Origin of the sequence: Gillisia sp. CAL575, assembly GCF_000403785.1 — a bacterium.
GTDB lineage: Bacteria > Bacteroidota > Bacteroidia > Flavobacteriales > Flavobacteriaceae > Gillisia.
Map to the genome: position 1 here is coordinate 1 of NZ_APHJ01000019.1, position 115,343 is coordinate 115,343.

Annotated in this window: 100 protein-coding genes, 1 tRNA gene and 1 pseudogene (1 of these 102 running past the window's edge); 39 read left to right on the forward strand and 63 right to left on the reverse strand. The window is 34.8% G+C overall.

All coding sequences use genetic code 11. The features are described 5' to 3' along the window. The 8 genes from I130_RS01310 to I130_RS01345 all read right to left on the reverse strand — a co-directional run. Positions 1-1,096, reverse strand: a 1,096-nt coding sequence (locus I130_RS01310) for an MATE family efflux transporter (RefSeq protein WP_034917971.1), incomplete at its 3' end; no start/stop codon positions are given. A gap of 15 nt (positions 1,097-1,111) precedes the next feature. Further along, on the reverse strand, positions 1,112-1,630 hold the full coding sequence (locus I130_RS01315) for a GNAT family N-acetyltransferase (protein WP_034917974.1): 519 nt from the start codon (positions 1,628-1,630) through the stop codon (positions 1,112-1,114). Positions 1,631-1,783: 153 nt separating this feature from the next. After that, a tRNA-Ala gene (locus I130_RS01320) sits at positions 1,784-1,857 on the reverse strand. Positions 1,858-1,918: 61 nt separating this feature from the next. Next, the gene (locus I130_RS01325) at positions 1,919-2,797 is read right to left on the reverse strand and encodes an alpha/beta hydrolase family protein (protein ID WP_034917980.1); all 879 of its coding nucleotides are present in this window, start codon (positions 2,795-2,797) and stop codon (positions 1,919-1,921) included. Further along, positions 2,784-5,543 (reverse strand): PD-(D/E)XK nuclease family protein, encoded by a 2,760-nt coding sequence (locus tag I130_RS01330; protein WP_034917985.1) that lies wholly within the window; start codon positions 5,541-5,543, stop codon positions 2,784-2,786. The genes I130_RS01325 and I130_RS01330 overlap by 14 nt, the downstream gene beginning before the upstream one ends. Positions 5,544-5,611: 68 nt before the next feature. Further along, entirely contained in the window at positions 5,612-7,045 is a 1,434-nt protein-coding gene (locus I130_RS01335; protein ID WP_034917989.1) for an OmpA family protein, read from the reverse strand. A 248-nt stretch (positions 7,046-7,293) separates the two neighbouring features. Next, complete coding sequence (gene kbl / locus I130_RS01340; RefSeq protein WP_034917992.1) at positions 7,294-8,487, reverse strand: glycine C-acetyltransferase; 1,194 nt, start codon at positions 8,485-8,487, stop codon at positions 7,294-7,296. Positions 8,488-8,517: 30 nt separating this feature from the next. Continuing rightward, complete coding sequence (locus I130_RS01345; protein ID WP_034917996.1) at positions 8,518-11,658, reverse strand: UvrD-helicase domain-containing protein; 3,141 nt, start codon at positions 11,656-11,658, stop codon at positions 8,518-8,520. A 173-nt stretch (positions 11,659-11,831) separates the two neighbouring features. Between I130_RS01345 and I130_RS01350 the strand changes: the two genes are divergently transcribed. Next, the gene (locus I130_RS01350; RefSeq protein ID WP_034918000.1) at positions 11,832-12,446 is read left to right on the forward strand and encodes a superoxide dismutase; all 615 of its coding nucleotides are present in this window, start codon (positions 11,832-11,834) and stop codon (positions 12,444-12,446) included. A 238-nt stretch (positions 12,447-12,684) separates the two neighbouring features. Here the strand turns inward: I130_RS01350 and I130_RS01355 are convergent, their stop codons facing one another. The 4 genes from I130_RS01355 to purN form a co-directional block, all read right to left on the reverse strand. Next, on the reverse strand, positions 12,685-14,583 hold the full coding sequence (locus I130_RS01355; RefSeq protein WP_034918003.1) for an amidophosphoribosyltransferase: 1,899 nt from the start codon (positions 14,581-14,583) through the stop codon (positions 12,685-12,687). Between the two features lie 63 nt (positions 14,584-14,646). After that, the gene (locus I130_RS01360; RefSeq protein WP_034918006.1) at positions 14,647-15,585 is read right to left on the reverse strand and encodes a PfkB family carbohydrate kinase; all 939 of its coding nucleotides are present in this window, start codon (positions 15,583-15,585) and stop codon (positions 14,647-14,649) included. A gap of 94 nt (positions 15,586-15,679) precedes the next feature. Further along, complete coding sequence (rnhA, locus tag I130_RS01365; protein WP_034918010.1) at positions 15,680-16,144, reverse strand: ribonuclease HI; 465 nt, start codon at positions 16,142-16,144, stop codon at positions 15,680-15,682. Continuing rightward, complete coding sequence (purN, locus tag I130_RS01370) at positions 16,137-16,739, reverse strand: phosphoribosylglycinamide formyltransferase (RefSeq protein WP_034918014.1); 603 nt, start codon at positions 16,737-16,739, stop codon at positions 16,137-16,139. Before purN ends, rnhA begins: the two co-directional genes overlap by 8 nt. A 146-nt stretch (positions 16,740-16,885) precedes the next feature. On the opposite strand from purN, the gene I130_RS01375 reads away from it, so the two are divergent. From I130_RS01375 to pyk, 5 genes are all read left to right on the forward strand, one after another. Beyond that, positions 16,886-17,119: an acyl carrier protein gene (locus I130_RS01375; protein ID WP_010227409.1), complete on the forward strand. Its 234-nt coding sequence runs from the start codon at positions 16,886-16,888 to the stop codon at positions 17,117-17,119. Positions 17,120-17,135: 16 nt separating this feature from the next. Further along, positions 17,136-18,389, forward strand: coding sequence for a beta-ketoacyl-ACP synthase II (gene fabF / locus I130_RS01380; RefSeq protein ID WP_034918019.1), 1,254 nt, complete (start codon positions 17,136-17,138; stop codon positions 18,387-18,389). A gap of 9 nt (positions 18,390-18,398) precedes the next feature. Further along, a complete protein-coding gene (gene rnc / locus I130_RS01385) occupies positions 18,399-19,133 on the forward strand; it encodes a ribonuclease III (RefSeq protein WP_034918023.1) in 735 nt (244 codons plus the stop codon). A 110-nt stretch (positions 19,134-19,243) separates the two neighbouring features. Continuing rightward, a complete protein-coding gene (locus I130_RS01390) occupies positions 19,244-19,729 on the forward strand; it encodes an IPExxxVDY family protein (RefSeq protein ID WP_034918027.1) in 486 nt (161 codons plus the stop codon). Next, entirely contained in the window at positions 19,729-21,159 is a 1,431-nt protein-coding gene (pyk, locus tag I130_RS01395; protein WP_034918030.1) for a pyruvate kinase, read from the forward strand. Before I130_RS01390 ends, pyk begins: the two co-directional genes overlap by 1 nt. An 81-nt stretch (positions 21,160-21,240) precedes the next feature. Here pyk and dinB read toward each other — a convergent pair whose 3' ends face one another. Beyond that, entirely contained in the window at positions 21,241-22,341 is a 1,101-nt protein-coding gene (dinB, locus tag I130_RS01400; RefSeq protein WP_034918035.1) for a DNA polymerase IV, read from the reverse strand. A gap of 208 nt (positions 22,342-22,549) precedes the next feature. Between dinB and I130_RS01405 the strand changes: the two genes are divergently transcribed. Together I130_RS01405 and I130_RS01410 are read left to right on the forward strand one after the other, a co-directional pair. Further along, on the forward strand, positions 22,550-23,206 hold the full coding sequence (locus I130_RS01405) for an NAD(P)H-binding protein (protein ID WP_034918039.1): 657 nt from the start codon (positions 22,550-22,552) through the stop codon (positions 23,204-23,206). 12 nt (positions 23,207-23,218) lie between these two features. After that, complete coding sequence (locus I130_RS01410) at positions 23,219-23,692, forward strand: CYTH domain-containing protein (protein WP_034918054.1); 474 nt, start codon at positions 23,219-23,221, stop codon at positions 23,690-23,692. A 109-nt stretch (positions 23,693-23,801) separates the two neighbouring features. Here I130_RS01410 and I130_RS01415 read toward each other — a convergent pair whose 3' ends face one another. The 6 genes from I130_RS01415 to I130_RS01440 all read right to left on the reverse strand — a co-directional run bounded on the left by I130_RS01415 (position 23,802) and on the right by I130_RS01440 (position 32,230). Continuing rightward, complete coding sequence (locus tag I130_RS01415) at positions 23,802-25,208, reverse strand: efflux transporter outer membrane subunit (RefSeq protein ID WP_034918068.1); 1,407 nt, start codon at positions 25,206-25,208, stop codon at positions 23,802-23,804. Between the two features lie 22 nt (positions 25,209-25,230). Then, a complete protein-coding gene (locus I130_RS01420) occupies positions 25,231-28,368 on the reverse strand; it encodes an efflux RND transporter permease subunit (protein ID WP_034918072.1) in 3,138 nt (1,045 codons plus the stop codon). Between the two features lie 21 nt (positions 28,369-28,389). After that, positions 28,390-29,514, reverse strand: a complete 1,125-nt coding sequence (locus I130_RS01425) for an efflux RND transporter periplasmic adaptor subunit (RefSeq protein WP_034918077.1) — start codon at positions 29,512-29,514, stop codon at positions 28,390-28,392. A gap of 40 nt (positions 29,515-29,554) precedes the next feature. Beyond that, entirely contained in the window at positions 29,555-30,043 is a 489-nt protein-coding gene (locus I130_RS01430; protein ID WP_034918082.1) for a GbsR/MarR family transcriptional regulator, read from the reverse strand. Between the two features lie 91 nt (positions 30,044-30,134). Then, positions 30,135-30,968 (reverse strand): phospholipase A, encoded by an 834-nt coding sequence (locus I130_RS01435; protein WP_034918919.1) that lies wholly within the window; start codon positions 30,966-30,968, stop codon positions 30,135-30,137. A 158-nt stretch (positions 30,969-31,126) separates the two neighbouring features. Then, a complete protein-coding gene (locus tag I130_RS01440) occupies positions 31,127-32,230 on the reverse strand; it encodes an isoaspartyl peptidase/L-asparaginase family protein (RefSeq protein ID WP_034918093.1) in 1,104 nt (367 codons plus the stop codon). Between the two features lie 262 nt (positions 32,231-32,492). On the opposite strand from I130_RS01440, the gene I130_RS01445 reads away from it, so the two are divergent. Together I130_RS01445 and I130_RS01450 are read left to right on the forward strand one after the other, a co-directional pair. Beyond that, complete coding sequence (locus tag I130_RS01445; protein WP_034918098.1) at positions 32,493-33,029, forward strand: 3-hydroxyanthranilate 3,4-dioxygenase; 537 nt, start codon at positions 32,493-32,495, stop codon at positions 33,027-33,029. A gap of 88 nt (positions 33,030-33,117) precedes the next feature. Next, a complete protein-coding gene (locus I130_RS01450) occupies positions 33,118-34,671 on the forward strand; it encodes an aldehyde dehydrogenase family protein (protein ID WP_034918102.1) in 1,554 nt (517 codons plus the stop codon). Between the two features lie 225 nt (positions 34,672-34,896). On the opposite strand, the gene I130_RS01455 is transcribed toward I130_RS01450, so the two are convergent. The 7 genes from I130_RS01455 to hemB all read right to left on the reverse strand — a co-directional run bounded on the left by I130_RS01455 (position 34,897) and on the right by hemB (position 40,717). Then, complete coding sequence (locus I130_RS01455) at positions 34,897-35,610, reverse strand: 3'-5' exonuclease (protein WP_034918105.1); 714 nt, start codon at positions 35,608-35,610, stop codon at positions 34,897-34,899. Next, positions 35,600-36,763 carry a serine hydrolase domain-containing protein gene (locus I130_RS01460; protein WP_034918923.1) on the reverse strand — a complete coding sequence of 388 codons (1,164 nt, stop codon included), beginning with the start codon at positions 36,761-36,763 and terminating at the stop codon, positions 35,600-35,602. The genes I130_RS01455 and I130_RS01460 overlap by 11 nt, the downstream gene beginning before the upstream one ends. Positions 36,764-36,802: 39 nt before the next feature. Next, on the reverse strand, positions 36,803-37,273 hold the full coding sequence (locus tag I130_RS01465) for a methylated-DNA--[protein]-cysteine S-methyltransferase (protein WP_034918110.1): 471 nt from the start codon (positions 37,271-37,273) through the stop codon (positions 36,803-36,805). A gap of 1 nt (position 37,274) precedes the next feature. Further along, entirely contained in the window at positions 37,275-38,357 is a 1,083-nt protein-coding gene (locus tag I130_RS01470) for a CNNM domain-containing protein (protein ID WP_034918113.1), read from the reverse strand. Between the two features lie 293 nt (positions 38,358-38,650). Further along, positions 38,651-39,139, reverse strand: coding sequence for a hypothetical protein (locus tag I130_RS01475; RefSeq protein ID WP_232224006.1), 489 nt, complete (start codon positions 39,137-39,139; stop codon positions 38,651-38,653). Between the two features lie 186 nt (positions 39,140-39,325). Further along, complete coding sequence (locus I130_RS16585; RefSeq protein WP_157480473.1) at positions 39,326-39,682, reverse strand: hypothetical protein; 357 nt, start codon at positions 39,680-39,682, stop codon at positions 39,326-39,328. Positions 39,683-39,742: 60 nt separating this feature from the next. Beyond that, positions 39,743-40,717 carry a porphobilinogen synthase gene (gene hemB, locus I130_RS01480; RefSeq protein WP_034918116.1) on the reverse strand — a complete coding sequence of 325 codons (975 nt, stop codon included), beginning with the start codon at positions 40,715-40,717 and terminating at the stop codon, positions 39,743-39,745. 231 nt (positions 40,718-40,948) lie between these two features. Here hemB and I130_RS01485 point away from each other — a divergent pair, with 231 nt between their 5' ends. Both I130_RS01485 and I130_RS01490 read left to right on the forward strand, forming a co-directional pair. Continuing rightward, positions 40,949-41,824 (forward strand): ABC transporter ATP-binding protein, encoded by an 876-nt coding sequence (locus I130_RS01485; RefSeq protein WP_034918118.1) that lies wholly within the window; start codon positions 40,949-40,951, stop codon positions 41,822-41,824. Positions 41,825-41,826: 2 nt separating this feature from the next. Next, positions 41,827-45,432 (forward strand): ABC transporter permease/M1 family aminopeptidase, encoded by a 3,606-nt coding sequence (locus tag I130_RS01490; protein WP_034918122.1) that lies wholly within the window; start codon positions 41,827-41,829, stop codon positions 45,430-45,432. Positions 45,433-45,636: 204 nt separating this feature from the next. Here the strand turns inward: I130_RS01490 and hemF are convergent, their stop codons facing one another. The 6 genes from hemF to hemA are packed head-to-tail and all read right to left on the reverse strand — an operon-like array spanning position 45,637 to position 50,802. Further along, positions 45,637-46,539, reverse strand: coding sequence for an oxygen-dependent coproporphyrinogen oxidase (hemF, locus tag I130_RS01495; RefSeq protein ID WP_034918125.1), 903 nt, complete (start codon positions 46,537-46,539; stop codon positions 45,637-45,639). A gap of 6 nt (positions 46,540-46,545) precedes the next feature. Further along, positions 46,546-46,941, reverse strand: coding sequence for a hypothetical protein (locus I130_RS01500; RefSeq protein WP_034918127.1), 396 nt, complete (start codon positions 46,939-46,941; stop codon positions 46,546-46,548). A gap of 6 nt (positions 46,942-46,947) precedes the next feature. Continuing rightward, on the reverse strand, positions 46,948-47,973 hold the full coding sequence (hemE, locus tag I130_RS01505; protein WP_034918132.1) for a uroporphyrinogen decarboxylase: 1,026 nt from the start codon (positions 47,971-47,973) through the stop codon (positions 46,948-46,950). Further along, positions 47,970-48,632 (reverse strand): uroporphyrinogen-III synthase, encoded by a 663-nt coding sequence (locus I130_RS01510; protein WP_034918136.1) that lies wholly within the window; start codon positions 48,630-48,632, stop codon positions 47,970-47,972. Before I130_RS01510 ends, hemE begins: the two co-directional genes overlap by 4 nt. Positions 48,633-48,637: 5 nt before the next feature. Beyond that, complete coding sequence (gene hemC / locus I130_RS01515; RefSeq protein WP_034918139.1) at positions 48,638-49,549, reverse strand: hydroxymethylbilane synthase; 912 nt, start codon at positions 49,547-49,549, stop codon at positions 48,638-48,640. Then, positions 49,549-50,802: a glutamyl-tRNA reductase gene (gene hemA, locus I130_RS01520; RefSeq protein WP_034918142.1), complete on the reverse strand. Its 1,254-nt coding sequence runs from the start codon at positions 50,800-50,802 to the stop codon at positions 49,549-49,551. The genes hemC and hemA overlap by 1 nt, the downstream gene beginning before the upstream one ends. A gap of 199 nt (positions 50,803-51,001) precedes the next feature. Here hemA and I130_RS01525 point away from each other — a divergent pair, with 199 nt between their 5' ends. The 8 genes from I130_RS01525 (at position 51,002) to I130_RS01560 (ending at position 61,978) form a co-directional block, all read left to right on the forward strand. After that, the gene (locus tag I130_RS01525) at positions 51,002-51,907 is read left to right on the forward strand and encodes an AraC family transcriptional regulator (RefSeq protein ID WP_034918147.1); all 906 of its coding nucleotides are present in this window, start codon (positions 51,002-51,004) and stop codon (positions 51,905-51,907) included. 110 nt (positions 51,908-52,017) lie between these two features. Then, on the forward strand, positions 52,018-53,052 hold the full coding sequence (hemH, locus tag I130_RS01530) for a ferrochelatase (protein ID WP_034918149.1): 1,035 nt from the start codon (positions 52,018-52,020) through the stop codon (positions 53,050-53,052). Then, positions 53,052-54,416, forward strand: coding sequence for an MATE family efflux transporter (locus I130_RS01535; protein ID WP_034918153.1), 1,365 nt, complete (start codon positions 53,052-53,054; stop codon positions 54,414-54,416). The genes hemH and I130_RS01535 overlap by 1 nt, the downstream gene beginning before the upstream one ends. Before the next feature lie 56 nt (positions 54,417-54,472). After that, positions 54,473-57,601: a VPS10 domain-containing protein gene (locus I130_RS01540; RefSeq protein ID WP_034918156.1), complete on the forward strand. Its 3,129-nt coding sequence runs from the start codon at positions 54,473-54,475 to the stop codon at positions 57,599-57,601. A 5-nt stretch (positions 57,602-57,606) separates the two neighbouring features. Further along, positions 57,607-58,155 (forward strand): CopD family protein, encoded by a 549-nt coding sequence (locus I130_RS01545; RefSeq protein ID WP_034918159.1) that lies wholly within the window; start codon positions 57,607-57,609, stop codon positions 58,153-58,155. A 47-nt stretch (positions 58,156-58,202) separates the two neighbouring features. Next, a complete protein-coding gene (locus I130_RS01550; protein ID WP_034918163.1) occupies positions 58,203-59,666 on the forward strand; it encodes an ATP-binding protein in 1,464 nt (487 codons plus the stop codon). A 208-nt stretch (positions 59,667-59,874) separates the two neighbouring features. Further along, the gene (locus I130_RS01555; protein ID WP_034918167.1) at positions 59,875-60,657 is read left to right on the forward strand and encodes an enoyl-CoA hydratase/isomerase family protein; all 783 of its coding nucleotides are present in this window, start codon (positions 59,875-59,877) and stop codon (positions 60,655-60,657) included. A gap of 259 nt (positions 60,658-60,916) precedes the next feature. After that, positions 60,917-61,978: a PA0069 family radical SAM protein gene (locus tag I130_RS01560; protein ID WP_034918931.1), complete on the forward strand. Its 1,062-nt coding sequence runs from the start codon at positions 60,917-60,919 to the stop codon at positions 61,976-61,978. Between the two features lie 25 nt (positions 61,979-62,003). On the opposite strand, the gene I130_RS01565 is transcribed toward I130_RS01560, so the two are convergent. Next, the gene (locus I130_RS01565) at positions 62,004-62,474 is read right to left on the reverse strand and encodes a hypothetical protein (protein WP_034918171.1); all 471 of its coding nucleotides are present in this window, start codon (positions 62,472-62,474) and stop codon (positions 62,004-62,006) included. A 98-nt stretch (positions 62,475-62,572) separates the two neighbouring features. Next, positions 62,573-63,613 carry an endonuclease gene (locus tag I130_RS01570; RefSeq protein ID WP_034918934.1) on the reverse strand — a complete coding sequence of 347 codons (1,041 nt, stop codon included), beginning with the start codon at positions 63,611-63,613 and terminating at the stop codon, positions 62,573-62,575. A gap of 131 nt (positions 63,614-63,744) precedes the next feature. Between I130_RS01570 and I130_RS01575 the strand changes: the two genes are divergently transcribed. Both I130_RS01575 and I130_RS01580 read left to right on the forward strand, forming a co-directional pair. Next, positions 63,745-66,555, forward strand: a complete 2,811-nt coding sequence (locus I130_RS01575) for a carboxypeptidase-like regulatory domain-containing protein (RefSeq protein ID WP_034918173.1) — start codon at positions 63,745-63,747, stop codon at positions 66,553-66,555. 18 nt (positions 66,556-66,573) lie between these two features. After that, positions 66,574-67,968, forward strand: coding sequence for a DUF5689 domain-containing protein (locus tag I130_RS01580; RefSeq protein WP_034918937.1), 1,395 nt, complete (start codon positions 66,574-66,576; stop codon positions 67,966-67,968). 611 nt (positions 67,969-68,579) lie between these two features. Here I130_RS01580 and hflX read toward each other — a convergent pair. The 14 genes from hflX to I130_RS01650 all read right to left on the reverse strand — a co-directional run bounded on the left by hflX (position 68,580) and on the right by I130_RS01650 (position 79,578). Then, positions 68,580-69,809, reverse strand: coding sequence for a GTPase HflX (hflX, locus tag I130_RS01585; RefSeq protein ID WP_034918178.1), 1,230 nt, complete (start codon positions 69,807-69,809; stop codon positions 68,580-68,582). 436 nt (positions 69,810-70,245) lie between these two features. After that, the gene (locus tag I130_RS01590) at positions 70,246-71,145 is read right to left on the reverse strand and encodes a DUF3078 domain-containing protein (RefSeq protein WP_034918182.1); all 900 of its coding nucleotides are present in this window, start codon (positions 71,143-71,145) and stop codon (positions 70,246-70,248) included. Between the two features lie 10 nt (positions 71,146-71,155). Beyond that, positions 71,156-71,662, reverse strand: coding sequence for a DUF2480 family protein (locus tag I130_RS01595; protein WP_034918187.1), 507 nt, complete (start codon positions 71,660-71,662; stop codon positions 71,156-71,158). Positions 71,663-71,699: 37 nt separating this feature from the next. Next, complete coding sequence (locus tag I130_RS01600; protein ID WP_034918190.1) at positions 71,700-72,023, reverse strand: SUF system Fe-S cluster assembly protein; 324 nt, start codon at positions 72,021-72,023, stop codon at positions 71,700-71,702. A 1-nt stretch (position 72,024) separates the two neighbouring features. Continuing rightward, positions 72,025-72,447, reverse strand: a complete 423-nt coding sequence (locus I130_RS01605) for a SufE family protein (protein WP_034918193.1) — start codon at positions 72,445-72,447, stop codon at positions 72,025-72,027. Positions 72,448-72,485: 38 nt separating this feature from the next. Further along, positions 72,486-72,917 (reverse strand): hypothetical protein, encoded by a 432-nt coding sequence (locus tag I130_RS01610; RefSeq protein ID WP_157480475.1) that lies wholly within the window; start codon positions 72,915-72,917, stop codon positions 72,486-72,488. 155 nt (positions 72,918-73,072) lie between these two features. Further along, entirely contained in the window at positions 73,073-74,311 is a 1,239-nt protein-coding gene (locus I130_RS01615; protein WP_034918198.1) for an aminotransferase class V-fold PLP-dependent enzyme, read from the reverse strand. Between the two features lie 49 nt (positions 74,312-74,360). Beyond that, entirely contained in the window at positions 74,361-75,677 is a 1,317-nt protein-coding gene (gene sufD / locus I130_RS01620; RefSeq protein ID WP_034918942.1) for a Fe-S cluster assembly protein SufD, read from the reverse strand. Positions 75,678-75,721: 44 nt separating this feature from the next. Then, positions 75,722-76,114 carry a four helix bundle protein gene (locus I130_RS01625; protein ID WP_083932844.1) on the reverse strand — a complete coding sequence of 131 codons (393 nt, stop codon included), beginning with the start codon at positions 76,112-76,114 and terminating at the stop codon, positions 75,722-75,724. 62 nt (positions 76,115-76,176) lie between these two features. After that, the gene (gene sufC, locus I130_RS01630) at positions 76,177-76,929 is read right to left on the reverse strand and encodes a Fe-S cluster assembly ATPase SufC (RefSeq protein WP_034918202.1); all 753 of its coding nucleotides are present in this window, start codon (positions 76,927-76,929) and stop codon (positions 76,177-76,179) included. Between the two features lie 40 nt (positions 76,930-76,969). After that, the gene (locus tag I130_RS01635) at positions 76,970-77,344 is read right to left on the reverse strand and encodes a hypothetical protein (RefSeq protein WP_034918205.1); all 375 of its coding nucleotides are present in this window, start codon (positions 77,342-77,344) and stop codon (positions 76,970-76,972) included. A gap of 8 nt (positions 77,345-77,352) precedes the next feature. Next, a complete protein-coding gene (gene sufB, locus I130_RS01640; RefSeq protein WP_034918209.1) occupies positions 77,353-78,798 on the reverse strand; it encodes a Fe-S cluster assembly protein SufB in 1,446 nt (481 codons plus the stop codon). Positions 78,799-78,835: 37 nt separating this feature from the next. Next, positions 78,836-79,204, reverse strand: a complete 369-nt coding sequence (locus I130_RS01645) for a four helix bundle protein (protein ID WP_034918213.1) — start codon at positions 79,202-79,204, stop codon at positions 78,836-78,838. Between the two features lie 44 nt (positions 79,205-79,248). Further along, entirely contained in the window at positions 79,249-79,578 is a 330-nt protein-coding gene (locus tag I130_RS01650) for a HesB/IscA family protein (protein WP_034918216.1), read from the reverse strand. 244 nt (positions 79,579-79,822) lie between these two features. On the opposite strand from I130_RS01650, the gene thiL reads away from it, so the two are divergent. Further along, positions 79,823-80,881 carry a thiamine-phosphate kinase gene (thiL, locus tag I130_RS01655; RefSeq protein ID WP_034918220.1) on the forward strand — a complete coding sequence of 353 codons (1,059 nt, stop codon included), beginning with the start codon at positions 79,823-79,825 and terminating at the stop codon, positions 80,879-80,881. Here thiL and I130_RS01660 read toward each other — a convergent pair. Both I130_RS01660 and I130_RS01665 read right to left on the reverse strand, forming a co-directional pair. Continuing rightward, on the reverse strand, positions 80,878-81,138 hold the full coding sequence (locus I130_RS01660; protein WP_034918223.1) for a hypothetical protein: 261 nt from the start codon (positions 81,136-81,138) through the stop codon (positions 80,878-80,880). The genes thiL and I130_RS01660 overlap by 4 nt on opposite strands. Before the next feature lie 71 nt (positions 81,139-81,209). Beyond that, positions 81,210-81,980, reverse strand: coding sequence for an alpha/beta hydrolase (locus I130_RS01665; protein WP_034918226.1), 771 nt, complete (start codon positions 81,978-81,980; stop codon positions 81,210-81,212). Between the two features lie 138 nt (positions 81,981-82,118). Here I130_RS01665 and brnQ point away from each other — a divergent pair, with 138 nt between their 5' ends. Continuing rightward, positions 82,119-83,384, forward strand: coding sequence for a branched-chain amino acid transport system II carrier protein (gene brnQ, locus I130_RS01670; RefSeq protein ID WP_034918229.1), 1,266 nt, complete (start codon positions 82,119-82,121; stop codon positions 83,382-83,384). A 326-nt stretch (positions 83,385-83,710) separates the two neighbouring features. Here brnQ and I130_RS01675 read toward each other — a convergent pair whose 3' ends face one another. The 3 genes from I130_RS01675 to I130_RS01685 all read right to left on the reverse strand — a co-directional run bounded on the left by I130_RS01675 (position 83,711) and on the right by I130_RS01685 (position 86,339). Then, on the reverse strand, positions 83,711-85,003 hold the full coding sequence (locus tag I130_RS01675) for an aminopeptidase P family protein (protein WP_034918232.1): 1,293 nt from the start codon (positions 85,001-85,003) through the stop codon (positions 83,711-83,713). Between the two features lie 131 nt (positions 85,004-85,134). Next, positions 85,135-85,425 carry a chaperone modulator CbpM gene (locus tag I130_RS01680; RefSeq protein WP_051119580.1) on the reverse strand — a complete coding sequence of 97 codons (291 nt, stop codon included), beginning with the start codon at positions 85,423-85,425 and terminating at the stop codon, positions 85,135-85,137. Next, positions 85,422-86,339, reverse strand: a complete 918-nt coding sequence (locus tag I130_RS01685) for a DnaJ C-terminal domain-containing protein (protein ID WP_034918239.1) — start codon at positions 86,337-86,339, stop codon at positions 85,422-85,424. The genes I130_RS01680 and I130_RS01685 overlap by 4 nt, the downstream gene beginning before the upstream one ends. A gap of 306 nt (positions 86,340-86,645) precedes the next feature. Here I130_RS01685 and I130_RS01690 point away from each other — a divergent pair, with 306 nt between their 5' ends. The 4 genes and pseudogenes from I130_RS01690 to I130_RS01705 all read left to right on the forward strand — a co-directional run bounded on the left by I130_RS01690 (position 86,646) and on the right by I130_RS01705 (position 90,518). Then, positions 86,646-87,308, forward strand: a complete 663-nt coding sequence (locus tag I130_RS01690; protein ID WP_034918244.1) for a succinate dehydrogenase cytochrome b subunit — start codon at positions 86,646-86,648, stop codon at positions 87,306-87,308. Positions 87,309-87,320: 12 nt separating this feature from the next. Then, positions 87,321-89,324 (forward strand): fumarate reductase/succinate dehydrogenase flavoprotein subunit, encoded by a 2,004-nt coding sequence (locus I130_RS01695; protein ID WP_034918249.1) that lies wholly within the window; start codon positions 87,321-87,323, stop codon positions 89,322-89,324. A 40-nt stretch (positions 89,325-89,364) separates the two neighbouring features. Continuing rightward, positions 89,365-89,747 (forward strand): annotated as a pseudogene (locus tag I130_RS01700) (four helix bundle protein). Positions 89,748-89,774: 27 nt separating this feature from the next. After that, complete coding sequence (locus tag I130_RS01705) at positions 89,775-90,518, forward strand: succinate dehydrogenase/fumarate reductase iron-sulfur subunit (protein WP_034918252.1); 744 nt, start codon at positions 89,775-89,777, stop codon at positions 90,516-90,518. Between the two features lie 54 nt (positions 90,519-90,572). Here the strand turns inward: I130_RS01705 and I130_RS01710 are convergent, their stop codons facing one another. Beyond that, entirely contained in the window at positions 90,573-91,094 is a 522-nt protein-coding gene (locus I130_RS01710) for a DUF1440 domain-containing protein (RefSeq protein ID WP_034918255.1), read from the reverse strand. Between the two features lie 104 nt (positions 91,095-91,198). Between I130_RS01710 and I130_RS01715 the strand changes: the two genes are divergently transcribed. Further along, positions 91,199-91,972, forward strand: a complete 774-nt coding sequence (locus I130_RS01715) for an amidohydrolase (RefSeq protein ID WP_034918258.1) — start codon at positions 91,199-91,201, stop codon at positions 91,970-91,972. Here I130_RS01715 and I130_RS01720 read toward each other — a convergent pair. Continuing rightward, positions 91,959-93,569, reverse strand: a complete 1,611-nt coding sequence (locus tag I130_RS01720) for an Ig-like domain-containing protein (RefSeq protein WP_034918261.1) — start codon at positions 93,567-93,569, stop codon at positions 91,959-91,961. The two genes, I130_RS01715 and I130_RS01720, sit on opposite strands and share 14 nt — an antisense overlap. A gap of 45 nt (positions 93,570-93,614) precedes the next feature. Then, the gene (locus I130_RS01725; protein ID WP_034918264.1) at positions 93,615-94,295 is read right to left on the reverse strand and encodes a ComF family protein; all 681 of its coding nucleotides are present in this window, start codon (positions 94,293-94,295) and stop codon (positions 93,615-93,617) included. A gap of 62 nt (positions 94,296-94,357) precedes the next feature. Between I130_RS01725 and I130_RS01730 the strand changes: the two genes are divergently transcribed. The 5 genes from I130_RS01730 to I130_RS01750 all read left to right on the forward strand — a co-directional run bounded on the left by I130_RS01730 (position 94,358) and on the right by I130_RS01750 (position 101,908). Then, positions 94,358-95,239 (forward strand): hypothetical protein, encoded by an 882-nt coding sequence (locus I130_RS01730; protein WP_034918266.1) that lies wholly within the window; start codon positions 94,358-94,360, stop codon positions 95,237-95,239. Positions 95,240-95,302: 63 nt separating this feature from the next. Next, complete coding sequence (locus tag I130_RS01735) at positions 95,303-96,841, forward strand: glycine--tRNA ligase (RefSeq protein WP_034918268.1); 1,539 nt, start codon at positions 95,303-95,305, stop codon at positions 96,839-96,841. Positions 96,842-96,967: 126 nt separating this feature from the next. Continuing rightward, positions 96,968-99,958 (forward strand): GEVED domain-containing protein, encoded by a 2,991-nt coding sequence (locus I130_RS01740; RefSeq protein WP_034918271.1) that lies wholly within the window; start codon positions 96,968-96,970, stop codon positions 99,956-99,958. Between the two features lie 94 nt (positions 99,959-100,052). Then, positions 100,053-100,832: an exodeoxyribonuclease III gene (locus tag I130_RS01745; protein WP_034918274.1), complete on the forward strand. Its 780-nt coding sequence runs from the start codon at positions 100,053-100,055 to the stop codon at positions 100,830-100,832. Positions 100,833-100,873: 41 nt separating this feature from the next. Further along, positions 100,874-101,908: an aldo/keto reductase gene (locus tag I130_RS01750; protein WP_034918277.1), complete on the forward strand. Its 1,035-nt coding sequence runs from the start codon at positions 100,874-100,876 to the stop codon at positions 101,906-101,908. Here the strand turns inward: I130_RS01750 and I130_RS01755 are convergent. From I130_RS01755 to panC, 6 genes are read right to left on the reverse strand one after another with little or no spacing between them, the layout of a single operon-like run. Continuing rightward, positions 101,905-103,038, reverse strand: coding sequence for a M23 family metallopeptidase (locus I130_RS01755; RefSeq protein ID WP_034918280.1), 1,134 nt, complete (start codon positions 103,036-103,038; stop codon positions 101,905-101,907). The two genes, I130_RS01750 and I130_RS01755, sit on opposite strands and share 4 nt — an antisense overlap. 43 nt (positions 103,039-103,081) lie before the next feature. After that, positions 103,082-104,446 (reverse strand): DNA repair protein RadA, encoded by a 1,365-nt coding sequence (gene radA, locus I130_RS01760; protein WP_034918284.1) that lies wholly within the window; start codon positions 104,444-104,446, stop codon positions 103,082-103,084. A gap of 41 nt (positions 104,447-104,487) precedes the next feature. Then, the gene (locus I130_RS01765; RefSeq protein WP_034918287.1) at positions 104,488-105,636 is read right to left on the reverse strand and encodes an alpha/beta hydrolase; all 1,149 of its coding nucleotides are present in this window, start codon (positions 105,634-105,636) and stop codon (positions 104,488-104,490) included. A 36-nt stretch (positions 105,637-105,672) separates the two neighbouring features. Continuing rightward, a complete protein-coding gene (locus I130_RS01770) occupies positions 105,673-106,638 on the reverse strand; it encodes a lysylphosphatidylglycerol synthase transmembrane domain-containing protein (RefSeq protein ID WP_034918294.1) in 966 nt (321 codons plus the stop codon). A 3-nt stretch (positions 106,639-106,641) separates the two neighbouring features. Further along, complete coding sequence (gene panD / locus I130_RS01775; RefSeq protein ID WP_034918297.1) at positions 106,642-106,992, reverse strand: aspartate 1-decarboxylase; 351 nt, start codon at positions 106,990-106,992, stop codon at positions 106,642-106,644. 9 nt (positions 106,993-107,001) lie between these two features. Next, entirely contained in the window at positions 107,002-107,853 is an 852-nt protein-coding gene (gene panC / locus I130_RS01780; RefSeq protein ID WP_034918302.1) for a pantoate--beta-alanine ligase, read from the reverse strand. Between the two features lie 101 nt (positions 107,854-107,954). Here panC and I130_RS01785 point away from each other — a divergent pair, with 101 nt between their 5' ends. The 5 genes from I130_RS01785 (at position 107,955) to I130_RS01805 (ending at position 114,364) form a co-directional block, all read left to right on the forward strand. Beyond that, a complete protein-coding gene (locus I130_RS01785) occupies positions 107,955-108,767 on the forward strand; it encodes a glycogen/starch synthase (protein ID WP_034918305.1) in 813 nt (270 codons plus the stop codon). 14 nt (positions 108,768-108,781) lie between these two features. Next, positions 108,782-110,353 carry a DUF4270 domain-containing protein gene (locus I130_RS01790; protein WP_034918306.1) on the forward strand — a complete coding sequence of 524 codons (1,572 nt, stop codon included), beginning with the start codon at positions 108,782-108,784 and terminating at the stop codon, positions 110,351-110,353. A 3-nt stretch (positions 110,354-110,356) separates the two neighbouring features. Then, positions 110,357-112,207 carry a glutamine--fructose-6-phosphate transaminase (isomerizing) gene (gene glmS / locus I130_RS01795; protein ID WP_034918308.1) on the forward strand — a complete coding sequence of 617 codons (1,851 nt, stop codon included), beginning with the start codon at positions 110,357-110,359 and terminating at the stop codon, positions 112,205-112,207. A gap of 276 nt (positions 112,208-112,483) precedes the next feature. Next, the gene (gene atpD, locus I130_RS01800) at positions 112,484-113,995 is read left to right on the forward strand and encodes a F0F1 ATP synthase subunit beta (RefSeq protein WP_034918312.1); all 1,512 of its coding nucleotides are present in this window, start codon (positions 112,484-112,486) and stop codon (positions 113,993-113,995) included. 81 nt (positions 113,996-114,076) lie between these two features. After that, positions 114,077-114,364: a FoF1 ATP synthase subunit delta/epsilon gene (locus I130_RS01805; protein ID WP_034918315.1), complete on the forward strand. Its 288-nt coding sequence runs from the start codon at positions 114,077-114,079 to the stop codon at positions 114,362-114,364. Positions 114,365-114,505: 141 nt separating this feature from the next. Here I130_RS01805 and I130_RS01810 read toward each other — a convergent pair whose 3' ends face one another. After that, positions 114,506-115,343: the final stretch of a M61 family metallopeptidase gene (locus tag I130_RS01810; protein WP_034918317.1), read on the reverse strand. Its footprint extends 935 nt past the window's final position; only the last 838 of its 1,773 coding nucleotides appear in the window; its start codon lies off the right edge, out of view — the gene reads right to left on this strand; its stop codon occupies positions 114,506-114,508.

Here is a 115,343-nt window from a genome sequence, read left to right on the forward strand (position 1 = left end):
TTGGCTGCATTAGCAGCACAAGCCAAAAGACCGATGAAAATAAAACCAATACACTGGCTTCTTTGTTAAATATGAGTCCGATCTCAGTATAGAAAACAGCACAAATCCCCATTAGTATAAGCGCGATTATCACTGAATATTTGCTGATCTTTTTACTCAGTTCCCAAAGACTCACATAATCTTTCGCGCCTAATAGTCTTCCTCCAATTGCATTTCCTGCATTGGCATAGCCATCTATAAAGAAGGCAAAGAATAACCAGATGTTCATTAATATACTTTGCGCTGCAATATAATTTCTTCCATAATCTGTAGCATAAGCATTGGCGAGATAAATGGCAAAATTTAAGGCAGCCGTTCTTATAAATAAGTTACCCGCCATAAGTAACAAACCTTTTAGCCTGGGATTAATATGAAAACTCAGTTTTAAATTGAAGGGTGTTTTCTTAAAATAGAACCATAGCGCCATCACCAACATAACAGCCTGCGCAGCTAAGCTTGCGTAAGCAGCTCCTTTAAGATGCAGAGCAGGAATAAGATCTTCTACTCCATAAACTAACAAATAGTCTAACACAACATTTACTAATGCACCCGTAAGACTACATTTCATTGCCCATAAGGTGTTTTGCAGACCTCTAAACACTCCAAAGATCGCGAAGGTCACCAATGTAAGCGGATATCCAATTGCTCTTATTTGATAGTATTCTTCAGCGTAATTTAAAATAAGTCCTTCGGCATTATAACTACTAAAAATAGCTTTGGCAAAAAATGCAGTAATTGCATAGATGAGAATACTTAGCAGTAGATTAAAGAAAATTGCCTGCGGAATCAATGTTTTTACCGCGTGTATTCTATTAGATCCTAAATGTTGAGAAACAATAGAGGAAATAGCAGTTTTTGTTTGTGCTACTATCCAAATAATGGCCGATAGAAATGATCCTACAATCCCAGCTGCTGCCAGAGCTTCAATAGGATTTTTATCTACATTCCCAATAATTGCAATATCGGTTAAGGAAATAAGCGGTTCTGCAATCCCTGCGATAATTGCTGGGATAGCAAGTTTATTGATGTTCTTAAAACTGATTACAGAAGAAGACAAGTGGTTGTAATTGGATTAGAACGAGTTCTTTTTTAATACCAGCTCATAACAATGAAACGGGGCAGCACTCTGCTTTGGGAAGTAAATATCTTCTAATTTTTTATAACCTCGAGCCTCATAGAATTTTTGATTTCTTTTATTAAGGCTGAAGGTATCTAGTCTAATAGATTTAAAGTCTAGTTTTTTGGCAAATTCTTCGGCAAAATCCATTAGTTTCTGGCCATAGCCTTCTCCCCAACTATCGGGATGGATTGCAAGTCTGTGGATATATAGATTTTTTTCTGAGGGAGTTATCCAGGAAACATTATTATACTCCTCATCCATAATTTCCGAAAGCACTATGATCCCTAAGATCTGGTTGTTTTCTTCAAAGACATATAATTCATTATGATTTATATCTTGCTGAAGCTTATCCAGGGAAGGATAATGTTCATTCCACTGAAAAATGCCTAATTCCTGCATTCCAACTGCACAAGCTTCAGTAAGCTTTTTTGCTTTTAAAAGATCTTCTTGAGATGCTTGTCTAATATTCATGAGCGAGAAAGTTGTAGTGCTAAAATTAAAAAACCATCCCGAAAAGGATGGTTCTATCCCTCACTGAGGGTTAAATTTACAGAGATTTGTCTCTACTTATCAAAAGTAATTTCAAATACATACCTTTTGGACTTGCCATAAAGTTCTTAATTGTGGAGAATATCGGAGTCGAACCGATGACCTTTTGGCTGCCAGCCAAACGCTCTAGCCAACTGAGCTAATCCCCCATATTCGATTTCAAAGTTAATCAAATATTTATATGGCAAAAAATTATTTTAAACTGTGAGATTATTCTCTTTTAGAAACTGCCTGTTCGTTCTCGTTTATGAATTTTAAGGTTCCATCTATAACGTAGCGAAAATTTGTTGGGAGTTCATTGCTGTTCCAAGGATGCGATACGTCATATACATGATCTGATCCTTCTACCAATAAAAGCTCTGAATCTGGACTCCAATCAAATAATTTTCCCGAGTCACTTAAAGGCACTGAGGTGTCCTTGCTGCCATGAACCACTAAATGAGGAATCTTTAATGCTTTTGTAGCTCTAGAAATAGTTAATCGCTCTCTATTCTCTTTAAAATTTGTATAAAACTGAAAATGATGAGGTAGCTGCTGTTTCGTTCTTGTATTCACAATATAACTTACTCCTTTCTTTTTCCAAGAATCTAATGTATCTCCCGATGGGAACCTCGTAGCAAAGTCACTTACTGAAGAAAAAGTAACCAATCTTGTGATTCTTTTTTCTTCTGCTGCTTTAATAATACTTATTCCACCACCTCTGGAGTGACCTATAACAGTAACATCTGAGGTGTTTAAGTTATCCTTATATTTATTGTTGGCAAAGAACAACCAATCTATTATAGATTGTAAATCATCCAATTCTTTAGTATAATTATTATCTCCAAATGCTTCAATATCCAAAAATTCTGTCAGATTTTCTGGAGTTGTTCCATTATGAGAGAAATTAAATTTTAAAAAGAAAATATCCTTTTTTGCAAATTCTTCAGCCATTAGATCCCACGCGCCCCAATCTTTAAAGCCTTTATAGCCATGACAAAAGATAACTATTGGTTTTGCTTTATTATTATCAGAATAAACCAGATCTGTTAAAATTGGTCTATCGTGCTTTCCTGTGATTTGAATATTGTTCTTCTTAATAAGCTCCATAAGATGGTTTTATTTCTTTTTCTATAAATGGGATGTCCGGGTTGCAAATCTCTAAAATCAGTTGTGATAATTGTACCTGAAAATCATTCAGAATTTCTTCTGTAATATTTGTTTTTTTAATTGGTTTTCCACCTTGTTTTTCTTTTAAACTAAATTTTAAAAATCCTTCTTTCAAATTCTTAAAGGAAATCACTCCGGCTTCTACTTCGCCAGTGTTATTTGTGTTGTTCAAAAGCATTGTTGCATAGGTTAAAACTTGAAAAGGTTTAGAATATTTATCATAATCTGAAGTGAGTAATTCCCAATCTGTTATTTCTAACTGATTTTGCAACACCTTGCCAGTCTTATAATCTACAATTCTCAAAACTCCGTCTAATAGATCCACCCGATCCACCTTTCCTCTAATGCTTACAGGATAATCGAGTTCTGGAATGGAAAGTGGGGCCGTTAAGTTAGATTCTACCTCTTTGATAATAATGTTTCTACCAGCTTCCAATTCCTTGATTTCCATATTCAGAAAATTGATAACATAACGCTTAGCAACTTCAAAAATGAGAAAGTTTTTCCCTAAGGTCAAAGGTGCTTTACTATAGGTTTTCTCAAATTGAATCTTCACCTCTTTGGCGGTTCCTTTTTTAAGCTCCTTTAATCTTTCTATGCTAAGTGCTTTTCCTATAAATGGCTTATAAAAAACTTCTAAAGTATCATGCACTACAGTACCTAAAGTGTTGTAAGCCACAGTTTCTTCAACCTCTTCTATATCTCTAATTCCTAAAATGTATTGCTTATAAAAGTCTAAAGGATTTCTAATATAAGTGGTTAGTGCAGAAGGTGAAAATCCGCGACCTGCTAATTGCTTTAATTTTTCTAGAACTTCAGGAGTTTTTTTAATTTGCTGAAGCTCATTTACAACTACTGGTACTTCAGGGGATATTATGGAAGTACTTATTTTATGAGCAGATTGTTTTTCGTGCAGTAATTGCAATAAGAACCTACTTTTTTCACTTCCCATTTGGCTTTCAGTATCTGTGTCATGGAGTAAATAGATTTTCTTGGCTCTGTGCAACAAATGGTAAAAGTGATAAGTGTAAATGGCATCTTTCTCTTTGTAAGTAGGAAGATTAAAGGTTTTTTTAAGATCGTAAGGGATAAAAGAATTATTGCTTTTTCCTGCTGGTAAAATTCCTTCGTTTACAGAAGTAAGAATTACGGTTTCAAAATCTAGCCCACGAGTTTCTAACATTCCCATAAGTTGCAAGCCCTGAAATGGCTTTCCTTGAAAATCTAATGATTGCTGACTACTAAGTTCACGGAAATACTGAAGCAGCGAAACTAATGAAGTAAAATGTGGGAATTCTGCTATTAATTCAGATAGTCTTTCTACAACAAGATGATAGTGATATAAGAACTCTAGTGATAAGCTGTCTTCGTCTTTATCTAATAGATCTTTAAAATGTTCTATAATAGTTTCGAAGCTTCGTAAAACGTGATCCGGCTTAAGCTTCACGTCTGTGAAACAGGCGGAAATTAATTCTTGTTGTTTAGCTGGAAAAAAACCTTCTATTTGCTGCTTGCTTAGATAAAGAAGATTTTCAGTTTTAATCTTATTGATAATCTCTTCCGATCTGAAATTAGTCGACTTAATTATAAGAGGCGAACTTAAAATAGCAATCACATCTTTGTAGTAGATCTGATTATTTTCTATTTGATATATTTCGAATAACTTCTCGAAAAAACTTGAAAACACACTATACTTTAATGGATATCCCATTGTAATATTTAGGGCCTCAATATTTGACGGAATAGAATTTAACATTGGTAATAAAAGCGACTCATCACCCAATACTAATGCGGTAGAATTTAATTGATCCTTGGTTAATTCTGAAAGCGTTTCAGCTACAAACTTAACCTGACCAATATTTTTTGGAACTCCAATTATTTCAATTTCCTTTTCAGAATTATAGGTATTGGAAACAAATTCAAATTCGTTGGTTTTATAATAAGGCCAATTTTCAAGGTATTGCCTTATAAATAATGACGCATCATGATTATTGTCCTTCAAAAAAACTTCATCTATATCCCAGTATATCCTCGCCTTATTCGCCAGCATAGATTGAATAATGTGCTGCTCTGCATTGTTTAAGGCATTAAATCCTAAAAAAATATAATTTTCAGCATTTATCAGGGCGAATTCATCAATTTTTTCTGCTGCGCGCCTATAAATTAAACCTTGATAACCTTCAGATTTATTTAATAAATTCTCCTTGAGGAGGTTGTAGTATTCAGGTAATTTTTTCCAGAATATTAGATAATTCTTAACAATGTCTGTTTGGTTTTCACCTAAAGACCAGTGATTAGTGTCCTGAATTTCGAAGAGATAATTAAAGATTTGTTTTGGATCTATTAAATATCTGTCAATTTCATTAAAATCATGAATAAGAGTTTGTGCCCAGGTACCAAAACTTTCGAAATCTTCTAATTTCTCTTTTGGAGTGAGCTCTTTATAAACTGCATATAATTCGAAAAGGGAGTGTACAGAATCTATAGTTTTTAACTCGGAAACTTTTTCAGAAAACTCTTCAATACTAATTACCTCTGGGGAGAAAATAGGTTTATCCACCAAGTTTGCAAGTTCTTTTCTAAGGTAAGCCCCAGCACGTTTGCTAGGCAGTACAAAGATCAATTTAGAAATGTCTTTATCCTGCGAAAGGAGTTGTTTTAAGATTTGGGTGATAAAAGATGTCATAGGCTAAAAATAGAAAACGCCCCGATTCTTCGGGGCGTTTTTTAAAAAACTTTAAAGCTTTTTTTATACTACTTGTTATCTGTAGAATCTTTTTTAGTTTCTTTAGTTTCTTTCATTTCTTTGTCTTTATCCAAAGAGATGTTTACACGTCTGTTATCTTGTCTTCCAGCAGCATTTTTGTTAGTTGCAATTGGTCTAGACTCACCATATCCTTCAGAAGTTAATCTGTTTGCAGGGATACCGTTAGATACTAAGTATTCTCTAACTGATGCAGCACGTTCTTTAGATAATTTCAAGTTGTAATCATCACCACCTTGAGAATCTGTATGTCCTTCAATATGGAAAACTGTGTTAGCATACTCATGCATAATTTCATGAATAGCCTCTAAAGCTTCTTTAGATTCTGGACGAATTGTAGCTTTAGCTGTATCAAACAATACAGTTTTAGAGTATTCGTTCAATTCTTTAATAGCTTCAGCAGTTGGTTCTGGACATCCGTTGTTAGCTACAGTACCTGCAACTTCTGGACATTCATCATCTTTATCTAAAACACCGTCACCATCCTTATCTTTGAAAGGACAACCTTTATTTTCTTTTGGACCAGCTTCGTTAGGACATTCGTCTTCACTATCTTTTACTCCATCACCATCGGCATCAGGACATCCATTCATAGCAGCAATTCCTGCAACAGTAGGACATTCATCTTTTGGATCAGCGATTCCGTCACCGTCAGTATCAGCACAACCGTCAAATTCAGCTAAACCAGCAACTTCAGGACAAGCATCTTTACGATCTTCAATTCCATCACCATCAGTATCAGGACATCCGTTGAATTCTGCTAAACCAGCAGTCTCAGGACATTCATCATCTTTATCATAAACTCCATCACCATCAGTATCTTTTCCTCCGAAGATTAATTTGATACCAGCAGCATGTTGAAAATGAGAATCTGCTTCATCTTTAAAAGCATGTTTGTAAGTAGACTGTACGTTGAAAGCTAAGTTATCTGTAAACCAGATATTGAAACCAGCTTTACCGTTTAAAGTTCCATTACCTTCAGAATCTAACCAGTTGTAACCACCACCAACTCCAAGTTGCGGGTCAAACCATCCATCGTTTAATAAAGCTCTAAGACTATAGTTAGCCATACCATCAACAGCATAGTAAGATAAGTCATTTACGCTTTGATCTCCGAAAGTATCTATTTGATTAACAGAACCTGCAAGCTCAACAACGAATCCACCACCTACGTATCTAGAAACAGAAAGTCTAGAAACAGAAGGAAGGATGTTCCATTTGTTAGTATCGAAGAATTGGTCTCCAAATCCTCCACCGGCTACGCCGTTACCAATCATTCCTGGAGTATCGTCACCGGTACCACCATAATTAACCGCGTTTACGCCAATTTCGATGGCCCACGGGTTGTTTTCGTCTTGTGCCTGCACTGAAGAGAAGCCCAAAACAAACATTGAAGCTAATAAAAATCTGCTAAGATGTTTCATATTTGTTGATTTAGTTTTAAGTGTTAATTGAAGCAAAAGTATGTGCAAATTCGATATTAACAAAGATAAAAATAATAAAGTTTTCTTAATTGAACCCTATATATACTGTATTTAGTGGGTTTTACTCATTTTTTATCCATTAAAAGAGCAAATTTCATCTAATTTCTGAACTATAAAATTAACAGAATTAGCCTTAAAAAATTAGAATAAATTAATATTTTTAACAATTAAGAGATTGGGTTAGTCTTTTAAATTACTTTTAGTTCTTTTCCTACTTTTGTAAAAGCAGCAATAGCTTTGTCTAAATGTTCTCTTTCGTGTGCCGCAGAAAGTTGAACTCTAATTCTCGCCATATCTTTTGGAACTACCGGGAAAAAGAAGCCAATTACGTAAATTCCTTCTTCTAGTAATTTATCTGCCATATCCTGAGATAATTTCGCATCGTATAGCATTACTGGTACTATAGCAGAATCTCCATCTATAATATCAAATCCAGCAGCCTTCATTTTTTCCTTAAAATACTTTGTATTATCCTCTAATTTATCTCTTAAACTTGTGTCGTTTTTAAGCATATCGAAAACCTTTATAGAGGCGCCTACTATAGAAGGTGCTAAAGAATTCGAAAATAAATAAGGTCTGGAACGTTGTCTTAAAAGATCTATGATCTCCTTTTTACCAGTTGTATAACCACCCATAGCACCACCAAGTGCCTTACCAAATGTTCCAGTAATAATATCTATTCTGCCTAAAACACCTTTTTCTTCCATGGTTCCAATACCAGTTTTACCAATAAAACCAGTGGCATGACATTCGTCTACCATCACCATAGCATCATATTTATCGGCTAAGTCGCATATTTTATCTAATGGGGCTACCAAACCATCCATAGAGAATACGCCATCTGTTACGATTAATTTAAACCTTACACCTTTTTCATTAGCGGCTTGCAGTTGTTTTTCCAGATCTTCCATGTTGCCATTTGCATATCTATATCTTGCAGCTTTGCAAAGTCGAACTCCGTCTATTATTGAAGCATGATTTAAAGAATCTGATATTATTGCATCTTCTGCAGATAATAAAGGCTCAAAAATTCCACCATTGGCATCAAAACATGCAGCATACAAGATAGTATCTTCCGTTCCGTAGAAATCGGCTACTTTCTGTTCCAATTCTTTATGAATATCTTGAGTTCCACAAATAAATCGGACGCTGGACATTCCAAATCCGTGAGAATCCATAGCGTCTTTAGCCGCTTGGATCACTTCTGGATGGGAAGAAAGTCCTAAATAGTTGTTTGCACAAAAGTTAATCACCTCTTGACCAGTATTTATTTTTATAGCAGCTCCTTGTGGAGAAGTGATAATACGTTCTTTTTTATAAAGCCCGTTTTCTTTAATTTCTTTTATTTCAGCTTGTAAATGCTCTTTAATTGATCCGTACATAATTTCAATTTTTTTCAAAAATAAACATCTTTAAACAATTGTAATGTTCACTTCTGTATTAATATATATCAGTATTTTTTTAAGACAGGTATATCCCATTTCACATAATAGGTTTTCATATTGCTCCATTTGAAGCTGATGCGACTTTTGGAAAGCACCTGTTTTATAATCTATAATGGTAACAAAATTATCTTTTATATTCAACCTATCAGGACGCAAAACCTCCCCATTTGGGCTTAAAATATTCTTTTCTTTAACTACTAAGGCTTCAGAAGTATAATACTCTGATAGCTCTGGATGTAGAATAACTTCTGAAATTAAATTCTCCAATTCCTGAAGTTCGATAACAGATAAATCTTCATCTTGGGTAAATTTCTTTATTGCCGATGCCATATCTTCTAAAGTATCTATTTCAGAAAAGATATCATGATATAAATCTCCCTTTATTATGGCTTTTTCCTGAAGAGAATCCCATAACAAACCAGATTTTGTCATTATTTGTACAGCATTATTTTGCGTAGATGATGAGAAAAAATTATTGTTCTTAAGATTCGTCGCGGTTTCTGAAGTTTTATAATTTTCTATTCTTTTCATTCCAAATTCGAATGTGTATTGTTCATCATTCCAAACTTTCCTGTCTTTTAAATATCCAATCAATAAGCCAGAAACCTTATTTTCATTTATTTCCCCTTTAGAGCTAATGTCTAAATTAGAAATTATATATAATTGCTGGGATGCTCTGGTAAATGCAACATATAGAACGTTTATACTATCAAACTCTGTTTTATCTAATAACTCTTGGTAAGCGTAGGCTTCTCTTTCTCCCCAATCCAGCATTCCTTTAGAGGCTTTTAAATAACCAATAGGAATATCATTTAATCCATCTGGCAAAGGCAACCATAAAGATTCTCTTGAAATATCCTGTAATGCGGAATTTGCAAAAGGGTAGATTACTATTGGGAATTCAAGGCCTTTAGATTTATGAATGGTCATTATCTGAACCGCATTATCAGATTTTGGTGCGAGGATGCTTAGTTTTTCGCTTTTTTGACTCCAAAGTTCCAAAAATTCTGAAACTCCAATGTTTTTATTATTTAGGGAATCAAACACAAAATCTAAATAAAATTGGAGATAGGCATCGGAATTCTTTATTAAAGAAAAGGCTCTTATAATATATTCTGCAGCTTCATAGATAGATAATATCTGAATTTTTTTAATGTCAAAATAAATATCATATTCTGCCAACCAACCAAAGAAATCCTGATGTACCTTTTCAAGATTTTCAAGAATTAATTTATGGGAATCCCTAATCCCTAATTTTTGAACCAGATAATTAAGCAGTTCCCATTTTATATTTTTATCATGAGGATTTAAGGAAGCAGTGAATAGATTGTTTATAAAACGAACTTCAGGAGAATTAGAAACCAATAGAGATTCTGAAGAAACTATGGATATACCTTCCTCATTTAAATAGTTGGCAATAGCGAAGCTTTCTTTTCTAGTCCTTGTTAAAATACAAATATCACTTCTGGAAACACCTTGCTTATCTAGATCTTTAATTATATCTAAAGACTTTATCGGGTGTAATTCTAATTCTTCTTCTTTCTTTTTAGCTTCTAAAAAAGAGATATTTACATAACCACCTTCTTGCTTGATTGGCTCCTGAGCACTTCCCATAAAAAGAGTTTTATAGGTGTTACTTTCAAATTTATTAGAAATGTACTGAAAGAATGAATTATTAAATTCCACCACTTCTTTTGCGCTCCTATAATTAGATGGAAGGTCTATTACTTTTTTTTCTACTTGGAACGGATTTTCAGCCATACAAAGTTCAATGAACTGTTCTGCTTTTCCACCTCTAAATCTATAAATGGACTGTTTTGCATCTCCTACCAAGGTTATATTTGCAGCTGGCTCAGTGTCGGATTGGATAGTATTCAGATTATGATCTGCTAATGGAATTATATTGGTCCATTGCATTTCTGAAGTATCCTGAAACTCATCTATAAAGTAATTCTTATATCGCTCTCCAAGTCGCTCGTATATAAAAGGGACTGGTTGATTGTTGATCTCTTTGGCTATTGTTGGATTAAAATCTGAAATTAGAACAAGGGAGCGTTCTTTTTTGATCTTATCTATCTCATTGGAAATCTCACTTAATAGGGAGAGTGGAATTATACTTTTATCTATAGCTTTTAGATATTCTCTTTTAAGAATAGCTCTTTTAGAATTATTAAAGAACCCAGCAATTTCTGATTGATGTTGATCTAAAACAGCTTTTTTGTCTTCACTTAATCTTTTTGGGTAGAGTGCGGAATCTTCAAGCTTATCCTGCCATTTAGCTCCAAATAATTTTATGAAGTTCTGATTTTCAATTTTAATGAAATACTTAAACAAATAACCGCCGTTAAAATCCTTTTCATTAAGATCAAATTTCGTTGCAAATTCAAAAAAGGATTTGGCGTATCCAGTGATATCTTCTTCTAATAAAATGATACCTAGTTTGATTTTTTCAGAGAAATCAGAAAAATCCTGAAGACTCTTACCTTTTAATTGTTGCACATATTGCTGCTGACTCTCACGAGTAAGCAATTTTGAGAAGGAAAATAGATCTCTACTAATGTCCCAACTTTTGTCATCATCGGTTTTATCTAATGTAAATCTTAAGAGAACTTTAGTTAGTTCTTTTTCTTCCCCTGTTCTATTAATAACTCGATCTACTGCTTCTTGTAGAATAAGATCTAAATTTAGTTCCACTTCAAAATTTACGGGAATACCAAGATCCTTGGCAAAAGTCCTTATTATTTTATGCGTGAACCTATCTATCGTGGAAATATCAAAAGCAGCGTAATTATGTAGAATATTCTTCAGGATTATTTGCGATCGTTCCTGGATTTCTTTCTTAGATAAATTTGTCTCATTAATAAGAAACGACATAAGAGATTTACTACTGTCAGGAGTTTCCTCTTTTGCCAAAGAACTTAATCCAACAATGACTCTAGATTTCATTTCTCCAACGGCTTTGTTGGTAAATGTGATTGCGAGAATATTTTTATAAGCATCATCTCTGCTGCTCTTTAAAAGTAATACCAGGTAATCTTTAACCAATGTAAAAGTTTTGCCTGAGCCTGCAGATGCATTATATATGGTAAACGTGTTTGGATTGATCAACTAAATGAAGTTTTATAATAGTTAGCAAGTCTAAATTAAAGGAATATGCTAATAAATGCATCCTATTAAAACATAATCTTTAAGTATTTTATAACACAAAAACATATAGATTAAATTCCTTAATGCCTAAATTTGAAACTATTGAATAAATATTAACTAAAAAATATATAATTATGGCTTTTGACTTACCAAAATTGAACTATGCCTTTGATGCATTAGAACCACATATAGATGCCAAAACAATGGAAATTCATCATGATAAGCATCATGCTGGATATACAAGTAAATTAAACGACGCTATTGAGGGAACGGATAATGAAGGAAAAACAATTGAAAATATTCTTGAAAATTTAGATATGACCAACAAAGCTATTAGAAATAATGGTGGAGGTTACTATAATCATAACTTATTTTGGGAAATTATGTCACCAGATGGTGGAGGAAAACCAGAAGGAGAACTTGCAAAAGCAATAGATGCTGCATTTGGTTCTTTTGACGCTTTTAAAGATGAGTTTTCCAAAGCTGGAGCTACTCAATTTGGATCTGGATGGGCATGGTTATGTGTTCATAAAGGAGGGAAGGTAGAGGTTTGTTCTACTGCAAATCAAGATAACCCTTTAATGCCAAAAATAGGATGTGGTGGAAAGCCGATCTTAGGGATGGATGTTTGGGAACATGCTTATTATTTAAAATATCAGAACAAGCGTCCAGATTATATTAATGCATTTTTTAATGTGATTAACTGGAAAGAAGTTTCTGCGAGATACGCTCAAGAAAAAGAGAAATAAATCTCAATACATATAATTAAAAAGGGCCGAGGAAACTCGGCTTTTTTTTGTTCACTATTGCGCATAAAAAAAGGTGGATGAGATCCACCTTTTTTTGCCCCAAATCTACCATGAACTTAACCTACTTATGCTATGGCTCTGCTAATATATATAATATAAACAGCTACGCAAACACTTTTAGACGAACAACCTAGATATTAGTTAAACGGCAGTTAAGTTGCTTAATATTGAGTAATACCTAATAAGCTCTTCCTTCGTTTCCTTCATAAAAGTTTATAAAAGCTCTGTTTACTACGCGGTTTCCTCCAAAAGTTGGATAGTTTCCTGTAAAATACCAATCTCCCAAATGGTCTGGACAAGCTTTATGAAGATTCTCTACCGTTTGATAAATGATCTTTACCTTAGTTTTTACTTCTGGCTCGCTTAATAATTCGGCAATTTTATCGGAGATCTGTTGATCTGTAAAGGGTGCGTAAACTTCTTTTACAAAATTCTTTACATCCTTATCCTCCAAGTGCTCCTGCAATTTGCATTTTTTATATACTTCTTCAATCAGATCATAGTTACCAGCATCTTTAAGAAGTTCTAATGCTGCTCTAAATGCAACTAAGCCTTCAAGTCTGGCCATATCTATTCCGTAACAATCTGGATATCTAATTTGTGGTGCAGATGAAACAACCACTAGCTGTTTCGGATTTAATCTATCCATCATTTTAATGATACTTTTCTTCAGGGTTGTTCCCCTTACAATACTATCATCTATGATGACCAAATTATCTTCTGGTTTCACAACTCCATAAGTAACATCATATACATGCGCTACCAAATCGTCCCGACTACTGTCTTCAGTAATAAAAGTTCGAAGTTTCACATCTTTAATAGCAACTTTTTCTGTTCTAAGTCTATGAGCTAGAATTTCTTTAAGTCTCTCATCTGTGAGATTTTCTTTTTCTGAAAGAATGGCTTCATTCTTTTGTTTATTCAATTCATCCTGGGCGGCTTCTACCATTCCGTAAAAAGATGTTTCTGCCGTATTCGGAATAAAAGAAAAAACCGTGTTGATGGTATCGTGATCTATAGATTTTAATACTTCTGGCATTAAAAGACGACCTAACATTTTACGCTCCTTATAAATTTCGGCATCACTACCTCTAGAAAAATAGATTCTCTCGAATGAGCAAGCTTTTCTTTCTAATGGCTCTAGAATTTGCTTTATAGAAACTTCCCCATTCAGCTTAGTGATAATTGCATGGCCAGGTTCTAGCTCTTTTACATCTTCAAAGTTCACATTGAAAACCGTTTGAATTACAGGTCTTTCTGAAGCAACAACTACAACTTCATCATCTTTATAGTAGTATGCGGGTCTAATCCCAGAAGGATCTCTAAGTACAAAAGAATCTCCATGTCCTAATAATCCGGCCATTGCATAGCCGCCATCCCAATCTTTTGCAGATTTACGCAAGATTTTTGCAACGTTAAGTCTATCTGCAATTAATGGAGAGGCCTCAACTTTTGTATAGCCTTCTTTTTTTAATTTTTTATATAATTTTCGAACTTCATCATCTAAAAAGTGCCCGATCTTCTCCATTACCGTTACGGTATCTGCACGTTCTTTAGGGTGTTGTCCAAGTTCTACCAGCTTGTCAAAAAGCTTGGAAACATTAGTCATATTAAAATTCCCTGCTACAATAAGGTTACGGTGCATCCAGTTATTCTGGCGTAGAAATGGATGAACGCTCTCAATACTATTCTTTCCAAAAGTTCCGTAGCGTACGTGTCCCAGATAAAGTTCTCCTATGTATGGAATATTTTTTTTCTGAAGAGATACATCATCAATATATTCTGGATGCTCAATTAATTCTGTATTAATACGCTCGTTAATCTGGGCAAATATATCCTGTATAGGTTGAGAGGCATTAGATCGTAATCTACTAATGTACCTATCTCCAGGTGCTGTATTTAATTTAATACTGGCAAAGCCCGCCCCGTCTTGTCCACGGTTATGCTGCTTCTCCATCATTAAATACATTTTATTTACTCCGTAAAATGCACTCCCGTATTTTTCTTTGTAAAATTCTAGAGGTTTTAATAGTCGGATTTGTGCAATCCCACACTCGTGTTTTAATGCGTCACTCATAACTAGTGCCTTTCGGTTTCAATAGGGTTCAAAAAAATATTAGTCACAAAAAAAACCCTGACATTACAGGGTTTTGGTAGGCGTTAATTCTATATCGAATTGTGTTAAACTCTGGAACTCTTGGAGGCGTGATTCTAATTCAGATCGTTTTAGATCTTCCATTCTCTCTGTTCCAAATTTCTCTACACAAAAAGAAGCTAAACTAGATCCATAGATTACAGCATTCTTCATGTTTTCAAAAGAAATATCTTCAGACTGTGCTAAATATCCTGTAAAGCCACCAGCAAAAGTATCTCCTGCTCCAGTTGGATCAAAAACTTCTTCTAATGGAAGTGCAGGTGCAAAAAAGATCTGGTCTTTATGAAACAATAATGCTCCATGCTCTCCTTTTTTAATTACTACATATTTAGGTCCCATTTTTTCGATCTTTCTAGCTGCTCTAACTAAAGAGTGCTCATCTGTCAATTGACGGGCTTCTTCATCGTTAATAGTTATTACATCTACTTTAGAAATCACTTTTTTAAGATCTTCTAAGGCATTGTCCATCCAGAAATTCATTGTGTCTAACACAACTAACTTTGGGTTATTTACCTGTTCCAAGACGCTCAATTGAACTAATGGATGAAGGTTTCCTAACATTACGATGTCTGAATCTTTAAAATCTTCAGGAACAACCGGGTTGAAATCTGCTAACACATTTAATTGGGTGTCCAAAGTGTCTCTGGTATTTAGATCGTTGTGGTATTTTCCACTCCAGAAGAAGGTTTTTCCTCCCTTTACTACCTCTAATCCTTGGATGTCTATCTTTTTACTAGTTAGAAGATCCATATGCTCTTGAGGGAAATCTTCACCTACTACAGAAACTATGGCGCTTTTAACGTTGAATTGAGATGCAGACAAACCAATATATGTGGCAGCACCACCTAAAATTTTATCGGTTTTTCCAAATGGGGTTTCAATTGCATCGAAGGCTACTGTGCCTACTATCAATAATTTACTCATAATTAAGTTTCAAAAATGTGCTGCAAATATACGGTTTGTTTTTCAAGACACTTAGCAATTTTGAAATATATGGGATCAATTTTTACATGTAGATCTATTCAGCAAAACCTACGTCTATAAGAAGACGTTTTTCTTTAGAAGCTGCCACTGCGAGAGTATCACAGCGTTCATTTTGAACATGGTTATTGTGACCCTTGATCCATTTAAAATCTACTTTGTGCTTTCTGTACTCTACAAGAAAATCTTTCCAAAGATCTGTATTCTTCCTGTCTTTGAATTTTTTTTTCTCCCAGCCAAACACCCAGCCCTTTTTTACAGAATCTACCACATATTTAGAGTCGGTAAATACCAAGATTGATATCCCTGGCTTTTTAAGTTTTTTTAATGCATCAATTACCGCCAATAATTCCATTCTGTTATTTGTGGTGTGTTTAAAGCCTTTGGAAAATTCCTTTTTATATGGTCTGCCCACCCATTCCATCACAATCCCGTAACCTCCGGGACCCGGATTACCTCGTGCGGCACCGTCTGTGTAAACGTGTACTTCAGGATTAATCAACTTTTGGCGATTTTAATAAATTCTCGATCACTTTCGGGAAATGCTTATGTTCTAATTCGTGGATCTTTTTAGTAAGACTTATTAGGGTTTCTGTAGTGGAGAGGGGAAACGCTTTTTGAAAGATGATCTGCCCATCATCATAATTTTCGTTTACATAATGAATGGTAATTCCGGTCTCTTTTTCATCATTTTCTAACACTGCCTGATGCACATTACTTCCAAACATACCTTTTCCACCATATTTAGGCAATAATGCAGGATGAAGATTTATAACCTTATTTGGGAATTTTTTTAGGATAGACGAGGGGAATAACCAAAGAAACCCTGCCAAAACTATAAGATCTGGATTGGTGTCTTCTAAAATATGCAGTATATCATTTGTATTGTAAAATGCATCTCTATCAAAATGAAGAGGAGTTATATTTAATTTATGCGCTCGCTCTAAAACTGGTGCTGAGCGTTTATTAGATAGTACTAATACTACTTCTGCCGTACCAGAATCCTTAAAATAACGTATAATGTTCTCAGCGTTAGAGCCTGAACCAGATGCGAAGACCACAATTTTCTTGGAAATTATTCTGTTTGATAGGGACAAAACTTCGATGTTAACAATTATTAAGTGTAAAAATAAAGGGTTTAATCGAAAATTCCGTAAATTCCCGTCACATTTTTAAACTAAAAACGGGTTTTAAAGTAAAGTTTTTTATTTTTGCCACTTAATCAAAATTAAAATAGAATATTATGTCAGACATTGCATCAAGAGTAAAAGCGATTATCGTTGACAAATTAGGCGTAGACGAGAACGAAGTTGTTACAGAAGCAAGTTTCACGAACGACCTAGGCGCTGATTCATTAGACACTGTGGAATTGATCATGGAATTTGAAAAAGAATTCGATATCCAGATTCCAGATGACCAAGCAGAAAACATTGCTACAGTTGGTCAAGCAATTTCTTATATTGAAAAAGCTAAATAAAAAAGAATAGTATTATATGGAGTTAAAGCGAGTAGTAGTTACAGGCTTAGGAGCCCTTACACCTATTGGTAACAATGTTGAAGAATATTGGAATGCATTGGTGGCTGGTAAGAGTGGGTGTGCACCTATTACCTATTTCGATGCTGAAAAGTTTAAGACTAAATTCGCTTGTGAACTCAAAAATTTTAATGCTCTTGATTTTTTCGACCGGAAAGAAGCCAGAAAGTTAGATAGATTTGCGCAATACGCAATTGTTGCGTCAGATGAAGCCATAAAAGACTCTGGAATAGACCTGAATGTTGTAGACAAACATAGGGTAGGAGTTATTTGGGGAGCAGGAATTGGAGGACTGGAAACATTCCAGGATGAGGTGATCAATTTCTCTGAGGGAGATGGAACACCACGTTTTAATCCATTTTTTATCCCTAAGATGATTGCAGATATTGCCCCGGGTAATATCTCTATTCGTCATGGTTTTATGGGAGCGAATTATACAACAGTATCAGCTTGTGCTTCTGCTGCTAATGCTATGTTTGATGCCTTAAATAATATTCGCTTGGGATATAGTGATGTAATTATTTCAGGTGGATCTGAAGCTGCGGTAACAAAAGCAGGTATGGGAGGATTTAATGCTATGCATGCTCTTTCAACAAGAAATGAAAGTCCCGAAACGGCTTCTAGACCTTTTGATGCAACCAGAGATGGTTTTGTATTAGGAGAAGGAGCAGGTGCTTTAGTTTTGGAAGAATATGAACATGCAAAAGCACGAGGAGCAAAGATCTATGCCGAGTTTATTGGCGGAGGACTTTCTTCTGATGCCTACCACATGACGGCACCTCATCCGGAAGGAATTGGTGTTGTTGCAGTAATGAAGAGTTGTTTGCAAAATGCAGGATTAAAGCCTGAAGATGTAGACGCAATTAATACTCATGGAACTTCTACCCCTCTAGGAGATGTAGCAGAACTTAAAGCGATTTCCAAAGTTTTTGGAGCGCATGCAAAGAATATTAATATTAACTCAACAAAATCCATGACAGGTCACCTGTTAGGAGCTGCAGGAGCTATTGAAGCAATTTCTTCAATACTTTCTATGAAACATGGAATTATCCCTCCTACGATTAATCATGAACACAAAGATGAAAATATAGATCCAGAATTAAATCTCACTTTGAACAAAGCGCAAAAACGTGATGTTAAAATAGCAATGAGTAATACTTTTGGATTTGGAGGTCATAACGCATGTGTACTGTTTAAAAAATTAGATGAATAACCTATCGCAATGAGTGTTATTCGAAACATATTAAATTCCCGTTCTTCTAAAGACGGGAATTTTTTTATAGAAATGCAAAAGATATTAGGCTTTAAGCCTAAGAATATCAATTTATACAAAAAAGCATTTACTCATAGATCTTTAAATCAAAAAGACGAAAAAGGAAATGCTATAAATTTTGAACGTTTAGAATTTTTGGGAGATGCTATGCTTAGTGCAGTTATAGCAGCCTATTTATTTAAGACAGTTCCTGGCGGTAATGAGGGCTATCTTACAAAAATGCGTTCTAAAGTTGTAAGCCGAAAGCATTTAAATGAATTGGGCAAAGACCTAAATCTAATTGGTCATGTGCAAACGAATATCCCTATAGATCAATTTGGAGCTAACATACACGGAAACCTTTTTGAAGCACTTATAGGAGCAATCTACTGGGATCGCGGATATAAGTATTGTAAAAAATTTATATTTGATAGAGTGATCATTCCTTATGTAGATATAGAGCAGCTCGAAGGACAAGTAATAAGTTACAAAAGCTTGCTTATTGAATGGTGCCAAAAAACTAAGAAAAACTTCAATTATGAGGTTTATGATGATTCCGGTAATGAGGAAATGAAACACTTCGCTGTAAAACTTAGAATTGAAGATAAAGTAGTGGCAAAAGCAAGAGCTACTTCAAAAAAGAAGGCTGAAGAAAAGGCGTCTAAAAGAGCCTATTATGCACTTCAAGCTAAGATAGATAGTTAGTAATGAATGGCTTCATACTATAACGTTTTCGTAATTATTTCGCAAAAAAGGTTCTAATTTCCTTAGAATTCTGTATTCTTATCCTATCTTTATCATTAAAGATTAAGAGTATGTTATCCCATAAATTGCTTTTGGATGATGTAGAGGATAGTTTTCATTTATTGGCCATACATAGTCCTTTAGAGGAATTTAAAATAGCCTTTCTTTTGAATACCAATCTGCAATTAAGCCTTAGACGTGCTCCTTATGATGTAGATTTTAATCACGGAGAGATACAGGCTTTATATCCGCTATTTTCTTTTAAAGAGCCAGCCAAGTATCGTACATATTACTTGTTCAAAAACAAGTATAAGGGATCTGTGAAAAAGGTTATAAGTTCGGGGTCGTTATTTGTAGAAGAAGAAATTTCTACTCAGCTCACGTACTTAATTCCAGAGTATAGAAAAGTAGATTATTTTTTAAAAATAGAAGATGATCTGGAGGAAGAGCATATTCAGGATCTTTTGAATGCCATTAGTAGGATTCCAAGAGTTATTACAACATATATAGTTGATGTAAATCAGCTAAAATCAAGAAACAATTTAATTGTAGATTAATGCCAGCAAATAAAAGAACAAAAATTGTAGCCACATTAGGACCAGCAACTAGCGAAAAATCTGTTTTAAAAGATATGCTAGAAGCAGGAGTAAATGTGTTCAGAGTAAATTTTTCGCATGCAGATTATGAAGATGTGAAGGAACGTATCCAAATGATTCGTGAGCTTAATGAAGAATTTGGTTATGCCGCGGCGATACTTGCCGATCTCCAAGGCCCTAAATTAAGGGTTGGAAAAATGAAGGAGGAAGTGGTGGTAAACCCTGGAGACCAAATCATTTTTGCCACAGGAAAAGAGTTTAAAGGAACCAAATCTCGTGTTTATATGAACTACGAGCAATTTCCAAGAGACGTACAACCAGGGGAACGTATTTTACTGGATGATGGAAAGTTGATGTTTGAAATTGTAAGCACTAACAAAACAGATGAAGTGGTTGCGAAAGTAATCCAAGGAGGTCCCTTAAAATCTAAAAAGGGGGTGAATCTTCCGAACACTAAAATTTCACTTCCCGCATTAACTGAAAAAGATATAAAAGATGCAATTTTCGCTTGTGAATTAGAGGTGGATTGGATTGCGCTCTCTTTTGTGAGGAACGCTGAAGATTTAATGGAATTACAAGAATTGATCAAGAAACACAGTGATCATAAAATTCCAATTATAGCTAAGATTGAAAAGCCTGAAGGCGTAGAAAATATAGATAAAATTGTAGCTTATTGCGACGGACTGATGGTGGCCCGTGGAGATTTAGGTGTAGAAATTCCTGCACAAGAGGTTCCGCTTATTCAAAAGCAATTAGTATTAATTGCTAAAAAGGCAAGAATTCCAGTGATCATCGCAACCCAAATGATGGAAACCATGATTACAAGCCTTACTCCTACAAGAGCAGAGGTTAACGATGTGGCAAACTCTGTTATGGATGGTGCAGATGCGGTAATGCTAAGTGGAGAGACTTCAGTTGGAAATTACCCGGTACAGGTTATTGAGAAAATGACACAGATTATTAAGAGTGTAGAAAACTCACCACTTATTAAAGTGCCACATGATCCTCCGCATGTAAGAACAAAAAGATATATCACAAAATCTATTTGTTTCCACGCAGCAATAATGGCTAATGAAATTAAAGCTAAAGCAATATGTACACTTACAAATAGTGGTTATACGGCATTTCAAATTTCAGCATGGCGTCCAGAATCAACTATTTTGGTATTTACTTCTAACCATAGAATATTATCTCAATTAAGTTTATTATGGGGAGTAAAAGCTTTCTACTATGATAAATTTGGCAGTACAGATGAAACTATAGAAGACATTAACAAGATAGCAAGTGATAATGGATATGCAGATAAAGGAGATTTTCTAATCAACCTTGCATCTATGCCTATTGCAAATCGCGGAATGGTAAATACCTTGAGAATTTCTGAAATAGAATAAAAATTTTATACATATTTTTAGCCACGAGTTCACAAGTGCTTTTTTGTGTACTTGTGGCTATTTTATTGAAGAAATACCCAGTTAGAAATCAAACTTTAACTGTACCGCAATTTCCTTCTCATTGTTCTGTTCTTCCTTTTTCACTGTATTTAAGTTAGAAAGTGTAATCCCCAAAAGACGAACAGAATTCTTCATTTTCTCCTGAAATAATAGCTCCTTCGCTGTATCTAAAATAATATCTTGTGAAGCTATAAAATAGGACAAAGTCTTGCTTCTGGTTTGCAGAGTAAAATCACTGTATTTTATTTTTAGTGTAACAGTTTTTCCAGCTACTTTACTTCTTTTTAATCTACGCTCGATTTCTTCGGCTATATTCTCTAAGCGCTCCATCATAAAGATCTCTGAAGCAATATTTTCATTAAAAGTCCTTTCCGCACCAAGAGATTTCCTAATCCTATCTGCCTTTACTTCACTAGTGTGAAAACCACGTACCACATTGTAATAATATCTTCCGCTTTTTCCAAAGTTCTCTGTTAGAAACTCTTCAGATTTTTCTTTTAATTGAATTCCCTTAAAGATGCCTAATAGGTACATTTTCTCGGCAGTTACTTTTCCTACACCATAGAATTTCCTAATCTGAAGTTGCTCCAAAAACTCTTCAACCTCCTCTGGGTTTACCGTTTTTTGGCCGTTTGGTTTATTAATGTCACTGGCGACTTTCGCAATAAATTTGTTAATAGAAATTCCTGCAGAAGCATTTAGCCCTGTTTTTTCTTTGATCTTTTCCCGAATCTCTTTTGCAATTAAAGAGGCACTTGGAATCCCTTTTTTATTTTCAGTAACATCTAAATAAGCTTCATCTAAAGAAAGAGGTTCCACCATATCTGTATATTCTAAAAAAATGGCTCTAATTTGATTGGAGATATCTTTATACCTATCAAATCTAGGTTTTACAAAGATAAGCTGGGGGCAATTGCGCTTTGCAATCACGCTACTCATAGCGCTTTTTACTCCAAATTTCCGAGCTTCGTAACTTGCTGCGGCAACAACCCCTCTATCCGAGCTCCCTCCAACAGCAATTGGTTTGTCCCGTAAATCGGGATTATCTAATTGCTCTACAGATGCGTAAAACGCATCCATATCTATATGAATTATCTTTCGAATTGGGAACTGGGTTTTCACGATACAAATTTAAGTAAACTTGAACAGCTCGGTATAAAGTATTAATATTAACTATGGATATCGAATAGTTCTGAATCTGCTATCTTTGAAGTATCAATATATTTAATGAATAATCAAATGGCTTAGCCTAGTTTTACTTATTAGCTATTGAAACAATTTGCGCATCACGCTTTATTATAATTGTGAAAAAATCAAAGAAATTAATATTATGAAAACAGCGATATTATTAGGAGCAACGGGACTAACGGGAGGTTATTTATTAAAAATTCTGCTGAATGATCCTAACTACAGCAAGGTGAAGGTGTTTTCTAGATCTAGTGTTGGGTTGGAGCATGAAAAACTGGAAGAGCATTTGGTAGATTTAATGAAGCTAGAAGATTATAAAGAAAGTTTTAATGCAGATGAAGTATACTGTTGTATTGGTACAACTAAAAGTCAAACACCAGATAAGAAAACTTATAAAAAAATTGACTTCGGGATTCCGGTGACTGCAGCTAAGATTTGTAGAGAAAATAAAATAGACACTTTCTTGGTGATCTCTGCACTAGGAGCAGATGCAAACAGCGGTGTTTTTTATAATAAAGTGAAAGGAGAGATGCAGCATGAAGTACTGGAACAAGGCATTGCTCACACTTATATTTTTCAGCCCTCATTAATTGCTGGAGACAGAGAAGAGGAAAGGTTTTTTGAGAATCTAGCCATTAAGGGAATGAAGGTTTTTAATAACCTATTGGTTGGTTCCTTGAAAAAATACAGGTCTATTTCACCTGAAACTATTGCAAAAGCAATGCATAATTGCGCAAACGCTGGCTATTCTAAAATATTGATCGAATCTGATGAAATTCAGAAATTAGCTTCAGAATAATTCTAGAAATTTATGATAGAAATTGAACGAAAATTTTTAGTGACTTCAGAACAATTTAAAACTGAAGCATTTAAAAGTTCAGAAATAAAACAAGGCTATTTAAACTCACACCCAGAAAGAACTACAAGAATTCGTGTTCTTGATAAAGAAGCATTCATCACAATTAAAGGGAAATCTTCTGATAGTGGATTATCAAGGTTTGAGTGGGAAAAAGAAATTGCGGTAGATGAAGCCGTGGAGCTTTTAAAACTTTGCGAGCCAGGAGCTATTGAAAAAGTTAGGTATTTAGTAAAATCTGATGAATTCACTTTCGAAATAGATGAATTTTTTGGAGAGAATGAAGGTCTCGTAATGGCAGAAATTGAATTGCTTTCTGAGGAAGATACTTTTGAAAAACCGAGTTGGCTAGGAGAAGAAGTGACAGGAGATCATCGATATTATAATTCTCAATTAAGTAAAAACCCTTTCAAAAATTGGAATAAATAAAACACATTTTGAAAGGGAAGCGAGAAAAGCAGAAAATTGAATTAAAAAAATGAAGCCTGAAGTTTTAAACCTCAGGCTTCATTTCCAACAACTAACTAACTATTTTTTCTTATTGCCACCCGCCACCTAAGGCGCGATACAGTTCTACAACTGCTGCTAATTGGTTAAAACGAGCATCTATTAAATTAAGTTGAGAATTAAGACTATTCTGTCGGGCAATGATCACTTCTAAATAATTTGCAAGACCATTATCTAATAATTCTTCTGAATACTTTGTAGCATCTGTATATGCTTCAAATTCCATAATTTTTACTTCTATCTTATCTGTATTAAATTGATAAGCATACAATGCATCTGAAACTTCTTTCCCTGCATTTAATAGGGCAAACTGAAAATTAAGTTTTGCCTGTTCTTGTCTGGCTTTAGAAACCTCGTATTCGGTTCTAATTCTTCTCTTATTTAATAAAGGTTGAGCCAGAGATCCTACTAAATTAGCGAAAAGAGAATTTACATCGAAAAGCTTTTCTACATCCAGACTCTGCAAACCACCTGTTGCGGTAAGTTGCAAAGATGGATAGAAATTACTTCTAGCCACGTTGGTAAGCTCGAAGGCATTAATTAAATTATATTCGGCTTCCTTGAGGTCTGGGCGATTCTTTAATAATTCTGCAGGAACGCCAGTATTTAAATCTGTGGTTATTTCCTGCTCATTTAAAGAAGTTCTTTCTTTTCCTTGAGGTGCCTCACCTAATAATATAGATAAAGAGTTTTCTTGAAGTCTTATCTGGTTTTCTATATCCAGTAATAAGGCTTGTGCAGTGTATAGCTGTGCTTCGGTTTGTTTAACGCCAACTTCAGTTAAACTCCCAGCATCTTTAAGTGCTATAGTGGTCTCTAAAGCTTCCTCTCGAGCCTCTATAGTTTCCATGGTCACTAAGCGCTGTTCGTCCAATGCCAATAATTGATAATAAGTTGTAGCAATATCTGAAATCAATCTAGTTTTTATAGTTTGATGTGCTGCTACACTCTGAAGGTAGGAAGCATCAAAAGCTCTAGAATTGCTTCTTATTTTCCCCCAGAGATCTGCTTCCCAGGAAAGATTTCCGGTTGCTTCATATTGGGTAATACTTTCATTGAAAAAAGAGCCAAACTGACTGTTTTTAGACAAGATTTGATGATTTACACTTGCCCCCAATCCCAAAGTTGGAAGGTATCCGGCTTTTCCCTGCTTTACATAAGCCTCGGCTGCAATAATTTGTTGCAATGCAATACGCACATCTAAATTATTTTGAAGTCCTTTTTCAATATAAGAATCAAGAATAGGATCTGTAAAGAGTTCTCTCCAGGAAACCTCAGCCATGCTTAAGCTATCTTGCGGAAGCTCATCTGTCCTGAAAAGATTTTTATCTGGTATAATATCTTCGCTTCTATTGTAATCTTTAGCTACAAAACAGGATTGAAGGCTTAAAGCAACCATCCCAACCAGCAGGAATTTCGATTTATATAATAATTTCATTGTATTAAATTTCTTGTTGTTATTATTCGTTCTCTACTAATACTGGTTTTTTTCCTACTTTTTCCTGCAACCATTGGAACAGAATAAATAAGATAGGAATAACGAACACTCCTGTAATAGTACCAATTAACAACCCACCTACTGCACCTGTACCGATAGAACGGTTACCTGCGGCACCAACTCCATTTGCTAATACCAATGGCATTAATCCTAAGATGAATGCGAAAGAGGTCATTAAAATAGGTCTTAAACGCGCTTTTGCTCCATGGATCGCTGCATCTACTATAGATTCCCCATTCTTTCTTCGCTGTATAGCAAACTCCACGATTAGAATGGCGTTTTTAGCAAGTAGACCTATAAGCATAATCAATGCGATCTGGAAATAAATATTGTTCTCCAAACCTGTCATTTTTGTTGTGAGATAAGCTCCAAAAACTCCTAATGGTAATGAGAAAAGGACAGAAAGCGGTAATAAATAGCTTTCGTATTGTGCCGCAAGTAAGAAATACACAAATAAAATAGATAGAATAAATATCATTGTGGTTTGGTTTCCTGCACTCACTTCTTCTCGTGTTAGTCCAGAATAGGCAGTAGTATAATTACTAGGTAAAGTTTTAGCCACTTCTTCTATTGCAGCAATTGCATCTCCAGAACTATATCCTGGATTTACCGCTCCGGTAAGAGTAGTAGAGTTAAACAAATTAAACCTAGTAACAGATTGCGGACCGTATACCCGTTTTAAAGTCATGAACTCAGTAATTGGTGCCATTTCGCCGCTCTCAGTTCTAACATACAATTCATTAAGTGCATCTTTAGTTGCTCTGTCTTCTGGTAAAGACTGAATATAAACTCGGTATTGTTTCCCAAACTTCGAGAAATCTGATGCGTACACCCCACCAATATATCCTTGTAAAGTTGAGAAAATACTGCTTATTGGAACTCCAAATTTCTTTGCCACAGGAACATTTAGTTCTATTTCATATTGAGGATAGCGAGTGTTAAATGAAGATTGAGCATATTGTATTTCTGGTCTTTCAGTTAATTTTTGAATGAATTCCTGATTAACTTTATCTAAATCTTCAAAACTAGACCCAGATTTATCCAAAAGATTCACGGTAAACCCAGATGAGTTACCAAATCCTGGAATACTAGGAGGGGAAAAGAAGATTATATTTGCTTCTGGAATTGATGCTGCAATTCCGAATAATTTTCCTGTTACAGCTTTAATAGACTGGCTATCATCTTTACGTTCATCCCAGTCATTTAATCTAATAAATCCAAGTCCATAGTTACTACCAGCTCCACTAATTAAACTTCTCCCATTAATTACAGAGGCTCCTTTAACTTCGGGAAGTTGAGAGATTTTTTCATATAGTTTTTGATTCACTTCATTCGTTCTATCCATAGAAGCTCCAGCAGGAAGTTCAACATTCATAAAGATAATTCCACGATCCTCATCAGGTACAAATCCAGTTGGGGTTGTAGAAGAAGCCCACCAAATACCTCCAACCGCAAGGATAAGAATTACGGGTGTAATCCATTTGTGTTTAAATAAGAATCCTAAAGATTGTCCATATCTATGAATGGTAGCATTAAATCCGCGGTTAAATCCAGTATAAAAACGTTGCAGAAAGTTCTTTTTCTCTTTCCCTTGTTGTTTTTTATCGTGTGGTTTTAATAGCAACGCACAAAGAGCAGGGCTCAAGGTTAATGCATTTACTGCAGAAATTATAATTGCGATAATAAGTGTCACCCCAAATTGCTCATAGAAAACTCCGGTAGGACCTTTAATAAAAGTTACTGGAATAAATACTGCGGCCATTACCAAAGTAATAGAAATAATGGCACCAGAAATATCATCCATAGCATTTACCGTGGCTTTTTTAACGTCATTAGCTCCCTCATCAATTTTGGCATGAACTGCCTCCACAACAACAATGGCATCATCTACCACAATTCCTATGGCTAACACCAGCGCGAAAAGCGTAAGAAGGTTGATAGAGTATCCAAAAAGATTTAAGAAAAAGAATGTTCCTATAATAGATACAGGAACTGCAATTGCAGGAATAAGAGTAGATCTAAAATCCTGAAGAAATATAAATACTACAAGAAATACCAATAAAAAAGCTTCCATTAATGTGATCACAACTTTTTCTATAGAGGCATTCAAGAAGTTATTCGTATCGTATGGAATAAAGATCTCAATTCCATCTGGAAGGTCTTTCTTTAGAAGTTCTAATTGATCTTTAATCGTAACAATAATTTCTTGTGCATTAGAACCTTTGGTCTGAAAGATCCCCATATTTACAGCTGCATATCCATTGGTAGAAGAACCACCATCATAAGATTGTGCGTCTAGTTCAATTTTTGCTACATCTTTCAACCTAAGAAATTGTCCGTCACCTAATGCCTTAATTACAATATTGCTATATTGATCCTCAGTTTTAAATCTTCCTCCGTATTTAATGGTATAAGAAAAAGTTTCCCCGTTATTTTCACCTAAAGAACCAGCTGCAGCTTCTAAACTTTGTTCTCTTAATGCTGCGGTTATATCTGACGGAATAAGGTTGTAAGCCTTCATTTTATTAGGCTGTAACCAAATTCTCATCGCGTAATCCTTCCCGCCAAATACATTTACATCTCCAACTCCATTCACCCTTTGAATTTCAGGAATCACATTGATCTTTAGATAATTCTGAATAAAGGTGTCATCATAATCTGGGTTAGTACTATAAAAAGACAAGAACATTAATGCACTGGTCTGTTGTTTCTGTGTAGTTACCCCGTTTTGTTTTACCTCTGCAGGTAATAATGGATTGGCTCTCGCTACACGGTTCTGTACATTTACCGCTGCAATATCTGGATCTACATTTTGATCGAAATAAACAGTAATAGAGGCAGTACCATTGTTAGAGGCTGTTGAGGTAAGATAAGTCATCCCCTCAACTCCGTTTATTTGCTCTTCTATTGGTACAATTACACTTTCTAAAATTGTCTCTGCGCTAGCACCAGGATAAGCGGTGGTTACAGAAATTGTTGGAGGTGCAATATCTGGATATTGAGTAATTGGAAGATTTGTTAACCCAAGTATTCCTAGTATTACAATAATAATAGAAACAACTGTTGAGAGAACCGGACGTTCAATAAATTTTTTAATCATAATGTTTTCTTTCTTCTCCGGTTAGTTAAATATTTTTTCTAAAGGTTTAGCTACAGAATCAAAAGCAACAGGTTGTGGGGTAATTCTTGTTCCACTTCTTAATTTGTTGGCGCCTTTTGCTATTACAGTATCACCTTTTTCTACTCCAGATTCTATTACATAAAGGTTATCTACTTTAGCAATTACTTTCACAGGAGTAGAGACTACAGAATCATTGTTCTGTAATTTAAATAGAAGCGTACTGCCTTGTTGCTCGTATGTGGATTCTTGTGAAACAACTAAAACATCTGTAAATGTTTTTGGAATTTCTATTTTAGCGCTGTTTCCATTGGTTAATAATCTTGAAGGATTATCAAAAATGGCTCTAAATGAAATAGAACCTGTGTTAGTATTAATCACAGAGTTGATAGTCTCTATTTTTCCTTCTTGATCGTACATACTTCCATTTGCAAGTATTAACCTAACTGCCGGAATATTATTTATTTTATCTTGGATGGTAGCTCCTTCTGTGGCTTGAATAAAATCTAGATAGTCAGATTCATTCATAGAGAAATAGGCATATACTTTACTAATATCTGAAACGGTTGTTAGTGGTTCTTGATCTGCACCGCTAATTAAAGCTCCTTCTCTTTTGCGAATTGACCCTACATAACCATCTACCGGACTTTTTATATTTGCATATCCAATGTTTGCAAGGATACCATTATAACCACTTTGTGCTTGCTGAAGCTTTGCTTTCGCAGTTTCTAATTGCACAGAACTAATAATATTTTTTTCTACCAATGGCTTCAACTTATCTACCTCTACTTGAGCAGCGTTAACGTTGGCCTTTGCGGCAGCAGCATCCTGAGATAAAGATTGAGTCTCTAATTTAAAAAGTGTTTGTCCTGCTTTAACTTTCTCACCTTCATCTACCAAAACTTTAGTGATATAACCTGAAACTTTTGCTCTTACCTCACTATTTATAACTCCTTCTATACTTGCAGGAAAGGAAGTAAATCCTGTAACTGTTTTTGTTGGTACCTCATATACCGGATAAGGTTTTGGTTGTGCCGCTAGAGCAGCATTTTGATCATTTCCATTGCCACAGGAGACAAGGGACAATATTCCGATGGAAATCGTTAGTAACTTTATAATATTCTTCATGGTGATCTTCAAATTTAATTTGTGTAATAGGGTGATTAGATTATAATTCTGCGATGTTCTTCTTTAGTTTCTTTACAGCGTTACTCACTTCCTCTAAAAATAAAAGGTAGTTTTCATGAAATTGAAGTTCAAATTCTTCAGATTCATTTGTGTTTTGGTTATTAGCATCCTTCTTAAATTGAATTATCTCTGAATGAATATCAAACTGATTATTCCATTTTTCCAGCATTTCATTCATAACTTGAAGAAGTCTGTTTGGAGTGACATTAAAATAGCGTTTTCTATCCCCTGGTTTTGTGAAATAACTCACTCTGCCAGATGCTTGCAGCGTATTTAAATGGGTGCAGATTGTGCTTTTGCTGGCATTAAGATCTTTTACCAGGTTGTCGAATGTAGAACCACCTTTGCCAGTAATAATAAGAGTAGAGAAGATCCTTGCTTCTAATGGAGCCATATTGTCTTCATTCTCAATAAAAACGCCCAGGCGTTCTATTAACTTATTTCTTCTTTCTATTAATTCTTTTTGCATTTCCAAAATTTAGAAGTGCAAAGTTAGTGTTAGTTCGGTAAATTCCGAACTAATAAGAAACTAAAGTTATGTTAAAGAGTTATAAGGTTGATTATTTGGTCTTTAAGATATCCAGATCGGTAGATTTTATAACATAACCAATACGTACCATGCTGGTATATTGGTTATAATCTATAAGACTTTCGGCATAACCTGCAAACCATTCCAGCATTAAATATTGGTTCCCAGAGTTGTTGAATAATCTATAAAGAACACGTGTAGAGGCAGAGCCTTTCCATCCATCTAGTCCTTTTCTAACGGTAAGATCGGCGATAAGTCTATTATTGATTATCGTTTGTTCCACTTTAATTTCGCCAAGACCTACATAGTCTAATAGATCTGGATGATTTTCAGTATATGTTATAGGAACCCATGCTTTTACACTTAAAATAGTTCTTTTTCCTAAAGGGGTGTGGAACACTCCAGTAATTCTATTCCAGCTTCTACTTTCTAAACTATCCCTTCCATTGGACTCGTGCTCAAATTTTAATTCTGCAAGGCCAAATATATATCCTTTCTTATTAAATACGGGTTTTCCTATACCAACTCCTGGATTAAAATTGATCTCCTCAAACGGACTAGAATCACTATATACGTTCCAAAAAGCTTTTTGAGTATACGTAACAAATAAATAGCTATTTAGAGGCAAAGTAGCTCTACTTACCATCTGTTTGAAGCTAATTTGATACTTTATATCGGAATTGTCTTTTTTGATCGCCTTGTTTGTTGGCACTCCAGATATAAAATAATTATCCTGGTAGCTAGAAAATGAGGGCATTTCCATTATAGTGTCATAAACCTGTTCTCTAGTAAGACGCTGGCCTTGCATTGTGGATTGTACAAAAAAAGAAGAAAGAACGAGGCAAGTAAATAGTAATCTATTCATAATTAGGGTTTGATGCCATGAAGACATAGAAATTTTTAAGTCGGCAAAGATACTTTTTACTTTCTAAGAAAACATGATCTCTGGTTCTAAAACAGTTAATTCTAACACAAAAAAAAGCTCCAAGTAATTGGAGCTTAAATAATTATATAACTATACGCCTATTCTTTTATTTCTTTATTTTCTTCATTCTCCTTATAGATCCCGATGGTTAACTCTCCTTTTTTGTTCATCGCAGCTCTGTACATTCCCGCAGAATTAAATTCCATTGCAATATTACCCTTGTTATCTATGGCTATAATTCCACCTTCTCCACCAAGTTCCGTCAATTTTCCTTGAATCACTTTTTTTGCTGCCTCTTCTAAGCTCATTTTTTTATACTCCATCATTGCTGAAATATCGTAAGCCACAACTCCTCTCATAAAATATTCTCCCCATCCAGTTCCGGAAACAGCACAAGTAGCATTATTTGCATAGGTACCAGCGCCAATAATTGGCACATCCCCAATTCTATTCCATTTTTTATTGGTCATTCCTCCTGTGGAAGTTCCAGCTGCTATATTTCCATTTTTGTCTAATGCAACACAGCCAACAGTTCCAAACTTCGACTCTTTTATATAAGGATCGTAAAATGCCGTTCTATTGTCGGAGCTATCGGCCTTCATTTTTTCTGCTTCTTTCACTTTTTGCAGCGATTGAAATCTGTTTTCTGTATAAAAATAGGAAGGATCTACTATTTCCAGTCCGCGTTCTTGTGCAAATTGTTCTGCTCCTTTCCCAGATAATAATACATGCGGAGAATGTTCCATTACTTGAAATGCAAGATTTATTGGATTTTTAACGTTAGTTACTCCTGCAATTGCTCCAGCATTCAAGGTTTCACCGTCCATGATAGCAGCATCCATTTCATTGGTTTCCTGGTTAGTGAAAACCGCTCCTTTTCCAGCATTGAAAAGCGGGGAGTCTTCCATAATATTAATAGTACGTTGAATGGCTTCAATGGATGTTCCTCCATTTGCAAGAATTTCGTGGCCCTCCCTTACTGCTTCCTCTAAAACCAACTTGTAGGCATTCTCCAAGGAATCTGTCATGTTTTCTTTTAAAATGGTACCTGCACCACCGTGAATTACAATTCCAAAATTATCGGTTTCAACCTTATCAGATTTTGGTTTTTCTATTGGTTCGTCTATAGGTTTTTTTTCTTCGGAAGCATAATTACAAGCAACCAATAAGCTTAAGGAAAGTAGAAGTAATAGTTTTTTCATGAAATGGAATGTTGAGATATTCGAATTAAAAGTACTAAAATATTATTCAGATTTAATAGGAGTGATTCAAATTTATAGAGAATGATTTTTTGCGTAAGCGATAGTAGTGAAAAGCCCACAGTCCCGATAATGATCGGGACGAGGACTTGGCGCGAATAGCGCGGTGCCCGTTAAGGGCATACGCCCGAAACATTTAGATAAGCTTCACAACCTTTTGTGTGAGAATGATTAATTTTAGGCAACTTTATAAAATCAAGATACTATGCCGATAAATAAACCATTTAATCTCACCAAATGGATAGAGCAAAATAGAGATTTGCTTAAGCCGCCTGTTGGGAACAAGAATTTATATAAAGAGAGTGACGATTATATAGTAATGATCGTGGCTGGGCCAAATGCTAGAAAGGATTACCATTATAATGAAACTGAAGAATTGTTCTTTCAACTAGAAGGAAATATTGAAATTCATGTTCAGGAGAATGGAAAGAAGGAGGTTATGAAGTTAGGGCCTGGAGATATGTATTTACATCCTGGTAAAATTCCACATTCTCCTGTTAGAGAAACGGGTTCTATTGGTCTAGTTGTGGAACGTAAGCGTTTAGGAGAAGATGGAAAAGACGGATTGTTGTGGTTTTGCGATAACTGTAACCATAAACTTTATGAAGTTTATTTCCCATTGCATGATATAGAAACCGATTTTCTAGAACATTTTAAGCATTTTTATGGAAGTGAAGAATTGCGAACCTGCGATAATTGTGGCACTGTGATGCCTGTAGACGAGCGTTTTATTAATACTTAGAGAATGAAAGTAGATTAAGGATGGGTTTCTTTTAATATTTATTATTTTCGCAATAACTAGTTATAATTAAAGATAAAAACACGAATAAATGAGTGATATAGCAGAAAAGTTTGGGATTAAGCAAGCATTAAAGGATCTTGGGATTACAGATGTAAACGATGGAACTTCTACCGGAACAGAATTTTTTGGAAGTGGTGAAATTATTGAATCTTATTCTCCTGTAGATGGTTCTTTAATAGGAAAAGTGAGATCTACCACAAAAGAGGATTATGAGAAAGTGATGACAGCTGCTACCGAAGGTTTTAAAAGCTGGAGAACCATGCCTGCACCATTACGTGGAGAAATAGTTAGAAAATTTAATGAAGAATTACGCCGATTAAAAGAGCCACTTGGAAAATTGGTTTCTTTTGAGATGGGTAAATCATATCAAGAAGGTTTAGGGGAAGTTCAAGAAATGATAGATATCTGCGATTTCGCAGTTGGATTGTCTAGACAGTTACACGGACTTACCATGCACTCTGAGCGACCAGGACATAGAATGTACGAACAATATCATCCACTTGGAGTTGTAGGAATTATTTCTGCTTTTAACTTCCCAGTAGCAGTTTGGTCTTGGAATACAGCTTTGGCTTGGGTTTGTGGAGATGCGTGTGTTTGGAAAGGATCTGAAAAAACACCTATTACTTCTGTAGCTTGTCAAAAAATAGCGGCAAGAGTTTTTGAAGAAAATAATGTGCCTGCAGGAATTTCATGTTTGGTAACAGGAGATTATAGAGTAGGAGAAATGATGTCTACAGATACGCGTATCCCGCTTATATCTGCTACGGGATCAACTAGAATGGGTAAGATAGTTGCGACTAAAGTGGCGGAACGTCTTGGAAAATCTTTATTGGAATTAGGTGGAAACAATGCAATTATTGTAACTCCGGATGCCGATATTAAAATGACCGTTATTGGTGCTGTATTTGGTGCTGTGGGAACTGCAGGACAACGTTGTACTTCTACCAGAAGACTTATAATTCACGAATCTATTTACGATAAAGTAAAAGAAGCGGTGGTTGCTGCATACAAGCAATTGAGTATTGGGAATCCTTTAGATGAGAATAATCACGTAGGGCCACTAATAGACAAAGATGCAGTGAAGAATTACCAGAACGCTTTGACCAAAGTTGTTGAAGAAGGTGGAAAGATCATTGTTGAAGGTGGAGTATTAGAAGGTGAAGGCTACGAAAGTGGATGTTACGTAAAACCTGCGATTGCTGAAGCTGAAAATTCTTACGAGATCGTACAGCATGAAACTTTTGCTCCGGTTTTATACATGATGAAATATTCTGGGAATGTTGAAGATGCTTTGGAAGTGCAAAACGGAGTGAAACAAGGACTTTCCTCTGCAATTATGACCAATAACTTAAGAGAGGCTGAACACTTCTTATCTGTTAATGGATCTGACTGTGGAATTTCTAATGTAAATATTGGAACCAGTGGTGCTGAAATTGGTGGAGCCTTTGGTGGTGAGAAAGAAACCGGTGGTGGACGTGAGTCTGGATCTGATGCATGGAAAGTGTATATGAGAAGACAAACCAATACGATCAATTACACTACAGAATTGCCACTTTCCCAAGGGATCAAGTTCGAATTGTAGAAATAGATATTTCAAATAATATTTAAAAAACCACCTTGAAAAAGGTGGTTTTTTTGTTTATGGTAATTTTTGTAACAAGGCTCCGACAAGCTCAGCCTAACATTATCTTTTTAGAGTCATTCTGAACGAAATGAAATGGAGTGAAGAATCACAAATTTGCAAGAGATTCCTTCATTGTCGGAATGACAATTTGAATTGTCAGATTGAGTCTGTCGATGCATTTATTTAAACCGAAATGATTTCATTATCTGTAAGCAACTCTTCTTGCCTGAATTTTAAAATTATTTGGGCAATAGCAACAACATCTTTCTCGCAATAAACTGCTATTCGGTTAATATTTCGCTCTTCATAAAACACATCTCTAACTTCAGAGCCATCAATGTCATCTTTTGGTGATGGAATATTAAGCACATTGGTAAGTAGTTTAAGAGAAGTATAATTTTTATAGTCACCAAACTTCCATAATTCTAAGGTGTCTAAATGTGGCACTTCCCAAGGTTTCTTTCCAAATAGATTTAGTTTAGATGGAAGTGAGAGTCCATTGATGATCATTCTTCTGGCAATGAAAGGAAAATCGAATTCCTTCCCGTTATGTGCACATAAAAGATGATGATCTTTATAAAAGTGTGTGCTAAGTAAATTCGAGAAATCCTTTAATATCTTTTCTTCCCCTCCTTTAAAAGTTGTTAGCCTAAAACTTCTGGAATCCTCTTTGTTTTTAAAAAAGCCTACAGAGATACATGCTATTTTTCCGAACTCGGCCCAAATCCCTGCACGCACATAATATTCTTCTGGAGTAAATTCTTCTTTTCGCTGATACTTAGATTTCTCTCCCCAAAGCTGTTGTTTGATAGGGGAAAGCTCTTGGAAAGTTCGAGTTTCAGGTACTGTTTCTATATCCAGGAATAGGATGTGTTCTAATAATAATTTATGAAGCATTTTCAAGCATTTTATAGGTTTCATCTATGTATAAGAAAAAATCTTTAGGGTGTTTCTCTCCTTCCTCTCTGCGAATTAAATCATGGCCCAGCCTTACAATTATTAAATTGTCCTCCGGTATTACAATCACGTATTGGCCTAATACTCCTCGCATATAAAATATCTCTTTATTTTTATAATTGTTGAGCCAAAAGCCATATCCATATTCGGGAGAATCTTTAAATCTAGGTTTTGTAGCGCTATTTACAAATTGAGAATTAATTAATTGCTTATCATTCCATTTCCCATTATTCTTAAAGAGCTTACCGAAACGGGCAAAATCTCGGGCATTGGAGGCAATGCAACAATAGGCTTTTTCCATCCCGCTTTCTTCACTATCTAACTGCCAAAGTGCATCATGCTCCATCCCCATTGGTTTCCAAAAACTCTCGCTCAAATATTTGGAGAGATTCATTTGGGTCGCTTTTTCAATCACCATTCCCAATAAAATAGTATTTCCACTCAAATATTTAAAGGAAGTTCCAGGTTCTTCTATCACTTTCAATTGTGATGCTAGTCTTCTAATATCTTCACCAAAATATGCTTTAGCTGTTTGCGAAAATGGATTGTAATAATTCTCATCCCAATCTAGACCAGATGACATAGAAGCCAGATCTCCGACTTTGAGTTTAATTTGCTCCTCTTTGTTATATTCAGGAATAAAATCGCCCACAGGCTGGTCTAAACTTTTTATGTAACCATCTTTTATTGCTTTTCCTAAGAGCGCTACCGTAATAGATTTAGCCATAGAAAAGGAATTGGTTTTTGAACGCAAACCATAATCTTCTGCATATTCTTCATACCAAATACTATCATTTTTAATGATAAGAAAAGCCACAGTACCTAATTCTTCATTAATATCTGCTAAACTTTTAGTTGGCTTTACGGAGTTATAATTTTGGTGCATTGGCCATTTAGAAGAATGGACTGAATCTGCTTCAATAAGCCTATTAGAAAATTCGGGATAATCATCTATATAAGCAGTCTTATGACCTTGAAAATACACTACTTGAATTCCTTTGAGGATATAATCATAGTTGAATATATACAATAGGATCACAACGAATAATATTGTAGCAAGAAATCCACCCGTAATTTTCAAAAATAACTTCATAGTCATTAAAATTAGGGTTTTTTGTTTGAAGAGAAAATTTTAAAAAAGTTCCTGTTGTATTGGTGGATTTTCTAGATCCAACAAATATTTTTTTCGCCATAACCCACCAGCATAACCTGTTAAAGAACCATCACTTCCTATAACACGATGACAAGGAGTGACTATCCAGAGCGGATTTTTCCCATTTGCTGCTGCCACTGCTCTAATAGCTTTTACATTTCCAATCTCCTTGGAAATTTGTAAGTAAGATCTTGTTTCACCGTAAGGTATTTGGTTCAAGGCTAACCAAACTTGTTTTTGGAAACTTGTTCCTTTGGGATTCAATGGAATATTGAACTCCTTTAACTCACCTTTAAAGTAAGCCGTCATTTGATTTGCTGCTGGAATTAAAACTTTTGGAACACTATTGCTTAGTTCTTCATCTTTGTCCAATATCTTGATTTCTGAAATTCCATCTTCGTCCCCTGTTATTTTACAGATTCCTAATGGAGTACTAAGATTGGCGGTCATTTTAAGTAGATTTTGTTTCCGAATCATTTTGCTGTATAAGTCCGAGCTTTTTAGCCCGCTTTTCCCAGTTTTGGCGAGCCATAAGTTGCATATCTTCAAATTGATCGCTCTCATCCATAATTTCAAGACCTAGGAGAGTTTCTATGATATCTTCCATTGTTACCAACCCTAGAGTGTTCCCAAACTGATCTGAAACTATTGAAATATGTGCTTTTCGTTTAATAAAGATTTCAAAAAGTTCTGGAATTGGGGTGTTGGGATTAGTGATAAAAACATCTCTTTTTAATAGACTTAAAGGTTCCAAACCTTTTTCATCGATCATTTCCTCAAGAATATCATCTTTAAGCACAAAACCGGTAATATTATTGGGTTTATCTTTATATACAGGAATCCTGGAAAATTTCAAATTTTTATGAGCACGGTGAAATTCTTCAATGCTTGTGGATTCATCTTCTATAGTAGCTACAGAAAAAGGCGTCATTACATCTTTTGCCATTACAGATTTAAATACAAGTAGATTCTTGATCACTGTAGTTTCCTTTTCTTCAAAAAAGCCTTCTTCTTCAGCTGCGTCAGTAATTGCCAAAAACTCCTCCCTGCTCATTGTGCTAACATGTGCCGACTTACCAATTAATTTAGTGGTAAGCATCATCAACCAAAGAACTCCTGTGTATTTTAAAGGAAAAATTAAAATCTTTAAAGTTATAACAGTGAATTTTCCCAGCGATTGCCAGTAAGTTGCTCCTATTGTTTTTGGAACTATTTCAGAAAGGATTAGAATTGCCAAAGTCATAACAGCAGATACAATGCCTACTGAATTTCCTCCATCTCCAAACACTTTTTCTGCCTGCACTCCAACAAGAATTGCACCCACGGTATGGGCAACTGTGTTTAAAGTTAAAATGGCGATAAGAGGTTTGTCTATATCTTTTTTGAAATGTGTTAATGTGGTTGCATATGCTTTGCCTTCCTTTTTTTTAACACGGATAAACGTTGGGGTAATGCTTAATAAAACGGCTTCAAGAATAGAGCATAGGAATGAAAAAAAGATGGCAAGCGTAGCATATAGTATAAGTAAGCTCATTATTGCGATTAAGTTTAGAACTCTAAAATAAGGATTCTTTACTACAATTTTCCTAAAGTATTGATAAAGCACTTAATCCCTTCATGGCAATTTTAGGTCTCGAGCTTAAATTTAAATTTTATAAATATTTGATTATCCACAATTTTATAAATACACCCAAAATACTTGCTCTAGGCGATTAAATAAAAAGCTGCTACAGAAAATATTTTCTGATAGCAGCTTTTATATTCTTTATTCAATTAACTCCGAATATTAGAAAAGTTGAGCAATGAGAACTAATCTTAGCAATCAATTTATGCTGAAAGATTAGACTTTATAAGTTTATCCCATTTATTCGCCATGAATAACTGTGCATCGGCATCTAAACTATCATTATCATCTTCATCATAAAATATCACTTCTTTCACTTTCTCTTTAGAATTGTTCTTTAATAATTCCAAACCAATGTGAGTTAAAGCAAGTTTATTCTGATTTCCGATTTTTTGTTGATGCCCGGATTTGGCAACAACACTTTGTCCTACATTTTTAAGATCTATCACTTCATATTTAGAATGATCTGTTGGATCTATCACTAAGAATTTTTTTGTGTTACTGTCTAAACCAAGTAATAATGAGTTGGTTATTTCAATTTGATCCAATTTCATATTATGTTCTGTAGCAAGACTGTGTAACCTTTTCTTAACCTTATTTTCCTTAGCCGAATGGCTTATGATCATGTATATGATAGGTCCAACGAATAAAGCTAATAGGACGATACCCATTATAACTGATGAATTTTCCATTTTAAATTAATTTTAAGTAGTGCAATAAAAAACGTCTTTCTTAAAAGTGGCAAAAACGCAATCACTCAAAAATCAGTTTTCGTAAATTTTTTTGTTTAATTTTTTCTGATGAGTTGAAAACAAGAATAAATAGATCTCTATTACTTATAAAGACCATATATTTTCAAGAATACAACGAAAAAAGTCTTACCAAAAAAACTGAAATGGAAATATATTCTGTGAGAGTAGGTTCTTAAGATCTGGATTATAGTACCACAGATCTAAAGTGTAACAACGACTAAGAGGTTCCGAAGAATTAAAACTATTTATACCAATCCCAGTTGATGTTAAATAATCTGGGTTTGACGCTATTTCTATAACTACAGAAATCGAGACTTCTTCAGTAAAGATAGCCTTTGTATTGTTCTCTGTTTTTATGGAATAAGAATGGCTGGAATTATGATCCAACGATTCTGAAGGGTATGAATATGCAGAACTGCTAACTACATTAAATAATGTAAGTAGTAATAACGAAATACTAAATGATAGTTTCTTGATCTTCACCTAACAAATGTACATTAAAACAGAATTCGCAATAAAAAAATTAAGCTAAATTTTAAAAGCTTAAGAAATTAATTTTACAGCATCTTTTGCAAAGTAACTTGCAATCATATTGGCACCTGCACGTTTAATTGCAGTTAATTGCTCCATCATAACTGCATCATGATCTAGCCAGCCTTTCTCTGAAGCAGCTTTTATCATTGCATATTCACCGCTAACCTGATAAACCGCAACAGGAACTGTTACTGCATTTTTAATTTCTCTAACTATATCTAAATAACAAAGTCCTGGTTTCACCATTACTATATCTGCACCTTCTTCTATATCCATCAAGGTTTCGCGAATTGCTTCAGCTCGGTTAGCAGGATCCATCTGATAGGTTTTTTTATCCCCAAATCCTGGAGCAGAATCTAGTGCATCGCGGAATGGGCCATAAAAAGCGGAGGCATACTTTGCAGAATAGCTCATAATTCCTGTGTCATGAAAACCTTCATCTTCTAATAAAGTTCTTATTTCGAATATTCTACCATCCATCATATCGCTTGGCGCAACAAAATCGGCACCAGCAATGGCATGAGAAAGGGACATTTCCGCTAAGATTGCGGTAGTATCATCATTCAATATTTTTCCATCGGCTACCACACCATCATGTCCAAAAGAAGAATAAGGATCTAAAGCAATATCTGTTATTACTAACATTTCAGGAACAGCATTCTTTACAGTTTTAACTGCTCGCTGCATTAAACCTTCAGCATTTAAAGCTTCGGTCCCTGCATTATCTTTTAAATTGTCCGGAACTTTCACAAAAAGCAACACAGATTTAAGTCCCATTTTCCAAATTTCTTTCACTTCTTTTTCTAATAGATCTAAACTGAATCTATAATAATTAGGCATAGATGCGATCTCTTCCTTAACTCCTTTTCCTTCTACTACAAATAAGGGTACTAAAAAGTCATTTGGAGAGAGGATATTTTCTCTAACCAAGGATCTAATAGTTTCGTTAGTTCTAAGTCTTCTATTTCTTCTTAATGGATACATAGGAATTCACTTTTTGTTAGACAAATTAACGGACTAACGAATTTATGGCCATCTTTTGCTGGCGAAATTTGTATCCTGTTAATTTGCAATTGCAAATATAAAGCATGCTTTAGAATTTCTTTGCATATAGCTGTGCGGATTATATTCTCTAAATCTAGGCTGAAATTGTAACGTTATTGCTTATTAGTTACTAACTAGTTATAAAGATAAAATCCAACTTAACCAATTACTATGCTTTCCATAAAGAATTTAAACAAGACATATCCAAACGGGACACAGGCGCTTAACAATGTTAATTTAGAAATAGACAAAGGGATGTTTGGCCTCTTAGGTCCAAATGGTGCAGGAAAATCTACTCTAATGCGCACGATTGCCACTTTGCAAATGAGTGATTCTGGAAGTATAGAATTTAATGGAATAGATGTTTTTAGAGAGCCGGAAGAACTTAGAAAAGTTTTAGGATATCTACCACAGGATTTTGGGGTGTATCCAAAAGTTTCTGCAGAAATGATGCTAAATCATATCGCTAAAATTAAAGGAATCAATAATAAGAGCGATAGAGCTGCTTATGTAGCAGACCTTTTGAATAAGGTGAATTTATATAAATTCAGAAAAAGAAATCTTGGAGATTATTCGGGAGGTATGCGTCAGCGTTTTGGAATTGCACAGGCTTTAATTGGAAACCCCAAGTTAATTATTGTAGATGAGCCTACAGCAGGTTTAGATCCTTTGGAGCGTAACCGATTTCATAATTTATTGAGTGAATTGGGAGAAGATGCAGTGGTTATTTTATCTACCCATATTGTAGATGATGTTGTTAATTTATGTACTAATATGGCTGTTTTTAATGAGGGTTCTGTTGTAGTTCAAGGTCATCCTTTAGAATTATCAAATTCATTAAATGGACGAATTTTTAGAAAGAAAATTGATAAGGAAGAATTAGAGAAATATCAGGAAGAATACAGTGTGCTATCTGCTTATTTGAGAAGTGGGCAGCTAAACGTAAATGTTTATGCTGAATCACAGCCAGGAGATGGTTTTATAGCAGTGAACAATACTTTGGAAGATTTTTATTTCTATAGTATTAACCAACCTCAAACTGTATAATTATGAAAGAAATCTACTTATTTGAGTTGAAATATAGAATGCGCAGACCCGCAACCTATATTTACATATTTATAGCATTTTTAATCCCACTATTAATTGCTGTATTCGCAAAATCTAACACAGCACAATTCACAAATAGTCCGAATGCCATAATGGGTGTTTTGGGAGGTATGAGTGAGATATATCTATTCTTTTACGCGGCAATTATGGGAGTCGCAGTCTATAGAGATGAGGAGCATAGAACTGCTCAAACTTATTTCACTTTTCCCATAACCGAAAAGAATTATATTCTAGGTAGGTTTTGGGGAAGTTTTACCATTGTAACATTTATGAATATTGCTGCGGTCTTAGGTGCAATTTTAGGCTTCTCAATTGGAATGTTTTTAGATAGGCCAGATTATGGAATCTATACCTCTTTCAATTTTGCCTCCTATTTTTATCCATTCCTCTACTTACTCACTTTTAATGCTTTCTTTATTGGAAGTTTATTCTTTGGGTTGATGACGTTTTTTAAGCGGATGTCCATATTATATCTAGGTGGGATCGTAATCTTTATCCTTACAATGGTTTCATCAAGACTTTTGACAAATTTAGATACCGAATGGTTGAGTGTTTATGTAGATCCTTTTGGAAATGTAGCACAAAATTTTATAGATAAATACTGGTCTGTACACGAACTTAATACTACGCAGCTTTCTCTTACTGGTAAATTTTTATTAAATAGAATGATCTGGTTGGGATTAGCAATAGCGATCTTTGTTTTCACCCTATTGCGATTTTCTTACAAAGCCTTTCTAACTTCGAATAAGAAGCAAAATACAAAAGAAGAAAAAGAGGAATTTCAAGAAGGAAATGTTTTGGCAAATGTAGTTCAAGTCTTTAATAAGAAAGCAAAATGGGAAAATCTATGGTCGCTTAGTAAAATAGAATTTCTATCTATTGTCAAAGAAACGGTATTTATTATTTTGATGATAATAGGAATAGTGATCGCTGGTTTTATAGCCTATCAATCTAATCAAACATATGGAACACCCTCCTTGCCACTTACCAGATATATGGTAGCTCAAATTTCGGTAGGAATTTCAATCTTCTCTGTGATAATTCTTATCATCTATGCAGGAGAAGCAGTGCATAGAACAAGACAAAACAAAACCTTTGAATTTTACGATGCACTGCCAGTTAGTAACAATACTTTATACCTCTCAAAAATAATTTCACTTATTGGCGTGGCGGTAGTGCTAACTTTTATAAGTATCCTGGTCGGGATTATATATCAATCTATTAATGGCTATTTTGATTACGAACTGGGAATGTATTTCACCTATAATTTTTTCAGAATATTCCCCGGTTATATAATGACAATATTATTAGCCTTTTTTATTCATGTGTTGGTCAACAATAAATTTTTAGGACATTTTATAGTTATTTTAATTTATGTTGGTATTCCTATATTATTAGGATTGGCATTTAAAACTTCGAATCCGTTATTGATCTTTGGAGAAAGTCCTCAAGGATTTTTAAGTGATCTAAATGGATTTGGACATTATTTAATTGGAGAGTTTTGGTTAAATTCTTATTGGATCTTATTCACTTGTATTCTTGCAGTGATAGGTAAGCTCTTTTGGACCAGAGGCTTTTTCTCGTCCGGGAAGGAGCGTTTACTATTAGCAAAACAACGATTTACAGGAAGGACCATCGCGTACACCTTGGTGTTTTTATTCGCATTTGTTTCCGTAGGAGCTTATAGTTATTACAATCTTAAAGTTTTAAATACACTAGAAGATGGAAATTATGGCGAAAAGGTAAATGCAGATGCTGAAAAGAAATATGGTAAGTATATAGGCAAACCTCATATTCAGGTGACCGATCTAAAAGCCTTTATCGATATTTTTCCTGAAGATAGGAGAGTGGAAGCTAAAGGGGAGTTTAAAGTGGTTAATAATTTTGATGTTGCAATAGATACTCTTCTTATGGAAGTTAAATTTCCTATAGCAGATACCAAAATCACCAAAGTAGTGTATAACGGGGTAGAGCTGAAACCTTTCTTGAAGGATACCGTGTACCGACTTTTTATGTATAAATTACCTGTGCCTTTACAGCCTAAAGAAACTGCCTCACTACTTATTGAAACAAGAGCGATCACTAAAGGATTTTCTTCAGATACGGAAACAGCAGTTTTAGGGAATGGAACCTTCTTTAGAGATGCAATCCTTCCAACTTTTCATTATGAGCGAACTATAATTGATAACGGAGTCCGGGTAAAGAATGGTTTGGAAAATCTAGATTATCTATATCCTCCAAGAACAGATAGTATAGCTCTTAAAAAGAATCTCTTTAATGAAGATGCAAACTTTATGACTTTTGAGGCAACTCTTAGTACTTCTAAAGGTCAAACGGCAATTGCTCCAGGCGTACTCACCAAAAAATGGGAGGAAAATGACCGCAGTTATTTCAATTATAAATTAGAAGGTAAAACAGATTATTTTTTCAGTTTTGTTTCTGCAAAATATGATGTCGAGAAAGATTTTTGGATTGCTCCTAGCGGGAAAAAAGTGGATATTGAGATCTACCATTCTCCAAAACACAAAAAGAATTTAGAGTATTTTATTAAAGGAATAAAGATCTCCTTAGATTATAACTCGAAAAACTTTTTGGAGTATCCTTATTCTGTGATTAGGGTAATCGAGTTTCCAGCGCATTCTACTTTTGCCCAGTCCTTTGCGACAAGTATTCCATATTCTGAAGACTTTGGTTTTGTGGCAGATTTCTCTAAGGCCGAAAATTATAATTATGCATTCAGGATTACTTCTCACGAAGTAGCTCACCAGTGGTGGGGGCATATTGTAACTCCTAGTCAAACAACTGGAGCAAATATAATTTCGGAAACTTTGGCCGAGTATGTTTCCCTAATGACAATGAAAAAGGAATATGGAGAAAATGGAATTAAAGCGTTTTTGAAGAATTCTCTGGATAAGTATTTATCAAGTAGACAATTCAGTTTCAAACCAGAGCGCTCATTGATGAATGTGGAAACCGGGCAATATATCTGGTATGAAAAAGGCTCTATGATCATGTACGATCTGCAGGATGTTATAGGAGAAGATAAAGTGAATGCAGCACTCCGTAGCTTTTTAGAAGAATTTAAGTACAATGAAAAAGGCTATTATGCGACGTCAGAAGATCTTTATAAAGCTATATATAAAGTTGCTCCAGATTCTTTAAAATATAAAGTAGATGATGGCTTTAAGGAGATCGTACTTTATGAGAACCGAGTAATTGATGCCAAAACCAAGGAATTAAAAACCGGAAAATGGGAAACGACTTTCACTGTAAATTCTAAAAAGATCTATTATGAGGATGGAGGAAAAGAAAGAGAAGTAGACACTAAGAAAAACCTAATAGATATTGGTTTATTTGGTGAAGATGTAGTGAATGATGAAAAAGTAACTATTAAAGATCCATTCTATTTTGAATTGAAATGGTTAGAACCTGGAGATAATAAATTCACCATTATTACAGAGAAAAAACCTTTAAAAGCAGGAATAGATCCATATAATAAATTGATAGATAGAAACTCAGACGATAATTTAAAATCTATTGAAGAGTAGGTAAAAAATCTGTAGTTAAAATAATTCTCTAAAGCCTTTCAGCTTTCACTTTTAAAGTGAGGTTGAAAGGCTTTTTTTGATTTAAAACAGAAAAAGGACGTCATTCTGAACTTGTTTCAGAATCTTATAAATTGAGACCCTGAATTAAATTCAGGGTGAGGAGAGAATTACTATGACAATAAACGGATAACATAAAATTTTATCTTAAACCCAATCCTTTGGATGTGCGAGCACCTCTAAAAGTCGTTCTTCTTCACTTCCAGCTTCTGGATAATGATCGTATACCCATTGCACGTGTGGTGGTAAACTCATTAAAATGCTTTCTATCCGGCCGTTGGTCTTTAAGCCGAACAAAGTGCCTTTATCATGTACTAAATTGAATTCTACATAGCGCCCACGTCTAATCTCTTGCCAATCGCGCTGTTCTTTAGAATAAGGCAATTCTTTTCTTTTTTCAGTAATAGGAACATAAGATGCTAAGAAGCTATTCCCCACTTCGCTAACAAAATTGAACCAGTCTTCCATGCTCATTTCTTCTGAAGTTTTGCAATAATCGAAGAACAAACCTCCAATTCCGCGGGCTTCATCTCTATGCGAATTCCAGAAATATTCGTCACATTTTTGCTTGTATTCAGCATAAAAATCTGGATGATGTGCATCGCAAGCCTTTTTACAGATCTCATGAAAATGTATTGCATCTTCATCGAACAAATAATAAGGAGTAAGATCCTGTCCGCCACCAAACCAACTGTCTATAACGGATCCGCTCTTGTCATACATCTCAAAATAACGCCAGTTTGCATGAACCGTCGGTACCATCGGATTTTTCGGATGAAGCACTAAACTGAGGCCACAAGCGAAAAAATCTACTTCTCCTACCTTAAAATATTGTTGCATTGCGAGAGGAAGTGGGCCATGAACTTCAGAAATATTTACACCACCTTTTTCGAAGACGGCACCGTTCTCTATAACTCTCGTTCTTCCACCACCACCCTCAGGGCGTTCCCATACATCTTCCTTGAATTTCACGGAGCCATCAACTTCTTCTAGTTTAGAAGTAATTGTGTCCTGAAGTTGTTGTATATATTGAAAGAATTTGTTTTTCATGCGAAACTATTCTAATGCTTTTGCCTGATTTAATTTCTCCATTAAACTAAACGAAAATGTTTTACTCTCTATTTGTGCTGTTTCATAAACGGCGATTGTGTTCTTTGCTAAATGCGATTCATATTGCTCATCTTCAAAAGGAATAATCTTTAACAGAAAATCTCCAAATTGTTCGTAATTGGAAAAGTCAAAATTCAATTGCTTCAATTTGATCAACAAATCTTCAGAAGACCAAGTTTCCAAATCTGAAATTTCAAAACCCAGCTGTTCAAATAAAAGCCCATTTACCTTCGATTTCTGTTCACTCTCATAAAACTCAGGAACAAATTCCAAGTCTATCAATTTGCCAACAAGCTCATTAATCTTCTGGTTCTCTTCGTCTTTTAATCCTTTATTAAGCATTATGAATTATTTAGAATATTCTTTTACCGCATCTATAAAAGCACGTGCATTCTCAACCGGAATATCTGGTAAAATTCCGTGTCCTAGATTTACAATATATCTGTCTTTTCCGAATTCATCGATCATCTGATGAACCATTTTCTTGATCTCTGCAGGTGGCGAATACAATCTAGAAGGATCAAAATTTCCTTGCAGTGTGATATTTCCTCCACTCAAATATCGAGCATTCCTTGCAGAACAAGTCCAATCTACTCCTAAAGCTGAAGCTCCAGATTTAGACATTTCATCCAAAGCAAACCAGCAACCTTTTCCAAATGCGATTACATGAGTTTCATCCTTTAAAGCATCTATAATTTGTTGCATATATTGCCAAGAAAAAGTTTGATAATCTGTTGGAGATAACATTCCTCCCCAAGAATCGAAAATTTGAACAGCATCTACTCCAGCAGCAACTTTTGCTTTTAAATAAGCAATAGTGGTATCTGTTATTTTTTGAAGCAAGGTATGTGCAGCAATAGGATTTGTAAAACAAAATTTCTTTGCGATATCAAAATTCTTAGAACCTTGTCCTTGTACAGTATAACATAAAATAGTCCAGGGAGAACCAGCAAAACCTATTAACGGCACCTCATCATTTAGCGCTTGCTTGGTCATTTTAATGGCATCCATCACATAGCCCAGCTCTTCATGTACATTAGGTACAATTACATTCTCTACATCTTTGCTAGTACGCACAGGGTTTGGTAACCACGGCCCAACACCCGGTCTCATCTCCACTTCAATGTTCATTGCTTGTGGGATTACAAGAATATCACTAAAAAGTATAGCGGCATCTGGACCTACTTGATTTATAGGCATTACAGTGATCTCTGTAGCCAATTCCGGAGTTCTACAACGAGTAAAAAAATCATATTTCGCCTTCAATTTCATGAAATCTGGCAAGTATCTTCCTGCCTGGCGCATCATCCAAACTGGTGGCCTATCAACAGTCTCTCCTTTTAATGCTCTTAAAAATAAGTCGTTCTTGATCATATCTTATATTTTTTAACCGCCTGTACGATCACATTTTCAATACTAGGCTTATTTGCGATTATTATATTTTGTGTATGTTTTTTAGCTTCTGCTGCAGTGGTTTCTCCAATACAGAAAGCGATACTGGAATTTAAGTCATTTTCCTGGCAATAGCTTTGAACACCACTTGGGCTGAAAAACAGTACTCCATCAAAATTTCTAATGAATTTTTTAGGATTCAAACTAGTGGTATATACTTTTAATTCCTGAATGGCGATATTTTTATTATTCAATATCTTTGGTAACTCCTCTCGTCGTTTAGATCCGCAGAGATAAAGAAATTGTTTTTCGCTGAATTCATTTACGATCTTGAGAGCTAATTCTTTACTGGAATCTGCTGAAGCAACTACAGAATATCCGTTTTTTTCTATCTCGAGTTTGGTCTTATCACCAACACAAAAAATATTTAGCTCACGGGTTTGAAATTCTGGATATTGAGTGAAGAAACCTTTTACGCCATTCTGACTTGTGAAAATTAGGTTTCTGGGAATAGGTGCGTCCAGGGAAGAATTATCGAATCCAATGCTAATAGCATCATATTCCACAAGGCCAATTCCGGAATTCAGAATCAATTGTTTCTGATTTTCAGCAAGGATTTTTGTGGAAAGTAAGGTAGCCATATTAGTTAATTTAAGGCTTCTTTAATTCCTTCCATCAACACTCTACCTCCACTATTTAGTACTTTTAAGGCGCATTCTTTTCCGAAATCAGGAGCATCTTCAATCGCGATTCTTCTTTCTATGGAAACTTGTTTTTTTCCGTCTAAACTAAATAAGGCTCCTTTAAAAGAAATTTCATTTCCCTCTATTTTAGCCAAAGCTCCAATGGGAGCAGTACATCCTCCTTCTAAGATTTTCAAGAATTCCCGTTCCATATGAACACAAATTTCTGATTCCCTATGATTCAGAGATTTTAAGATATCACGCGTTTCTATGTCATTTTCCATAGCAACTACAAGCATGGCACCTTGAGCTGGAGCTGGTATCATCCAGTCCAGATCTAGAGAGTTTTCTGGGGTTAATTGGATGCGCTCTAGGCCGGCAGCAGCGAAGATAGCTCCATTCCAATCACTGTCTTTTAATTTTTGTATTCGGGTATTTACATTCCCTCTAAGATCTACAGAACTATGGGTTGGATATTTGTTTAACCATTGTGCTTTCCTTCTCAAGCTACCTGTAGCAATAACTCCTTCAGAATTTAAAAATTCTAGCCCTTTATGGATAAGTATGTCTTTAGAATTTGCTCGCTTTAAAACTGCAGCTTCTACAATTCCTTTTGGTAATGCCGTTGGTACATCCTTCATAGAATGTACAGCAATATCAATTTTCCCAGTAAGCATGGCAACATCCAGAGTTTTTGTGAAAATCCCTGTAATGCCCATTTCATATAATGGCTGATCTAAGTTTAAATCGCCCGTAGATTTTACTGGAAGTAATTCTGTTTTGTGACCAAGTTCTTCAAGCGCGGCTTGAACGGTCTTTGCCTGCCAAAGTGCTAATTCACTATCGCGGGTACCAATTCTAATAACTTTACTCATTATATGGAATCTTCAAGTTGAAAGACCTTTTGGATAAGTTCCAAACTTTCATCTGAGGTGTTAGAATCATCTTTAAGGTGATTGGCAAAATGATTCATTATTTTTTGAATAATTCTATTGCTCACAATTTCTGCTTGCTCACTATTGAAATCGACTATTTTTTTGCTTTGGAAATCCAGTTCAGCATCTTTCATTGTTCTCAACTTCTTTTTCAAAGCTTTAATGGTGGGTGCAAATTTTCGCATTTCCAGCCATTTATTGAAATCGCCTTCAACTTCTTTAATAATCTCTTGTGCCTGCGGAATAAATTCCTTTCTTCTTTCCAAAGTAGCATCGGTCATTTGTGAAAGTTGATCTAAATGAACCACCGTCACATTTTCCATCCCAATAACATCTTCTGACACATTTTTAGGTATAGAAAGATCTAAGATTAGCAATTTCTTTTTAGCATAGATCAATTCCCTAGATATGGTAGGGTTTTGAGCTCCTGTTGCCACCACTAGAATATCTGTCTGGCGAATTTCCGATTGAAGATCGGCGTAATCTTTTACTTGTAAATTGAATTTTCCGGCAATCTTTTCGGCTTTATTCTTCGTTCTGTTGATAAGAGTAATATGACTGTTTTTGGAATGTTTCACCAAATTTTCGCAAGTATTCCTACCTATTTTTCCTGTTCCGAATAAAAGAATATTTTTATCGGTAACATTTTCAACTTCATTTAAAACATATTGAACTGAAGCAAAACTCACGGAAGTAGCACCGCTAGAAAGCTGTGTTTCGTTCTTAATTCGTTTGCTTGCTTGAATAACAGAATTTATAAGACGTTCCATAAAAGGATTAGCAATGCCAATCTTTTTAGATGCTATAAAGGCAAGCTTTAGCTGACTTATAATTTCAAAATCACCAAGGATTTGACTGTCTAAACCGGTTCCCACTTTAAACATATGTGAGATAGCTTCTCTGTTTTTATAAACAAAAGCTACTTTTTCGAACTCCTCCACAGTACCGTGAGTATGTTCACAAAGTAATTTGATTAGTTGATATGGGTGTTGTGCAAAACCATACAATTCTGTACGGTTACAAGTAGAAGTAACGATGAGACCGTCTATGCCTTCTATCTTGGCTTGTTGCAGTAAATTTAATTTTCCTTCTTCCGTAAGGCTGAAATGTCCTCTAATGTCGGCATCGGCTTTTTTATAGCTTAATCCAATTGTATAAAAGTGTTTCCCGCGAGAGATATGATAATTTTCCATGAACCTAATTAGGTATTCGATGGCAAAGGTAAATGATAGCTTATTTAAAAAGTAACGCTCAAAGTACTAAATATGTCGCTTGATGGGATTTATAGTTGGATGTATCGCTAATTGATGCAAATACTCTAAATTTGTAGTGATTTCAAATGTTATAGAATATTTAGTTTAGACTGATTCTAAATAAAAACCAAAATTTCTTATGATTTCTGAAGAAAAAAACATCGCTGAAGGGTTTGTAGATGAAACCAAAATTGAAGATGGTTTCTATATTTTAAAGTTCCAAAATGAAGAAAATCAGCCACAAAGAATTAGCAGAGAAATAGACAGTACCTACATTCAATTTCATTTTTGTGTAAAGGGAGACGGGAAATTTCTATTTAATAATAGCAGCTATGAATTGCCTTTAAAAGAGGAATATTCGTTGCTTCTATACAATCCTCAACGCGATTTGCCTCTAAATTTAGATCTGCATCCAAAGTCTTGGTTAATCTCGTTAGTGATCTCCATTAAGAAATTTCACTCGATGTTTTCTCAGGAAGCCAGTTATATTCCGTTTTTAAGTGACGAGAATAGCGATAAAAAATATTATAAAGATGGAGATATTACTCCTTCTATGGCCATTGTGCTAAATCAGTTGATGAACTTCAATTTAATGCCCTCCATAAAATCGCTTTACTTTAAAGCCAAGGCATATGAGCTGTTGAGTTTGTATTTTAATAGAACGGGAGATAATAGTGTAGAACAATGCCCTTTCTTAGTAGACGAAGAAAATGTGATGAAGATTAGAAGAGCTAAGGATATTGTAATCGCTCATATGGCAGAGCCACCTTCGCTTCAGGAGCTTTCTACAGAAATTGGATTAAGCTTAAAAAAACTGAAAGAAGGCTTCAAACAGATCTATGGAGATTCTGTTTATAGTTTCCTATTCGATTATAAGATGGAATATGCTAGAAAATTATTGGATTCTGGAGAATATAATGTAAATGAAGTTGGTTTAAAAGTGGGTTATAGCACAGCAAGTCATTTTATTGCTGCATTTAAAAAGAAATTTGGCACCACTCCTAAAAAGTATGTAATGTCTTTAGTGCTCCCAAACAATTCTTAATGTATTGATTTTTCTAATGATCACATTTATCAAAACAACCAAAGTATTGGTTGCATAAAGTTTAATAATTGTAATTTTATTTCTGAAAAAATTGCTGAAAACGAACAAACATGAGTAAAGGCGTACTTCTAGTAAATCTGGGTTCTCCAGATAGCACCGATCCAAAAGATGTAAAAAAATATTTAGGGGAATTTTTGATGGACGAACGTGTTATAGACGTTCCATTATGGGCAAGAACCTTGCTTGTTAAAGGGATAGTTTTAAACACACGTCCTAAACAATCTGCCGCTGCATATCAAAAAATTTGGTGGGATGAAGGTTCACCGTTAATTGTTTTATCTGAACGTTTAAAAGATAAGATAGATGAAAACACCTCTGTTCCTATTGTCTTGGCAATGCGTTACGGTACACCAAACATAAAATCCGGACTTCAGGAATTACATGATCAAGGTGTAGATGAGGTTTTAATTTTCCCATTGTATCCACAATTTGCAATGGCCACTACTGAAACTATTTTGGTATTGGCTGAAGAATTAAGAAAAGAATTTTTCCCGAATATGCAGTTTACATCTGTTCCCGCATTTTACAATCATCCAGATTATATTCGGGTTCTTGCTAATAGCGTTCAGGAAAAATTGAAAGATGTAGAATATCAACATATTTTATTTTCTTATCACGGAGTTCCAGAAAGACATATTCGTAAAAGCGATATAACTAAATCTCACTGCCAGATAGATGGCTCTTGCTGCAAAACTGCATCACCAGCACATCAATATTGCTATAGGCACCAATGTTTTGAAACCACAAGGTTGGTTGCAGAATATCTTCAGCTAAAAGAAAATACTTATAGCGTTTCTTTCCAATCCAGATTAGGTTTTGATCCATGGTTGCAACCTTATACAGATAGAACCATAGAAAGATTTGGAAAGCAAGGCATGAAGAATTTAGCTATTGTGACGCCAGCTTTTGTAAGTGATTGTTTAGAAACTTTAGAAGAAATTGCAATGGAAGGTGAAGAGATCTTCCACGAAGTTGGAGGTAAAAAATTTACCGTTGTTCCTTGTCTGAATACTCGCGAAGATTGGGTAAAGGTACTTTCCAGGTGGGTAGATGAATGGGCATTTTCCAACCCTGTTGAAGCATAATGGCTCATGTAAATTCAGCGGCTTTAGGTAAAGATCCTATTTGGAGACTTCTAATAAAACAGGCATTACCAGCTTCCATCGGGATTTTGGTAATGTCTTTGAACATTCTTGTAGATACTATATTTGTTGGAAACTGGATTGGTTCTATAGCAATTGCAGCCATTAATGTTGTGTTACCCGTTTCTTTCTTTATTGCAGCTCTTGGTATGGCGATAGGGATTGGTGGTTCTTCCATCATCTCCCGAGCCTTGGGAGCAGGAGATAATAAAAAAGCCTTAAAAACCTTTGGGAATCAGATTAGTCTTACTTTAATTTTAAGTATAGCCTTAGTTCTGGTTGGATTAACTTTTATGGATTCCATTATTCCTGCCTTTGGGGGGAAAGGAGACATCTTTGATCCCGCCAAAATCTATTATACCGTAGTTCTATATGGAGTGCCTTTCTTAGCGCTTTGTATGATGGGGAATAATGTGATTAGAGCAGAAGGGAAACCCAAATTTGCGATGATCGCAATGATCATTCCTTCCGTTTTTAACCTCATCTTAGATTATATTTTAATAAATATATTAGATATGGGTATGTTGGGAGCAGCCATTGCAACCAGTGTTTCTTATTTTTTCTGTTTTGCTTATGTAGTTTGGTTCTTTCTATCTAAAAACTCTGAATTAAAGATTAATTGGTCACATTTTGGTTTTAATCTACCTGTACTTTCAGAAATATCATCTTTAGGTTTTGTAACCTTGGCAAGACAAGCCGTTGTGAGCATTACCTATTTATTAATGAACAACATCCTTTTCGAGTTAGGGGGCGAAGATTCGGTTACGGTTTATGCAATTATAGGAAGGATGCTCATGTTCGCACTCTTCCCGGTTTTAGGAGTCACTCAAGGATTTCTTCCAATTGCAGGCTTTAATTTTGGCGCTGGTAATTGGGACCGGGTTAGAAAAACTATCAACACCGCCATTTTATATGCTTCAGTATTAGGTTTATTGGTGTTTTCAGGGATCATGACTTTTTCAGAAGATATTGTCCGCATATTTACAGATAATCCAAATGTGGTGAGAGATACACCAAGTGCTATGCGTTGGGTATTTGCCGCTACTCCAATTATTGCTTTACAGCTTATAGGTTCAGCATATTTTCAAGCTATAGGAAAAGCTATTCCAGCCTTATTGCTCACACTCTCGAGGCAAGGTTTTTTCTTTATTCCGTTAGTCCTCATCTTACCAATGTACTATGGAGAGATAGGAGTTTGGATCTCATTTCCCTTGGCCGACGTTCTTTCTACCCTCGTTACCGCCTATTTTTTGAACAGAGAAATCAGGTTGCGGTTAAAGCCCTCACTTTCTGAAAAGGTTACCTAGAAATTGGTATATTTAAAATTCTAATATATCAGCCATCTGATTCAACCAATTTTTAAATGAAAGCAATACTACTTAAACTTTTCATTCTCTTTTTTTTCTTCGGAATTTATACTGAAACCAACGCACAGCGAAAGAAAAAATCTGTAGCTACAGAAATAGATCAAGAAGCCTATGCTGCTTTGAAATTTAGATTGATCGGTCCATTTAGAGGTGGAAGATCTGCAGCAGTTACTGGGGTTCCTGGCGAACCTAATTTATTCTATTTTGGATCTACTGGTGGTGGAATTTGGCGTTCTACAGATGGCGCAAGAACATGGGAGAATATTTCAGACGGTTTTTTTGGAGGAAGTATAGGAGCAATAAGTGTTGCAAATAGTGATCATAATATAATCTTTGCGGGAGGTGGTGAAAAGACTTTAAGGGGTAATGTTTCTTCTGGTTCAGGTATCTGGAAATCTGTAGATGCAGGAAAAACTTGGGAATCTAAAGGTTTAGAAAATAGTAGACATATTCCAAGAATCTCTATTCATCCTACAAATCCAGAGATCGTTTATGCTGCGGTTTTGGGAAACATCTATAAGCCAACTGAGGAACGGGGAGTTTATAAAAGTATAGATGGCGGGACAACTTGGAAAAAGACACTTTTCGTAAATGACCAAGCTGGAGCAGTAGATCTTATTATGGATCCTAACAACCCGAGAATATTATATGCTTCTACTTGGAGAGTACAACGCACACCTTATAGTTTAAGTAGTGGTGGTGAAGGATCGGCACTTTGGAAAAGTACAGATAGTGGGGAAACTTGGAAAGAGATTTCTAAAAATAAGGGCTTCCCACAGGACACGCTGGGAATTATGGGAATAACAGTATCTCCAGTGAATTCTAATAGAGTGTGGGCAATTGTTGAAAATAAAGATAAGGGAGGAGTTTATAGAAGTGAAGATGCTGGTGAAACCTGGAAAAATATAAATAGCGATAGAGAATTAAGACAACGTGCTTGGTATTATACAAGGATCTACGCCGATCCAAAAGATGAAGATGTGGTATATGTTGTGAATGTATCTTATCATAAATCTAAAGATGGGGGAGAGAACTTTACTTCAGCAAGAGCACCACATGGAGATCATCATGATATGTGGATAGCGCCAGAAAACCCAGATAGAATTATTATGGGAGACGACGGAGGTGCGCAAGTAACATATGATGGTGGAGAGACATGGAGCACCTATCACAATCAACCAACAGGGCAATTCTATAGACTTACTACAGACAATCATTTTCCCTACAGGATTTATGCGGCACAACAGGATAATTCAACTATAAGAATAGATCACAGAAGTACAGATTATACTATTTCTGAAGAAAATTGGGAGGAAACTGCGGGAGGAGAATCTGCGCATATCGCAGTAGATCCAGAAAATGATAATATTGTTTATGGAGGAAGTTATGGCGGTTTTCTAACTCGAGTTAACCACGAAAAGAATACCCAACGCGCCATTAATGTGTGGCCTGATAATCCAATGGGTCATGGCGCAGAGGATATGAAATATAGATTCCAATGGAATTTTCCAATTATCTTTTCTAAGCATGATCCTAATAAATTATATACCTTCTCTAATCATGTTCATGTCACTACAAACGAAGGGCAGTCCTGGGAAACCATTAGTGAAGACCTTACTAGAAATGATTCAACAAAACTCGGTTCCAGTGGTGGCCCGATTACTCAAGATAACACCGGTGTAGAATATTATGGGACCATTTTTGCTGCGGAAGAATCTTCGCTTCAAGAAGGACTTATCTGGGTTGGTAGTGATGATGGATTAGTACATGTCACAAAAGATGGAGGTAAGAATTGGGAAAATGTAACTCCAAAAGGTCTTCCTAAATGGACGCAAATAAATTCCTTAGAAACAAGTGATCATGATGCGGGAACAGCATTTATTGCCGCAACAAGCTATAAATCTGGAGATTTTGCACCTTATCTTTACAAAACTATAGATTTTGGTAAAAGCTGGATCAAGATTACAACCGGAATTGGAACCGAGCATTTTACAAGAGTGATTCGTGAAGATCCAACTAACAAGAATATATTATATGCAGGGACAGAAGAGGGAATATATATTTCTTTTGATCAAGGAGCCAACTGGAAAGCGTTTCAGTTGAATTTGCCTATTGTTCCTATTACAGATCTAGCAATAAAAGAGGGTAATCTAATTGTGGCAACTCAAGGAAGAAGTATCTGGATCTTGGATGATTTAAGCGTATTACATCAAAATAAAGACGCTTCAACGAGTAAAACAGAGTCATTTTTGTTTCAGCCTAAACCAACCTATAGAATTGGTGGAGGAAGCAGAAGTAATTCTAAGACCGATGGAACAAATCATCCTAATGGTGTTGTAACTTATTTCAATATTAAAGAGCTCGATGATAAGCAGGATACTATTCATCTCACCTATTTTAATCAGGCTAATGACACTTTAAAATCCTTTGGAAACCAATCTAAAGAGGATAAACTAGTACTAGAGAAGGGTTCAAATATGTTTGTTTGGGACATGTATCAAAAAGGAGCAGAAAAACTAGACGGAATGATCTTGTGGTGGGCAGACCTTGAAGGACCAAGAATTCTTCCAGGAGAATACTCGGTAGAATTGAATGTAAATGGGGAGAAACAGCGTAGGACTTTTACTGTGCTTGCAAACCCAAATGCTGAATCAGATGCTACAGGACTTAAGGAACAATATGATTTTATAACAGATGTAAACACTACGGTAGACGAAGCTCATAAATCTATTAAGAAGATTAGAAAGATCACAGCTCAATTAAATTCATTTCAAACGCAATACAAAGGCAAGGCTGAGGTGAAGGATCTGGTTGAAAAAGCTAAAGAAATGGAAGATCGTTTTGGAGAGATTGAAAAAGCTTTATACCAAACACAAAATAAAAGTGGACAAGATCCTTTGAATTTCCCTATCAAGCTTACCAATAAACTAGCACATTTAAATTCATTGGTCGGGATGGACGATTTCCCTCCAACAGATCAAGATATTGCTGTTAAAAACGAATTAACTTCAGAAATAAAAAAGGAATTAAGTGCTTTCAATTTGTTGATAGATAAAGAAATTGAAGATTTCAACAGACAATTCAACGCGAAGAATCTTAATTATTTATTTTTGGATGCTCAATAAGATCAATGGAATATTACAATTACATTAAATCTCTTCATTTAATATTTATAATTACCTGGTTTGCGGGACTATTCTATATTCCGCGACTTTTTGTATATCATATTGAGGCTGCAGCAAAGCAGGAACCAGAATGCTCCATTTTAACAACGCAGCTAAAGTTAATGACTAAAAGGCTTTGGTATATTATCACTTGGCCTTCAGCAATTTTAGCAAGTATTTTCGCATTTTGGATGCTTTATTTAATGCCTGTTTGGGTTGAACAGGATTGGATGCAAGTAAAATTGGGATTTGTGGTGCTCTTGTATGCCTATCATTTTAAATGTCATCTCATATTTAAAGAGATGCAGAGCGATATTATAAAATGGACTTCTAACCAGATGCGTTTATGGAATGAGGGAACTACTTTGATCTTATTTTCAGTGATCTTTTTGGTGATCGTTCGTGATGCAATAAATTGGATTTATGGAGTGCTGGGAATATTTTTGTTAGCGGCCATGTTGATGCTTGTGATAAAAATATACAAGCGAATTCGTTCTAAGAATTCAGATGCTTAAGATGGTGTGATAATTGATTATTTGAGAATAACTACGCAAAATACTTTATGAAGCTTTTAAAATTATCTTTAAGAAACCGAATTTTCATCTCTATGATGTTATTGGTTTTAGGAGCTTCCATTCTTATTGCTGGAGTAACTGTTTTTCAATATAAACAGGAGTCTGAAGATTATCACCGGGAACGTCTTGAGAGAAAAGAACAGGCAATTCGTGAAAATATAAAATTTGTTTTAGAAGGAACTACTCATTTGGTAAGTACAGAGAATATGCCTGTAATACTTCAGCAAAACAATAAAATCTATGAGATCTCACAAGTTCATGATATGCAGCTTAATGTGTACGATCTTAATGGGAAACTACTTATAAAATCTAACGAATCTTTTTTTAGGGATACTACTAATGTGCAAATTCCTAAGCATATAATTAAGGAATTGGAGAATTCGAGGAGTAAGAGATATTTACAGCGGTCTCAAGTAAATGGACAGAAATTTCAGTCGTCTTATACGTATATCACAGACAATAAATTTAAGCCCTTGGCTATTTTATATCTTCCATATTTACAGGATGATGATCTTCTTCAGAAAGATTTAAATGATTTTTTGGTGAAATTAGGAGAGGTTTACCTTTTTATGTTTCTTATTGCAATTTTAATGTCTTATTTTCTCTCTAAATACATCACTAAATCCCTAAAAATTGTCTCCCAAAAGATCATTGAGACCCGCTTAGACAAACGCCTTCAGAAAATACAAATAGATAATGCTTCTGAAGAAATTTACGCGCTGGTCTCTGCTTATAATAGCATGATAGATGAGCTGGAGGAAAGTGCGGTTAAACTTGCTACAGGAGAACGGGAACAAGCCTGGCGGGAAATGGCAAAACAAGTGGCACACGAAATTAAAAACCCTTTAACGCCAATGCGCTTAACTGTGCAAAGTTTCCAAAGAAAATTTGATCCTGAAGATCCAGATGTGCATCATAAAGTAGATGAATATACAGATACTCTTATTCATCAAATTGATACTATGAGTGCGATAGCTTCTGCTTTCTCGAATTTCGCGAAAATGCCGGCACAACAAAATGAGATCCTGAATGTTCCAAAGATCGTTAAGCTGGCGTTGGATATTTTTAATGAAAATTATATAGTTTTTCATTCAGAAAAAGAAGAGATTTTAGCCAAATTTGATCGGACACAGCTGATTAGAGTGGTTACTAATTTGGTTAAAAATGCCACTCAAGCTTTGCAGGAGGAAGTGAATGCAAAAATTATGGTAGAAGTGTCTGAAGATGATTTGATGGTAATTATTCGTGTTTCAGATAATGGAATAGGAATTTCATCAGAGGATAAAGAAAAAGTATTTGAGCCTAAATTCACCACCAAATCTAGCGGAATGGGACTAGGACTTGCAATGGTTAAGAATATAGTAGAAACTTATCAGGGTGAAATCACTTTTATTTCAGAAAAAGAGAAAGGCACTATCTTTACCGTGAAGTTTCCGAAGCAAGCGATTTGAAAAATGGCATAATACTAGTGTATTTAATGAGATGCTGAAACGATTCCGATAGCTATCGGAACAGCATGACGACAATTTTAGAAAACAACACCGTCATCCTGAACTTGTTTCAGGGTCTAAATTCATATCCTTAGTTCTCAATATGACATTTAAAATTAATGCTGATAGAAATTAATTAGAAAGTTATAAATATCTAAAAACATATAAAATGAATTTTGAAAATATTTTAGTTGAAAATAATGAAGGAATCCTTCAAATTACAATAGATAGACCTACGAAGTTAAATGCTTTAAACAAGGCTACTATTGAAGAATTACACGTTGCTTTTGATGATGCAAATGAAGATGAAGATGTAAAAGTGATCATATTAACAGGGAGTGGCGAAAAAGCTTTCGTTGCCGGAGCAGATATTAGTGAATTTTCAGATTTTTCTCCGAAAGAAGGAAAAGAACTTGCCGCTGAAGGTCAGGCTAAATTATTCGATTTTGTTGCTAATTTCTCTAAGCCAGTAATTGCTGCCGTAAATGGTTTTGCACTCGGTGGCGGACTAGAACTTGCTATGGCGGCTCACTTTAGAGTTGCTAGTGATAATGCAAAAATGGGGCTTCCTGAAGTTTCTCTTGGCTTAGTTCCAGGTTATGGAGGTACGCAGCGTTTACCTCAATTAGTAGGGAAAGGACGTGCTATGGAGATGATTATGACTGCGGGAATGATTGATGCTAAGCAGGCTTTGCAGCACAATTTAGTAAATCACGTGGTTTCTCAGGAAGAATTAATTGATTTTGCTGAAAAACTAGCTGGTAAGATCATGCGAAATTCATTGGTTGCCATTAGTTCTGCCATCAAAGCAGTAAATGCAAATTTTGAAACTGGAGTAAATGGTTTTGAAACTGAAATAAATGAGTTTGGAGCCTGCTTTGGAACTGCCGACTTTAAAGAAGGAACCTCTGCGTTTTTAAACAAACGTAAAGCAGATTTCCCGGGGAATTAATCTATTGTTGAGGTTTTAATAAACTTTTATCTCCAACGATAATATTGTCATTCTGATCGAAATGCAATGGAGTGAAGAATCTCTAGGGTTCGAAAGAGGTTCTTATTCCAATGATCGAAATGAATGATGTTTCATAATTGTCAAACTGTCCCGATAGCTATCTGGATGTCGAAGTTTGTAGTTTATAGTCTATGTTTTCGTTAACAATTTTAATATGGAATATTTCCTTTTAAATGGAAATATTCCATATTTTTGTTTAATGTCTATAGAGCGAGATTATATAAAAGGAAGAGGAGCACAATTAAATGTTTCTAATAAGTTTGATGCACATAGTAATGAGTTGCGTTCAGATTTTTTGAACTATTGTGCGATAGAAGGAGATGAGGTTACCAACTCTAAAACGATTCTCATAGATACATTTCCTAAAACTATTGTAAATAAAGTGGTTAGTCCAGATGTTGGAATGGGGTATTCCTTAAATCCATATCAAGGATGTGAACATGGTTGTATTTATTGTTATGCACGCAATTCTCACGAGTATTGGGGTTTTAGTGCAGGATTAGATTTTGAACAGAAAATTCTGGTTAAACGAAATTCAGTAGAGCTTTTGGAAAAAAAATTGCAAAGTCCAAGATGGAAAGCAGTTCCCATTGTGCTTTCTGGAAATACAGATTGCTATCAGCCAACTGAGAAAAAACTGGAAATTACAAGGCAGCTACTAAAGACATTCTTGAAGTATAAGCATCCGGTAGGAATAATCACTAAAAATTCCTTGGTGCTTCGTGACCTTGATATTTTAAAAGAACTGGCAAAAGATAATTTGGTTCAGGTACATCTTTCCATCACCTCTTTAAATGAAGAAACTCGTAGAACCCTAGAGCCAAGAACAGCAACCATTAAAAAGAGATTGGAAACTTTAAAACAATTAGCCTCAAACAATATCCCTGTAAGTGTGATGATGGCGCCCATTATTCCGGGAATAAATAGTCATGAAATCCTGCCGCTTGTCAAAGCAATTGCTGAAAATGGCGCTCTAGGAGTTGGTTATACTATGGTTAGATTGAATGGTGCTATAGGGGGAATATTTACAGATTGGATCCAGAAAGCAATGCCAGACAGAGCGGAGAAAGTGCTTCATCAAATAGCCGAATGTCATGGAGGGAATTTAAATGATAGCGAATTCGGGAGAAGAATGAAGGGATCTGGGAATATTGCAGAACAAGTTTCTCAACAATTCAAGATCGCCCGAAAAAAATACTTATCGGGAAGAGTGATGCCTAAATTGAATTGTGAATTGCATGAACAATACAAAGATGGGTAGATGAAGCTTTTCTAAAAAGTTGCAATTAGAATCTATAACCTAGCTTCAAATTCCCATAAGGTATTACTTTAGAAGCTACTGATGGGCCTAGATCTATGCCTAAATTGAAACCATTTTTCCCGAAATAACTGATTCCTATTGGGTGATATCCCATAAAAACACCTGTTTTATCGCTAGTACCCCAAACATCATATGGTTCAGTGAAAATAAAAGATGTGGATAAGCCAACATGAAATAAGACTTTAGATTCTTTAATGTTCCAGGGATAATACTTAAAACCTGCGCCAACACTTGGGATACCCGCACCTATTTCTATACTCACTTTTTCTGATACAATTCGGTCATAGGTGATTCCAAGTAATGGAGTGCTACCTAAAAAATTAAAAGAAATAGCATTCCTACGCATTTCTTCTATACTTGAAGTTCTTTCCTGAGCTATGCTCGAAAATGAAATAAGGAAAAACGCAAAAATAAGAAGAAAATTATTTTTGGACATAATAATTGAGAATTCCTATATGGGAATTCTTTAGCAAGATATGTTAAAGGCCTTAATAAAATTAACAATATTCATAAAATCTGTTAAATATTTTAAGATTATTGCTCACTAACCAAATAGACAAAAACGGGAAAATGATCTGAATAGCCACCAGTGTATCCGCTATAATCATAACTTCTAAATGGATAACCACGAAACTGTCCATTTAAAGTAATTAGATAATGTGAATTAAAAATTCCAGCTTGATAAAATTGAAGTCCGCTACGACTACCTAATAAAGATTCAGAAACCAGTATCTGGTCAAATAGATTCCAGCTATCTCTATATGCTAAAGATCCTTTTCCTTGCTTTGCTAGATTTTCCATAGGATTGAACATTTCTTGAGCTACTATGGTTTCCCGATTATTGCTCGTTTTTAAAACCTTTTTAAAGCTCTTATTGAATGGATCGTCATTAAAATCACCCATTGTGATGATCTTAGCATAAGGGTCTTTTTTGTATAGAGAATCTATAATCTGTTTGTTTAAATGTGCAGCTTTCTCTCTTCTATAATTTGTTTTTGCCTCACCTCCACTTCGTGATGGCCAATGATTCACAATTATATTAATGGCTTCTCCATTTAACTTCCCAGAAACTACCAACTGGTCTCTTGTAAATACTCTTTTTGTAGGATCTTCTATTTCATAAAGCATCAATCTTCTAGACTGAGAATCGTCTAGAGTGAATAAGGATCTTTGATATAATAGTGCTACATCTACGCCACGCCGATCTGGAGAATCGTAATGAATTATTTGATAATTAAATTTCTCTAAAAGAGGATGACTTACAAGATCTTCAAGTACTTGTAAGTTTTCAATTTCACATAATCCTATGATCGCAGGGGCGGTTTTAGTATTGTCTAGACCAATTTCAGAAATCACTCTGGCAATGTTCTTTATTTTATCCTGATATTTTTCTAGAGTCCAAACATCTTTTCCTAGAGGTGTTCTATCATCATCAAAGGTTAAAGGATCATCTTCAGTATCAAAAAGGTTTTCGACATTGTAAAATGCTATTGTATTTATGTTATAATCTTTTCTTTCTTGGCCCAAGGAAATATGTGTAATTAATAAAGCTATAATTAGAGTAATTATAAGCATTCTCAGATTTATACAATTATAAGGAATCTGTTTCATTAATTTTAAAAGTTAAATTATAAGTGAATTTACATTTTTTATTAGCTTGAATTAATTAAAAGACTATCTTAATTGCTGAAATTGAGTGATTTATAATGAAAAGCACAAAGCTTTTATTATTTCTGATGCTTCTCGGCATCCTCAAGATTTCTGCTCAAAACACCGCCCTTACAGGTTCCGTAGTGGACGCCTTGTCTAATGATCCTATTGCAGGGGCTCGCCTGAAATTGGAGGGAACTGCGTATATTAAGGTTTCAAGTCCAGATGGTAGTTTTTCCTTTGATGACAGTTCTTTAGAATCTGCCGCTTACATCTTGGAAGTTTCAAAACCCGGATATACGGTTATGAGAATTCCAATAAATCTAATCAGCGGTCAGCTTAAACAGTTAGGTCAAATTCCAATTCAACTAGATCTTATGAAAGAACAAATTCAGTTGGCAACCATTAGTTTGTCAGAATCTGAATTAAGTGAAGATCAAGGAGGAACAGATAATATTGCGGGATTACTTCATGCTTCTAGAGATGTTTTTCTTAATGCTGCCGCATTCGATTTTAGTAGCACATTTTTTAAGCCTAGAGGATTAGGTAGTGAATATGGGACGGTTTCTATTAATGGCTTAGAGATGAATAAATTCTTCGATGGAAAACCACAATGGAGTAATTGGGGTGGACTAAATGACCTTCAACGAAATCAGATTTTCGCAAAAGGATTGCTACCTGGTGAAACTACATTTGGCGGACTAGCAGGAAACACCAATATTTTAATGAGGGCATCACAATATAGTAGAAATGCGAAAGTGTCTTATGCTGCTGCAAACAGAAGTTATAAGGGGAGGATTATGGCGACTTATAGCTCGGGAGAAAAACCTGGTGGCTGGTGGTATGCTTTAGGTCTCGCAAGGAGATTCGCCAGTGAGGCTTATATAGATGGAACTTTGTATGATGCAAACTCTTTTTTTATTTCCATAGAGAAAAAGTTGAATAATATTCATAGTATAAATTTCACTGGATTTTATACTCCGAATAGTCGGGGGAAATCCTCTGCAAACACTCAAGAGGTTTTTAACTTAAATGGCAGAAAGTATAATTCCTTCTGGGGGTTTCAAGATGGCGAGATTAGAAATAGCAGGATTAAGGAAGTAAGAGAGCCCATTTTGATGCTGAATCATTTTTGGAAGCTTTCAGAGAAAATAAAGTTAAATAATAATATCGCTTATCAATTTGGTTCCACAGGAAGCAGTCATTTCGATTTTGGTGGTACTCGGCTAGTAAATCAGAGTGATGAACAGCAAAGTTTTATTGGTGGAGGCAGTAATCCAGATCCTTCATATTATCAAAAATTGCCCAGTTATTTTTTAAGATTTTCTGATAATCAGAATTATGAAGCGGCTTATCGTGCTCAACGAGAGTTTCAAACTAATGGGCAAATAGATTGGCTGGATTTATATAAAGCTAATGCTTCATCTTTAATTAATGGCGGAAATGCAACTTATGTGATTGCTGAAGATAAGGTGCAAGATAAATTGTTTAGTGCGAATTCAATTTTAACGGCAAGTATTAATTCTTCATTATTAATAAACGCTAAGCTTAAATTTTCTCACTTAGACAGTGAAAACTTTTCAGAAGTAAAAGACCTTTTAGGAGGAACAGGATATCTAGATGTAGATTTCTTTTCTCAGGGTGATAGAGCCCAAAGTGATCTTTTAAATCCAAATAGAATTGCTCGGTTAGAAGAAAGATTTAAATATAACTTTAAGTGGAAAGCAACTTCTGCGGATGCATTTATTAATGCAATTATTAGAACCCAAAAGTGGGATTCTTACGCTGCGCTCAATTTATCTCAAACAAATTATCAACGCGAGGGCCTGTATAAAAACGGGAATTTTCCTGATAATTCTTTAGGAGATAGTGAAGCTTTAGAATTCACAGATTATGGTGTAAAAGCTGGAACCGTATGGAAAATTACAGGGAGACATTTGTTGGAGCTTAATGCTGCCTATTTAACAAAAGCTCCTGCTCTTAAAAACTCATTCTCTAACTCTAGACAAAATAATAATGTGGTAGATGGAATAAAAAGCGAACATATTTATTCTGCTGATGGGAGCTATATCTACCGGAGTTCCTTTTTGAAAGCTAGGCTAACGGGATATTTCACCCAGATAAATGATGCTACAGAAATATCATTTTATTATGCAGATGGTCTTTCTGGATTGGGAAGAAACAGTACAACAGCTTTTGTGCAGGAAGTTTTAACGGGGATAGACAAACAGCATTTTGGACTTGAAATGGGAGCGGAGGTACAAATTACATCCACTTTAAAGTTAAAGACTGCAATAGCGGTTGGGCAATTTATTTATAACAACAATCCAGACTTAAAGCTTACTTCCGACGATTTTATAGAAGCTCAGGATTATGGAGAATCAAAGTTAAAAAATTATAGAATTGCCGGAGGTCCGCAACGAGTTGGGCAAATTGGTTTTGAATATCGCGATCCAAATTACTGGTGGTTTGGGACAAGCCTCAACTATTTTTCTCATGCTTTTGCAGATGTTAGTCCGCTTGCGAGAACTGCCAATTTCGCTACAGATTCTGACGGCATGCCGCTTTTGAATTATGATGAGAATATCGCTCGAGACTTATTGAAACAAGAGCAATTTGATGATTACTTTTTACTGAATGCGGTGGGTGGGAAATCTTGGAGAATAAAGGATTATTACATCGGATTTTTTATGAGCATTAATAATATTTTGGATGAATTATATAAAACTGGAGGTTTTGAGCAATCCCGAAACGCAAATTTTAGAACCCTAAATTCAGATAGGGAAAGGGAACAACCGGTATTTGGATCTAAGTATTGGTATGGAACAGGCGCTTCCTATTATGGAAATGTATATATAAGATTTTAAAATTTAAACAGAAAGATGATGAAGAGAAAGAAAATTTTTAACTGTGTAAGTCTATTAATCATAGTTTTATTAGGCAATTCTTGTGTAAAAACTGATGATTTTGAAGTGCCAGTTATCAACGAAGTCGCTGACACCTTTGATGAGAACCTAACAAGTATTTCTGCGATCAAGGGAAATTATAATCCTCAAACCGCTGCTATTTATACATTTAAAAATACAGAAACAATTATCGAAGGTTTTGTAATTTCTAGTGATGAAGCTGGCAATTTTTATAAAAAAATAGTAATTCAAGATAAGGCTACAAACCCTACTTCTGGCATTCAGATTTTAGTAGATGAGACTTCTTTATTTGACACTTATGAGTTTGGTAGAAAGGTCTATATAAAATTGGAAGGTCTAAGCCTGTGGTTCAATAATGGAGTGTTTCAATTAGGAATTCAAAATAGAGGAGATGTAGTAGCGATTCCACAATCATTAATAGACGAGCATATTATTAGATCTTCCATTACTTCAGAAATTGAACCTATAAGTCTGGATATTTTAGATTTCTCTGAAGAATACAGGAATCTTTATATTCGTTTAGAAAATATTCAATTCAACAAAAACTTAGTTAGGGAAGACCAACGATTTACATTTGCGGCTGAGGTGACAGATAGGTTTGACGGAGAACGGCAAATAGAGAGCTGTGAGACAGGAAGCGCAAGTTTCTTAAGTACAAGCACCTTTTCAGATTTTAAATCCCTGTTGCTGCCTCAGTTTTCTGGAAGCATAGAAGGAGTTTTAAGTCGTAATTTTTATAATGATCATTTTGTTATGATTTTGAATTCTCCTGAAAATCTCCAATTTGCAGAGGATTCCAGATGTGATCCTAATTATTTGAACTGTGGAAACAATGAAACATTAGGTCCAAAAGTTTTATTTGAAGAGAATTTTGTAGGCATAAGCAATGAGAATCTTCTTGACGGAAGAGGCTGGACAAATATAAATGTTAATGGAGGAAACGAAAGATTTGAAGATGGAATTCTGAATAGCGATCGATATATTAGAATTTCTGCATATGGTACTTCTGAAAATCCTATGGAGGCTTGGTTAATTACTCCTGGAATTAATTTGAATTCCACCACAGCTGAAGTTTTGAGTTTTGATATGAAAGCCTCCTATGATAACGGAATTTTTCTTTCAGTTTTAATCACCAACAGTTTTACAGGAAATCTGCTAACCACAGAGTGGCAATTGCTAGATGCTAATATTCCGGTTGGGCCAAGCAATCAATTTGGCACTGCTTTTAGAAATTCTCAAATAGACATTTCTTGTTTGGAAGGAACTATTAATGTGGCCTTTAAATACCTAGGTGCCGCACCAGATAAAACAACGACTTACGATATTGATAATATTCGGATAACAGGAAATTGACATCAGGTCTTAATTCTAATGATTTCTCTTTAAATATTAAATTTAATTGTTAAAATTCAACCTAAATTTCTTTATTTGTTAATAGCTATCAAACAAGCTTGTAGCGGTCTATTTTAAAGGGCTTATCAAAAAAATATCAGTTTTTAGCCAAAATCTAAATCGTATAGACAATTGTTTGATTATTAATACTTTAATTATAATTTTTAACATAAATTTAAGAGTAATAAAAATGCTCTCTGTTAAAAACTTTGTTGAAAACGTTTGCTCATTTTCCAATGATAGTAAGGGCTAACAGCTTACATTTATAAAATGTTTTGAGACATTAAAAAAACCGAAGCTGGCACTCCGGTTTATAATAATCTGAATTCTAACTAAATCTTAAAAAATGGAGACAACCATTTGTTTATTATTGATCTATATGATCATCAGAGAATTGTAAAATTCTTATCAGAACCCGTTTACTGAAATAAGCGGGTTTTGTTATTAATAATAGCAAATATATATAATATGAAATTTGATTAAAAACTTCTAATAGAAATTAATTCAAATTTATAAACACAATTATCAACAACAACAACTAAAATTTAAATTCCAAAGTGAATAAATAAACCTTATTCCTCTTCTTGGTCTTCAGCAATTGTTTCGTATTCTGGATAAAGTAAGTTATTATAAGGGAATCTGGTAATATGAATTTCTCTTACAGTTTCATAAACTTTTTTTCTGAATTCTTCCATATTATCTTTATTCAATGCTGAAATAAACAATACGTTATCACCCATTCTATTCATCCAGGTACGTCTCCATTCTTCTAGAGAATAGTGTTCCTCATTATGTTCTGTAATAAGATCATCTTCTGCTATTTTTTCTTCAACAAAGGCATCTATCTTATTAAAAACCATGATCGTTGGTTTGTTATTACTCTTTATATCTGCCAATGTCTGATTTACAGATTCAATATGATCTTCGAAATTTGGATGGGAAATATCCACCACATGCAATAAAAGATCGGCTTCTCTCACTTCATCTAAAGTAGACTTAAAGGATTCTACTAATTGAGTTGGCAATTTTCTGATAAAACCTACCGTATCAGTTAGAAGAAAAGGCAAGTTCCGGATCACCACTTTTCTTACTGTAGTGTCTAGGGTTGCAAATAATTTATTTTCAGCAAAAACCTCACTTTTACTAATCACATTCATCAATGTAGATTTCCCCACATTCGTATAACCTACAAGCGCTACCCGAACCATCGCTCCGCGGTTTCCACGTTGTACACCCATTTGCTTATCAATGGTCTCCAATTTCTTTTTAAGCAAAGAAATTTTATCACGTACTATACGTCTATCTGTTTCAATCTCTGTTTCTCCAGGACCACGCATTCCAATACCACCACGCTGACGTTCCAAGTGAGTCCACATCCCGGCTAGTCTTGGCAGTAAATATTGGTATTGCGCTAGCTCTACCTGAGTTCTTGAATTACTAGTTTGAGCTCTTTGTGCAAAGATGTCTAATATCAGATTCGTTCTATCCAGAATCTTGCAATTAAGGATCTTTTCTATATTTTTTTGTTGTGCAGGAGAAAGTTCATCATCAAAAATGGCAGTTCCAACATTGTTAGCTTCAATAAAAACTCTAACATCTTCAATCTTTCCGGTTCCAATAAATGTTTTTGGATTCGGTTTTTCCATTTTCTGAGTAAAGCGCTTTAAAACCTCACCACCGGCGGTATATGTTAGAAATTCAAGTTCATCTAAATATTCATTTAGTTTATCTTCACTTTGCTTCTGGGTAACAACTCCAATTAGCACAGTTTTCTCGTAAGTTAAATCAGTCTTTTCTATCATAATCACAAAGTTACACAATAGATTGTAATCGGAATCTTAGAGAAGATTATTCAACAAAAATTTAACTATATGATTTTTTTTAAGGCTTATGAATGTCCTGAGCTGATTGTAATACCGAATACAGTGAGGAATCTCATATAAGTAATTAATATTATTGAGATCCATTGATAGGCTTATAGTGATAAGATTAAAATGAAGTTAATTAGAGCTGTCATTCTGAAGGAAGCGAAGTGGACTGAAGAATCTCATTAAAGAAGAATCAATTTAATCAAATAAACACCCGAATCTTGGGCTTACATAAATAATACAATTTAGTTTAGTGGAAGTCTAAAACCATATTAAACAAAAAAATCCAGAACATACAATGTTCCGGATCTTTAGATTATGAATTCACATTTCGACAGGCGCAATGTGACATATTTAGTTTGGATGTTTTCTAGAATTTATGATTGATTCCAAGTCCGAACACTTCTCTAATCTGAAAAGCACCTACGGTATTATCATCATAAATTGCTTGGAAGATTATATTAGCAGAAAGATATTTGTTGATGCTCATATTTACATTCAGCAAATAATCTATATCTACATTTCCGGGTTTATCCAAATAATTGGAATATAAGTTCAGGCTGTGTTCTGCAGTTACATTTTCTAACAAGAACATTTTGGCTTGAACGCCAACAGAAGCACCAAATTCAAATCTAGTAGATTTACCTTGGTCAACTCCAAAATAATCTCCATCTACATATTCTGGCATTGTGGTAAATTGATCATCAACAAAAATAAGCCTAGCCGTTGCGGGTGCCACATTTACACTTAAGTATTCATTGTATTTCCATAATAGTCCAGGTCCTGTTTGAAGGTATCCCGGAGACAGAAAATGTGTAGTTTCTGTTCTAATAGTTTGTCCAGTTTCTGCATCTTCACTAAACTCATACCCTTTGGTGAATTGAGATCTAAAATTAAGAAAGTAAGAATAGTACCATTTAGATTCTTGAATCTGTTTCCCTGCGATAGAGTTGAATTCTACTCTATCACTAGTTTTTCGGGCAAATTCATCATCCTTCAATTTAGTAAGACCATAATTGGCTAGAATTCGGTTATCCCAAGTAAAACCGTCCATTCTATAGTTAAAATCGTAATTCAAGGTTAGGTTTCCAGAAATGCTAGAAGTTCCTCCGCCTGTCCATTCCTTATTGAAAGCAGATTGATTAAATAATAATTGGATGTTACCTTCTTTATTCCATCCATTAGGTGGAACTTCTGTTGCTATAGCATCTTGAGCGTGTACATTAGATGCAGAAATCAATACTAATAATGCAAGTAAAAATCTTTTCATTCTATTAAGCTTATTTGTTTTTAAATAATGGCACAGAAGAACAGGCCTCCCCGTATAATATACTTTTAGCTACGGGTTGTAATTTTTCTATTAATAATAAATATGCATTTTTTGGTACTGGTTTGTGGGAACAACCTTTTACTATGATCGGTTTTCCTACTAAATCAGAGACATCTAGATCTTTTATGATCTCGGTATAAAGTACGGTTTCTAGCAATTCAAGATTCCCAGTAATCACTTTCTTAGCAAAAGGCTGTAAATGTGTGGCAAGTAACATATATGCCCAAGCGGGAATTATTGCATCTGTAGAACATAGCAAAGCAACATAAGTGTCTTGGTATTTACTCCAATCATGAGCCATTGCTTTTTCTCTAAACACAGTTTCGCGCAAAACTAAACCTTCAAGAAGCCAGTCTTTAATATCGAAAATCACACGCTCTCCTTGAGGATAGAAATCTTCCAGATTAAAAGTGACTAACTTACTATTGGCAACTCTATTAACTATTTCTGTAGACATAGATTATTTTAAAAATTTCGATTAAAGCTGAAAATTATTAAAGCATTCCAAGTTCCAGTTTTGCTTCTTCACTCATTAGATCCTGAGTCCAAGGTGGATCGAAAGTGATCTCAACCTCACAGTCTTTTACATCTTCTAAGGTCTTCACTTTATCTTCCACTTCTTTCGGCAAGCTTTCAGCAACCGGACAATTAGGTGTGGTTAAAGTCATTAAGATCTTTACGTCGTAATCTGTATTTACCATTACGTCGTAGATAAGCCCTAATTCGTAAATATCTACAGGTATTTCAGGATCATAAATAGATTTTAGAACACGTACTATTTTTTCGCCTAATTCCTGAGTGTTTATTTCTGTTTCCATCTTAATCTAATTGCGTTTGATATGCGATTGCATACATTTTTAATTGCTTTATCATACTAACTAAGCCATTAGCTCTGGTAGGTGAAAGGTGCTCTTTTAAACCTATTTCATCTATAAACTTATTGTCTGCTTCTAAAATGTCTGTAGGATGCTGGTTGGAATAGGCACGAATAAGGATAGCAACAATCCCTTTAGTTATTATAGCATCGCTATCTGCACTAAAAGCAAGTTTGTCACCAATTAAATCGGCATGTACCCAAACTTTACTTTGACAGCCTTTAATTAAATTCTCTTCAACTTTATATTTCTCTTCGATCAAAGGCAAGGATTTCCCTAACTCGATCATATATTCATATCGTTGCATCCAGTCGTCAAACATAGAAAACTCATCAACAATTTCTTCCTGTATTTCTTGTATTGTCATACCTGGTATTTTATGCAAAAGTACAATAACAAGATTTGCTATTCAACTGTTTCTCCCAATCTTAGTATAGCTTTAACCAATGATTTTAACTCTGAAGGCGGATTGCCGTGATCGAAAGAATTAGTCTTATAAACCTCATCCCCTTTTTTGATAGTTAGAATAGCATGAGCGGCTCCATCAAAAGTTCTTTTATCACTTGGTGGCTTTAGTTTACTAATATTAGAAACATCAATTTCTTTCATTTTCTCCAATAAATTTTCCCAATCTTTAGATGTCATTTTTTCTGAAGCCTTGATTTCGCCACCCATATTTCTAACAACCTTGATATCTTCTTTCGTCAAAGTGTAATTAGCTCTAGAGCCACGAGTCATGGTTTCATAAGTGAAGCTTATTTCTTTGTTCTGTTCATTGTTTTGAGAACAAGTTTCAGCCATTAGTATCGGGAATAGGAGTATGAATATAAGTTTCATAAGGGGAGATTTTAAAATGATGTGGTTAAAATTGAGGAGTTAAATTACGAAATCTATCAGGTATTTATAGAACTCCATTAAACTTTTTGATAAGGTCTTTACAGTACCTAGCAAAAATGGATAATCAAGAGCAATGTGATTTTTTGTAATTGGAGCTATTGAAGCATCATTTTAGCCTTTTTTATCGCGGAGATAAAAACATCTACTTCTTCAAAAGTGTTGTAAAAAGAGAAACTTGCACGCACAGTTCCTGGAATTTTAAAGAAATCCATAATTGGCTGAGCACAGTGATGACCAGTACGAACGGCAATACCTAATTTATCTACTATGGTGCCAATATCGTAAGGATGAAGCCCTTCAATATTAAAAGAAATTACTGCAGTTTTATCTTTTGAAGTCCCATAGATTTTTAAACCTTCAATTTCCAGAAGCTCTTTGGTTGCATATTCTAAAAGCATATGCTCATAAGAAGCAATGTTTTCAAAACCAATAGCATTCATATAATCTAGTGCAGCGCCAAAGGCAATTCCTCCGCAGATGTTTGGTGTTCCTGCTTCAAATTTATGTGGAAGTTCTGCATAGGTGGTTTTTTCGAAACTTACCGTGGCAATCATTTCACCACCACCTTGATAAGGAGGTAATTTGTTTAACCATTTTTCTTTACCGTATAACATTCCAACTCCTGTTGGACCACACATTTTATGTGCGGAAACTACATAAAAATCTACATCCAAAGCTTGTAGATCTGCTTTAATATGTGGTGCAGCTTGTGCACCATCTACTAGAATAGCAGCTCCAGCTTTATGTGTAGCTTCAATTATTTCTTCAATAGGGTTAACGGTACCAAGGGCGTTGGAAACATGGTTCACAAAAACCATTTTAGTTTTATCTGAAAGTAACTTGTGAAAAGCATCCATATCCAATTCCCCTTCCTGGGTCATTGGAATCACTTTTAAAACAGCGCCAGTTTTTTCACATAACATTTGCCAAGGCACAATATTAGAATGATGTTCTAATGCTGATACTATTATTTCGTCACCCGTGTTTAACTCTTGTGCAAATCCATTAGCCACTAAGTTAATACTATGCGTAGTTCCAGAAGTAAAGATGATCTCATGAGATTTAGCCACATTAAAGTGCTGCTGAATTTTCTTTCTAGCAGCTTCGTATTTATCTGTAGCTTCTTGAGAAAGGCTGTGTACTCCTCTGTGGATGTTAGCATTGTAATTAGAATAATAATCTACAATTACATCTATAACTTGTTGGGGAGTTTGTGAAGTCGCTGCATTATCTAAATATACCAAGGGATATCCATTAACCTTCCTTTTTAAGATTGGAAAATCTAAACGGATAGTTTCGATATCTAATGGCAATTTATCGGCAACAGCTTTCATAAAGATTCAATTTTTGTCTTAAGAAAATAACTTTTTAAAATTCAAGTTGTTAAAGATCGAAACCTAGCTTAACTCCTAACTTAAGTGCAATTTGATGTGTAATTCTCTTTTTGATCTCTGGAATCTTTACACTTTCCATAACATTATTAGCAAAAGCATACATTAAAAGAGCACGAGCTTCTTTTAACGGGATTCCTCTGGATCGCATATAAAACAAAGATTCTTCATCCAATTGTCCAATGGTACAACCATGACTACACTTTACATCATCTGCAAAGATCTCTAATTGAGGCTTCGAGTTTATTGTTGCCTTATCGTCCATCAAAATATTATTGTTAGACTGAAAAGCGTTAATCTTTTGTGCATCTCTATCTACTAATACCCTTCCGTTGAAAACCCCTACAGAATTATCGGCGAAAATGCCTTTATAATCTTGGTGGCTTTCACAATTAGGTGAAGTATGGTGTACCAGCGTATTATGATCTACATGTTGCTTCCCTTCAATAATAGTAATCCCCTTCAAAGTAGATTCAGAACGTTCTCCTTTTTGATAAAAATTTAAATTGTTTCGGGTTAATTTTCCACCGAAAGAGAAGGTATGCATAAAGCAATAGCTCTCATCTTTTTGCTCAATAAACGTATTATCAATTAATGAAGCAGAATCTCTATCATTCTGGATCTTATAATAATCTACAATTGCTCTCTTTTCAGCAAAAACCTCTGTTACAGAATTGGTAAAAACAGGATGATCTGTTAAACTCTGGTGTCTTTCTATAATCTGAACCTGAGAGTTTTCTCCAACTACAATAAGGTTTCTAGGTTGAACCAATAATGCCGATTCATTACCTGTAGAAAAATTGATTATTTGAATTGGCATATCTGCCGATTTATTATCGTGAATATGGATAAATGCTCCTTCTTTAGAAAACGCAGTGTTCAACGCATTTAATCCACTATTTTTTGGAACTATTTTATTAAAATAATTCTCTATTATAGGCTTGTATTTAGACTTGCTTAAAGCAGAAGACATTAAACAAACATCAATTTTATCGTGTGTAGTTTGCGATAAATGAGAAGAGTAAATCCCATCTATAAAGATCAATTTATAAGAATCGATATCATGAATTAGATATTTCTTGATATCCTTATAGTCTATAGCATCTTCCTTGTTCGGGAAAACGCTATAATCATGCTTTAGGACCGAATTTAAAGAAGTGTATTTCCAGGCTTCATCTTTTTTAGATGGAAAACCTAAAGTTTCAAATTCTTTAATGGCATCGCTTCTTAATTGATGTATGTCTGTATCTACATCAAAAGCTTCTTCAAAAGCCATAAATGAGGATACTAATTTATCTTTTAATTCCATTTTGTGCGTATCAAGTTTTCTGCCCAAGGGGCAGGTTTCAAGTTTCAAGTTTTAAACTTTACACCTTGAAAATCTTTTTTATTTAAATAGGATATGAAACTTGCAATTTTTCTGCTTAAACTTTCATAACCGCTCTTTAATTCTATGAACTTTTCTTCTTTAATATATTCCGAATCATATAATCTATATAATTGGGATCGGACTTCACCCGCAGAGCCTTTTGCTATAGATAGAAATTGTCTAAACTCCAAGTTTCCATCTCTTTCAAAACCTTCAGCAATATTATCCATTACAGAACCTGATGCTCCTTTTATTTGATCTCTTAATTTAAAATCTAATTTTAAATCGGTTGTTTTGGAAATTATAATTATCTCCTTTGCTAAATCACGTGCTGCATTCCAAATCTTCAAAATTTTTAATGGTAGCCATAATTTCAAAAATTTATGTTGATTTAAACCTTAAACCTTAAACCTTAAACCTTAAAAATGGCGAAACTCCTTTAAACCGATTTTTCTTGTTTCACCCAGTCATAACCTCTTTCTTCCAATTCGTAAGCCAACTCTTTATTACCAGATTTCACAATTTTTCCATCAACCATAACGTGAACAAAATCTGGAACTATATAATCCAATAAACGTTGGTAGTGCGTGATCAATAAAACTGCATTATCCTCGCTTCTCAATTTATTTACACCATTAGCAACAACTTTAAGAGCATCGATATCCAGACCGGAATCTGTTTCATCCAAAATTGCCAACTTAGGGTTTAACATTGCCATTTGGAAAATCTCATTTCTCTTCTTTTCACCACCTGAAAATCCTTGATTTAAAGAGCGAGATAAGAATTTGCGATCTATTTCCAATAATTCAGATTTATCACGAATCATTTTCAACATATCCTTTGCAGGCATATCTTCTAAACCTTGAGCCTTTCTATGCGCATTTAGAGATGCTTTCATGAAATTTGTTACTGAAACTCCTGGGATTTCTACAGGATATTGAAAGGATAAGAAAATACCTTTGTGAGCTCTTTCTTCGGGATCTAATTCTGAAAGATCTTCTCCTTCGAACAAGATCTCTCCACCCGTCATTGTATATTCCTCCTTACCAGCAATAACAGAAGAAAGCGTGCTCTTACCAGAACCATTAGGTCCCATTATAGCATGAACTTCCCCTGGATTGATTTCAAGATTTATTCCTTTAAGGATTTCTTTATCCTCTATGTTGGCCTGTAAATTCTTTATTTTAAGCATGTGTTTATTATATTTTTCCGAAAAAAATCGGATAAATTATTTATTCATTTTCTATAATGGGTTTCGCCATTATATCCACCACTTCAGTTATCTCAATTAATTTTGAATAGCCGGTAGCTTGTACATTATCTTTAACTTGTCCTTTAACTTTTATTGGAATAATGCTGTTTTCGCCTTTTTTGAAAGCATTTAAGCTATCATTCAGTTTGAAAGCAATAGAATCCATTTTCACTTGATAAACGAATTTATCACCTTTTAAAACCGCCATTTTTCCAACAGAGATAAAATCACCTTCGTATACCTGAATACTGTCCACTACTTTTTCAGTAATCTGCGTTTCTGGTTGCTTTTCAGGCTCATTATCACATGCTAGAGCAAGTGTTATAATGCTTATTATAAGTAAAAACTTCTTCATTCTTCAATTTATCCTACAGATCCTTCAAGGGATATTTCCAATAATTTTTGTGCCTCTACAGCAAATTCCATTGGTAAGTTGTTCAATACTTCCTTACTAAAACCATTCACGATAAGTGCAATAGCTTTCTCGGTAGATATCCCACGTTGATTGCAATAGAAAATTTGATCTTCACCAATTTTACTGGTAGTTGCTTCATGCTCTACTTGAGCAGTTTTGTTTTTTACTTCTATATAGGGGAAGGTATGCGCTCCACAGTCATTCCCCATTAAAAGGGAGTCACATTGGGAAAAATTTCGAGCATTATCTGCCCTACTATTTATCTGAACTAATCCTCGATAAGAATTCTGGGATTTCCCAGCAGAAATACCTTTCGAGATAATAGTACTTTTAGTATTCTTACCTAAATGGATCATTTTTGTTCCAGTATCGGCTTGCTGAAAATTGTTGGTTACAGCAATAGAATAAAACTCACCTATTGAATTATCTCCTTTTAGAATACAAGAAGGATACTTCCAAGTAACAGCAGATCCTGTCTCAACTTGTGTCCATGAGATCTTCGCGTTTTTTTCACAAATTCCACGTTTGGTCACAAAGTTATAAACTCCACCTTTTCCTTCTTTATTACCGGGAAACCAGTTTTGAACTGTAGAATATTTTATCTCTGCATCGTCTAAAGCAATAAGTTCCACAACCGCAGCGTGTAATTGATTTTCATCTCTGGAAGGGGCAGTGCATCCTTCTAGGTAACTTACATAACTCCCTTCATCTGCAACTAAAAGAGTTCTTTCAAATTGCCCAGTATTGGCTTGATTTATTCTGAAATAAGTTGAAAGTTCCATTGGGCATTTCACACCTTTTGGAATATAACAGAAAGAACCATCACTAAATACAGCTGAATTTAAAGCTGCATAAAAATTATCTTTCTGTGGAACCACAGTCCCAAGGTATTTTCTCACGAGTTCTGGATGTTCTTTAATCGCATCAGAAATACTCATAAAAATAATTCCCTTTTCTCCCAAGGTTTTCTTGAAAGTTGTAGCAACCGAAACTGAATCTACTACAATATCCATTGCAACATTGTTCATTTTCTTTTGCTCATCTACAGAGATCCCTAATTTTTTGTACATCGCTAATAGATCTGGATCTACATCGTCTAATGTTTTATTTGGGTCTACCGTTTGTGGGGCCGAATAATAGGAAATAGCTTGAAAATCTGGTTTCGTGTAATGTACATTTGCCCATTCTGGCTCTGTCATTGTTTGCCATATTCTAAATGCCTCCAATCTCCAATTGGTCATCCATTCTGGCTCCTCTTTTTTCTTTGAAATAGCCCGAACAATATCTTCATTTAAACCAATAGGAAATGTTTCCGATTTTAAATCGGTATAAAAGCCATACTCATACTCTTTGGTTTCAAGCTCCTTCTTTAAATCGTCTTCAGTATATGCCATAATTTTTTTCTAGTTTTAAGGTTAAAAAGTTTAAAAGTTAAAATGTAGATTTTAGGTATTTAATTAATCCACTTATCAGTTTTGAAACTTCACTAACTTTTAAATTTAACCTTTCAAATTCGTCGTTTGATACATATTTTAAATCAGTAGCAAGATATAATTGGGAACGAAATTCTCCTGAGGAGGCTTTTGCTATATATAAAAAACGTATAAATTCTTTCGTTGTTTCCCGTTCAAACCCTTCTGCAATATTAGATGTTATTGAAATACTTGCCCTCCTAATTTGATCCCTTAATCCATAATCTTTGGAAAAATCTCCGTGACCAGTAATCAAATAAAGTTCGGAATTTAATTCCCTTGCCTTTTGCCAGGCAATGATCTCTTCAAAGGAATTGAATTTTGCCATCCAAACTTTACAAACTTTAAAACATTTAAACTTTAATACTTTATTTATAGTGAAAAACTTTCACCACATCCACAGGTTCGTTGTGCGTTCGGATTATTGAAAACAAAACCCTTTCCGTTTAGTCCGCCAGAATATTCAAGAATTGTTCCCGCCAGATATAATACACTTTTCTTGTCGACAACAATTTTTACATCATTATCTGTAAAAAGCTTATCGCTTTCTTGTTGGGATTTATCAAACTTCAATTCGTAAGATAATCCGGAACAACCTCCACTTTTAACACCAACGCGTACAAAGTCTATAGATGCATTATAACCTTCATCGGTCATAAGCATTGAGATCCTTTTTTTTGCGTCTTCGCTTACCTTTATCATACTTAAAAGATTAGTCATAATTTGACTGCAAATATACATCAAATCAAGCGGTTTACCATAGCTGAGAGATTTGTTTTAAGAATAGAGATATAGGCAAGTCTAATGAGCTTTTTAGGTGTTTTTAGCTCAATAAATCAATAATATTCTAGCTTGCCAGATCCTATCTTAAAATCACAAATGCTATTAAAACAGTGATTTTTGAGAGAATATTCAGTTATTTTGCACATTCAAAAATTAAATGCACATGATAGAAGATAGTCAACAAAGTAGAACAAAACTTTCAGAATTGGGGGAATTTGGTTTAATAGACCTTTTAACTAAAAATCTTGAAAGTAAATTACCATCAACTATCAAAGGAATTGGAGATGATGCTGCTATATTAAATTTTGAAGGAAAACAAACTATTCTAACTACAGATTTGTTAGTAGAAGGGGTGCATTTTGATCTAGCTTATATGCCTCTAAAGCATTTAGGATATAAAGCGGTGATGGTTAATCTTTCTGATGTTTATGCTATGAATGGGGTAGCAACTCAAATTACTGTCGGGATTGCTTGTTCAAATAGGTTTCCAGTAGAAGCCTTGGAGGAGCTATATTCTGGTATAGAACTAGCGGCTAAAATGTATAATATAGACGTTGTTGGTGGCGATACCACTTCTTCAACGAAAGGTCTTTTAATTAGTATTACCGCAATAGGCGTAGCAGATAAAGAAGATGTAGTTTATAGAAGCGGTGCAAAGCCAAATGATTTATTAGTGGTTACTGGAGATCTTGGAGCAGCTTATATGGGATTGCAGATTTTAGAGCGTGAAAAAGAAGTTTTTAAAGTGAACCCTAATTCACAACCAGATCTTGATGCATATACTTATTTAATAGAAAGACAACTGAAGCCAGAAGCTAGAAGAGATATTTCAGGCTTACTTAAAGCTTTAGAGGTAAAACCTACGTCTATGATCGATATAAGTGATGGATTATCTTCTGAAATTATGCATTTGTGTAAAAACTCAAAAACTGGAGTTAACTTATTTGAAGATAAAATCCCATTAGATCCAGCAGTGATCTCGGTATGTGAGGAATTTGATATTGATAGCACCACAATTGCATTAAGTGGTGGAGAAGATTATGAATTATTATTCACGGTGGCTCAAACTGATTTCGAAAAGATCAAGGCGAATCCTAATTTTTCAATTATTGGTCATATGACAGAGGAAAATGAAGGAATGCATTTAGTGACCAGAAGTAATACCAAGATTCCATTGATTGCAAAAGGCTGGAATGCTATGGAAAACGATGCAGAAGATTAGGATGCGTTTGCGAACTGACGCTGTCTGCGTGCACTTCTTCTTTTATAAAAATTAGCTAAAAATTTATTAGTCTCTTTAAATTTCGGAGTTAACTTCGCCAGTAATCCATTTGCGGTATCTGTCATTTCAACTCCACATTTAGCGCATTGATATTCATGAATATGATCTGTAACATTTTTGGAAACTTTTAATTGATGTCCGAAGATGCTGCAATATGCTACTGCGAACGAAAATGATTTAGGGGATTTTGGTTTCATATAAGCTTATTTTCTTGATGGCAAATTTAAAAGTAATAAAAAAAAGTTAATTAACCGACGTAATACGTTAATTAATCGATAAAGTGCATAATTTTTTCTATTTCATTTTTATTTTCTATAAAGGATAAATGCCCGCCAGACAGGGGTAAAAAAATACAATTTGTCTTATTCGCAACTATTTCAGCATCACTAAATTTAAGTATGGGATCATTAACTCCAGCAATCATATATTTTGTGCCATTATACAAAGCTAATGTTGAAGTTTCGTCTGTACGAATTTTCATACCTTTTAAAGCTGCTATAATTCCTTCTTCGGAAAAATTTAAAGCTTCTTTTTTTAGTTTTTCCAGCTGCTCAGGAAATAATTCCCTGTTTTTAACACTCAGTAAATTCGAGATTGCCATACTTATATAAGAATTTTTGCTCTTTCTAATAATCTTAATAGCTCGATCTCTATTTTTTCTGCGTTCTTCATTATCTGATTCTGGTGTAGAATTCAGAAGCACAAGTCCTTTGGTTAGTATAGGGAATTTTTTGCAGAAAGCCAAACTTACATATCCACCCATAGAATGGCCAATAAAAGTAACTTCCTTTACTTCAAGTTTCTGCAAAATATATAATACAACCTCAGCCATTAATTCCATGCTATGGGTCTCCTTAAAATTTCCGGATTTTCCATGTCCGGGAAGGTCTATTGTGATCACCTGTCGCTTTTCCGAAAGTTTCTCAATAAAGGGATGCCAAATAGAACTACTCTCTAAAAATCCGTGTAAGAGAACTAAGGGATTTCCTGTTCCCTTAGAACTGTAAAAGAGCGGGGTATTTTTATATATTTGTATCATTTCTACAATATATTATAATAATTTAATTGGCAATATTAAACTCGCCTCTTCTAATTATAAAATCAAATAGGAGATTCACAGATAAATTCAATTAGATAATCCCATAAAAAATAGTTTAAATTCAATAAAGAAGGTTTAATAGTTGGCTTTGCGCTATTTGCATTATTCTTTGGGGCAGGTAATTTAATTTTACCTCCTTTTTTAGGTTTTTTAAACGGTTCCCAATGGTATCTCGTAGCTTTAGGATTTGTTATATCTGCCGTAGGACTGCCATTATTGGGCATTTTTGCGCACGCTAGATTACAGGGGAATATGTTCAATTTTGCTGAAAAGATCTCTCCCATCTTTAGTTTGATCTTCTGTTTACTTATCTATGTAATAGTTATTGCTTTGCCTAGTCCCAGAACTGCAGCAGTCACACATGAGATTGCTATAGCACCTTTCTTCGATATCTCTCCACTTACTACAAGTATTATTTATTTCTTATTGGTTTTTGTATTTGTAATTAAACGATCCACGGTTATAAATAACATTGGAAAGTTCTTGACGCCTGCTATTTTACTCTTGTTATTGGCAATTATTTTTTCAGGGTTTTTTACTGAATATGAGCCCATGGGAACCGATTTAGCAGAACTTCCGATACTTAGTGGCTTCTTTGAAGGATATCAAACTTTCGACGCAATTGCGGCCCTGGTGGTGGGAGGAGTTATAATCATCTCAGTAAAACTGGAAGGGTATAATTCTCCTGTAGAGATCCGCCAACTAATTACCACCGCGGCAATATTGTCTGGATTAGGATTATTGTTGGTGTATGGCGGACTCATATATAACGGGGCAATGGTAAATTCAGAATTTCCTCAGGATGTAACACGTACCGAATTACTGTCTGGAATTAGCCTCTTAAACCTAGGTAGTTTTGCTCAAATTTGTCTTGCAATTTTAGTTGCCTTAGCTTGTTTTACTACAGCAGTGGGAATTGTAACAGGAACTGCCGATTTTATGTCTGAACAAATCAAGCGCCCGCATGTTTATTCTATCACCGTTTTCTTGGCTTGTTTTCTAGGAGTTATTATTGGAGCACTATCTGTAAATGCTATTATTGAAATTGCGCTGCCAGTATTATTATTGGTTTATCCTTTAACTATAGTTTTAATTTTGTTGAATGTAATGCCGGCCAATTTTAGAACTAGATCAATAATGATGATGACAGTAATTGCAACAACACTTTTTAGCCTTCCAGATGCACTGAAATATGTAGTGTCTGAAGAATTGTTCTCGAACATCCAATTATATATTCCTTTATCTGAATTTGGATTTGGCTGGGTAATCCCGGCATCTATTGCATTTTTTGGAACTTATTTTTATGAGCATAGTATTTCGAATCGTTCACCTCAAACTGAGTAAACTTTAAACTTTGCGAAGACATCTCGACTCCGCTCGATGTGATTGGATAAATATAATTGAGCAATTGAAATTATGTGATTTGTCAACCTGAGCGGAGTCGAAGGGTCTCTGATAACTCTGAATAAGATTTTTAAAAAAAACAACCCTGCTAAAACCTACTATTCTAAAACTAGGCTTCGACAGGCTCAACCTGACAATTTCGTGTTTTTGTCATTCCAATTTAGAAAACTTTCAGGAGAAATCTCAATCAAAGGGATTCTGTATAAAAAAAGCCTGTTGAAAATAATTTCAACAGGCTTAATCTGATAATTCAGTATTTAAAAACTTTATGAGTTCATAAGATCTTCGATCTCATCAGCTTCAATAGGGATATTTCGCATTAAATTGAACGGTTCTCCTTTTTCTTGTATTACAAGATCATCTTCCAATCTAATTCCAAATCCTTCCGCAGGAATATAAATCCCTGGCTCCACCGTAAACACCTGGTTTGCTTGCATTGGCTCAGTTAAAATACCATAATCATGAGTATCTAAACCAATATGGTGAGAGGTCCCGTGCATGAAATATTTCTTATATGCTGGCCATTCTGGATCTTCATTTTTCACATCGGCTTTGTCTAATAATCCAAGACCTAATAATTCTGAGGTCATAAGTTTTCCAACTTCAACATGATAATCTGCCCAAATAGTTCCTGGAACCAACATTTTTTGAGCGTCGTTTTTTACTCTATTCACTGCATTGTAAACATCTTTTTGTCTGGCAGAGAACTTTCCTGAAACAGGAATTGTTCTAGACATATCACTGGAGTAATTTGCATATTCTGCTCCTGTGTCCAATAATATAAGATCTCCCGCTTTACATTGCTGATTGTTCTCTACATAATGTAGCACATTTGCGTTATTTCCACTGGCAATAATTGGAGTATATGCAAATCCTTGAGATCGATTGTACAAGAATTCGTGCATCATTTCTGCCTCAATTTGATATTCCCAAACCCCTGGTTTTACAAAGCCTAAAGTTCTGCGAAAACCTTTTTCAGTAATATCACAAGCTTTCTGCATTTGTTCCAATTCTATTGGGTCTTTTACAGATCTTAATCTTTGAAGGATTGGATTACTCTTAGCTACTTGATGTGCAGGATATTTTTGTTTACACCATTCAATAAATCTTGCTTCTCTGGTTTGAGTTTCCACATTTGCACGATAGTGCTCATTGGTGTTAAAATAGATGGTTTCAGATTGCGTCATGATCTCGAAAAACACTTTTTCGAATTCTTTCAACCAATACACAGTTTTGATACCACTGGTTTCAAAAGCTTTCTCCTTTGTCAACTTTTCACCCTCCCAAACAGCAATATGATCATTGGTTTCAGTTAGAAAAAGAATCTCTCTATGCTTTTTATTTGGAGCATCAGGAAATAAAACCAAAATACTTTTATCTTGGTCTACACCACTTAAGTAGAAAATATCACGAGCTTGCTGAAACGGCATCGTGCTATCTGCACTAATCGGGTAAATATCGTTAGAGTTAAAAACCGCCAAGCTATTAGGCTTCATTTTAGATATGAAGTTTTTGCGGTTCTTAGTATAAAGTGAATTGTCTATTAAATCGTATTTCATAAAATGTATTTAGATTTAGCTGAAGCAAGAAAAGATTTCCCGTCTGCACTTAAAAATTCAAATTTAAAAAAGATAAGTTCAAATGCTGTTAAACTAAGCGTAAAAGACTTGGCATTTCTTTAACATTTCGCTTATTCATAAAGACCTAACCTATTTCTTAGGGCTAAATTTTCCTCCTTCAATTTGTTTTGCCTATCTAGTAAATGTTTGATGGCTTCTAAACCTTCTAAATTAATATCTAGATCAAAATGTAAGCGCAACAGTTTTTCGAAGTTTGCCATGTTATCACAGTGCACATATTCTCTTTTTTCCACCGTAATCACTTCTATTAGACCACTATTATTTAAAGATCTTATAAAAGTGTGTTCTACGCTATAGCGTTCACAAAGTTCTTCGGTTGCAATTAATTCCTCTAAGTTCATGATCGTAATTTTTGTAATTCGGTGTACAGTTCCTTTTCTTTTGATGAAAGATCTGTTGGAACTTTAATGTTATATGTAATAAACAAATCTCCATAATCACTTTCCTTTTTATATTTAGTAAAACCCTTGCCTTTCAGTTTCACGCGCGTGCCATTTTGTGTTTCCGGTTTAATAGGTAGTTTAACTTTCCCGTTATAGGTGTCTATGGTAATTTCTCCTCCAAGTAGCGCCGTGTAAAAATCCAGATCTATATTGCTATATAAATTCTCTTTTTCTCTTTTGAATTTGGTGTTGTTCAATATTTTAAATGTGATAAAAAGATCACCTTTTGGTCCGCCTTGTGCTCCTGGACCACCATGTCCTGAAATCTTGATAGTTTGTTCATTTTCTACTCCTGCGGGAATTGTAAGCCTTAGGCTTTTTCCATTTACGGTAAGAGTTTGTTTATGGCTGGAATAAACGTCGGTTAGATTTAACTGAAGCTCTGCATTAAAATCCTGACCTTTAAACTGTGGGGATCTTCCTGTTCCTCGAGACCTTGCGCCACCTCCAAACATTGTTTCAAAGAAATCTGAGAAATTATCATCATCAAAACTACCAGAATAGGATTGTCCTTGTCCGCCGCCAAATCCACTTGGACCGCCTCTTTGTTGGCCTCTCTGTCTTTTTTGTTGCTCAAATTGATCTGCATGCTGCCAATCTTTCCCATATTCGTCAAATTTCTTTCGCTTTTCAGGATCGCTTAAAACTTCATTAGCCTCATTGATCTGCTGAAAACGTCTTTTGGAACTTTCATCATCTGGGTTTAAGTCTGGGTGATATTTTCGTGCAAGTCTTCTATATGCTTTTTTGACATCTGCTTTGGTTGCAGATTTGTCTAATTCTAATGTTTTGTAATAGTCTATAAATTCCATTGAAATAGTAGTAAGTATCGTGTTGTATTATGAGATACTGAAATTACTAAAAATGAAACATACAATCAGTTAAGTTTATCTAAAAAGCCGAAAGTGCTTTAAAATATTCTGAATTTCGAAAAGTGGGATCGCGTATTTAGACTTAGATTTAGAATATTAACGCAAGTGTTTGTTACAGATGGTTCAACAAATACTAAAGTACTTTGGTTTAGTTCTAAATTGGCATTGAAATACACCTTAAAGTTTGTGTGTAACTATTTTCAGATGTATTTTTGCTCTTAAAATTTCACAAAAATAATCAAACCAATGGGTGGATTACTTAAATCTTCAGTAGCAAAAAAGTTTGCTATGGCCTTATCGGGACTTTTCTTAGTCCTATTTTTAGCTCAACACTTTACTATTAATTTAACTTCGGTAATAAGCCCCGATACTTTTAATGAGATCTCTCACTTTATGGGGACTAATTTCTTAGTACAGGCAATTTTACAGCCCATACTTATTTTGGGTGTGATATTTCATTTTATTATGGGTTTTGTATTAGAAATTCAGAACAGAAATGCAAGAGTTAAGAGTTATGTAAAATATAACGGAAGTGCAAATTCTAGTTGGATGTCAAGAAATATGATCTATTCTGGAGCAGTTGTGTTGGCCTTTTTAGGACTTCACTTTTACGATTTTTGGGTTCCGGAATTAGTGCATAAATATATAGAGTCTCATCCGGCAGATGCCACAAGGTATTACGGAGAGTTAGTAGCAAAATTTGTAAGCCCTGTGAGAACTGGTTTATATGTAGTTTCATTTGTGTTTTTAATGCTACACTTACTACACGGCTTTTCTTCTTCTTTTCAATCTATGGGAATAAGAAATAAATATTCTGAAGGAATAAGAAAATTCACTGTTGGATACGCTATCATCATTCCATTAGGATTTATCTTTATAGCGCTGTTTCATTATTTTAATAACCTTTAAAAGGTAAGATTTATGTCAATTTTAGATTCAAAGATACCGAAAGGACCACTAGAAGATAAGTGGAGCAACTATAAGAATGATATTAACTTAGTTAACCCTGCCAATAAACGTAACATTGATGTTATTGTAATTGGAACAGGTTTAGCAGGAGGAAGTGCTGCGGCAACATTAGCAGAACTGGGATATAACGTAAAAACATTTTGCTATCAGGATTCTCCAAGACGAGCACACTCTATTGCAGCGCAAGGAGGAATTAATGCAGCTAAGAATTATCAGGGAGATGGAGATTCTAGTTATAGATTGTTTTACGATACTATAAAAGGTGGAGATTACAGGTCTAGAGAAGGAAATGTTTACCGACTTGCGGAAGTTTCTGGAAATATTATAGATCAATGTGTTGCTCAAGGAGTACCATTTGCAAGAGAATATGGTGGAATGTTAGATAACCGTTCTTTTGGAGGGGTATTGGTTTCACGTACTTTTTATGCAAAAGGTCAAACGGGACAACAATTATTGTTAGGTGCTTATTCGGCAATGAACCGCCAGATAAACCGTGGTAAAATTCAGGCTTTTAACCGTCATGAGATGATGGATGTAGTTCTTGTTGGTGGAAAGGCCCGAGGAATTATTGCTAGAGATATGGTAACCGGAGCAATCGAGCGTCATTCTGCTCACGCAGTAGTTTTAGCTTCAGGAGGATATGGAAATGTATTTTTCTTATCTACCAATGCAATGGGAAGTAACGTAATGGCTGCCTGGAGAGCGCACCGTAGAGGAGCATATTTCGCAAATCCATGTTACACACAAATTCACCCAACTTGTATTCCAGTTTCAGGAGATCATCAGTCCAAATTGACTTTGATGTCTGAGTCTCTTCGAAATGACGGTAGAATTTGGGTTCCGAAGAAATTAGAAGATGCAGAAGCAATTCGTGCTGGTAAGAAAAAGCCAACAGATCTTGCTGAAGAAGATAGAGATTATTACTTAGAGAGAAGATATCCTGCTTTTGGAAACTTAGTACCACGTGATGTAGCTTCTAGGGCTGCAAAAGAACGTTGTGATGCAGGTTTTGGAGTAAATAAAACAGGAGAAGCTGTTTACTTGGATTTTGCTAGTGCAATAGAGCGCTACGGAAAAGAGAAAGCATTTACTTCTGGTCATAAAAACCCTTCAAAAGAGGAAGTATATAAATTAGGAAAGGACGTTGTTGAGTCTAAATACGGAAACCTGTTCCAGATGTACGAGAAGATCGTAGATCAGAACCCATATAAAACTCCAATGATGATTTATCCTGCGGTTCACTATACTATGGGTGGACTTTGGGTAGACTATAACTTGCAAACTACCATTCCTGGGTGTTATGCCGCAGGAGAGGCGAACTTCTCTGATCACGGCGCAAACAGACTAGGGGCTTCAGCCTTAATGCAAGGTTTAGCAGATGGATATTTCGTGTTGCCTTATACTATTGGAGATTACCTATCTAAAGATATTAGAACTGGAAAGATCCCAACTGATACTTCAGAATTTGATTCTGCAGAAAAAGAGGTTACAGATAGAATAAATAAATTAATGAATGCTGGTGGACAACATTCTGTAGATTTTTACCATAAGAAATTAGGTAAAATTATGTGGAACAAATGTGGAATGTCTAGAAATGCTGTAGAGCTTAAAGAGGCTATTAATGAAATAGCTGAATTGCGTGAGGATTTCTGGAAGAATGTAAAGGTTCCTGGAACTGCAGATACTAAGAATGCTGAATTAGAAAAAGCAGGAAGAGTTGCAGATTTCCTTGAATTAGGAGAGCTTTTTGCAAAAGATGCATTACATAGAGAAGAATCTTGTGGTGGGCATTTTAGAGAAGAGTATCAGACTCCAGACGGGGAAGCGCTTAGAGATGACGAAAACTTTAAGTACGCAGCAGCTTGGGAGTACACTGGGAAACCAAGTGATGCAATTCTACATAAGGAAGAATTGATATTCGAAAACATTGAGTTGAAAACAAGAAGTTATAAATAGGTATTAAAAATTAATGGTTAATAGTTAGTGGGAAATTGAAATGGATAAGATAAAATCTTTTGAAGATCTCAATTGTTGGAAAACGGGAAGAGAATTAAGACAAGAGATTTCAACTTTAATTTTACAATTTCCAAGCTATGAAAAATTTGAATTAGTTTCTCAAATGAGAAGAGCTTCAAGATCTGTTACGCATAATAATGCTGAAGGGTATGGGAGATTTCATTATAAAGAGAACGCACAGTTTTGCAGAATTCTAGAGGGTCCTTATATGAGTTGTCAGATCAATTAATAACGGCACTAGACGAAGGTTATATAGAAGAAGAGTATTACAAAAAATTGAAGATAAAGGTTGTTGAATGTATTGCAATTTTGAATGAGTATATAAAGTATTTAATAAATGCAAATCAAACCAATAACATTTAACTTTTAATCAATTAACATTATAAGGTAATGAAGCTTACATTAAAAATATGGCGTCAAGAAAATGCCACAGCTAAAGGTAAAATGGTAGATTATACCATTGACGGAATAGACGGTGATATGTCTTTTCTTGAAATGTTAGATGTACTTAACGAGGAGTTGGTAAATAAAGGTGAGCAGCCAGTAGAATTTGATCACGATTGTCGTGAGGGAATTTGTGGTTCATGTTCATTACAAATTAACGGAGAACCACATGGTCCAGATAAGTTAATTACTACATGTCAATTGCACATGCGTACCTTTAAAGATGGAGATACTATTGTTATCGAACCTTTTAGAGCAAAAGCATTTCCTGTTATAAAAGACCTTATTGTAGACCGAACTGCCTTCGATAGAATTCAGCAGGCTTATGGGTATATTTCTGTAAACACCTCTGGAAACACTATAGATGCGAATACAATTCCTATTGAAAAGGAGAAAGCAGATGACTCTTTTAATGCTGCAACTTGTATTGGATGTGGAGCTTGTGTAGCTGCTTGTAAAAATGCAAGTGCTATGTTATTCACTTCTGCAAAAGTTAGTCAGTTTGCATTATTACCGCAAGGAGAAGTAGAAGCAGACAGACGTGTTTTAGCAATGGTAGAGCAAATGGATCAAGAAGGTTTTGGAAACTGTACGAATACTGGGGCATGTGAGATTGAATGTCCTAAGGGAATTTCACTGGAGAACATAGCAAGAATGAATAGAGAATATTTGAAAGCTAGCGTAAAGTAAGTTTTTAAAAACAGTTATAAAAAAATCCCGAAGTTTAGCTTCGGGATTTTTTATTTAATTCCTATTTCGTTGGGATCGTTTCATTCGTTCATTAATAAAGCTTCTTACAAACTCCGTTGTTATTCCGAAGGCTACATGTGCAATAAGTTCATTTGCCTGCATTTTAATTGGAATGTCTGTTGGTTTAGACTCTAATCCCATAAGCGGTAACGAAGTTTCATGGGTTGAAACCCAAGTAGTAGCGCCAAATATCACTCCATCTGCAATATTCATAACATCTTTGTCTTTTTTACCATATCCATAAGCGGCACCTATACTCGCTCCAAAAGGAAAATTCACTAATTGAGCTGCTAAAGCTTCATTTTCAACACTAATAGGTGTTCCTGTAATCTTTGTTGAGAGATCGTCCACAATCTTTAATTGTGCAGATTTCTGCTCTATCTTTCTAACCGGTAAGAATTCCTCAATCAAAGTTTTAACAGCTGTTCCGGCTAAACCACCAACAAATCCAGAAATTAGCCCTCTGGAAGTATTAGATAAATAAGTGTCCTTTTGTAAAAAAGCATCTAGATTCATAAGTGTTTCAATTTTAAGATAAAGCTATTTATATTCTCTTTTTCCGCCAACCTTTTAACACGTATTTAATAACGGTCAATTTATTTTTTATAATTTTACTAGACATGGAAAAATTAAAAATAGCGCTTATTCAGGCAGATCTTGTCTGGGAAAATATCAATAATAATCTGAAGCAATTTGAAGGAAAGATTTTAGAGGTAACTGCTGAAGTTGATCTATTTATACTGCCAGAAATGTTTAGTACTGGCTTCACTATGAATGCTGTAAAACTGGCTGAATCTTCAAATGGTATTACTCTAAAATGGATGAAGCGCATGGCTAAGGAAAAAAATGCTGCTCTTACAGGAAGTGTTATTACCAAGGATAATGATGAGTTTTATAACCGACTCTATTTCGTATTTCCAGATGGAACTTATAAACACTATGATAAACGTCACACCTTTACATTAGCAAAGGAGGATGAAACTTATAGCGCTGGTAAAGATCGATTGTTGATAGAGTTTAAGGGATGGAAAATTTGCCCATTAATATGTTATGATCTTCGATTTCCTGTGTGGGCTAGAAATACGGTAGACTACGATCTATTAATCTTTGTTGCCAATTGGCCAAAAACAAGGATTCTTGCTTGGGATGTGTTGTTGCAAGCAAGGGCTATAGAAAATGTGGCTTATTGTGTTGGAGTTAATAGAACAGGACTTGATGGAAATAAGTATGAATATATTGGACATTCTGCTATTTACGATGCTTTAGGTGCTCCATTGTGTAAATTGGAGGAAGGTGAATTTACTGAAATAGTAACCTTAGAAAAACATTCACTGCAAGAGACAAGAAACAAACTTAAATTTCTTCAGGATCGTGATAAATTTACTTTAAAATAAAGCTCTGGTTAATGTCCCAGTTTGGTCTTACCTCTAAAAGTTCAGGAAAATAAATGATCTCTTCCGGATTGGTTTTCAGTAAAAAATTACCAGTATCCCATTGTCCATTCGCATTTGTATCGTAGATCACTCTAATAAGATATTTGGCAGGAGGAATTAATTCAAAAGTAATATTACTTTGATCCTCAGATTTTTTCTCTTCTTTTATAACTCCTTTTTCATCTGTTAATTGAACTATAATAGGATAACTCTGTACATTCTTTAAGTTCAAACGCACATTTCCATAATCAGATAAAGCTTTGGTCTTTAAGGTTCTATAGATGGTATCATTTGTGGCGTTAAAAAAATCTGTAATCGCTCCTGGGAGTAATTGAATTTTGTACGTTTCATTTTCATTCTTCTCGAATGCAAGATGAATAGAATTCTCCAATTTCTTTAACTCCGAGGTAAATGCAACTTCAAGAGAATCTTTATTCAAGATCTTAATGAGGCTATCATCCTTAGCTGTTAAAGGAGTGTTTGCTTTTATGAGGAAATTTTTATTAAATTCTAAAGTTCCTGAAGGTTCTGTATTAATTACTAAACTATCACTCTTCATTTCAGAAATTCGTGCAATTAAACTGGTCGTGTCCTTTTGGGAATTAAATTTGAATCTTAAGCTATCTGTTTCTACTAAAGGTTTGTACCATAAGTATAAACTATCTTTATCTATCACTTTGGTAAAGCGATATTCAAAATCTGATGGCACTGTTGTAATAGGATCAATGGAAATACTGTCTAAGTTTGTTTTTCCTTTATATCCAACCAATATTTTTTGTTTCGCAACCTGCTTTGGTCGACCTGCTTCAAAGGCATTATTTTCTTTAAATAATTGTAAATTATAAGTTGTGTCTGCAGGTACTGTAATTGTCTCTTTTAAAAATGCTATTTTCTCTTTTCCGGGATTATATTTATAGTCGTTATTTAGATCTCTAATTGCAACTAAATGATATTTGCCTTCTTTAATATTGCTAAGTTCAAAACTTCTAAGGCTATCTAAGGTATTAGTAATGTATCTTGGTGGAGTAGTAAACACCAGCGAGTCATTGTAGGCTTTATCTGCATCGTACAACATTATAGAAATAAATGGATCTGCCTCTTTAAGTAGCGCATCAGAAACCGTTCCTACCACAGTTAAAGAATCTATATAATCTCCTGTAGAAAAAACATATTTAAAATATGGAAGAGGATTTCCTTCGTTATTATCAACTACACTATTCCCGAAATTTATAGCATAAGTTGTGTTTTTTCTTAAAGTATCATTTAATTTTATTCTAATGTATTTACTTGGAGAACCTAAAGGAGTTATCTCAGGCTTAATGGCCATTGGTGGCGAAATGATAATTTGTTTTTGCGCATCGTCCAATTTGATATATTCATCAAAATATATCCTGATCTCATCTTTATTGAATTGTGTTGAATAGTTTTCAGGAGTTGCTCTTAAGAATTTTGGAGGATCAAGGTCCAAATCCCCACCTTGGGGATTTCCTTTTTTTGCACATTGTACAAATGTTAGAGAAAGAAACATGATCAATAAACCTGAAAAATATTTTTTCATTTAAATCGAAATTTTAAGCAAAGAAACAATTATTTTTTGTTTTAGTCATGCTGTAAAAGCCATTGTGACAATGCTGATCTTTACATTTTCGGCTTCAAGCAGAACATCTGCACAGGCTTCTAAAGTAGCACCCGTAGTAATAAGATCATCTACCAGCAAGATATGTTTGTTTTTAATTTTTTCAGAATTAAATAAAACAAAGCTCTCCTCAGTATTTCCCCATCTTGCAAGTCTTGTTTTAAGTGTTTGGGTTGTAGAGAAAGAGGTTTTCAAAAGAACATCATCTATATAAAGAATATTTAGAGCTTTGGCGATCTCTTGTCCAAATCCTTCTACTTGATTAAATCCTCTTGCTTCAAGTTTCTTTTTGTGAAGCGGCACTGGGATCACAATATCTATGTCCTTATAAGAATTTATTTTGGCAAGTTCTGCTCCTATCCAGGCACCTATATAAGATCCAATTTCTCGATGACCTCTATATTTTAATCGATGTATTAATTTCTGAACACTTCCTTTCTTTTTGAAAACCAAAAGAGACGTAGCATTTTCAATAGGGACTCGCCCATAGAATACTTTTCTAACAGGATTCTCGTTATCCAAATGAAAATTAGTGATGGGCAGTTCATTTATACAGCTTGTGCAAAGAACGTTTTGATTTTTATGCAATTCAGTATCGCATATTTGGCAAATATTAGGATAAAATAAATTGATTAAATCTTGAAACATTAGTTAATGTATTGTAATTTCGCTAATTAAACCATTAATTTACAAACTAAATCACATTTATGATGACCGAAACAAAAAGTAATACGGCCCTTAAGATTTTAACAGGGATTTTGGCCGTTGCCCTAGTGGCGCTGGGTATTTATACGGTTAAATTTTATAATGAAGAAAAAGAAAACAAGGCTATACTTCAAAAGGAAAAAACTGTTATTGAAGATGAGTTGAATGATCTTATTGTTAAGTATGATGAAGCTATTGCAACCAATGAAGTGATGGACCAGGATATGGTAAATGCAAGAGAGCGTATTTCTAGATTGTTAGATTCTGTTAAAGATTCTGAAGCAAACCTTGTGTTGATCTCCAGATATAGACGAGAGATCGGGGCATTAAAAAGTGAAAAAGATAGATTATTTAGAGTGGTAGATAGTTTAAGCAATCAAACACGAATGATGGCATTGACCATAGACAGTACAAATACAGTATTGGCTCAGCGAGTACGTTTAGCAGATTCATTACAAGTGAATAACCAGAGTCTTTCTACAAAGGTAGATAAGGCTTCACAGTTAAAAATCACCTCTCTAAAAGGAGAAGGGGTTATAGTGAGGAATAGCGGGAAATTGATTGAGAATGATAAAACTCGTAGAATAGACCAAATAAGAACGTGTTTTACAATTAGTTCTAATGACCTTGCTCCTTCTGGAGAAAAAACTATGTATGTGCAAGTTTACAATCCAGATAACGAGTTAGTTGGAGATCAAATTGCCGTGAAACATGAAGGCGGGGTTATGATGTACAGTGCAACTTCTACGGTTTTTTATGAAAAGGAAGAATTAGATGTATGTATCCTTTCAAAAACTCAAGGAGATAAATTAGTAGACGGAGCTTATAAGGTTTATGTTTATGAAGGTTCCCAACTTATTGGTACTTCAACTTTCAACCTTAATTAATAAAAAAACAAATTTCACAAACCGCCTTGAGATTTATCAGGGCGGTTTTTTTATTTTTGTGATATGGCAAAACAAGAAGATTTATTTAAAAATGTAGTTTCCCATGCTAAAGAGTATGGATATATTTTCGCTTCTAGTGAAATATACGATGGATTAAGTGCTGTTTACGACTACGGTCAGAACGGAGCTGAATTAAAAAAGAACATAAAAGAGTACTGGTGGAAAAGTATGGTGCAATTGCATCAGAATATTGTGGGGATAGATGCTTCTATTCTTATGCACCCAAAAACATGGAAAGCCTCTGGTCACGTAGATGCTTTTACAGATCCTTTAATAGATAATAAAGATTCCAAAAAAAGATACCGTGCAGATGTTTTGGTAGAAGATTATGCTGAAAAATTAAACATCAAAGCATTAAAAGAGATAGCTAAGGCTAAGAAACGATTTGGAGATGCGTTTAATGAAGAAGAATTTGTTTCTACAAACCCGCGAGTGCTTGGATATTTAGCAGACAGAAAACGAATTTTAGAGCGATTGGCGAGTTCTTTAACTAAAGAAGATCTTGAAGATGTAAAGGCATTAATTGAAGAATTAGAAATTGCCGATCCCGATACAGGTTCCCGTAATTGGACGGAAGTTCGCCAGTTCAATTTGATGTTTGGTACTAAAATGGGTGCTTCTGCAGACACTTCTACCGATCTTTATTTGAGACCAGAAACTGCACAAGGGATTTTTGTGAACTTTGCAAATGTTCAGAAAACAGGAAGAATGAAAATTCCATTTGGAATTGCTCAAATTGGGAAGGCTTTCAGAAACGAAATAGTAGCAAGACAATTCATCTTTAGAATGCGAGAATTTGAACAAATGGAAATGCAATTTTTTGTGCGTCCAGGAGATGAGATGAAATGGTATGAGCACTGGAAAGAGCAACGTATTAAGTGGCATTATTCCCTTAATTTAGGTGAAGAGAATTATAGATTTCACGATCACGAGAAATTAGCGCATTATGCAAATGCCGCAGCAGATATAGAATTTAATTTCCCATTTGGATTTAAAGAATTGGAAGGAATTCATTCTAGAACAGATTTTGACCTTAAAGCGCATGAAGAATTCTCAGGGAAAAAACTTAGGTTTTTTGATCCAGAATTGAATGAGAATTATGTGCCTTATGTGATAGAAACATCTATAGGTCTAGATAGAATGTTCTTAGCAGTTCTTTCTTCATCTTTAAAAGAAGAAACACTAGAAGATGGTTCTTCTAGAACGGTATTAAAATTACCGGCAATTTTGGCACCAACAAAAGCAGCTATTTTACCGCTAGTTAAGAAAGATGGATTGCCAGAGTTAGCTCAAAAGATCATAGATGATCTTAAGTGGGATTTTAAAGTTCAGTATGACGAAAAAGATGCTATTGGTAGAAGATATAGAAGACAAGATGCTGCTGGAACACCGCTATGTATAACTGTAGATCATGATTCTTTAGAGGATAATTCGGTAACTATTAGATATAGGGATACAATGGAGCAGAAACGTGTTGCGATCTCTGAGTTGCCTAAACTGATAAATCAAGAAATCGATTTTAAACACTGGATGAAGGACTAATTTAAAGCTCCCTTTTTGTAAATAAAAGCGGCAATTAATATATTAATTGCCGCTTTTATTTATTTTATTTTTTATAAATGCCTATTTTTAAGTTTTAATAATAGGATGCTCTCCTTGTACGCTAATATGATTAAAACTATACGATATTTCATTTTACTCATTTTTCTCTTTTCATTACAGATTTCTGCGCAAAAAAGAGAAACATCCGGGCCGGTTTATATAGATTCTGCAATGGCAGTTCCAGTGTCTGCTATTTCTACAAGAAAAATGAAGGCGCCTTCTACAGAATATAAGTTAGTGAATCCAAGGAATAGAGGGATTAATAAAGTGGTTCCCGGTAAAGGTTTTCCAAAATCCCAAGATGCAGCACTTCAATCTAAAATGGGAAAACTGCCTTCCAAAGCTCCAATTTTATCTTTTGATGCGGCCATCACAAGGTCTACTCCTACAGATCCTACGGGGGCTGCCGGTCCAAATCATTATGTGAATGGCTATAATTCGGCTTTTTCTATTTTCGATAAATCAGGAAATCAAATTGTTGCTCCCGCCGATCTTTCTAGTATTGGAGGGGAATTTACAAACGAAAATTTAGGAGATCCAATTATACTTTATGATGAATTTGCAGATCGTTTTTTAATAACTCAGTTTAGTGATACACCAGAAAGTTTTTTAGTTGCAGTTTCACAAACTTCAGATCCTGTGAACGGTGGTTGGGATACTTATAGATTCCCCACAAACGGAGCATTACCAGATTATCCAAAAATTTCTGTATGGAGCGATGGGTATTATGTTACCACAAATAAAAATTCAAATACAGCAAGCACAAGTCAGGTGGTTTATGTTTTTGAACGTGATAAAATGTTAGCAGGGGAAAGTGCTAAAGTCATTTCATTTCCATTACCTGGTATTAGAACAAATGGATTTTACAGTCCAGCGGGATTTCATGCCATGGGAGGAGAACTACCGCCAAGAGGAAACTCTCCAATTGTATTTTTACAAGATGATGCCTGGGCTGGTGTTTCTGAAGATCATCTGAAATTATGGAATATCAATATAGATTGGAATTCACCAGCAAATTCTACTATTGCTGAATCTCAAGAATTAGGAACTAATAACGGAGTTACTCCTTTTATAGCAACATTTGATGGGGGTGCATTTTCAAATCTGGCTCAACCAGGAGATACTCCAGATGTAGATGTTTTACAAGCCACCATGATGTACATGACTCAGTATAGACGTTTTCCTACATATAACACTGCAGTAATGAATTTCGTGGTAGATGTAGATGCTACTGCGGCAGAGCACGCCGGAATTCGTTGGTATGAGCTTAGACAACCTTCTGATGGGGGACAATGGTCAGTTTTTCAGGAAGGAACATATGCGCCAGATAAAAGTGATAGATTCTCCGGAAGTATTGGAATGGATAAAAACGGGAATATTGGTTTAGGCTTTACGGTATTAGACGACAGTCCTGAAACTCCAATTTTTCCATCGATAAGATATACTGGAAGGTTTAATAATGATCCTAAAGGTCAGATGACTGTCAAGGAAGAAGTTATAATACAAGGTGTTAGCGCCGATCCTTCTTCAAGATACGGTGATTATGCTCATTTAACAGTAGATCCTGCAGACGATCTAACTTTTTGGCATAATGCAGAATATTTTGATAGTTCAGATAGAAAGAATAGAGTGGGCGTTTTTAAGCTTGCTCCCGATTTTACAAATGATGTGGGTATTGTTGCGTTGGTGACGCCTACAAATTCAACTTTAACTTCATCTGAAGTAGTAACTGTGACTATTCGAAATTTCGGAATCGCTTCTCAAACTAATATTCCTGTAAGTTATTCTGTAGATGGAGGAGCCGTTATTACTGAAACTTTTACAGGTACCGTTCCTGGAACAAGCTCTGTTGATTTTACGTTTTCAACAAATGCGAATCTTGGAACTATTGGCCAATCCTATACGTTCGTTGCTTCTACCAATTTAGGTACAGATGAGAACGAGAATAACGATACTCTTACAATAGAGGTTAAGAATTTATTTGCAAAAGATGTAGGGATTACCTCCATAGATTCTCCAAGAACAGGACTCAATTTAACCTCTACAGAAGATGTAACAGTTACCATCGAGAATTTTGGAGGAGAGCCACAATCCAATATTCCTGTTGCTTATAAAATTGAGAATAATAGAAAAATAAATGAAGTTTTTCAAGGAACAATTCCAGTAGGAGAGAATGCGGTTTATACCTTTTCTCAAAAAGCAAATCTTTCTAATTCTGGTAGATATAAAATTTATGCAGAAACTAATTTAGTAGAGGATCAGGATAATACCAATAATTCTAAAACAAAGTCTGTAGCTAACTTAAATTGTATTCCAGTAGGCTCAGACTGTACTAGTTTTGGAGATGGAATTAGTTATTTTCAGCTTGAAGATATTTTAAACGAGCGTATTCCTTGTACTAGTGGATATGCAGATTTTATTGGATTTTCTACCGATCTTGATCGTTCTCAAGGTTTATTTACGGTTACTGTTAAAACCCTTTTTGATAATCCACAAGACGAAAAATTTTCTATGTGGATAGATCTTAACGATAATGGAGCGTTTGATGACTCTGAAATTTTAATTTCTGCCGAGAATATTCCAACTGCCAATACTGCATTTTCTTTTGATTTCACATTACCAAAAGATGCAGCTTTAGGTCAGCACTTACTAAGGGTTCGAGCAGGAGACACTTCTTTTGGAGGAGATTTAAATAATCCTTGTAGCGTTATGGATTTTGGAACTACACATGATTATAGTGTTAGAATTGTAGATTCAACTTTAAATATTGATGATTTTCTTCTGAATGAAGCAAATCTTGAGATCATTGAACAAAGCGCAAATCCAAATGGCAGGGATGGTGTTTATAATATATTTCTAGAAACCCAATTTAACCAACCTTTGCGTATTACTGTTCATAATTTACTAGGACAAAAAATGCTTGAAAATCAAGTTAAAAATGTGAGCGGACAGGGATATGAATATGATATAGATATGTCTTACGCAGCAACCGGAGTTTATCTATTAAGAATTGGAACCAGAGATGTTGGAATTGTAAAAAGGTTCTTAGTTAAATAACTCCCTCACTATTCCATATTAAATCACATTAATTCTATCTTCAAAAAATTTGAGAGTATTTGCTATTCCTTTTTTTTGAGAAATTTTAAAATTCATGAAAATAATATCTTATAACGTCAACGGAATTAGAGCAGCCCTTAGAAAAGGATTTATAGAATGGTTAAATGCAGCAGATCCCGATGTTGTTTGTCTTCAAGAAATAAAAGCTTCTCCAGATCAATTAGATCTTAGTGTTTTTGAAGATGCCGGATATAAATATAATTACTGGTACCCAGCCCAAAAAAAAGGATATAGCGGAGTTGCTATTTTAAGCAAACATGAGCCAAAACATGTTGAATATGGCACAGGGATAGATTCTATGGATTTTGAGGGTCGAAATATTAGAGCAGATTTTGATGGTTTTTCAATAATGAGCCTATATCTTCCTTCAGGAACTAATATTAATAGATTGGAGTTTAAACTTCAGTTTATGGCCGGTTTTCAAGTATATATAGATAATTTAAAAATGCAAATCCCAAATTTAATTATTTGTGGTGATTATAATATTTGTCATGAAGCGGTAGATATACACGATCCTGTAAGATTAAAAAACACATCAGGATTCCTTCCTATAGAAAGAGAGTGGATAGATGGATTTATGAATAGTGGCTTTATAGACTCTTTTCGTCATCTTAATAAAGAAGCTGTAGATCAATACTCTTGGTGGAGCTACAGAGCTAACGCACGAGCGAATAATAAAGGCTGGCGTATAGATTATAATTTGATCTCTAAGCCAATGGAATCCAAGCTGAGGCGCGCTGTGATCCTTCAGGATGCTATGCATAGTGATCATTGCCCTGTATTACTTGAAATTGATTCTACTTATACTAATTAAAAATTATTAAATCTTCTTCAGAAAAAATTTAAACTCTCATTATGAAATATACAAATCTTCCAAATTCCGATATTAAAGTAAGTAAGATCTGTTTGGGATCTATGACGTGGGGTGAACAGAACACAGAGGAAGAGGGGCATGCTCAGATGGATTATGCATTAGAGCAAGGAGTGAATTTTATAGATACCGCTGAGATGTATTCCACTCCAGCAAGTAAAGAAACTCAGGGAAGTACAGAAAAAATTATAGGAACTTGGTTTCAGAAATCGGGTAATAGAGATAAAGTAGTATTAGCTACCAAAATTGCTGGTCCAGGAAAAGCCGTGGCTCATATTAGGCCTAATTTAGGTTTTTCTAAGGATGCTATGAATGATGCACTTTCCAATAGTTTAAAGCGATTAAAGACAGATTATATAGATCTGTATCAATTGCACTGGCCAGAGAGAAATTCTAATTTCTTCGGAAAGAGAGGGTTTATAAATGATCCATTTGAAGAATGGGAAGATAATTTTAAAGAGATCCTTTTCAATTTAAATGAATTTATTAAAGAAGGTAAGATTAGAAAGATCGGACTTTCTAATGAATCTCCATATGGAGTAATGCGATGCTTGGAAGAGGCTAGAAACGGAGCTCCGAAAATTAGTACAGTTCAGAATCCCTATAGTTTAATTAATAGAAAAGATGAAATAGGTTTAACTGAAATTTATCATAGAGAAGAGGTGGGCTTGTTTCCATATTCGCCATTAGGAATGGGTTCTCTTAGTGGTAAATATTTAAACGATAAAAACGCAAAAGGGAGGTTAACTCTTTTTCCTCAATACAATAGGTATGGAAATGCTCAAGCCGTAAAGGCTATTGAAAAGTATGTGAACATTGCTAAAGATCATCAGTTAAAACCTGCGCAAATGGCATTGGCATTTGTAAATATGCAACCCTTTGTAACCAGTAATATTATAGGCGCAACAACCCTAGATCAATTAAAAGAAAATATTGGAAGTATAGATTTAGAACTTTCAGATAAAATTATAGAGGAGATAAATGAGGTACACGAACAAATCCCTAATCCTGCTCCCTAATTTAGGGGGCTTGCTAGGGAAGAATGAAGAAAAGATGAATTCATAGAACTTGAGGCTTTGATATGATACCAATCAAGAGTTTTTCCTAAAATATGGATGGTGTCTCCTGTGGAAAGTTTCTGAATTATTTGAGAATTTTTTACTGAATTGGAGTTGCGTAGATTTGCAAGGTTATTAACTATTGCCAGCTGATTCTTCGGGAGAAAAGAGCTGTCTATGGGTTCCTTATTTTCATTCTGCTTAATAAAATAATAAGGATTAATTGCACCTCCATATCTGCGATAAATACCAAAATGTAAATGGGGAGCAGTAGTTCTGGCATTTCCTGTATTTCCCACAAAACCCAAGGTGTCTCCAGCTTTAACCTGATAATTTTTGATAGGAGCTACACTATCTAAATGTGCATAATATAAGGATTGTCCTCTTTTTGTATCTCGTAGCCAAACTTGTTTTCCTCCCAAACCTTTCTCTCCGCTAGAGGTGATTCTTCCATCCACAGTTGCTATTACAGGTGTCCCCCGACTAGCGAAAATATCAATTCCTTCATGAGATCGTTTGCCTCCATCTCGCTGAGCACCCCAAAAGCTTTGGGCATCCCGGTTTTTCCCACCTGCAACGGGAAAAAGATATACTGGAGATCTTTGTATTTCTATATTAAAAAATGAACTGGCATCAATTTCAGGCTGAATAACAACTTTGTAGAGATTGTCTTTTTCAATTTCAAATTGCAGTTCCGGTTTTCTGAAATCTGAACTTTTAATTTTTTTATAAGTTGAATTCTCCATCGAGAAAACGTCAATAAAAGTTAGGGATGAGGTAGAATCTTGCTTAATATTTACCGAAAGCAAGTCTCCGCGATGAAGTTCTATTAGATAAGTATAAACAGAAAAGCTTTTTGGGAAAAACTTACCAGATTCGTGATAAGGTAATTCAATAAAAATACTGTCATTTTGTAGCGACTTTTCTTTTTCTGTCTCCCAGATTGCAAATAGCTGGTCATTAATTTTTAAATCTCTTTGATATATTTCTCGTGCAGAGGGATTGCTAATTAAATCTTTGGCTTTGTTAATTTCAGAACAGCCTTCTAAAATTAGAATTAGTAATAAAAGCCATAAAACTCTACTCTTCATTATATCAATATTTGGACCTGTAAAAAGCAGTAATTATGCCAGATTATTCAAATAGATAGCTAACCACATCTTCAATTTTCGCTACTTTTTGTATTGTAATAGCATAGTTGGCTTTAGGAAGTTTAGTTTGTGTAGAGATCATAATACTAGAAAAACCTAGTTTCTCTGCTTCCATAATACGCTGCTCTGCTCTTGGTACCGGTCTTATTTCTCCTGCCAATCCAATTTCAGCAGCAAAACAAATATCTTTAGGAATCGCAATATCTTCATTAGATGATAGTATAGCCGCAATAACGGCAAGATCTATCGCAGGATCGTCTACACTAATCCCTCCGGTAACATTTAGAAAAACATCTTTTGCTCCTAATCTAAAACCCGCGCGTTTTTCCAGCACAGCCAGAAGCATGTTTAATCGTTTGGAATTGTAGCCGGTTGTAGAGCGCTGTGGTGTTCCATAAACGGCAGAGCTTACCAAAGCTTGAATTTCGATCATTAATGGCCTCATGCCTTCTAAGGTTGCAGAAATTGCAGTCCCGCTTAGGCCTTCATCATTTTTTGAAATCAATATTTCAGATGGATTGGAGACTTCTCGCAATCCACTCCCCAGCATTTCATAAATCCCCAACTCATGAGTAGATCCAAATCTATTTTTATTAGCTCTTAAAATTCTATAGACATGGTTTCTATCGCCTTCAAACTGTAAAACGGTATCTACCATGTGTTCTAAGACCTTTGGGCCTGCAATACTTCCCTCCTTGGTGATGTGCCCAATCAAAATTACAGGCACTCCTGATTCTTTTGCAAACTTTATTAATTCTGCTGTACATTCCCGAACTTGGGAGATGCTGCCAGGGGAACTTTCGATATAATCGCTATGTAAAGTTTGAATAGAATCTACAATTACAATTTCGGGTTGTAAAGCTTCAATCTGCTTAAATATATTCTGGGTTTTGGTTTCCGTAAGAATATAACAATTAGCAGGATTAGGATTTATGCGTTCTGCCCGCATTTTAATTTGTTGCTGACTTTCCTCTCCGGAAACATATAAGGTTTTATGGCTTAAATGAAGAGAGATCTGTAGCAATAAAGTGCTCTTTCCAATTCCTGGCTCTCCTCCTAATAACGTAAGTGATCCTGGCACTATTCCTCCGCCGAGAACTCTATTTAACTCTGAGTTATTGGTGTCTAACCTTGTTTCCGAAGAAACTTCTATTTCAGCAATTTTGAGAGGTTTAGAAACCTTTTTTGTCTCTCTAGTGGTAGGTGATTTCCAATCTATTTTATCTGGAGTTTGAATCACTTCTTCTACCAGTGTATTCCACTCTTTACAGGCAGAACATTGTCCCTGCCATTTGGAATGTTGTGTGCCACAATTCTGACAATAAAATGTGGTTTTTAGCTTCGCCATAATACAATTGAAATGAAAACCTGATTTGTTCTAATAAGCAGTTAATATCCGAAATCCTTCTTGATTTTATCTGCTTTTTCAAGCATGAAATCTGTTGTTAAAAAAGAAATAGATTCTTTTCCATAGCCATTTTGGTAATTACGCATTGCTTTTTTAGGATTCCCTGTTTCTTCTTCAAATCTAGCTTCAAAATAAGTTCCAAGCATGGTTTTTGGATAATGCTTATCTGCAAGTTTAGAGAGATCATGAAGCTCTTCCCATTTTTCAGTTTTTTCTATAGCATTATATACTGCCATAAAATCATTCAATCTTATTTGCTTATTAACATGAAATAAGGTTTGAATACTCTCATATTTTTCAACTAAATAATCATAGGAAGAAACCGATGTTTGTAATAATGTTCGATTATAGTCGAAAATGGAAATAGGTCTATAAACTTCGAAGATCTGCTCAATAGCTTTTGGAATGGCATTTCCGGCCAAAGTATAGTGAGATCCTTTTGGAAAATTATCGAAATTATATTTTACATTTTTGTTTTCTATATTTTTCAATTGATTATCAAAATTCAATATATCTTCTTTCAAAGAAGGAATATCTTCTTCAGCAGTAGCTAGATAGTACCAAATTTTACTTTCAGATTTGGTTAAAGCCGCTGAAACTCTGTCTGCCATTTCCGGTGCCAGATCTGGACTAATATTAATATAACCTTGAAAAAGCGGATTTTCTTTAAGCAGATAGTAATTAATGAAATTTGAGGTGTAATCATGTCCCATAATTACTCTAAAAGGCGCTGTGCGATACTGAGAGTCTAAATAGGTCATTAATTCCATACCTATAAATTCAAAGAATTTCGCCCCGGTTTCTGAAGGTAGAAAACGTTCTGTGTCATAAAAAGCATCTGAATCTCTAGAATTACTTTGATTGATTCCTACAACGATCATCTCTGGAATATCTTCCCAGTAGGAGTAGAAATCTACGTTTCCTGCTACAGGTTCAAACAAATAATCGCCATCTAAAACGATGAGGACAGGATAGGATTTCTCTTTATTTTTGTCGTAATTTCTAGGAAGTTGAATTTTTAATTCTCTCTCTTCTCCTAGCTTTGAGGACTTTAAAGATTTGTAAACGGTTTGTGCTGTAAATAGGTTAGGGGCAATAAACAGACAAATTAAAAGTAGTTTTTTATACATATATTAAGTTTAATTGTCATGCCCAATATAGGATTTTTATTTTTTACGATTATAAATGGGAAGAAACAAAAATGAAAGTCCTCCTACAATAATGATGAGCAAAGTTTGTGTTCCCCATGTGATCCATCCAAAGGCTTCTCCTCCCTGTTTGCTAATGCCAAAAAGCATAAGACTTGCTCCTATAGCTATAGGGTAAACCCCGATCCCGCCATTGGTGGCTGAAATTGCAAAGGAGCCTACAACAAAAGCCAATAATACTACTCCAAATGGTAGATTCGCAGTTTCTGGCACTGTAAATATTAATGAATAGAACATGCAGATATACATGATCCATATAAAAAAGGTATGAAAAAGGAAAGCTCCTTTCTGCTTCATTTTTAATATACTTCGCATTCCTTCTAAAAGTCCTTTTGCGAATTTTTTTATTTTTTTGAAAATGCCAATTTTAGAATTTCTAATCAATTTCAACACTAAAACGCCAACAGCTATAAGCCCAAGTAAGATTGCGAAAGTTAAAAATGGATTGATATTGTTATCTTCAAAATAAGATAAAAGATATTCTGTTTGAAGAATCATCGCAGCTGTAACTACAAGTAAAAGCATAATAAAGTCTGCAATTCTTTCAGAAATTATAGTTCCAAAGGCTTTTTCAAAAGGAATATTTTCATAACTGGAAATTGTAACACCTCTAAGTACTTCTCCTGATCTTGGGATCCCGAAATTTGCAAGGTAAGCTACCATCACAGCCATAAAACTGTTTGGAAATTTGGGTTTATAGCCTAAAGGTTCGAGAAGAAATTTCCATCTATAAGCTCTTGAAAGATGAGATAGAAGTCCACAAATTATAGAAATAAGAATAAAGATTGGATTTGCAGATCTAATGTTATTCAAGAGTTCCTCTCTTTCTAGAGGTGTAGAATTTCTAATTGAAAACCAGATCAAAAAAACTCCCAGCGAAAGCGGGAGTATGATCTTTAGAATTTTAATTGTGGTTTTCTTCAAGAATTAATTTAATAGATTGCTTTCTTCATTTGGGAAAACCAAAGCAGGTTTAAAAGTTTTTGCTTCTTCTAATTCCATTATGGCATAAGTAATAAGAATAAGGATATCTCCTTTTGCAACTCTTCTTGCAGCGGCTCCGTTTAGAGTGATCTCGCCGGAATTTCTTGGGCCAGGAATTGCGTAAGTTTCTATGCGTTCTCCGTTATTATTATTTACAATTTGAACTTTTTCGCCTTCAATAATGTTGGCAGCTTCCATAAGATCTTGATCTATGGTTATACTTCCAATGTAATTAAGATCTGCGCCGGTACATTTTACGCGATGGATTTTAGATTTTACTACGTGAATCAACATATAATTTTTTTAATAGTTTAAGGCTATATTATCTATAAGCCTAATGTCTTCAGAATATACCGCGATAAATGCACGAAATTTTTTATCGCCAATTTCCGTAGTTATTGGCTTTAAAGTTTCACTATCTGCAATTTCAAAATATTCCAATTTAAAATAGGGGTGAGCTTTAAACTCATTTTCAACCCATATTGCTATTTGATTTGCACTTTCTGTGCCAAATTTATCTTTAACTTTCAAGAGTGTTTCGTGTATAAAAGAAGCTTCAAGACGAATTTTTGGAGTTAGTCGTTCATTTCTAGAACTCCTTGCTAATCCGTTGTTTTCTCTATAAATTGGACAGCCTATTACTTCTACTCCAAGTTGGTAGCGCTTTACGAGCGTTTTTATTATTTGTAATTGTTGGAAATCTTTTTCCCCAAAAAAAGCTTTGTCTGGTTGTACGATTTCAAAAAGTTTTTTTACTACCGTTCCAACTCCGTCAAAATGTCCATTTCTAAATTTCCCCTCCATTTCATATTCCAAACCGTCAAATTGAAAATGTTCGGACACAATCTGCTTATTGTAAAGTTCAATTGCCGTTGGAGTGAAAATGATAAGATTAAGATCTAATTCTTCCAACTTTTTAACGTCAGAATCTAGTGTTCTAGGGTAATTATCTAGATCTGTAGTGTTATCAAACTGGGTTGGATTAATAAATATACTCACTACTACCACGTCGCAATCTGTAGCAGCTTGTCTAACTAAAGACAAGTGCCCATTGTGCAATGCGCCCATTGTAGGCACGAATCCTATACGGGAATCTTCGGATTTTAATTTAGAAATAACCTCTCTTAAGGCCGCTTTCTCTTTAATAATCTGCATTTTTTTATAAAATTAACAGCGTGCAAACTTAATATATTAAGGGCAAACTGCATAAAATTTTGTAATTTTGCGTGTTTTTTATTCGCAAAAGCAAAATATTTATGAAAGATAAGAGGATATTGTACGTATCATCTGAAGTTATACCTTACTTGCCCGAAACCGATATATCATCTATGTCTTTTGAAGCTGCCAGAATGGTAAATGGTTTAGGAGGACAAATTAGGATTTTTATGCCGCGTTATGGCAACATCAATGAAAGAAGGCATCAATTGCACGAAGTGATTAGATTGTCTGGAATGAATTTGGTGATTGATGATTTGGATATGCCGTTAATTATTAAGGTTGCATCTATTCCAAAAGAACGGATGCAGGTTTACTTTATAGATAACGAAGATTATTTCAAAAGAAAAGCAACACTTACAGATGAAGAAGGAAATTTATTTCCAGACAACGATGAGCGCGCAATTTTCTTTGCAAAAGGAGTAATAGAAACAGTTAAGAAATTAAATTGGGCTCCAGATATTATTCATGTCCATGGTTGGCTATCTTCCTTATTGCCATTATATCTAAGAAATTATTATGGAAACGAGCCATTATTTTCTGGCGCAAAAATTGTTACATCTGTATACAATCAAAGTTTCGATGAGTCGTTAGATACAAGCATGCACAAAAAAATTCTTTTTGATGGGTTGGATAATGATAATGTAAAACATTTGAAAAAACCAACTTATGTTAATTTGATGAAAACTGCAATAGATAACTCTGACGCAGTAATTATTGGAGGAGATGACATACCTGCAGAACTATCAAAATACTTAAAGAAATTGGAAAAACCTGTTTTGGATTATAAAACTCCTGAGGAATTTTCTACGGCATACCAAGATTTTTACAACACTCAAGTTTTATCGCAATAAGTAATTTATACCGAATGATATTTTTGAAAAGAGCACGCTTAGTTCCTTTAGCTTTGCTAATGGTTTTAGCATTTACCTCATGTGATAATGATTTTAATACCATTGGAGGAAGGCTTATTGGTCAATTTGATTCTATCCCTTTATACGAGGCTGGAATAATTGGTTATAGCAATAAGATTGGTCCAGTTCAAACTAATGGGCTTCCCGTAAATTCGTTAGGAGTTTATAATGACCCTGTTTATGGACAGCAAGTTTCGAGTGTTTTAACGCAGTTATCCTTAGGTACTACAAATCCTGAATTTGGAACGGATGCTGTTGTAGATAGTGTAGTACTAACATTACCTTATTTTAATACTGAACTAGAAGCGGGAGAAGATGGAAATGCTGTTTATCAATTAGATTCTCTTTTTGGGAATTCTCCTTATAAATTAACCATAAGTAGATCTAATTTTTTCATTAATAATTTTGATCCAGAAGCAGATTTTGCAAGTGTTCAAAAGTATTACTCAAATCAGGGTCCTGTTTTTGAAAATAGTTTAGTTGGTTCTCCTCTATATTCAAATGAAAGTTTTTTCCCATCAAATGCAGAAGTGGTGCATGGAGAATTTAATGATGAAAACGAAGTAGATACTATTTTTGATGCGCCTAGACTTCGAGTAAATTTACCTGTGCAATTCTTTCAAGAGAATATTATTGATAAGGTAGGGTCTTCTGAGCTTTTTAATAATAACAACTTCAGGAATTTTATTAGAGGAATTTATTTTAAAGCTGAGCCACTAAATGGTGATGGTAATTTGTTACTGCTTGATTTCAATAGCGCGACTAATGCAGATGCTGGAATTACTATTTATTATACTTCTCAAGTTACAGATGCTTCAGATTCTGATGGGGACGGTGATATTACAGAATTAATAGGACAGTCTTCTTCATATAAATTAAATTTCGGATCTAATACAGTAAATACATTTTCTCAAGAATTTCCAGCTGCAATTGCTTCAGAAATAAGTGGAGCTAATAAGGGAATAGGTGCGGAGAAATTATATTTAAAGGGAGGAGAAGGTACAGTTACAGTAATTAAGTTATTTGAAGATGAAGCAGAATTAGCTGAATTGAGAGCTAATAACTGGTTGATTAACGAGGCGAATTTGACCTTTTTTGTTGATCAAGATAGGGTTGATGGTGGAGATGCTGAGCCGGAAAATATTTACCTTTATAATTTAGAAACTTATCAACCAATTATTGATTATTATGTGTTTACTTCTACAGCTGCTACGCAAGATCCAAACCACGCTCCCGCACTTGAAAGAGAAGAGACGGGGGAAGGAATAAAATATAAGATTAGAATCACAGATCATATTATACAAATTTTAAATAATAATACTACCAATGTAAAATTGGGATTGGTGGTTATGCAGAACACCAATGTGGTTACAAATTCTGCCTTGAAAACTACAATAGATAGTATTGCAAGAGTTCCTAGTTCAGCTGTTATTTCTCCTGAAGGTACTGTGCTGCATGGGAACCTTTCTCCCGATGCGGACAAAAGATTGAAATTTAATATTTATTATACAGAAACAAACAATTAGATTATGTGTGGAATTGTCGGTTATATAGGGCATAGAGAAGCTTATCCTATAGTATTAAAAGGGCTACATAGATTAGAGTATAGAGGTTATGATAGTGCTGGTATTGCATTGTTTGATGGAAAAGAACTAAATCTTTGTAAGACAAAAGGTAAAGTTGCAGATCTTGAAGCAAAATTTAAGGCTACCACTTCTACGAGTGGTAATGTAGGAATTGGTCATACAAGATGGGCAACACATGGTGTTCCAAATGATGTGAATTCGCATCCACATTATTCTAATTCAGGGAACTTAGTTATAATTCATAATGGGATTATAGAAAATTATTCTTCGCTTAAAAAGGAATTAATAAAAAGAGGTTATACTTTTCAATCTGATACCGATACAGAAGTGTTGGTGAATCTTATTGAAGATGTAATGATCAATGAAAATGTAATGTTGGGGAAGGCAGTGCAAATTGCACTTAACCAAACCGTTGGGGCTTATGCAATCACCGTTTTTGACAAGAGAAAAGAGAACGAATTAGTAGTTGCTAGGTTAGGTAGTCCATTAGCTATTGGAATTGGTGAAAACGAATTCTTTATAGCATCAGACGCTTCTCCATTTATTGAGTTTACTAATAATGCTATTTATCTTGAAGATGGAGAAATGGCTGTAGTAAGACTTGGTAAAGAAATTAAAGTTAGGAAAATACAAGATGACTCTTTAGTAGATCCTTATGTTCAAGAATTGCAATTGAATTTAGAGCAGATTGAAAAAGGAGGTTACGATCACTTTATGCTTAAAGAGATCTATGAGCAGCCTAGTGCTATAACAGATACCTATAGAGGGCGAATGTTAGTTGATGAAGGCATCATTAGAATGGCTGGAGTAGATGATAATATCGAGCGCATTGCTAAGGCAAAAAGAATTTTAATTGTTGCGTGTGGAACTTCTTGGCATGCAGGACTGGTAGCAGAATATATTTTTGAAGATCTTGCTAGAATTCCTGTTGAAGTAGAATATGCATCTGAATTTAGATATAGAAATCCTGTTATTTACGAAAATGACGTAGTAATAGCTATATCCCAAAGTGGGGAAACTGCAGATACTATGGCTGCAATTAAATTAGCTAAAGAAAAAGGAGCTTTTGTATTTGGAGTTTGTAATGTTGTAGGTTCCTCAATATCTAGAGAAACTCATGCGGGAGCATATACTCATGCTGGTCCAGAAATAGGAGTTGCTTCAACAAAAGCATTTACTACTCAGATCACAGTACTTACTTTAATGGCTTTAAAATTAGCTAAATATAGAGGTACAATATCCGATTCAGATTTTAGACATCATTTACAGCAATTGGAGGCCATTCCTGCAAAGATCGCTAAGGTTCTAGAAACTACGAATGAGCATATTAAAGATATCGCTTTTAAATACAAAGAAGCTACAAATTGTCTTTATCTAGGTAGAGGTTATAATTTCCCAGTTGCTTTAGAAGGAGCCTTGAAATTAAAGGAGATTTCTTATATCCATGCTGAAGGATACCCTGCAGCAGAAATGAAACATGGTCCTATTGCATTGATTGATGAGCAAATGCCAGTTGTGGTTATAGCAACTAAAATGGGTCATTATGATAAAGTTGTAAGTAACATTCAGGAAATTAAATCCAGAAAAGGAAAAATAATTGGAATAGTTACTGAAGGTGATGAAGAAGTGAGAGATATTGCAGATTATGTAATTGAAATTCCAGATACAATAGAATCTCTAACTCCGCTGTTAACCACAATCCCTATGCAGCTGCTTTCTTACCATATTGCAGTGATGCTTGGTAAAAATGTAGATCAACCAAGAAATTTGGCTAAATCTGTTACAGTAGAATAATATTTAAAATACCTATAGTTTCTAAAATACCCTTCTCACACTGAGAAGGGTATTTTTTGTTGGGATATTTTTCAATACAACTTGCTGTGCGTATTGTTTTTAAGGTAATTTACTTCTGAAACGAAATTTTTAAAAAACTTGAAAAAAAGTTGTGCATTAGCTTATATGTTTTTATAAAGAAAAAACTATATTTGCAGCCTGAAAATAGGTTAAGATAAATTCATTTTTATCCAACTTATTTCAAAGATTTCAATATTAAACATAAAGAATTAGATAATGTCTAAAATCACAGGTAAAGTTGCACAAATTATAGGCCCTGTAGTTGATGTAGTTTTCAACGCAGATAACGCTGATTTGCCAAATATTTACGATTCCCTAGAAATTACCAGAAAAGATGGTTCTATTTTGGTTCTTGAAGTACAATCACATATTGGTGAAAATACTGTAAGAACTGTATCTATGGATTCTACAGATGGATTAAGTAGAGGTGTAGAAGTTGTTGCGACTGGAGCTCCAATTCAAATGCCAATAGGAAAAGAAGTTTATGGGCGTTTATTCAACGTGATCGGAGATCCTATTGATGGATTAGATGTTTTGCCAAAAGCAGGTGATGCTGGTTTGCCAATTCACCGTGATTCTCCAAAATTTGAAGACTTATCTGTTTCTACAGAAGTATTATATACAGGAATTAAAGTAATAGATCTAATTGAGCCTTATGCAAAAGGTGGTAAAATTGGTTTATTTGGTGGAGCCGGAGTAGGTAAAACCGTATTAATTCAAGAATTAATTAACAATATAGCAAAAGGGCACGGTGGACTTTCAGTATTTGCTGGAGTTGGAGAAAGAACTCGTGAAGGGAATGACCTTTTGAGAGAGATGTTGGAGTCTGGTATTATTAAATACGGAGACGAATTCATGCACTCTATGGAAGAAGGCGGATGGGATTTATCTAAAGTAGATAAAGCTGCTTTAAAAGAATCTAAAGCAACTTTCGTATTTGGACAAATGAATGAGCCACCAGGAGCACGTGCACGTGTTGCACTTTCTGGACTTACCATTGCTGAATATTTCCGTGATGGAGCAGGAGAAGGACAAGGGAAAGATGTACTTTTCTTCGTAGATAACATCTTCCGTTTTACACAGGCAGGATCTGAAGTATCTGCACTTCTTGGACGTATGCCGTCTGCGGTAGGATACCAACCAACATTAGCAACCGAAATGGGTGCGATGCAGGAACGTATTACTTCAACAAAAAATGGATCTATTACATCTGTGCAAGCGGTTTACGTACCTGCAGATGATTTAACAGATCCAGCACCAGCCACAACATTTGCTCACTTGGATGCTACAACAGTACTTTCTCGTAAAATTGCAGAGTTAGGTATTTACCCTGCAGTAGATCCTTTGGATTCTACTTCAAGAATTCTTACTGCTGAAATTTTAGGGGAAGAGCACTATAGATGTGCACAACGAGTAAAAGAATTGTTACAACGTTATAAAGAATTACAGGATATTATCGCTATTCTTGGGATGGAAGAACTTTCTGAAGAAGATAAGCAAGCGGTATATAGAGCAAGACGTGTACAACGTTTCTTGTCTCAGCCATTCCACGTTGCAGAACAGTTTACTGGTCTTAAAGGAGTTTTGGTAGATATTAAAGAAACTATCAAAGGGTTTAACATGATCATGGATGGGGAATTAGATAAATATCCTGAAGCTGCATTTAACCTTAAAGGTTCTATTGAAGAAGCTATTGAGGCTGGAGATAAAATGTTAGCTGAATCATAAACTAGTATTTAGATTTGAGATATTAGATTTGAGAGATCATTTTTCTAATTACTTAATACTAACTACTCAATACTAAAAAATATGTATTTAGAAATAGTTACTCCGGAAGCAGTTGTATTTGGTGCAGAAGTAGTATCGGTGAGAGTTCCCGGAATTGATGGCGAATTTCAGATGTTAAATCATCATGCTGCAATTGTTTCACTTTTAGTAGAAGGGGAAGTAAAGATAGATTTAGTATCGGCAAGTCCAGAAATGCTAAAAAGTCTTCCTTCAGCTTTCAGGAAAGAAGCTAACAATGTACTATTCTACCCAATTAAAGGTGGTGTGCTTGAAATGAAAGATAATAAAGCGATCGTATTGGCTGATTAATTAGCTGAAAAATTATATTTAAAAAGCCTGTTGAATTTCTACAGGCTTTTTTTTTGTTTTAGACTTTATTCACATTTTGACAGGCTCAATGTAACAGCAGAATGTCACCCTGAGCCTATTGAAGGATATGTAAATTAATTTTTATTTCGTGGCTAACCAAGCTTCTCTAGTTTTTACAGCTTTTTTATCTGCATTCTCATCGATGCTAATAGTATAGGTTGGATCTTTAGAAAGTGTAACCTTTGTCTTAGCTTCCTTCTTGTCTCTCGTATAAGAAATATTTAATTCAGTTCCTGGTTTGCTTTCTTTTAAGATGTTTTCCCAATCTTCCATGGAGGAAATAAGGCTTCCATTCACAGTAGTTATTTTATCTCCACTAGTTAAATTCGCTGTATATGCTGGACTAGCAATCTTTGGATTGCTTATTATTTGTACTAAACTGTCATTAATTTTCAGTGATGCTCCAAAATATCCTTTTTCAGCATCTTGCTTAAGGTTTAATCCTACCGATACAAAAAGCTCATTATACTTAGGCATTTCGCTTTTATAGATATAGTTTTCGAAGAATTTATCTGCAATTTCTGATCCTGCGTATTTTTTTAGACTTTCCTGAAGATTTTCAATTGTATAGGAAACCTCTGTTTTTCCGTAGGTATTCCAAACCTGCTTCATGAAATCGTCTAAATTCAAACCTTTACTTCTAAGTTCTAAATCTAATGCTAGTCCAAGAATGCTTCCGTAAGAATAATAAGATATAAAGGTATTTTCTCTATTTACAGGATCTACTGAAGTCGCTGCATCTACGAAAGGAGCTTGATAACTCATTTCAATTGGATTAAAAAATTGATGCGCTGGGGAATTCCAAACATAGTTGAAAGTCCCATTTAAGCTCTTCACATATTCTTCTTCAGTCAAAACTTTGGCTCTATGAAGAATGAGATTGGTGTAATAACTTGTGAAACCTTCTGCAAACCATAAA

Excerpts from the sequence above, each read along its gene's own strand:
- I130_RS01315 (WP_034917974.1), bottom strand. The coding sequence starts at position 1,630 with ATGAATATTAGACAAGCATCTCAAGAAGATCTTTTAAAAGCAAAAAAG.
- I130_RS01325 (WP_034917980.1), bottom strand. The coding sequence starts at position 2,797 with ATGGAGCTTATTAAGAAGAACAATATTCAAATCACAGGAAAGCACGAT.
- I130_RS01330 (WP_034917985.1), bottom strand. The coding sequence starts at position 5,543 with ATGACATCTTTTATCACCCAAATCTTAAAACAACTCCTTTCGCAGGAT.
- I130_RS01335 (WP_034917989.1), bottom strand. The coding sequence starts at position 7,045 with ATGAAACATCTTAGCAGATTTTTATTAGCTTCAATGTTTGTTTTGGGC.
- kbl (WP_034917992.1), bottom strand. The coding sequence starts at position 8,487 with ATGTACGGATCAATTAAAGAGCATTTACAAGCTGAAATAAAAGAAATT.
- I130_RS01350 (WP_034918000.1), top strand. The coding sequence starts at position 11,832 with ATGGCTTTTGACTTACCAAAATTGAACTATGCCTTTGATGCATTAGAA.
- I130_RS01355 (WP_034918003.1), bottom strand. The coding sequence starts at position 14,583 with ATGAGTGACGCATTAAAACACGAGTGTGGGATTGCACAAATCCGACTA.
- I130_RS01360 (WP_034918006.1), bottom strand. The coding sequence starts at position 15,585 with ATGAGTAAATTATTGATAGTAGGCACAGTAGCCTTCGATGCAATTGAA.
- I130_RS01375 (WP_010227409.1), top strand. The coding sequence starts at position 16,886 with ATGTCAGACATTGCATCAAGAGTAAAAGCGATTATCGTTGACAAATTA.
- fabF (WP_034918019.1), top strand. The coding sequence starts at position 17,136 with ATGGAGTTAAAGCGAGTAGTAGTTACAGGCTTAGGAGCCCTTACACCT.
- rnc (WP_034918023.1), top strand. The coding sequence starts at position 18,399 with ATGAGTGTTATTCGAAACATATTAAATTCCCGTTCTTCTAAAGACGGG.
- I130_RS01390 (WP_034918027.1), top strand. The coding sequence starts at position 19,244 with ATGTTATCCCATAAATTGCTTTTGGATGATGTAGAGGATAGTTTTCAT.
- pyk (WP_034918030.1), top strand. The coding sequence starts at position 19,729 with ATGCCAGCAAATAAAAGAACAAAAATTGTAGCCACATTAGGACCAGCA.
- I130_RS01405 (WP_034918039.1), top strand. The coding sequence starts at position 22,550 with ATGAAAACAGCGATATTATTAGGAGCAACGGGACTAACGGGAGGTTAT.
- I130_RS01410 (WP_034918054.1), top strand. The coding sequence starts at position 23,219 with ATGATAGAAATTGAACGAAAATTTTTAGTGACTTCAGAACAATTTAAA.
- I130_RS01415 (WP_034918068.1), bottom strand. The coding sequence starts at position 25,208 with ATGAAATTATTATATAAATCGAAATTCCTGCTGGTTGGGATGGTTGCT.
- I130_RS01420 (WP_034918072.1), bottom strand. The coding sequence starts at position 28,368 with ATGATTAAAAAATTTATTGAACGTCCGGTTCTCTCAACAGTTGTTTCT.
- I130_RS01425 (WP_034918077.1), bottom strand. The coding sequence starts at position 29,514 with ATGAAGAATATTATAAAGTTACTAACGATTTCCATCGGAATATTGTCC.
- I130_RS01430 (WP_034918082.1), bottom strand. The coding sequence starts at position 30,043 with ATGCAAAAAGAATTAATAGAAAGAAGAAATAAGTTAATAGAACGCCTG.
- I130_RS01435 (WP_034918919.1), bottom strand. The coding sequence starts at position 30,968 with ATGAATAGATTACTATTTACTTGCCTCGTTCTTTCTTCTTTTTTTGTA.
- I130_RS01440 (WP_034918093.1), bottom strand. The coding sequence starts at position 32,230 with ATGAAAAAACTATTACTTCTACTTTCCTTAAGCTTATTGGTTGCTTGT.
- I130_RS01445 (WP_034918098.1), top strand. The coding sequence starts at position 32,493 with ATGCCGATAAATAAACCATTTAATCTCACCAAATGGATAGAGCAAAAT.
- I130_RS01450 (WP_034918102.1), top strand. The coding sequence starts at position 33,118 with ATGAGTGATATAGCAGAAAAGTTTGGGATTAAGCAAGCATTAAAGGAT.
- I130_RS01455 (WP_034918105.1), bottom strand. The coding sequence starts at position 35,610 with ATGCTTCATAAATTATTATTAGAACACATCCTATTCCTGGATATAGAA.
- I130_RS01460 (WP_034918923.1), bottom strand. The coding sequence starts at position 36,763 with ATGAAGTTATTTTTGAAAATTACGGGTGGATTTCTTGCTACAATATTA.
- I130_RS01465 (WP_034918110.1), bottom strand. The coding sequence starts at position 37,273 with ATGACCGCCAATCTTAGTACTCCATTAGGAATCTGTAAAATAACAGGG.
- I130_RS01470 (WP_034918113.1), bottom strand. The coding sequence starts at position 38,357 with ATGAGCTTACTTATACTATATGCTACGCTTGCCATCTTTTTTTCATTC.
- I130_RS01475 (WP_232224006.1), bottom strand. The coding sequence starts at position 39,139 with ATGGAAAATTCATCAGTTATAATGGGTATCGTCCTATTAGCTTTATTC.
- hemB (WP_034918116.1), bottom strand. The coding sequence starts at position 40,717 with ATGTATCCATTAAGAAGAAATAGAAGACTTAGAACTAACGAAACTATT.
- I130_RS01485 (WP_034918118.1), top strand. The coding sequence starts at position 40,949 with ATGCTTTCCATAAAGAATTTAAACAAGACATATCCAAACGGGACACAG.
- I130_RS01490 (WP_034918122.1), top strand. The coding sequence starts at position 41,827 with ATGAAAGAAATCTACTTATTTGAGTTGAAATATAGAATGCGCAGACCC.
- hemF (WP_034918125.1), bottom strand. The coding sequence starts at position 46,539 with ATGAAAAACAAATTCTTTCAATATATACAACAACTTCAGGACACAATT.
- I130_RS01500 (WP_034918127.1), bottom strand. The coding sequence starts at position 46,941 with ATGCTTAATAAAGGATTAAAAGACGAAGAGAACCAGAAGATTAATGAG.
- hemE (WP_034918132.1), bottom strand. The coding sequence starts at position 47,973 with ATGATCAAGAACGACTTATTTTTAAGAGCATTAAAAGGAGAGACTGTT.
- I130_RS01510 (WP_034918136.1), bottom strand. The coding sequence starts at position 48,632 with ATGGCTACCTTACTTTCCACAAAAATCCTTGCTGAAAATCAGAAACAA.
- hemC (WP_034918139.1), bottom strand. The coding sequence starts at position 49,549 with ATGAGTAAAGTTATTAGAATTGGTACCCGCGATAGTGAATTAGCACTT.
- hemA (WP_034918142.1), bottom strand. The coding sequence starts at position 50,802 with ATGGAAAATTATCATATCTCTCGCGGGAAACACTTTTATACAATTGGA.
- I130_RS01525 (WP_034918147.1), top strand. The coding sequence starts at position 51,002 with ATGATTTCTGAAGAAAAAAACATCGCTGAAGGGTTTGTAGATGAAACC.
- hemH (WP_034918149.1), top strand. The coding sequence starts at position 52,018 with ATGAGTAAAGGCGTACTTCTAGTAAATCTGGGTTCTCCAGATAGCACC.
- I130_RS01535 (WP_034918153.1), top strand. The coding sequence starts at position 53,052 with ATGGCTCATGTAAATTCAGCGGCTTTAGGTAAAGATCCTATTTGGAGA.
- I130_RS01540 (WP_034918156.1), top strand. The coding sequence starts at position 54,473 with ATGAAAGCAATACTACTTAAACTTTTCATTCTCTTTTTTTTCTTCGGA.
- I130_RS01545 (WP_034918159.1), top strand. The coding sequence starts at position 57,607 with ATGGAATATTACAATTACATTAAATCTCTTCATTTAATATTTATAATT.
- I130_RS01550 (WP_034918163.1), top strand. The coding sequence starts at position 58,203 with ATGAAGCTTTTAAAATTATCTTTAAGAAACCGAATTTTCATCTCTATG.
- I130_RS01555 (WP_034918167.1), top strand. The coding sequence starts at position 59,875 with ATGAATTTTGAAAATATTTTAGTTGAAAATAATGAAGGAATCCTTCAA.
- I130_RS01560 (WP_034918931.1), top strand. The coding sequence starts at position 60,917 with ATGTCTATAGAGCGAGATTATATAAAAGGAAGAGGAGCACAATTAAAT.
- I130_RS01565 (WP_034918171.1), bottom strand. The coding sequence starts at position 62,474 with ATGTCCAAAAATAATTTTCTTCTTATTTTTGCGTTTTTCCTTATTTCA.
- I130_RS01570 (WP_034918934.1), bottom strand. The coding sequence starts at position 63,613 with ATGCTTATAATTACTCTAATTATAGCTTTATTAATTACACATATTTCC.
- I130_RS01575 (WP_034918173.1), top strand. The coding sequence starts at position 63,745 with ATGAAAAGCACAAAGCTTTTATTATTTCTGATGCTTCTCGGCATCCTC.
- I130_RS01580 (WP_034918937.1), top strand. The coding sequence starts at position 66,574 with ATGAAGAGAAAGAAAATTTTTAACTGTGTAAGTCTATTAATCATAGTT.
- hflX (WP_034918178.1), bottom strand. The coding sequence starts at position 69,809 with ATGATAGAAAAGACTGATTTAACTTACGAGAAAACTGTGCTAATTGGA.
- I130_RS01590 (WP_034918182.1), bottom strand. The coding sequence starts at position 71,145 with ATGAAAAGATTTTTACTTGCATTATTAGTATTGATTTCTGCATCTAAT.
- I130_RS01595 (WP_034918187.1), bottom strand. The coding sequence starts at position 71,662 with ATGTCTACAGAAATAGTTAATAGAGTTGCCAATAGTAAGTTAGTCACT.
- I130_RS01600 (WP_034918190.1), bottom strand. The coding sequence starts at position 72,023 with ATGGAAACAGAAATAAACACTCAGGAATTAGGCGAAAAAATAGTACGT.
- I130_RS01605 (WP_034918193.1), bottom strand. The coding sequence starts at position 72,447 with ATGACAATACAAGAAATACAGGAAGAAATTGTTGATGAGTTTTCTATG.
- I130_RS01610 (WP_157480475.1), bottom strand. The coding sequence starts at position 72,917 with ATGAAACTTATATTCATACTCCTATTCCCGATACTAATGGCTGAAACT.
- I130_RS01615 (WP_034918198.1), bottom strand. The coding sequence starts at position 74,311 with ATGAAAGCTGTTGCCGATAAATTGCCATTAGATATCGAAACTATCCGT.
- sufD (WP_034918942.1), bottom strand. The coding sequence starts at position 75,677 with ATGGAATTAAAAGATAAATTAGTATCCTCATTTATGGCTTTTGAAGAA.
- sufC (WP_034918202.1), bottom strand. The coding sequence starts at position 76,929 with ATGCTTAAAATAAAGAATTTACAGGCCAACATAGAGGATAAAGAAATC.
- I130_RS01635 (WP_034918205.1), bottom strand. The coding sequence starts at position 77,344 with ATGAAGAAGTTTTTACTTATAATAAGCATTATAACACTTGCTCTAGCA.
- sufB (WP_034918209.1), bottom strand. The coding sequence starts at position 78,798 with ATGGCATATACTGAAGACGATTTAAAGAAGGAGCTTGAAACCAAAGAG.
- I130_RS01645 (WP_034918213.1), bottom strand. The coding sequence starts at position 79,204 with ATGGCAAAATTCAATTCCTTTGAAGAGATCATTGCCTGGCAAAAGGCA.
- I130_RS01650 (WP_034918216.1), bottom strand. The coding sequence starts at position 79,578 with ATGATAAAGGTAAGCGAAGACGCAAAAAAAAGGATCTCAATGCTTATG.
- thiL (WP_034918220.1), top strand. The coding sequence starts at position 79,823 with ATGATAGAAGATAGTCAACAAAGTAGAACAAAACTTTCAGAATTGGGG.
- I130_RS01660 (WP_034918223.1), bottom strand. The coding sequence starts at position 81,138 with ATGAAACCAAAATCCCCTAAATCATTTTCGTTCGCAGTAGCATATTGC.
- I130_RS01665 (WP_034918226.1), bottom strand. The coding sequence starts at position 81,980 with ATGATACAAATATATAAAAATACCCCGCTCTTTTACAGTTCTAAGGGA.
- I130_RS01675 (WP_034918232.1), bottom strand. The coding sequence starts at position 85,003 with ATGAAATACGATTTAATAGACAATTCACTTTATACTAAGAACCGCAAA.
- I130_RS01680 (WP_051119580.1), bottom strand. The coding sequence starts at position 85,425 with ATGAACTTAGAGGAATTAATTGCAACCGAAGAACTTTGTGAACGCTAT.
- I130_RS01685 (WP_034918239.1), bottom strand. The coding sequence starts at position 86,339 with ATGGAATTTATAGACTATTACAAAACATTAGAATTAGACAAATCTGCA.
- I130_RS01690 (WP_034918244.1), top strand. The coding sequence starts at position 86,646 with ATGGGTGGATTACTTAAATCTTCAGTAGCAAAAAAGTTTGCTATGGCC.
- I130_RS01695 (WP_034918249.1), top strand. The coding sequence starts at position 87,321 with ATGTCAATTTTAGATTCAAAGATACCGAAAGGACCACTAGAAGATAAG.
- I130_RS01705 (WP_034918252.1), top strand. The coding sequence starts at position 89,775 with ATGAAGCTTACATTAAAAATATGGCGTCAAGAAAATGCCACAGCTAAA.
- I130_RS01710 (WP_034918255.1), bottom strand. The coding sequence starts at position 91,094 with ATGAATCTAGATGCTTTTTTACAAAAGGACACTTATTTATCTAATACT.
- I130_RS01715 (WP_034918258.1), top strand. The coding sequence starts at position 91,199 with ATGGAAAAATTAAAAATAGCGCTTATTCAGGCAGATCTTGTCTGGGAA.
- I130_RS01720 (WP_034918261.1), bottom strand. The coding sequence starts at position 93,569 with ATGAAAAAATATTTTTCAGGTTTATTGATCATGTTTCTTTCTCTAACA.
- I130_RS01725 (WP_034918264.1), bottom strand. The coding sequence starts at position 94,295 with ATGTTTCAAGATTTAATCAATTTATTTTATCCTAATATTTGCCAAATA.
- I130_RS01730 (WP_034918266.1), top strand. The coding sequence starts at position 94,358 with ATGACCGAAACAAAAAGTAATACGGCCCTTAAGATTTTAACAGGGATT.
- I130_RS01735 (WP_034918268.1), top strand. The coding sequence starts at position 95,303 with ATGGCAAAACAAGAAGATTTATTTAAAAATGTAGTTTCCCATGCTAAA.
- I130_RS01740 (WP_034918271.1), top strand. The coding sequence starts at position 96,968 with ATGATTAAAACTATACGATATTTCATTTTACTCATTTTTCTCTTTTCA.
- I130_RS01745 (WP_034918274.1), top strand. The coding sequence starts at position 100,053 with ATGAAAATAATATCTTATAACGTCAACGGAATTAGAGCAGCCCTTAGA.
- I130_RS01750 (WP_034918277.1), top strand. The coding sequence starts at position 100,874 with ATGAAATATACAAATCTTCCAAATTCCGATATTAAAGTAAGTAAGATC.
- I130_RS01755 (WP_034918280.1), bottom strand. The coding sequence starts at position 103,038 with ATGAAGAGTAGAGTTTTATGGCTTTTATTACTAATTCTAATTTTAGAA.
- radA (WP_034918284.1), bottom strand. The coding sequence starts at position 104,446 with ATGGCGAAGCTAAAAACCACATTTTATTGTCAGAATTGTGGCACACAA.
- I130_RS01765 (WP_034918287.1), bottom strand. The coding sequence starts at position 105,636 with ATGTATAAAAAACTACTTTTAATTTGTCTGTTTATTGCCCCTAACCTA.
- panD (WP_034918297.1), bottom strand. The coding sequence starts at position 106,992 with ATGTTGATTCACGTAGTAAAATCTAAAATCCATCGCGTAAAATGTACC.
- panC (WP_034918302.1), bottom strand. The coding sequence starts at position 107,853 with ATGCAGATTATTAAAGAGAAAGCGGCCTTAAGAGAGGTTATTTCTAAA.
- I130_RS01785 (WP_034918305.1), top strand. The coding sequence starts at position 107,955 with ATGAAAGATAAGAGGATATTGTACGTATCATCTGAAGTTATACCTTAC.
- I130_RS01790 (WP_034918306.1), top strand. The coding sequence starts at position 108,782 with ATGATATTTTTGAAAAGAGCACGCTTAGTTCCTTTAGCTTTGCTAATG.
- glmS (WP_034918308.1), top strand. The coding sequence starts at position 110,357 with ATGTGTGGAATTGTCGGTTATATAGGGCATAGAGAAGCTTATCCTATA.
- atpD (WP_034918312.1), top strand. The coding sequence starts at position 112,484 with ATGTCTAAAATCACAGGTAAAGTTGCACAAATTATAGGCCCTGTAGTT.
- I130_RS01805 (WP_034918315.1), top strand. The coding sequence starts at position 114,077 with ATGTATTTAGAAATAGTTACTCCGGAAGCAGTTGTATTTGGTGCAGAA.